Genomic DNA, 115343 nt, shown 5'->3' on the forward strand with positions numbered 1-115343 from the left:
AACAACGTACTGAAAAATGCACCACATACCCAGGCGGTGATCACTGCTGACGAATGGACCCGTCCATACAGCCGTCAACAGGCAGCATTCCCACTGGAATATGTGAAAGCAAATAAATTCTGGCCTTCTGTAAGCCGTATCAACAATACGTTCGGTGACAGGAACCTGATTTGTACCTGCGAACCTGCAAGTGCATATGAGGAGGCAACAGTGTAAGAAACAGCTATTAGCTTTTAGCTACTAGCTATTAGTAAAAGCGGAGAGCATATAATATGCTCTCCGCTTTTTTAATGTTATATGATCTTTACTGCATTGGCTGAGCTAAAAGCTGGGGGCTAACAGCTGTTCCAATACTTCCAGCTTACCATCAATTGGCTGCGTAATATCCAGTCCCAATATTTTTGCTACTAACGGGTACACATGTACGTTTTCGAAAGTGGCGATGCGGGTATTGGTTTTGAAAGCGGGTCCCCAGGCCATGAATATGGCATTCATGTTGGTGAGGTTGTTATCGTATCCGTGATGTCCGGGATGCATTTTTTTACCGTTGGTATCGAAAGCGTAATTCGCTTCTGCCAACAGGATAATATCACCGATGCGGTTATACACATCTTCCTGGCCGTAGTGCCATCTTTCCGGCGTTTCATTTTTCAGGTAAGCGGTATAATGATTTTCATGTGTTTTGAGATAGGTATAAGCGGCTTTTATTTCGGTTTCGCTTTTACCGTAGTACATTACCTTTTCCATACCCGGCATTACTTTCAGCGGTTGTAGTTCAGGCGCGTCGGGGATTTTGAGGGTATTTACCGTATCTACTGCAAGCATACCATGATCAGATACCACGATGAAATTTACCGGCAGCTGTAGTTGATTCACGGCGGCAACCATTTTGCCAATGGCGGCATCTACAAATTGAACGGCGTTGCGTGCGCTGTCAGAATCCGGGCCGTATTTATGTCCCATGTGATCTACTTCGGGGAAGTAGAAAGTGATAAGGTGCGGGCGTTGATCTTCCGGGAGCTGCAGCCAGTTCACCACTTGTTGAATACGTTGGTCGATACCTGTTTTTTCCTGGTATTTAAAGTAATAAGTAGGTCTTATATTTTGTACGGCGCTTTCCGTGCCTACCCAGAAATAGCTGGCACTCAGCATTTGCTGTTTTTCGGCGAGTACCCATAATGGTACGCCGTTGTACCAGGTGCCATCTTCCACGGCGTCGCGGTTACCAACTTTGTATACTGCATCGCGTTTACGATCGTAAAATAGATTATCTACCAGGCCGTGATGCGCAGGATATAAGCCGGTGGCCAGTGAGTAGTGGTTAGGAAAGGTGAGCGAAGGAAAAGATGGCTGCATAGCGGTAGCGCGTACGCCTGCCCCGGATAACTGAAGCAGATGCGTGGCGTTATATTTTTCTGCGTAGTCATAGCGAAATCCATCAATGGAGATCATAATAACATAAGGCCTGGTTTGTTGTGTAGCGCTGTTTTTCCTTCCTTCTACAATTAGCTGGGCCGTGTCCTGTGCGTAGTTGTTGATACTGATCAAAAGCAGGGCGGCGGCGAATAAAAAAATCCTTTTCACGATTGTTGTTTTATGATACAATGGGGTAGAAAAACAGATGGGTTATAATAAGGGGAGCAAATTAGGTAACTATTTTCACTCTGCGCGACATAAATAAATTATGAATACGTTAATAAGCCCGAAGAAATAAATAACTGAGGAGGTATCTATCTCCCTAAATATGTAATAATATTTTAACACATATTATCCCCAAACTGCTGTAAATAAGCAAAATGATAATCACTGAAGAAAAAATTATATATATAATATTAATTAATTAATTGTTTATCTTTATATTAGCCTACTGAAAAACCATACAATAACTATGTCCGACTACACCTTTATTACTACTGAAGAACACTTTTTACTACAGGATGCGCTGAAGAGAAACAAGCAACAGTTGACCAAATTTGCCCTTATTGGTTTTGGCTTATTACTGGTAGCAGCCATCATCCCGCAAATATATTTGTATACTCACAACACGATGGGTGATGCAGATGATTCGCTCCTGTCGTTCAAGAACCTTTGGTTCTGGGTATGGTTGTTATCTTTTGTGATAGCGCTTGTATTTGCCCTCATTAAAGTAACTGACATCCGTTACTGGGCAATTAAAAAGGATCTTACTTCTTTACAGAAAGGTACTTTGCAGGCGCCAATGGAAGCAGTGTACCTGGAAAACAATGATTCACAAACCAACATTATGATCCTGCTGGAGAATAAGAAAAAACGTTTGTTTTACTGGATGCGTGGTGCACTGGAAGGCTATCGTGCCGGGCAGGAAGTAGAGATTACGTATGCCCGTTATTCCCGTGTAATCATCAGCATTAATAAGAAATAATTGATCGTTTTTCACGTGCCGGGTCCTGTGCGTTGGTTTACTAACGTACAGGACTATTTTATTTTGTTAATCTCTACCTGCCCCGTATCTTGTATTGAACTGACTTTTATATCCCAAATAACACTTTTACAAGTAAGCCTATGTTTGTATTTAAAAAAAATGGTGCCCTAAAATGTTTCGCAATTGTATCGCTACTGTCTATGATCGCCTGTCGAAAAAAAAACGATCCTGTTAAACCAACAGTTCCAAATGACGGCTACCTGATAAAGACCGCGACCTTTGTATCCAACTCACCATATATCCTGAGTATGACCTTCAACTATAACAACAAATACCAGTTGACATCTGTTGGAATGGGCAATGAAAAAGGACTTTACGCGTCTAACCAACAGCATTATGATGAGCAGGGAAGAATTATCTATAATAACGGATTTCGGGGAGATAACATCACGCCTGTTTCTTATGACTCTATTGTATGGGCTGGCCAAAAATCAATGCGCTATACCCGCTGGATTTCAGCTGGCCCAACGGTTTACGATACCGCCCAATATGAGTATAATAATACCGGACTTCCAATTTTCTGGAGTCGTCCTATCGTTGATCTCGAGTATATCTATGAAAATGGCGACCTCGTGAAGCGGATTACGACCAAGTTTGCCGGTAGAGATAATATTTTTTCCAAGTCGGAAGCTACTTTTGAATATGATTCTATGCCTAACCCTTTCTATTGGCTGTTTCTGCATAACCCATACGTTAGTGAACTTTCAGAACGAGCCGACTACTTTATGTTACCCAGCAAACATAATATCACTAAAATGAGCATCAACTATCTCTCCGGAGGAGATCCCGCGTATATCACCGAAATGCTCTTTGAAAATAAATACAACGCTACCACCCACTTGCTGGAAGAGCAAACTTTGAAATATAAGACTTTACCCGGAGATACCGTACGATCAAGTACCGTCTTTACGTACATCAAACTGTAGTAACAGATCTTACCAGATATGCCAAAATTTACAGACTTTTGTATGCAGCCAATCTGCATTCAAAAATCAGTAAATCATTTTCATCATGACCCTCGCCCAATTTCAGGAATATTGCCTTTCACTTCCCGGTGTGACAGAAGAATTTCCTTTCGGAGATCAAACCCTGGTATATAAAGTAAGTGGTAAAGTATTTGCCCTCAGTGGCATAGAAGATTTCCATTCCATCAACCTGAAATGTGATCCGGAAGAAGCCATAGAACTGCGTGAACGCTATGAAGGCGTTATCCCCGGCTATCACATGAATAAGAAACACTGGAATACCGTGGATGTACATTCCGGCATCTCCAACAAGCTGATACTGGAATGGATAAAAAATTCCTACAACCTGGTAGTTGCCAGCTTGCCTAAAAAAGAGCGGGAAAAACTGGGCCAATAACCGTTCCCCATATAACCCACCAGTCATCCATATTTTTGCATTATTTTAGCCCCCAATCTAAATCTTAAATAAACCGTTTATGAGAAAATGGCTGCTACTGGCCTGCACCGCGCTATTTCTGATACCCGCTGTGTGTAAAGCTGTTAACCAGGACTCCCTTTGGATGTATGAACACTACACCAAAAAAGAAGTATACATCCCTATGCGGGATGGCGTAAAATTGTTTACCGCCGTTTACCTGCCCAAGGATCAATCAGAAAAACATCCGATCCTGATGACGCGCACTCCGTATTCCTGCGCTCCTTATGGCGAAAAAAATTTCCGTCCGTATTACAATACGTACTTCAACAACTACATGAAAGAAGGTTATATCCTGGTAGTACAGGATGTGAGAGGTACCTGGATGAGTGAAGGTAAGTTTGTGAATGTACGTCCTTTTAACCCGGCCAAGAAAGGGAAGACTGACATCGATGAAGCCAGTGATACTTATGATACCATCGACTGGCTGGTGAAAAATCTCGCCGGCAACAACGGTAATGTAGGCGTACTGGGTATTTCCTATCCCGGCTTCTACTCTACCATGGCTTCACTGAGCAACCACCCTGCTTTAAAGGCAGTGAGCCCACAGGCTCCTGTTACTGACTGGTTTGTAGGAGATGACTTTCATCACAACGGTGCGTTCTTTCTCTCCGATGCCTTTTCTTTCTACACCGTTTTCGATCATCCACATCCGAAACCAACAACAGTAGGGCCTAAAGGCATCCAATACTACACCCGCGATAATTATAAGTATTACCTGGAAACCGGCGCACTGCCTAACTTCTCCAAAATTATCGGTGACAGCGTTACTTTCTGGCAGGAGATGTATGCGCATCCTACCTACGATAGCTGGTGGAAAGCGCGTAACGTACGCAACTTCGTGCAAAATGTAAAACCAGCCATGCTGGTAGTTGGCGGCGTATTTGACGCAGAAGATTGCTTCGGCGCCTGGAACACTTATAAAGCCATCGAAGAAAAAAGTCCGGCTACCAATAACCGCCTTGTAATGGGCCCCTGGTATCATGGTCAATGGGCATCCAATGATGGTACTCACCTGGGTAACGTACGCTTCGGCAGCAATACCGCTGAATACTATACCAGCAACATCGAAATTCCTTTCTTCAACTATTACCTGAAAGGTAAAGGACAGGCACCTGCCATAGCAGAAGCCACCATCTTCTTCACCGGCGAAAACAAATGGAAACAATTACCTAAATGGCCTCCTGCAGATATGTCGCCAACACCTATCTACCTGCAGGATAATGGCAAGCTTGATTTCACCAAACCAGCCGGCAGCAACAACTTTAGTGAATATGTGAGCGATCCCGCGAAACCTGTTCCATATACAGAGGATGTACATTTCAACCGTACTATCAACTACATGACCGACGATCAGCGCTTTGCTTCCCGCAGACCAGATGTTGCCGTATTTGAAAGTGAAGAACTTACCAGCGATGTTACCCTGGCAGGTCCGGTGGTAGCTGACCTGATCGCCAGCATCAGCACTACCGATGCGGACTTCATTGTAAAGGTGATTGATGTATTCCCGAACGATTTTAAATATGAAGAAGATGCCAGCACGGAACATCGCCGTGTTCCGTCTTCTACCTATCCAATGGGTGGTTACCAGATGCTGGTACGCGGAGAAATTATGCGCGGCAAATTCCGCAATAGCCTCGAAACACCGGAAGCATTTGTTCCTGATCAACCTACCAACGTGAAATTCACGTTACCGGACGTGGCCCATACCTTCCAGAAAGGCCACCGTATTATGATACAGGTACAAAATAGCTGGTTCCCACTGGTTGACCGCAATCCGCAGCAGTTCATGGATATTTACAAAGCCACAGATAAAGACTTCAAAAAAGCAACTATCCGCATCTATCACGATGCACAGCACCCTTCCAGTGTGATATTGCCAATTGTAAAATAAATATCTTTCCTGGCGCCCTATATCAGCGGGCGCCAGGATCATTTACCAGCGCATCTTTCCGCCCCCACCCCATTCAATCCAGTCGGCTGCACCACCATCCATGGTTTTAAGTGCTACCTGTATAAAGCCATACCTGCCTATATTATAACGCAAGGCTATCCGCATAAAGTAATTTCCTTTTTCATTATTACGCTTCCAGGCATAGGAACCCAACTGGGCCTTCATTTCAAAGTCTTTCACATGCAACGTATAGCCGGCATGGTAGCCCATCAGCATTTTATCCGTGGTGCTTACGTTGGTATATAACTTATGATAAGTCCAGCCCAGGGAGCCATCATAAAACCCATCGAGTCCGCCGCCGATGCTGCTCATGTGGGAGATACGGCGGTTATAGTCAAATATCAGGGAAGCGGTACCATAAAAGGCTTGCAGGTGTTCATCGCTGGGAGTTTGTACTACGCCAAAGGCAGCGGTAGCACTGACTTCATTATACAACCGCGGCGGTGGTACCGGTTGTTTCACAAAGGTGGGTCTTCGTGGCGCCTTGTATGTAGGATCAATTTGTTGTATTACAATACCGCGGATAATATTGTAATGGTAGCGTATTCCTACATGCAGGCCGGCCATATTTAATCCCAGGTTGGGCGTATGTGTACGGCCATTGGAAAAGTGGGTGATATCTGCTCCATAAAGGAAATCAATGGCGTCCGAAACTTTCAGCACTCCACTGGCGCTAAGATTAAAATAAACATCCACCTTGGAGCCAATGGCATCGTTGAGAGGATTTTTGCTGGAGTCATAGGGGTTTAGGTCATAAGTCAGGCCCAGGGATAGTCCCAGCTCAAAGTCGTTGATTTTCCGGCGATGAAAAGGCACAAAAAAGAAACCGTATATCCCGCTGGGGTTTCCCAGGATAGTGGGATTGCCAATATCTCCGGTGTAAAAACCGAGACCATAGCTGGGATAATTAAACACGCGCTGCCAGGTTTTGTTGCCACTGGATTGCCAGCCCATGCGCAGCTCTACCGACCGGTAACCATCATCCAGCGCAATTTTCAGCTCTTCCCCATTATATAAATGGGAGCCGGAGTGGAACTTTAGCTCCAGGTATTTATGCTGGCCAAGGTTAGGATTCAACCTGGCTCTTTTCCACAGATCAGTGGTATCCTGTGCTGGCAAACATCTCCCGAAAAATAATAATAACAGAAACAGGGCATATGGCTTCATAACAATGGCAAAAACAAGAAATATGGCCGAATGTTCAATGCCATAAAAGGCCGGCCTGCTAAAATATTTTATTGATTAACTTGCAGGCATTAATAAAACCCTTATTTTAAATAATATTACTGACAACAACGCTTTTATGTACAAGAAATACCTGTTCATCGGTGCACTGGGATGTTTGTCTACACAAGCTTTCAGTCAAACCAAACCTACACCTAAGCCAGCTGCCAAACCGGCCGTAAAAACTGCCGCGAAAGCATCCGTAATGAAAACACGCCTGGATTCCGTGAGCTATGGTATTGGCGCTAACATTGCCGAAAACCTGAAAGCCCAGGGACTGGATAATATCAATACCGCTTTATTAGCCAGGGCTATACAGGATGCACTTAAAAATCAAACTTTATTACTGTCAAAAGAACAATGTGATATGAGCATAAGTAATTATCTGCAGCAGTTAAAAGCTGACAAATCTGCCAAGAACCGTGAAGCAGGGCTGAAGTTCCTCGCCGAAAACAAATCAAAACCAGGCGTGGTAACCCTTCCTGATGGTTTACAATATGAAATCCTGAAAGCAGGAGATGGTCCTAAACCAACTATCAACGACAAAGTAAAAACACACTACCACGGTACTTTAATTGATGGTACTGTGTTCGATAGCTCTGTTGACAGAGGTCAGCCTATCTCCTTCCCGGTGAGTGGTGTGATAAAAGGATGGACAGAAGCCCTGCAATTAATGCCTGTAGGCTCTAAATGGCGTCTTTTCATTCCATCTGAGCTGGCATATGGCGATCGTGGCGCAGGTCCGAAAATCGGCCCCGGCAGTACGCTGGTGTTTGATGTGGAATTGCTGGCTATTGAGCAGTAATTTATGGAGCTGAAAGCATAAAGCACAAAGCATAAAGCTATTGAAGCGATTGATTAAAGCGAAAATCTTCGCTCTCATCAATCGCTTCAATAGCTTTATGCTTTGTGCTTTATGCTTTCAGCTTCCTCGGCCTGCGTTGTTCCAGCAGCATAAAATCTGCCAGCACCATAGCCGTTACTGCCTCCAGTACTACGGGTACACGGAGCGCAATACATAAGTCGTGGCGCCCTTTCACACTGAATGTTTCCACTTCCCCGCTTTTGATATTCAGGGTTTGTTGTTCCTTTGGTGTGCTGGACGTAGGCTTCACTGCAATCCGGAATACCAGCGGGTTACCGTTGGTGATACCGCCTACCACGCCGCCGGCATGATTAGTAGCTGTTTTACCGGTTTTATCCAGGATGGCATCGTTGTGTTCCAATCCTTTCATTTTGGCGGCGGCAAAGCCAGCGCCAAATTCAATACCTTTCACCGCGGGGATAGCAAATACTGCATGTGCCAGCGCTGACTCCAGGGAATCAAAGAAGGGTTCTCCCAATCCGATAGGCAGGCCGTCTACCACACATTCCACGATACCGCCTACAGAATCTTTCGCCGCAATAGCTGCTTCCAGGCCTTCTTCCGCATTGGCATAGCCACCCACTTCTGTGATGGTAGCATTTACCTGGATATCGTTCCCTAAAATTTTCTTGGCAATAACACCGGCTGCTACCAGATTGAGGGTGAGCCTGCCGCTGAAATGCCCGCCACCACGGTAGTCTTCAAAGCCTCCGAATTTTTCGGTGGCTACAAAGTCGGCATGACCCGGACGCGGGAACTCTCGTAATTTATCATAATCGGCGCTACGGGTATTGTTATTTTCAAACAAGATAGTCACGGGTGCGCCGGTTGTATGATCATTAAACACACCGGATTTAATGAACGGTAAATCTTCTTCTTTTCGGGGAGTAGTGCCCCTGGAGCCGCCTTTACGGCGTTCCAGGTCTGCCAGGAAATCTTCCTGCTTTAAAGGCAGGCCGGCAGGAATGCCATCTATATTTACGCCAACACTGGCGCCATGTGATTCTCCAAAAACGTTGACCCTGAATAATCTGCCAAAACTGTTCACACGCTGATAATTTAAAGTGAAAAAACAGCTGTTAGCTTTTAGCAGTCAGCTTTTAGCAAATGCAGCGGAGATTAACATATTATATAGTCTCGCTGCATTTGCTAAAAGCTGACTGCTAAAAGCTAACAGCCAGCACGCTATACGCTTACCGCAACTTTGCCACCTAACAAGGCCAGGTGATCATAAAATTCCGGGTAAGATTTATTGATGGCTTCTGCATTGTCGATGGTAACAGGACCATCGGCGGTGAGCGCAGCCACTGCGCAGGCCATCGCGATGCGGTGATCATTATGCGAATGCACGTGGGCGCCTTTAATACCGGTGCCACCGTGTACCAGCATGAGATCGCCCTGCAGGTCTATTTTAATACCCATCTTACCAAATTCCTCCTGTAAAGTTAATCCGCGGTCACTTTCTTTATGTGCCAGGCGGCTCACTCCTTTTATTTTCGTAGTGCCGTGGCAGTTAGCAGCCAGTGCTACCAGCGGAGGAAACAGGTCAGGGCAATCTGTTGCATCTATTTCAAATGGTTGGAGTCCGCCTTTTTCTATGTTTACGGTGAATACTCCGGACATCAGGTGGGCACCTGCTTTTTCCAGCGCTTCCAGTATCGCCTTGTCTGACTGTGCAGAGGCGACATTCAGGTGCTGTACTTCCGCTTTACCCGCTACTGCTGCTGCTACCAGCAGGAATGCGGCGCCGCTCCAGTCACCTTCTACCGTATAATCTACGGCTTTATACGCCTGTTTGCTGCCGAAATGGAATGTTTCGAAATTCTTTTCTGTTACCTGTACACCAAAATGTGCCATCAGTTGCAGGGTTAACGCAATGTATGGTTTGCTCTTCAGGTCTGTTACTGTGATCGTCGCATTTTCAGCGGTAGCGCCATATGCCATCAGCAAACCAGTGAGGAACTGGGAGCTTAATGATCCATCGATCGTAATATCTTTAGGTTGTAGCGGGCCCTGGATATGCAGCGGCAGCTTACCACCCTGTGTAGTGCATTTCACCTCCAATTGTGGCAATACCTGCTCGAAGAAGTCCATTGGGCGGGTAGTTAAGCTACCATGTCCTTCAATGGTAATAGGCAGGGAAGACAATGCTGCGATAGGTGTAAACATACGGATACCGAGGCCTGATTCGCCGCAGTTAATTTCATCATAAAACGGGGCTACGCCATTGCTGGTGATTTCAAAATAATCGTATTCCCGTTTGATCTTAGCACCCAGATTTTCGGCTACTTCCAGTGCTGCCAGGCAGTCATTGCTGAGGCCAGGATTACGGATGATCGTCGTTCCCTTTGCCAGCAAAGCTGCTGCTACAGCGCGTTGCATAGCGCTTTTGGAAGGATTGGCCGTAACGGTACCGGCAATGGTAGCTGGTGATACAGTAACTTGCATATATATTTTCGTCCGCCTTTAATTTGATTAGAAAAAATTTTACAACTCCTGCAGTAACAATTTCAGTTCTGCAATGGGTACCGGCATGGTGGTAGCTTTACCTATTTCCTCCAGCAGCACAAAATGGATCACATCTTTCTCGCGTTTTTTATCCAGTTTAAAGATATCAAACACGGCCTCTTTATCTGATGTAAAAGCGACTGGCAGTTGGTAGTCGTTAATCAGTTTTATCAATCGCACGGTGGCGGAAGTAGGCAGGTTCATCAGCTTTTCCGAAAAACGGGTAGCTGCTACCATACCAATTGCTACAGCTTTACCGTGTGCAATGTGTTCCAGCTTTTCTACCGCATGGCCAAGGGTATGACCGAAATTCAGCCAGCGACGGGGGCCCGTTTCCAGCTCATCTTCCAATACTACCTTTGTTTTTGCGGCCACTGATTTTTCCACCAGGTATTCTAATACTGCCACATCACGGGCCAATGCTTTCTCTTTGTTTTGCTCCAGGAAATCAAATAATTCCGCATCCATGATGCAGGCATATTTAATGATTTCCGCAAAGCCGTTATGCCATTCTTCTGCCGGCATGGTGAGTGGTAAGGTATAGTCGAACAGGATAAACTGCGGCTGGCGGATAATACCCAGCAGGTTTTTATGTTTACCATGACTTACCCCATTCTTGCCGCCAATAGAGGCATCTACCTGTGCCAGCAAAGTAGTGGGTACAAATCCAAAAGGAATCCCCCGCATATAAATGCTGGCGGCAAACCCGGCTACATCCGTCATCATACCACCACCGATGCCTACCAGCATGGTTTTGCGGTCGGCTTCGTAAGCAATGAGGCCATCAATGATTTTTTCAACGGTGGCCATATTCTTTACTTCTTCGCCGGCGGGGATTACAATTTTTTTCCAATTGTGCAAATGATGACCATGATGTCGTTCCACATTTTCATCTATTACCAATACGGCCCTGTTACGGTCTACATGATTGCCCAGCTGCAGCAGGCTTTCTCCCAAAAAATAGGTAGTTTCCTGTTGTGCAAACTGGTGGAGTTGTTTGAGCATTTAGCTGTTAGCTTTTAGAAAGATATGTAAATAGCTATTAGCTGTTAGCTTTTAGCTTTTAGTAAATGCAGCGAAGATGATTATATGTTGGTCTTCGCTGCATTTACTAAAAGCTAAAAGCTAATAGCTAACAGCTGTCTCGCTATTTCTCTTCGTTCATCACTTTGTTCTGGCGGTTGATGGATTCCAGGTGAACTGCATCGAAATATTTCAGGATGAATTCTTTCGTCAGGCCCAGTTTCTCACCTTTTGCGATGTTGCGCTCCAGGATTTCGTTCCAGCGGTTTGTTTGCAGGATGGTGATGTTGTTTTCTTTCTTGTAGGTACCGATTTTTTCAGCAATTTTCATACGGTTGCCGAGCAACAGCATGATTTCATCATCTACCTGGTTGATTTGCGCACGCAGTTTTTCCAGGGCAGAGTTGAAGTCTTTTTTATCGGTATGTTCTCTTCTCCAAACGATACCATCCAGCAGTTCTGCCAATTTTTCCGGTGTCACCTGTTGTTTGGCATCGCTCCATGCGTTGTCCGGATCTACGTGTGTTTCCAGCATCAGACCATCGTAATCGAGGTCAATGGCTTCCTGTGAAACTTCCTGTAAGATATCGCGACGGCCGGAGATGTGTGATGGATCGCAGATCATTGGCAGTTCAGGCATACGGCGTTTCAGCTCAATAGCCAGGTGCCACATCGGCGCGTTGCGGTATTGGGTGTTACCATAGCTGGAGAATCCACGATGGATTAAACCTACTTTGGTGATACCTGCTTTCTGAATTCTTTCTACAGCGCCGAGCCACAGTTCGAGGTCCGGATTGATAGGATTCTTAATTAAAACGGTAGTATCAACACCTTTCAGGGCGTCGGCTACTTCCTGTACGGAGAAAGGGTTTACCGTGGTACGTGCACCTACCCACAGGATATCTACACCAAAATGCAATGCATCTTCTACCTGTTTAGCAGTAGCTACTTCCACTGCCAGTGGTAAGCCGGTGATTTCGCGGGCTTTCTGCAACCATGCAAGGCCTTTGGTACCGATACCTTCAAAGGAACCGGGACGGGTACGTGGCTTCCAGATACCAGCGCGTAACACGTCTACTTTACCAGTTTTTTGCAGGGCCAATGCGGTGGCTAATACCTGCTCTTCGGTTTCTGCACTGCAGGGTCCGGAAATGATCAACGGCTTTTTATCGGAAGACGGATCGGAGAATTTGGTTTTAGATAAAATCTGTTCCATTGTCTGTACCATAGTATTGAAGTTAAGTAGATTATCAGAATTAAAGTTATTTCAGGATCTTCCTGATTTTATTGGATTTTTGAATCAGTTTATAAAAAGTATCGTAGTCTTCTGTTTCGAGTAATGACTTCATTTGCTGTAGCTGGCTGATATGTTCATCCAGTACATCCAGCACGTTGTTACGGTTATGCTTGAAGATCGGCACCCACATATCAGGCGAGCTTTTCGCCAGGCGCACGGTAGATTCGAAACCACCGCTGGCCAGTTCAAAGATGCGGCCTGACTCTTTCTCTTTTTTCAACACTGTTAATGCCAGTGCAAAAGAGGTGATGTGAGAGATATGCGATACATAAGCTGTGTGCAGGTCGTGCTCTTCTGCATTCATATATACGGTGCGCATCTGCAGTTGGTCTACCATATTTTCCACTACTTCCAGGGCATCTTCATCGCTGTTTTTCACATCGCATAATACCATGGTTTTGTTGACGAACAGGTTGCGTATCGCTGCATCGGGGCCGGAATACTCGGTGCCGGCCATCGGGTGGGCAGCCACGAAGCGGCCTCTGTTTGGATGACCGGCAACGAGTTGCAGTATTTTTTCTTTGGTAGAACCTACGTCCATAATTACCTGGCCAGGGCGCGCCTGATCCATGATACCGGGCAATGCCTGTAATACGCCATCCACGGGAATGGCCAGTATTACCAGGTCGGAGCGCTGCATGGCTGCTTCCAGGGTAGCGCCTTCATCGATGATATGAAGGTCCAGTGCACGTTGCAGGTGCTCCTGGTTGTTGTCTACCCCGATCACCCGTTCCGCCACGCCTTTTTCTTTCAGCGTAATGGCGAGTGAGCCTCCTATTAAACCCGTACCTATTATTGTTACGATCATTGTATGCTTGTTTTGATGCGTGCTATCGCTTCTTCAAATACTTTTTCTTCCTGGCAGAGACTTACCCTGATATATCCGTTTCCATTGCTGCCGAATATGCCGCCGGGAGTAATGAATACACGGGCTTTTTGCAGGATCTCATCTGTTAACGTATAGCCGTTATCGATAGTAGCCGGAATTTTTGCCCATACGAACATTCCTACCTGGTTTTTATCGTAGGTGCAGTGCAACAGGTCCAGCAACTGGAATACTTTTTCACGGCGGCCGCGATAAATTTTATTCAGGTTGTCGTACCAGTCTTTCCCCAGTTGCAACGCCTTTACAGCGGCCATTTGCATAGGTTGGAACATACCGGAATCCATATTGGATTTGAAACGCAATACTTCACTGATCCATTCGGCTTTACCAACCAGCATGCCTATACGCCAGCCTGCCATGTTAGATGATTTGCTGAGGGAGTTTAATTCCAGCACCACGTCTTTGGCACCTTCAAACTGCAACAGGCTTTCCGGTTGCTCATTTAAAATGAAGCTATACGGATTGTCGTGGCAGATGAGGATATCATGTTGTTTTGCGAAAGCAATCAGCTTTGCAGCAAATTCCTTATTCACTTTAGCGCCGGTAGGCATATGCGGGTAGTTTACCCACATCAGTTTTACGCGGCTCAGGTCTCTTTTCGCCAGGGCGTCCAGATCAGGTAACCAACCATTTGCTTCAATCAGGTCGTAATCCACTACGGTAGCGCCACTGAGGTTTACCGCGGAGCGATAAGTAGGATAGCCCGGGTTGGGGATGAGCGCTTCATCGCCTTCCTGCAGGTAGGTCATGCAGATGTGCATAATTCCTTCTTTGGAACCTATCAGTGGCAATACTTCTGTATCCGGGTTCAGGGTTACGTTGTAGTAGCGCTGATACCATTCTGCCATTGCCTTACGCAGGGCGGGAATCCCTTTATAGCCCTGGTAGTTGTGGGTATTGGGCAACACAGCATTTTCGTTTAATGCAGCCACCACAGAAGGATGCGGAGGTAAATCGGGGCTACCGATACCGAGGTTAATGACCCGGGTACCTGTTTGATTCATTTCCTCTATTTCCCTGAGTTTTTTGGAGAAGTAGTATTCTTCTGTGCCTTGTAATCTTTTAGCAACCTGTATCTGCATAAAACTGATTAATGTGTTTTTCCTTTTTTATAAATACCCAAAACTTTCAGGTGTTCGGTCAATGGCGCTATTTTGTCGAGTGCTTTTTCGAAGTGAGCGGCATTATCGAATTCCATATCTGCGTGGAAGTAATAGTTCCATTCTTTTGCCGGGATAGGAAAGGATTGCAGTTTAGAGAGATTAATACCTGCTACTGCTATCTGTGTCAGCACTTTGGCCAGGCTTCCTCTGTCGTGGCTGGTTTGGAAATATACTGAAGCTTTGTTGGCATCTTCCGCAGTAGCTACCGGGGTACGGGATACGGCGAGGAAGCGGGTATAATTATTTTTATTGGTATGAATATTTGGCGCGATGATATCCAATTCGAAGATTTCGGCGGCCAGTTTACCGGCAATAGCGGCGGTACTTTTCAGTTTCTTTTGTCTTACGTGCCGGGCGCTGAGGGCGGTATCTTCCGTTTCTACCAGCTTGATATGCGGGTATTTTTCCAGGAAGTCCATGCACTGTAATAACGCCATGGGATGGGAATGCACCTCGCGGAGGTCTTCCATCGTTTGGCCGGGTAATACCATCAGGTGTTGATTGATCTGGAGGTAGATTTCACCGATGATGTGCAGGCCGGAATTCTTGATGAGGGTATAGTTAGGTAAGATGCTGCCGGCGATAGAATTTTCGATGGCCATGATACCTGCATCCACATCGGGTTGCTGTTTTGCTTTTTTAACCAGTTCTGCAAAGGAGCCACAGCACTCTATTTCGATTTTTTTACCGAAATATTCCTGGGCCGCAACCTGGTGAAAACATCCTTCAAACCCCTGTATGGCAATTTTCATGTGTGTGTGATTGATTTTTATTTATTTATAGTTGCTGTAGCAACTAGCTATTAAAAACAGAAAGGGTCCCAGTCCGGGACCCTTTTTGCGTTGTACTTTTTATGGTAAGTATGTTATTGCAAACGAGTCCCCTGCTTCTTCGCATAAAAGAAGTAAGAGAAGTAATAAAAAAAGGAATTGCCTAAAGCTGGCTGTAACATATACTTACGGTTTGTTAATGTCATTAAAAAAGGCCTTCCGGTTTCGGAAGGCCTTTTTGTAGTATCTTTTATTTTACACAAACGACCTTCCTATTCCTGGTACCAGAAATAATAAAAGCCAAAAAATCCAAAGTTCGTTTGTGGTATCATGTGCTTGGTTGTACTCTTTTTGAGTGTAGAACAAAAATACGGCACGATTTTAATTATCCAAGGGGTAATATCAAAAAATACACTTTTTTCAACAACAAGCACCATTTATTAAATAACTTTCAATAAAATCGACTTTATGAATCTAACGGACACAAAAAAACCGTCCTGGCCAAGCCGGGACGGTTATTTATAAAACCTAAAGTTAAATTAGTGTTTTGCAGCAGCAGTATCGATAGCTTTAGCAGCTGAATCAACAGTAGATTTTGCAGCAGCAGCTACTGAATCAACAGCAGTAGTAGCAGCTTTAGCAGCTGAATCGATAGTAGAAGCAGCAGAAGTTGCTGTAGAATCACCTTCAGTTTTAGCAGCACCACCACCGCAAGCAACTGCGAAAATACCGAAAGACAGAGCTAAGAAACCGATTTTAATTACGTTCTTCATGTTACAATTATTTAAGTTGTTTTTTGAATGATTTAACCTTTATACCAGGGTCACCTAAAAGGTAACCCAACTTTTAAAAATATTTTTTTTCGGTACTTTGGGTTACCAAATGCCTAATAACTGTATTAAGAGTGAAGCAAAATCAAGACATAACAAGAGATAGGGAATTATTGCTGGGACTGGCAAAAGGTGAGGATAAGTCATTGGAAATCATCTATTCAGAAAATTTTCCAGTGGTTTTAAGGATGATCCTTCAGCACAATGGCTCAGAAGATGACGCCAAAGATGTATTCCAGGAGGCTATTATAGTCTTATATGAAAAAGTACAAAAAAACGACTTCACCCTCAGCAGCAGGCTAAAAACCTTCCTTTATTCGGTTTGCCGCCATCTGTGGCTTAAAAAAGTTCAGCGTACTTACGGACTATATACCCTGTCTCCAGAGCTGGAAGAAGTAATTCCGGCTACCGAGGAACTGGAAGAACATTATGCGAAGGACCAGGAATTCAGGATCATGGAAGGGGCTATGAGCAGTATTGGTCAACCCTGCCAAACCATCCTGGAAGATTATTACCTGCATAAAAAATCTATGCAGGAAATAGCTGAGAAGTTTGGATATACCAACGCCGAAAACGCCAAAAACCAGAAGTATAAGTGCCTGATGCGTTTGAAGAAGTTATTTTTTGATCAATACAACACATCTATATAAGGAGAAAGCAGCCATGAAAGAGGACATGATCTTATTGCGTGACATTGAGCGTTACCTGGAAGGGGAAATGAGCGAACAGGAAAAAACTGCTTTCGACGAATTACGCCGTACCAACCCGCTGATTAACCGGCAGGTAGAAGAACACCAATTGTTTCTCCAACACCTGGGTAATTATGGTCAGCGTCAACATTTACAAGCAAAACTGGAAAAGATACACCAGCAACTGGATATGCCTACCCTCCGCAAACAGGCGCAGGACGACAACCAGGCAGCAAAACGGTTATCTATCCGTCGCAGAACCATCACCAACCTGGCTGCAGCGGCCTGTATTGCACTGGTTACCTCCCTTTCTACCATTGCCGTAATACAGAATGTAGCCCGCAACAAGTCCACCGCACAATATGAAGATGTAAGAAGGGTGCTGAATAATATTCAACGCTCCCAGAATGCACTCATTAATGATATGAACAGCAAAAGCAAAGCACCGTTAAATCCCGGCACCTATGGCGGTACTGGTTTTGCGGTATCCGGTAATGGTTACATTGTTACTAACTATCATGTAGTAGCCGGCGCCGACTCTGTGTATGTTCAAAATAATAAAGGCGAAGCATTTAAAGCAGTCAGCGTATTTGAAGATATTTCCAGCGACCTGGCCGTATTAAAAATTGCCGACTCCACTTTCAAAAGCCAGCCACTCCCTTACGCTTTGAAACCACAAAGTGTAAAACTGGGTGAAGAAGTATTTACCATGGGCTTCCCCCGCGATGAAATTGTTTATGGCAAAGGTTATATCAGCGCCAAAACAGGCTTCAATGGCGATACTACGGCTTACCAGGTGTCTATCCCGGTAAACCCAGGCAACAGTGGCGCTCCACTGCTCGACAGCAAAGGCGATGTAGTAGGTATTGTTACCGGCAAACAAACAACCTCCGATGGTATTGCTTTCGCTGTGAAATCAGCACACCTGAAACACCTGCTGGATGAAATGCCAAAAGACAAACAAATCCGGAAAGATCTGAACCATAAAAGCCACCTGGATGGCATGAACCGGGTAGATCAGATTAAGAAACTGGAAGACTTTGTGTATATGGTGAAGGTGTATAATTGAAATTAACTTTCAGCCATTAGGCACTAACTTATAGCAAAAAGCCGCTACGCCATGACGTAGCGGCTTTTTTATTGAAGCAAACTGCTTAATTCTTTTTCGCCTTCCAGGCTTTGTATTTATCGGTGATCCAGTAAAGCAGATCATTGTTAGCGATGGTACGCATGGTGTTGTAATCCGGATAGTTATCCCGCATAAACAGGTGCAGGGAATCGCCAGTGAGGCCGGTTACCTTGTTTACTAACAACGGTGTAAAACGGGAGTCGATGAATTTCTCTTTTTCCATCTTCTCATAGTTTTCTTTAAACTGTCGTTTCTGTTTTTCCTTTTTGGAGAAACGGGTGATTGGACTAATCACAATACCTGCGCCTTGAGGTGTATTACCGCCTGCCAGTGGCTTGTTAGGCTGATCAAGAATATACCCGTACTGGTTGCGTCTTTCAATGGAATCTTTCTGGTAAGGTGTGTACTGAGAAGTGATTTCTACTCCTTTCAGAAACTTACCTGCTGCTATCAATACTACATTGGATGTTTGGGTACCTGTACTTTGGGTAACAATTAAGGTATCCGGTACATACCCCACAAATGTAATAACGATGCGGTCGTTGCGGTTACCCGTTATTTTATAATAGCCGCCCTGATCAGAGAGAGAACGTTTACCATTATTCAAATTGCTGATGGTAGCGTAGGGTAATACCAGGTTGTTACTGTCTGAAATCATCCCCGTAACCGTTACCTGCGCGCTCACCCCGGATGCGAATACCATACTAAAAATACAGCCCAATGCTATAATACGTAAGAAAACCTTCATATAATGTGTAATAATTTAACTGCTGAATCCTTTCCTCTCCTTTACAAACAGATCAATATAGACATTGTTCATATCCGTATTTGAAGTTACAAATTAAAGGAAATGCAGGCGTGTTAAAAAAACAAAATCCTTCCGCTAACGGAAGGATTTTGCTTTTTGCATATTCCCTATGTTCTTATCCGGCAGATTTCAGCAGGCTGATCACTTCATCCCTGGTTTTGCCCAGCTTCTGCTGCAGTTTTCCGATCAACTTATCTTCCTGTCCTTCTTCATATAACAGATCATCATCAGTCAGATCAGCATACTTTTGCTTGAGCGTGCCTTTTAATTCATTCCACTTTCCCTTTAGTTGTAACTGGTCCATAATTTTCCAATTTATAAGGTGAAATAATTCTGGTTACTTACAAACAGGAAAGCCAACAACTATGCCATGGGGCTGATTACCTACAGTGATATCTTAATGCGGGTATCAAAAACACGGCTTTCCCCGGCAGCCAGCTGAACCAGTCCAAGCCCGTTATTAAAGGCATCCGGCGCACCGCTGAGGTTCTCCACTGCAATGCTGTTGCGATGAGGTGGAATATATATTTGCAATATCGGGTAGTTGTTGCCAGGATAAAAAGCAATGTTGATATTTTTCTTCGGATCGTGGATGTTGGCCAGCGGTTGTGCTTTGCTTTGATCCAGGATGAAAGAGTTATCCAATTCTACTCCTTTGAGCAATTTACCGCCGGTAAACTCCGTATAGGGGAGCAGGTTACCTGTAGGCAGTAATTTTTCATTGAACTCTACTATTTGTTTAGATGCGAAGGTCAGTTCCAGCTCGTCTACCGGTGTGCCTGTAGCGAAGTAAGGATGCCAGCCATCCATTACCGGGATAGTGCTACCACTTTGATTGATAATGGTGGTGCTAAGCTGCAGTTCATTGCCGGCATGCAAGGTAAATGTAGCCACACAATCATAAGCGAAGGGATAACCCGCGTCATCAGTGGCTTTAAAATGATGTGCCAGGGTTACGGATGCCTGTTGATCATCTGCCTGTTGTGCGGTGATGGCAAAAGGCACGTCGTATAACAAGCCATGGATGGCGTTGCCAGGTGCAATTGTTTTTTGAATTTCGAGAGAAGAGCCTTCCCAGGTATATTTTGCGTCCTTAATGCGGCAGGCATAAGGGCTCAATTTTACGCTTTTGAAACTGCTGCGGAGATTTGCTTCGAGGTCAGCCAAATCCTGGTAGCTATCGATCAGGTTAATGGTTTCCTGTTGACGCTTTACTTTGAAAGCATGCAACAATGCGCCGAAAGCGGGAATGATTTCTACCTGTGTGCCTGTTGCCAGGTCCTGGAGTGCGATGATATCAAATCCTGCCTCTTTAAAAGAATGGATGCCAAATTTCATTGTTCAATATTTAGAATTCCAGACAAAATAATAAATTTTTAGTGAGATACACGATTAAACACACTCCTGTAGTGCTTCATAAAACAACAGGCATCTGCCGGTGAAGACAGATGCCTGTGTTAATATTGTTGATATTACTTAATGGCCGCCCGTAATCCGTTTAGCCAGCTACCGTATACATCACGGTATTGCGCCTGCAGGGCTACATCCGGTTCTATAACCGACAGGCATTCCATCCCGCGGAAAGCATCTGCCTGGCTCACGTAACCGGCTCCTATGGCTGCACCTCGTGCCGCACCCTGGGCGCCATCTGTATTATATAATTCGATGACCACATTAGCAGTGTTGGCAAACGCCTCGCGGAACAGGGGGCTGAGGAACATGTTGGCATGCCCGGCCCTTACGCGGTGAATGTTCAAATCCATTTCCGCCATGATGTCCATCCCGTAGTTAAGCCCGAATACAATACCTTCCTGTACGGCACGCATCATGTGCGCACGCTGATGGCGATTGAAATTCAGCTGGCTAACGGAAGCGCCTATACTCCGGTTTTCCAGGATACGTTCTGCACCGTTGCCGAAAGGAAATACCTGCAGGCCATCTGCACCAATAGGCGCCTGAGCAGCCAGGGCATTCATTTCAGGATAGGTAATATCACCTGCCAGGTTCTTTAGCCAACTGTTGGCAATGCCAGTGCCGTTCAAACACATCAGCACTCCATTTCTCGTATGTGCGTCATCGTTATTCACATGTACGAAAGTGTTAACACGACTCTGGCGATCGAAACTATTTTTGTTGTGCACAGCGTAAACCACACCGGAAGTACCAGCGGTGGTAGCTGCTTCGCCGGGTTGCAGTACATTCAGTGAAAACGCATTGTTCGGCTGATCGCCGGCGCGATAGGTTACCGGTGTGCCGGGCGCCAGTTTGAGTATGGCAGCAGCGGCGGCTGTTAACTGGCCCTGTACACCGAAAGTGGGCACAATGGCCGATAGCAGCGCTTCGTCAATGTTATAATGCTTCAGCAACGCCTTGGAAACACCTTTTTCTGCGAAGTCCCAGAAGGTGCCTTCAGAAAGACCGGAAATAGTGGTGGCAGCTTCGCCCGTTAATTTCATAGCAATGAAATCACCGGGTAACATCACTTTATGAATACGTTCGTAAATGTGAGGTTCGTTTTCCTGTATCCAGCGCAGTTTAGAGGCGGTGAAGTTACCGGGAGAATTGAGCAGATGAGACAGGCAATATTGTTCTCCGAGTGTTTTAAAGGCGGTGTTACCGATATCAACAGCGCGGCTGTCGCACCAGATAATAGCGGGCCTTAATACCTGCTGGTTTTTATCCACACATACGAGGCCATGCATCTGATAAGCGATACCGATGCCTTTAACTTGTTCCGGGGCAACGGGAAAGCGGCTTAATAAGATGCCGGTAGCATTGATAATTTCCTGCCACCAGTTTTCTGGTTGTTGCTCGGCCCAACTAGCATATGGCACTTCAATTGCCATCTCTTTTTCAGGGCAGGTGGCGGTGGCCACACAGGCGCCGGTATCTGCATTCAGCAACGCTGCCTTGATAGAGGACGACCCAATATCATAACCTATAAAGTACATAACGTGAAAAATTAACCATCAAAAAGCAGTTGTCCTCCCCCCGCTTATAGCGGGGGGACAACTGTAATATTTCTCTTACCAGAAAACAGTATACAGGGCAATCAGTATACCTATAATGAGCAACGCGCCCACTACGAAACCGGTATTAGGTTTAAACATTGAGCTGTCGATAGCCAGTCCTTTCGGATTGTTGGCGCTGGATTTATCGCTCAGGGTGATGATCACCATACCGATTACGCAAATCACAAACACCAGGCCCATACGATCAATAAACGCCATTTCCCATAAACCGCTGTCCGGATTCAACGCTGCAAATCCAATCTGGTTTAATGGTTCCAAGTTGATCCATGCCGGCATAAACTTCAGGAAGAAAGACAACAGCAAACCACCAATCATGGCGAACATCGCTGCACTGGAAGTAGTGCGTTTCCAGAAAAATCCAAGTGCAAACATGGCGAATACACCCGGAGAAACGAAACCGGTATATTCCTGTATGAACTGGAATCCACCTTTTTTATCGATACCCAGGAAGTTGGAAATCACAATAGCAATAATCATGGTTACTACCACTACTGTACGTCCTACACCCACGATCTTCTTTTCGTCGGCTTCTTTGTTGTATATCTTCTTATAAATATCTAAAGAGAAAATAGTAGAAATACTATTGGCTTTACCTGCCAGAGAAGCTACCACCGCTGCTGTTAATGCTGCGAAAGCCAGTCCTTTCAGACCAATAGGCAGCAGGTTCAGTAATACAGGATAAGCATTATCTGCATTCAGGGAACCGCCTTTCATCATGGATTGTGCAAAATCACCATGATTCTGGGAATACAGCACATAGGCAGCAATACCAGGTAATACCACAATCACCGGCATCAGCAATTTCAGGAAACCGGCGAAAAGCAAACCACTGCGGGCAGTTTTCAGATCTGCGCCCAGTGCACGTTGTGTGATATATTGGTTACAACCCCAATAGTTCAGGTTTACAATCCACATACCGCCCACCAGTACACTCAATCCCGGCAGATCCAGGTATTTGGGGTTCTCTTTATGCAGGATCATGTGGAAATGCTCACTGGCATGTTGAGTCATCAGGGAGAAGCCTTTCAGTACGCCAGTGGTGCCGAAATGCTCAGATACCAATTGTAATGCCAGGTAAGTAGTTGCCAGCCCACCGAGGATCAGGAAAAACACCTGGATCACATCTGTGTAACCAATCACCTTCATACCGCCCAGTGTAATGAGAATAGCGAAGAACGCCAATGCCACCATACATGCGTAGAAGTTGATACCGGAAATAGTTGATACCGCCAGGGCGCCCAGGTACAGGATAGAGGTAAGGTTTACCACCACGTACAATAACAGCCAGAACACGGCCATGATGGTACTTACCGTTTGATTATACCTGCGCTCCAGGAACTGGGGCATCGTATAAATCTTGTTTTTCAGGTAAATAGGCAGGAAAAATACTGCCACCACAATCAACGTAGCAGCCGCCATCCATTCGTAGGTAGAAATAGCCAATCCTATATTGAAGCCATTTCCGGACATTCCGATAAATTGCTCCGCAGAAATATTGGATGCGATCAGCGAAGCGCCAATAGCCCACCAGGTAAGCGATCCTTCCGCCAGGAAGAAGTCTTTCGAATCCGTGGTCGCCTTCTTTTTCTTGCGATAAATATAGTAGCCGTAGCCTGCCACTATTACAAAATATACCAGGAATACCAGGTAGTCAAAGATGTGTAAGGATTTTGTTTGCATAACGTTCAAACGTGGTTATAAAAAATTTGGCGGATCAATATACGAATAAATGTAAAAAATACGCTTACAATGTTTTTTTTAATGAAAAGTAGTCTACCTGGCAGTTCGGCCGATAAAACTATTCATTTAAAATTCCTGTCGTAGCTCATTTATAAAAATGAAACAATTAATACCCTTTACAGATACAAAAAGTACCTGTACACATCTTTAAAAAATGAGTTTCAGCTGGTTTTCCTTTCTTTATAAGGTGGGAACGGTCAACTGAATGCCTGCTAAGCGTGGAATAAAAAATTAAATATAGAAAAGAGAAATTCAGGAAGCAAGCTCTTTTTTTTGACTGCTGCCATTCAACAGCCGGCATTAGCTGTTCAGGGCCATCCTTGCAATTTTATCACCGATCATAGAACCAATGGCTACGCCCATGCCACCCATGCGCACACCGATAACTACATTCTCCGTGTGCATTTTTACCAAAGGTTGTTTCGTTTTACCGAAAGCCATGATGCCCGTCCACCGGTCAGCGATGGCTACATCCCGGCCTGGCAGTATGGTAGTATGCAACAATACTTCCAGCTCATGCTGGATACGGTCGTTGTATTGAAAGGCAGTAGTGGTTTCCCCGCTAAAGTCCAGCTGGCGCCCGCCGCCCAGCAGCACCCGGCCATCCAACTCCCGGAAATAGTAATATCCTTCTTCCAAATGGAAGATCCCTTTAAAAGGCAAACCGTTTACAGGCTCTGTGATCAGTACCTGTCCCCTGCCCGGTGTTACTTCTTCTTCCGGCAACAGTTGCCGGGTAAAGGCGTTGGTACAGATCAATACTTTGCGGGCGGAGAATATGATATCTTCTTTCAGGGTGTGATGAGGTACTATCACGTTGACCCCTGTATGAAAATCAGCGATGCTGCTGACAGGGCAACCGGTTTTTATTTCTATACCACTGTTGATGGCTTTATCTATCAGGGCACGCATCATTTTCCCGGTATGTAGTTCCCCTTCAAAATTATTGCGGACCAGGGCTTTAATATACCGGGGTTCAAAACCAAAAGCAGGCAGTTGCTGATCTGCCCGGGTAAATGCGGGCTGTCCATCAAACAGGTTGCCCAAAATATTATTCACCTCCGGCAACTGTTGCAGTGCCCATTCTTCGCGGGTGCTGATTAATTCGAAGCTGCCCTGCTCCCGGTATCCGATCCGGTCATCTCCCAAACGCTTTCTCAACAAACGTAAACCTGATAAGCGCAGATCTACCAGGTTGAGGACATCCTCCACCACCATGGTTTGCAAATCGGCCAGAATTTCCGTTAAACTGCCAATACAGGCAAAACCTGCATTCTTGGTGCTGGCCCCGGTGGGCAATACTTCCCTTTCCAGGACCATCACCCGGCTTTGCGGCGCCCGTTCCTTCAGGCTGATGGCTGCCGACAGTCCTACGATACCACTACCAATGATGATATAATCGTATTGCAGGAGGCTTTGTTTTTCCCAATAACTGAGCATAGCTGTAAGTTACACCGTTCCCACCGATCCACCATCTACCCTGAAAACAGATCCGGTGATAAAAGCCGCCTGGTCGGAAGCGAGGAAGGCAACGATGCCGCCGGTTTCCTCGGGCAGACCTGGCCTGCCCAACACCTGGTAAGGGCGGTTCTCTTTCAAAAACTGCCTGGCTGCTTCCGCAGTGGATATGCCGCGTTCTTTTGAAATGCCCTCCAACATATCATCTACCAATGGTGTTTTAATAAAGGCCGGAGATACGGTATTCACCAGTATGTTATCCTTACCATAATTCTGCGATAGTGTTTTGGAATAGTTATTCAGTGCGGCTTTGGTAGCATTATAATGTCCCATATTCGGATCCGGCTGTTCTGCATTTTCCGAAGAGATATTAATAATCCTTCCACCACCCTGCTTTTTGAGGTGGGGAATCACCAGGTTCGTCAGGGCTACGAGGCCGAAGAAGTTGACTTCAAATACCTGCCGCCATTGCGCCATGGTAATAGTGTCCAGGGGACCGAAGGTATCTATGCCACCAGCGTTGTTGATGAGGATATCTATATGTCCGTAATGCTGAATGGTGGTGTCGACTAATCGTTGCAGGTCTGCTTCTTTGGTCATATCCGCCACTACGGCAAGGACTTCTTTACCATCTAACCGGAACATGGCGGCAGTGTCTTCCAATTCATCGGCATTACGGGCGGTGATAACCACCGTTGCATTTTCCTTTAGCAACGCCGCAGCGATACCTTTTCCAATGCCTTTGCTACCACCGGTAACGATGGCTACCTTTCCTTTTAAGTTAAGCTCCATGATTGTATGATTTGATACCAAAAATAAAAGATACGGTTCGGGGAATGATGGTATAAGTTATTGAAAAAACGGTAAAAAGACAGGAGGATATCTGTGAACTTATCGTCAATTGTACAAATTACGTAGCTTCGGGGCCTAAAAATCTACACCATGATTGCAACAAAAGCTTATGCTGTGCAGGATGCTGCTTCACCGCTGGGTCCATGGAATTTTGAACGCAGAGAACCCGGTCCGCACGATGTACAGATTGAAATTTTATATTGCGGTGTATGCCATTCCGATATACACCAGGTACGGAATGAATGGGGTGGCTCCATTTACCCAATGGTACCCGGCCATGAAATAGTAGGGCGCATTACCAAAGTAGGCGACCATGTTACCCGCTTCAAAGTAGGCGACCTGGCAGGTATTGGTTGTTTTGTAGATTCCTGCCGGGAATGTGATCCCTGCAAGGCAGGCGAAGAACAATACTGTGTTACCGGTGGTGCCAGTACCTATAACGGGTATGAAATGGATCGTAAAACGCCCACGTATGGCGGCTATTCCACGCAGATTGTAACAGATGAAAAATACACCCTGAAAGTTTCTGATAAATTACCGCTGGAAGGAGTAGCGCCGTTGTTATGCGCCGGTATTACCACCTACTCTCCCCTGCGCCACTGGAAAGTAGGCAAAGGGCACAAAGTGGGCGTAGTTGGCCTGGGTGGTTTAGGGCATATGGCTGTGAAACTGGCTGCCTCTATGGGGGCAGAAGTCACGATGCTGAGTACCTCTCCTTCCAAAGAAGCAGATGCAAAAAGACTGGGTGCGCATCACTTTGCGCTGATGACAGATAAAGAGCAGGTAAAAAAACTGCGGAATAAGTTTGACTTCATTATCAACACCATCTCCGCCCCGCATGATTATACTACTTATCTGAATTTACTGAACCTGGATGGCGTCATGATTTGTTTGGGTGTGCCTCCGGAACCATCTCCAGTACCTGCTTTCAACCTGATCATGGGTCGCAGGAGTATTGCAGGTTCTTTAATTGGCGGTATCCGTGAAACACAGGAAATGCTGGATTATTGTGCAGCACACAATATTACCAGTGATGTAGAAGTGATTGATATAAAAGATATCAATACCGCGTATGAAAGAATGCTGAAGGGAGATGTGAAATATAGGTTCGTGATTGATATTGCGTCGTTGAAAAAATAGCGGAAAGCAGAAAGCAAAAAGCAAAAAGCTATTGTAGCGATTGATCAAAGCGTATAAATATTCGCAATGGTCAATCGCTACAATAGCTTTTTGCTTTCTGCTTTCTGCTTTCCGCTCTATACCAGGTATCCAAAGAGCGTATCGTTCTTATTCAGTTCCGTTACCTGGAAATTATATTTTTTGAAATTGGCCATGAGTTTGTCGTAATCCTCCTTGTACTTCAGTTCTATTCCTACCAAAGCAGGTCCAATTTCTTTATTATGTTTTTGTATGTATTCAAAGCGGGTGATATCGTCGTTAGGGCCGAGGATATGATTCAGGAATTCTTTCAGGGCACCCGGGCGTTGGGCAAAGCGTACAATAAAGTAGTGCTTTAATCCTTCGTAAAGCAGGGAGCGTTCTTTTATTTCCTGCATGCGGTCAATATCGTTGTTGCTGCCGCTGACTACGCACACTATTTTTTTTCCTTTTATTTCTTCTGCAAAATCGTCCAGTGCTGCAATAGAGAGGGCGCCGGCAGGTTCTACCACAATGGCGTCTTCATTATACAGGCGAAGGATGGTAGAGCATACTTTTCCTTCCGGTACGAGGTGCATTTTTTCCAATACCTCTTTACAGATATCGTAGTTGAGGGTACCTACTCTTTTCACAGCGGCGCCGTCTACAAAGCGTTCAATTTCGTCGAGGGTAACGGGAGCGCCATTTTCCAGGGCGCGGAGCATGGAGGGGGCACCTTCGGGTTCTACGCCAATGATGCGGGTTTTAGGGCTATAGGTTTTAAAGTAAGTGCCTAAGCCGGCTGCGAGTCCGCCGCCACCAACAGGTACAAAGAGGTAATCGATGCCGGTTTGATCTTCCAGGATTTCCACGGCTACGGTACCTTGTCCTTCTATAATTTTTGGGTTATCGAAGGGAGGGATAAAAGTCATGCCATTGGCTTTGGTGAAAGCCTGTGCTTCTGCGGAGCAGTCGTCGAAGGTATCTCCTACGAGAACGATTTCGATGTTATCGCCGCCGAACATATTTACCTGGTTAACTTTTTGTTTTGGTGTAATCACGGGCATGAATACCACGCCTTTAATGTTCATGGCTTTGCAGGCATAGGCGAAGCCCTGGGCGTGGTTTCCGGCGCTGGCACAGGTAACGCCTTTAGCCAAGATTTCGGCAGAGAGGCTGCTGATCAGGTTATAAGCGCCTCTTAATTTATAAGAGCGTACAATCTGCATGTCCTCTCTTTTCAGATATACATCACAGTTATAGCGCCGGGAGAGATTGGCGCTATACATAAGCGGGGTGCGTGTGACCACCGGCTTCAGCTTCACCGCGGCATCGAGGATATTCAGCGAATTGACACTACTCATTACTTCAGACATAAAATGTAATTAATACAAATGGCAAAGCATCTTCGGCATTATCGAAATCATGGAACCTGTACTCAGTATCAGAAAGAAATGTAATCTTCTGTACTAAATACCAGCACCAATAATTTCAATAATTCGAAAATGCTTTGCCATTGTAATTTATAATATTAGCTATTACGCGTTATTAGGACGCAGCTTACGTACAGCCGCACCTGCCTGCCACATTTCGCTTTCGCGCAGTTCTCTCAGTTCTTCGTTCAGTTTTTCACGATAGTCAGGAGTGCTGTTGGAAGCGATAGAGCGGGCAGCTTCTTTACCTGCAGCAACGCTGGCATACAGTTCATCGAATACAGGCTGAGTAGCTGTTTTGAACTTCTTCCACCAGTCGAGCGCACCACGCTGAGCAGTAGTAGAGCAGTTAGCATACATCCAGTCCATACCGTTTTCTGCTACCAGTGGCATGAGGGATTGAGTCAGTTCTTCTACTGTTTCGTTGAACGCTTCAGAAGGAGAGTGACCATTTTTGCGCAGTGTTTCGTACTGAGCAGCGAAGATACCCTGGATACAGCCCATCAGTGAACCACGTTCGCCGGTGAGGTCGGAGAATACTTCTTTTTTGAAATCTGTTTCAAACAGGTAACCGGAACCAACGCCGATACCCAGTGCTACTACGCGTTCTTTAGCGCGGCCGGTAGCATCCTGGAAGATAGCGAAGCTGGAGTTCAGACCCTGACCAGCCAGGAACAGGCGACGCAGAGAAGTACCGGAGCCTTTTGGAGCAACCAGGATTACGTCTACATCAGCCGGAGGAATGATACCAGTTTGTTCTTTATAAGTGATACCGAAACCATGGGAGAAGTATAATGCTTTACCAGGAGTCAGGTATTGCTTTAAGGTAGGCCACAGGGTGATTTGACCAGCATCAGATAACAGGAACTGGATGATAGTACCTTTCTGAGCGGCTTCTTCGATATCGAATAAAGTTTCACCAGGAACCCAGCCATCAGCTACTGCTTTATCCCAGGTTTTAGAATTTTTACGCTGACCTACGATAACGTTAAAGCCATTGTCTTTCAGGTTAAGCGCCTGACCAGGACCTTGAACGCCGTAGCCAATTACTGCAATCACTTCGTTTTTCAGCACTTCCCTTGCTTTTTCCATAGGGAATTCTTCTCTGGTTACTACTTGTTCGAGTACCCCTCCAAAATTGATGGTTGCCATGTGTAGTTTTTTTTAGCTGTTAGCTACTAGCGGTTAGCTATTAGCTGAGGATTGATTGAATGAATAATGATTTATAATTTATGCTGTTTGCATCTCGTGCGTTACCTGTTAGTGAATGCTTTCGGCTTTTTGCTTAATGCTTTCGGCCTGTTGCAGTTCTTTCAGGTGTTCGTGGAAACGGCGGCTCCATTTCACAATGGCTACACGTCCACTCTTTGAATACTCGATCAAACCATATGGTTCCAGTTGCTTGATGAAAGCAGTTAATTCTTCCTGGTGACCGGTTTTTTCAATGACAAAATAATCAGCGGTGATGGTCAGAATGCGTGCGTTATTTTCGCGGATCAGTCTTTCTATATCACCGGTATGTAAAGCTTTGGTAGAGATCTTGTACAAAGCCAGTTCCTGGTACACCACTTCTTCTTCCTCGTGAACGAAGGCGCGGTGTATTTCGATGAGTCTTTCTATCTGGCCTACCACTTTATCCAGCTTTTCACGTGTAGACATCACCGTGATGATGAATTTATATACGCCGGGGATTTCTGTTTCAGCAGTGGTTAAACTGGTGATATTGATGCCCCGTCGGGTAAATATAATGGTGATACGGTTGGTTATACCTATACGATCTTCCGTATATACCGTTACTGTATATTCTTTTTGCATATACCTGTTGTGAATTACAAATGATCAATATGAATCCTTCCTGCGGGAAACTACTCTAACCGGATGCTGCTCACCGGTGCGCCGGCAGGTACCATAGGGAATACGTTGTCTTCTTTTTCCACTACTACTTCCAGCAGATAAGCACCTTTGTGTGCCAGCATTTCGTCGATTGCGGCAGATATATTTTCCCTTGCAGTTACTTTTTGACCGGGGATATAAAATCCTTTGGCAATCTGTACAAAGTCGGGATTGACCATTTCAGTAGAGGAATAGCGTTTGTCGAAGAACAGTTGCTGCCATTGTCTTACCATTCCGAGGAAGTTGTTGTTCAGGATCACTATTTTCACACCGATCTGTGACTGGTGAATAGTGCCCAGTTCCTGCAAGGTCATCTGGAAGCAACCATCGCCGATGATGGCTACCACTTCTTTTTCAGGCGTACCTGTTTTGGCGCCCATTGCCGCTGGCAGGGAGAAGCCCATGGTACCCATACCACCGGAGGTGATGTTGGTATTAGGGTTCTTAAAGCGATAGTAGCGGGAAGCTACCATCTGGTGCTGACCTACGTCTGTTACCAGTACTGCTTCGCGGTTGGTTTTTTCTGAGATGAGGCGGATTACTTCTGCCATTTTCAGTTCACCTTCTGTCGGGTACAGTTCTGCCTGTTGAACTTTATCGTATTCTTTTTTATCGGCATCGCGGAATTCCTGGAGCCATGCGGTGTGATCTGCCTGGTTTACCTGTGGCAACAAAGCTGCCAGGGCTTGTTTGGCATCAGCATGTACGGCTACATCCGCTTTGATGATTTTATTAATTTCAGCAGCATCGATTTCGATGTGGATTACTTTGGCATTAGGCACATAGCTTTCTACATCACCGGTAACGCGGTCGTCGAAGCGCATACCTACGGCAATAACTACATCGGCTTCGCCGGTGAGCATATTAGGACCGTAGTTGCCGTGCATACCCAGCAGGCCTACATACATCGGATGATCTACCGGTACAGCGGAAAGTCCCAGCAGTGTGGATCCTACAGGGATCTGTGCTTTTTCTGCCAGTGCAATCAATTCTTTTTCTGCTCCGGATAATAATACACCGTGACCACAGAGAATGAAAGGTTTCTTCGCGCTGTTGATCAGTGCTGCTGCTGCCGTAATCGCTTCCTGGTTTAATTCAGGAACGGGGCGGTAGCTGCGGATATATTCACATTTCTTATAGGAATATTCGAATTCACCGAATTGTGCATTTTTGGTAATATCTACCAGTACAGGACCTGGGCGGCCGCTGCGGGCGATATAAAATGCTTTCGCCATGGCAGCAGGAATATCTTCTGCGCGGGTTACCTGTATATTCCATTTAGTGATAGGCATGGTGATACCAATCACGTCTGTTTCCTGGAAGGCGTCTGTACCCAGTAAGGAAGCGGCCACCTGGCCGGTTACGCATACCATAGGGGTACTATCCATGTAGGCATCTGCCAAACCAGTTACCAGGTTGGTAGCGCCGGGACCTGAAGTAGCAAATGCTACTCCTACTCTACCGGAACTGCGTGCATATCCCTGAGCAGCGTGTGTAGCACCCTGCTCATGACGGACGAGTATATGACGAACCTGATCCTGGAAATCGTAGAGGGCATCATAAATAGGCATGATCGCCCCGCCGGGATAGCCGAAGATGGTGTCTACTCCTTCTTCAATGAGGGAGCGGATCACGGCTTCAGACCCTGTAATCACAGGTTTGGCAGTTAACTGCTTATCTGCTATCTCAGGCTTCATCTGTAACACATCCTTCTGCTGCATTTTTAACAAGTTTTGCGTACTTAAATAAGATTCCATTGGATGCTTTCAATGCAGGCTGGATCCACTGTGCCCTGCGGGCTGCCAGCTCTTCATCACTGATCTCTACATTGATATAATTTTTGGTGGCATCTATTTCGATAATATCGTTGTCTTTTACGAGAGCGATGTTACCACCTTCAAAAGCTTCGGGGGTAATATGGCCTACTACAAATCCATGGGTACCACCAGAGAAGCGGCCGTCGGTGATCAGTGCCACGCTTTTTCCTAATCCTACGCCCATGATGGCGCTGGTAGGTTTCAGCATTTCAGGCATACCAGGTGCGCCTTTAGGGCCTACCTGGCGGATCACTACCACATCACCGGATTTCACTTTACCGGAAGTAATGCCGGCAATCAGTTCAAATTCGCCGTCGAATACGCGGGCAGGGCCTTTGAAGCGTTCGCCTTCTTTACCGGTGATTTTGGCTACGGAACCTTCAGTAGCGAGGTTACCATAGAGGATTTGTATGTGTGCGGTTTGTTTCAGCGGATTTTCGAGCGGTACAATGATGTCTTGTGTACCGAAATCGATGTCTGCCACGTCTTCCAGGTTCTCAGCAATTGTTTTGCCGGTAACGGTCATACAGTGGCCGTGTATATAACCTTTCTTCAGGAGGTATTTCATCACTAATGGAACGCCGCCGATGTTGTGCAGGTCTTCCATCAGGTATTTACCACTTGGTTTGAGGTCGGCGATCAATGGTGTTTTGTCGCTGATACGCTGGAAATCTTCCAGTTTGATAGGAACGCCAACTGATTTTGCGATGGCGATGAAATGCAGTACAGCATTGGTACTGCCACCTAAAGCCATGATGATGGTGAGTGCATTTTCGAATGCCTCTTTTGTCATGATGTCTCTTGGTTTAATATCTTTTTCGAGGAGCAGGCGGATGTATTTACCTGCAGCGAGGCATTCTTCCTTTTTCTCCTTGCTCAACGCGGGGTTAGAGGAACTGTAGGGCAGGCTCATACCGAGTGCTTCGATAGCGGAAGACATGGTATTAGCGGTATACATACCACCACAGGCACCTGCACCGGGGCAGGAATTTTGAACGATGCCTTTAAAGTCGCCTTCATCCAGTTTACCGGCCATTTTCTGACCGAGTGCTTCAAATGCTGAGATGATATTGAGATCCTGGCCTTTGTATTTTCCGGGAGCGATGGTTCCACCGTATACCATGATAGATGGGCGATTGAGGCGACCCATGGCCATCAGGGAACCGGGCATATTTTTATCGCAGCCTGGTACAGTAATGAGCGCATCATAATATTGTGCGCCGGCTACTGTTTCAATGGAATCAGCAATCAGATCACGGCTGACGAGGGAATAACGCATACCTGGGGTACCGTTGCTCATACCATCACTGACGCCAATGGTATGGAAAATAAGTCCGACCAGATCATTTGCCCAGACGCCTTTTTTCACGTCCTGTGCCAGATCATTCAGGTGCATATTGCAGGTGTTGCCATCGTAGCCCATGCTGACGATGCCTACCTGTGCTTTCTTCAGGTCTTCCTCTGTCAATCCAATTCCGTACAACTGCGCTTGCGCTGCAGGTTGTGTAGGATCTTGCGTGATCGTTTTGCTATACTTATTTAATTCCATTGCTTGTAGTTATTACCGGAGTTTACCATTTGTTTATAGTAACCCTATTTTAAAACTTCGCTACTAAATTACCGGGTCGTGTCTTGATATTCAAACCAACAATTTTCAATTTACCGGTATTCAAATCTGCGGTTTCAGCGCTCAAACCCTTTATGGGAAAGGATTGTAAGTTTTTCGATTTACAGTCTTCAAAGGGAGCTGAAAGCAGAAAGCAGAAGGCAAAAAGCGATTGTGTTATCCTGAAGACCATTTGAGAGGAAGCTTGGGGCAGAAAGCAAAAAGCTATTTAAGACTATATATTCGCTTCAATAGCTTTTTGCTTTCTGCTTTCGGCTTATGCTAATTGCGCTTCGCGTTGAAATGCTTTTTCCAATACTCTGGCTTTGTAGGCCTGTTGCAGCAATTTGCCGAGAGATTGTGCCCATGGTTTGCCAAAAGACTGACCATCGAGGGAGTCGAGGCCAATGACTTCTGCTGCGGTACCGCAGAAGAATGCAGCGTCAGCTTCTTTGAGTTCAGCGATGGTGAATAATTTTTCTTCCAGTGGGATATTCAGTTCGTGGCAAAGTTCGATAACAGTGGCGCGGGTGATGCCTGGGAGGATGTTACCGGCAGGGGGAGTATAAATTTTGCCGTCTTTTTCGAAGAAGATGTTAGCACCAGGGCCTTCTGCAACGTATCCATTCATATCCAGCAGCAGTGCTTCATCGTATCCTTTTTCTTTTGCTTCCTGCGAGGCCAGTATGGAGTTTACATAAAGACCTGCCGATTTGGATTCTATTTTGAAAGCTTTTGGATTAGGTCGTTCGTAAGAGGAAGTCATTACGCGCAACAGCTTTTCTCCCAGGTAAGCTCCCCATTCCCATGCGCAGATCAGGATTTGAGATTCTGATGCGGCTTTCAGTGTCATGTTAGGTGGACAGAAAACCAGGGGTCTGATGTAGGCTTCTTCCATGTTGTTCATCTCCAGTACTTTGTAACAGGCAGCGATCAATGCTTCGTTATCAAACTTGTACGGGATGTGGATCAGTTCACAAGAACGCTTCAGGCGATCAAAGTGTTCTTTTGCTTTAAAGATTTTTACTTCGCCACTGGCCGTTTTGTAGGCGCGGATGCCTTCAAATACTGCATACCCATAGTGGAGTGACTGGCCATACAGGTCAGTGGTCGCTGCGTTTGCTTTGGTGTACTCACCGTTGATGTAAAGAAAAGTGTTGTCGTTGTAATAGCTATACATAAAATTGAAATTATACAAGGAATATACAGTCCAAAAAAAAGCCTTCCTCTTTGCGGAGGAAGGCGTTATATTTTGTGATTATATGCACGTTTACCTATCCTCCATACTGGTGGCTAATAATGACAACGACGATAATCACGACCTTCGTGATAGCCCAATTGAGCTGAGGTACGATGTGATTAAGTTTTATATTGTCTTTATTTACCCACATGGGAGGACTTATTTTCTTTAGCGTTTCTACAAAAGTATTTGTGAAAAAAATAAAAAACAATAACCTCCCCAATATTTCGTAAAAAATTAATCACATTAAGTGTTTTTGAAAATATTTAAAAAAAGAGGTCGATAGTTAGGTTATTTCTAAATAAACCAACAGATCCTTATAATTTAATCTACTGATTTTGTGTACAAAAGACGCGGATCAGCCACTTTGGGAGCAGGTGCGCACGGGTTGCAGGAAACAGCAGGCGCCAAAAAATAGCTTACATTGATTGACAAATGATTAATACCCTCATTATGAAACCTATTTTCGTATTACTGGCCCTGGGACTATTCCTTCATAGTGCTGCCCAGCAAACCCCTCCCAGGTTACCTTCCAGCCTGGTACATTTTTTTACAGGCACCTGGAAGGGAGCAGGCACCTTTGCCAATGGCAAGCCCATCGCAGCTACGGCCACTTTTACTTTATCGCTCGACAGTTGCTGGCTGCAATATGAACATGTGGATATACCTCCCAATGTATATAAAGCACATGCTTTATGGGGTGCAGGAAACGATGGTTCTTTACTGGCATATATCTTTGATAACTTCGGCGGACACCGGCAGTTTACCGGTAATTATACCAATGATGCGCTGGTATTGGTGAGCGCACAAATATACCCGGGCAATAAGAAAGTTTATCAGCAATTTGTTTACAGGAAGCTGTCGGCTGCCAGCTTTAAGATGTCATATGAGATGAGTACAGACAGCGTCCAATGGCGTATGGGCGATACATTGATATTCCACCGTGCAGGTTAGATTTGCCATACAGCAAAAAAAATCCCGGTGCAGGAAGCACCGGGATCAAATGATTTCATTTCATTTACTGTTCACGTTCTAAAAAATGATTTCATTTACTGTTCACTTGTTACGCTTACCAGCAGGCATTTGTCGATGATTTCCTGCAGTACCGTTTCTTTTTCCATCAACCGTTGTAAAAGTACCAATTGGTTTTTAGCACGGTTGTAATTGTGTGTCGGATACTTGATGGGATAGTATACATCACCGTTTAAGTAGTCAGTGAGGAACCTGATTCCCTGCATGTAGATCATGAACTTCCCGGCAAAGAACAGTTGTTCTTTTTCTACTTTGGTTAAAGTACCGCCAATCTCTGCGAGATACCCCTGCATAAGGGCTTCGTAGTATTCTTCGCGGATAACGATCTGGCTGAAATCTATTTCTTCTTCAGAAACGGGGCAAACATAGGTACGTACCATGTCCCCAAGATCTGAGATGATTTTTCCGGGCATCAGGGTATCCAGGTCGCAAACACATATACCTTCATAAGTATCCTTGTTCAGCAATACGTTATTGATTTTGGTATCGTGGTGCATCAGATGGTCCCTGAATTCGGGATTTGTTTTCAGTTGTTCATACGTTACAGCGATGTCAGAATAGCGGAGGAATTCTTCAATCATCTCTTCTGCTGCAGCTTTCCTGTCTTCCTTAGCTGTACGGATAGCTTCCTGGAAGGCGCTGTACCGTAAGGTCAGGTTGTGAAAGTTTGGAATAGAAGCTTTAAACGGCTTCAGGTCAATTCCCGAAAGGTAACTGGCAAGGCGGCCAAATTGTCTGGCTGCTTCAAATGCCTGCTTTGGGTTGTCGGCCTGGTCTACCGTTACGGAATCCGCAATAAAAGGGATCATTCTCCAGTATTCGTTGTCAATTACAAAGAGCTCTTCCCCGTTAACCGTGGGGATCGGCGTAATAAACAGATAGCCGGGATGATGTGCTGCCAGGTAATCTGCTGCCATTCTTTGATTGGCGGCGATCACTCCTGGTTCCTTAAACACGTTTACATTGATTTTTTGTAAAACGTATCTACTGCCGTCCTGCTTTTTTTCCAGCAAAAAAGTGTTGTTGATGTGTCCTGATCCAAATTTTCGGACATTTAATCCTTCAGGCTCAAGTCCGAAAGCCTGAAGGATCTTCGTGTTTGGCTTTATTTCCATAAATTGTCTGGATATTCTCCATTGGCAACCAGCGCTGAAAGGCTGGCCTGCACGCCAGGTGCATCTTCTTTGTAAGTAACGCCAAACCATTTAGCGCTGGTAGGCAGTACTTTTACTTCTCCTTTACCACGGCGGATAAACTCATCAGCTACAATCGGAATAAAGAATTCTGATTTAGGATTGCTGAGGTTTTTATCCAGGAATTCGTTGAAAAGGGTTTGACTCAGGTCAAATACACTCGGATGGAATCCCCAGAAGTTCATAGATACCGGCGTGTTAGCAGGCAATGGGTGCTTGCTGCCATCGGCTTCTTCATAAACGATCTGGCCATTTTCCGGGTATATTTTTGTTCTTTCATTGATAGCTGCCAGGTTACCTGCTGCATTCACTTCACATACTCCACGGGATACAGAACCGTGTTCACTTACGGTTTTGCCCAGTTCATAGCCTACAACGCTGTAAACATTGGGTTTGCAGCCATTATTCAGGAATTCTGCCATTTTCACGAAAGAATCGGTACCATAGAAGTCATCCGCGTTAATTACCGCAAATGGCTCATTGATAGCGTTTTTAGCGCAAAGGATCGCATGTGCGGTACCCCATGGCTTGGTCCTGTCGGCCGGAACCGCATGGTCACCTACAAATGAATTCATATCCTGGTATACATAATCAACAGCCACGCGGCCTTTGAGCTTAGGTTCAAAGATTTCTTTGAACTCCGCTGCAAAATTCTCGCGGATGATGAACACTATTTTTCCAAAACCGGCGCTGATAGCGTCGTAAATAGAGTAATCAATGATAGTTTCACCGCTGGGGCCAAATTCCTGGATTTGCTTTAAACTGCCATAACGACTGGCCATACCGGCCGCCAAAATCAATAAAGTCGGTTGCATTTTTTTGATATTAGTTTTATAGTTTTCAATTCTCTACTAAAAATATCGGCGTTAAATTTAATCATTAAAACTATTTTCACACTTTCTTTTTGTGGAGAATACCTTTTTTAAAGATTAATTAAACAGAACAATGAAGAGACTTTTAGTGCTGGGAGCCTTTGCCACGTTGTTTTTTACAAACGCACACGGGCAACAAAAAACGAATCCGGAAGACATTAGTAAAAAAATGCAATGGTTTGCTGATGCCAAACTGGGCATATTCATCCACTGGGGCATTTATTCTGTCAACGGAATTGATGAATCCTGGTCATTCCACAACAAAAAAATATCCTATCCTGATTACATGCAGCAGCTGAAAGGCTTTACTGCCAGTAATTATGATCCGCAGGCCTGGGCCGACCTGATTAAAGCATCCGGTGCCCGCTATGCGGTAATGACCACCAAACACCACGATGGCGTGGCTTTATGGAACAGTAAATTAGGTAAACTGAATGTTGCTACAAGTACACCGGCTAAAAGAGACGTATTGACGCCTTTCTTCGCAGCTTTGCGGCGCGATAGTATCAAATGTGGTGCCTATTTTTCCCTGATAGACTGGAGCTACAAAGATTATCCGCAATTTTTGAAAGATAGCAACCGCTACGAGATCAAGGCACAACCGGAAAGATGGCAGCGCTTCCAGAAATTCTATGAGGGGCAGATGGCCGAAGTGATGAACCAGTTTAACCCCGATCTGTGGTGGTTTGACGGCGATTGGGAACACTCAGCAGACGAATGGGAAGCAAAAAAAATGCGGACCATGCTTACCTCCCATAACCCCAACACCATTATCAACGGACGTTTACAAGGTTATGGCGATTACGAAACACCTGAACAAAACTTCCCGGTATCCCGTCCAAAGTTCCACTGGTGGGAACTTTGCATGACCATCAACAACAACTGGGGATGGCAGCCACAGGATACTAACTGGAAAACACCGTTCGAAATCATTACCATCTTCGTAGATGCTGTGAGCAATGGCGGTAACCTCCTGCTGGACATTGGCCCTAAAGCAGATGGCACCATCCCTGAAGAAGAAGTAACCATGCTGAAGGAACTGGGCGCCTGGAACCAACGCAATGGAGAAGCTGTTTTCAATACCATTGCTGGTATCCCACAGGGACACTTCTATGGTCCTACCACCCTCTCCAAAGATTCTACCACCCTGTACCTGTTCCTCCCTGCTAAAACCAGCGGCCAGGTAATGGTAAAAGGGCTGACCAATAAAATTGAAAGCATCACCATGCTGGGCAGCGGACAACAGCTGCAACACAAGGTAGTGGGCAAAATTTCCTGGAGTGCTGTACCCGGGCTGGTATTTATCGACGTTCCGGCCACAGGACAGGATAAATATATTACCGTGCTGAAACTGAAGCTAGACAAGCCAGTGAAGCTGTACAGGGGCCAGGGTGGATTTTTAACGAATGAATAATGCGTTACGATTCTATTACACTTGATTCCTTTCATACCGCATGGCTGCCTGCTTCTATCCAGGCAGCCATGCTGCGTTTAGACAAGATTCATCCGGAGATATCCGGTAACAAATGGTTTAAGCTAAAAGAAAATATCAATGCTGCCATAGCACAAGGCCGCACTGGCCTGCTGACCTATGGCGGCGCTTATTCCAATCATATTGCCGCTACCGCTATGGCCTGTAAAGAAGCGGGGCTGGCCGCTACAGGGATTATCAGGGGAGAAGAAAATGGCGCAAAATTGAATCACACGCTTCAAACGGCCGCCAGCCTTGGCATGGAACTCTTATTCGTTACCCGGGAAGATTACCGAAATCCTGCTTTAAAAGCGCATTGGGAAGCCCTTTATCCACAATACCTAGCCGTTCCGGAGGGAGGACACAATGCGCTGGGCGCCAAAGGCTGTGAGGAAATAATATCCATCTTCCCCACTACTCACTTTACACATATACTTTGTGCGGCAGGTACCGGTACTACACTGGCAGGACTTATCAACAGTGCGCAGCCACATCAGCGGGTAACCGGCGTCTCCGTTTTAAAAGGTGCACAATACCTGGAGCAGGAAGTACGCGACTTGTTGCACGCCGGCAATACCACGCCCTGGGAATTATTACATGATCATCATGGAGGCGGTTATGCGAAGCAATCTCCCGCACTTATAGATTTTATCAATACTTTTTATACCGACACAGGCATTCCTACGGATATTATTTACACTGGTAAACTGGTGATGGCTTTCCGTGAGTTATTGCAGCAGGGCTATTTTCCGGAGAACAGTCACGTATTGCTTATACATACCGGTGGCCTGCAAGGCAATCTTTCACTGCCCCCCGGCGTTTTATCCTTTTAAAAACTGTTCATTATATTTGAACGGTAGTGTATTTTTGCCAACTTAAAGAGCTCAGGGAATAATCAGTATGAAGCAAATAGTGCGTATAACTTTTGTTATTGGAATGTTTTTATTGACCGCATATACAGGCCGGGCCCAGGAATATACTCCTCCGGTACTACCTCAGTTTGCGGCCTCCATTAAAACCGGCAAAATACAGCTGGACTGGATTTCCGGCTTCACCCAGGTAAAAGAAATTGGTATACAGCGGTCGCTGGATAGCGTGCTGAACTTCAATACCATTGGCTATGCCAGCTATCCTACACAAACCAGAAACGCTTACCTGGATAATAAACCGTTACCTGGCAGCAACTATTACCGCCTGTTTATTTTATTTACCAATGGCCGGTTTATGTACAGTAAAACTGTGCTGGCGCTGTCTGACAGCACTATCCGCGCTGACCAGAAGCTACAGTATGCTGACATTAAAGATGCCGCCAAAGGCCTCAGGGGCAAAGAGCAGGAAAACAAAGAACCAGAAAGAGTGGTGTGGCATCCGTCTAACTATATTTATACCACCGCTGATGGTAATGTGAATATTAAATTGCCGGAGGCTCTGCAGAAAAAATATGCCGTTAAATTCTATGAATCCAATGGCACCTTCCTCTTCGATATTGAACAAGTAAAGGCACCTTTCCTCATTTTAGAGAAAGCCATTTTCCTGCATGCAGGCTGGTTTAACTTTGAAATATTTGAAGACGGCAAACTGAAAGAGAAATGGAATTTGTTTATTCCGTTGAATTATAAAATGTAGCAGAAAGCGAAAAGCATAAAGCATAAAGCTATTAAAGCGAATGACCAGAGCGTATGAATAATTTAAATATTCGCTCTGGTCATTCGCTTTAATAGCTTTATGCTTTCCGCTCTTATATCACTTCAGCTTCAAACACTTCCCCAAAGTGTTTGCTCAGCCGGGCTTTTACTTCCTCCATATTCACTTCTCTGCCCAATTCCCGGTTAAGAGATGCTACCTGTTTATCTGCAATACCACAGGCGATAATATTATTGAAATAATCCATCAGCGTATTTACATTCAGGGCAAAGCCGTGCATGGTTACCCAACGGCTGCACCGTACGCCCATCGCGCATATCTTACGTGCCTTTCCAGGTTGATCAGGATCCAGCCATACACCGGTTTCTCCTTTGGAGCGATCACCGGTTACTCCATAATCCGCCAGGGTACGGATAATTACTTCTTCCAGGCAGCGCAGGTATTTCCCGATATCAGTGAAAAAGTTCTCCAGGTCTATAATGGGATACCCCACTACCTGGCCGGGGCCATGAAAAGTAATATCACCACCGCGATTAGTAGGCACAAAGCCGATACCCTGCTCTTTTAGCTGTTCTTCAGAGATCAACAGGTTTTCTATATGTCCGCTTTTACCAAGCGTGTATACAGGCGGGTGCTCACAAAACAACAGGTAGTTAGTGGTAGGCTTAGGTGTTTGATCGCCGGCCTGTGACTTTAACTGCACATTTTCTTTCAACAACTGCTCCTGGTAATCCCAGGCTGCCTGGTAATCAATTACGCCGAGGTCTTTTACTACAATCTGTTGTTTTACTTTTTCCATGATCATACTTGGTCTTTTCAGCTGCGCAAAGGTACGCCAATTCGCGGTGATACATAACATTTGCGCAGATGGCTGCTAAACTGGCAACTAAACTTTACCTTTGCAAAAAATTATATTAATGGCTGAAGAATTGCTGGAACTGGAAGATGAGCTGGATAACGGTGATGGCAGTGAGGAAATATATGAGAAAATCAATATGGTGGTGGACAAAGGTCAGGAACCCATCCGTATTGATAAATTTCTTACCGCCCGCATAGAAGGTGCCACCCGCAACAAGATACAGCAAGCACTGGATGGTGAAATGGTGATTGTAAATGATAAGCCTGTAAAGGCCAATTACAAGATCAAGCCACTGGACAGGATTGTTGTGTTTTCCAACCGGAACCCGGAGAGTACGGACATTATTCCACAAGAGCTACCGCTGAATATTGTATTTGAAGATGAGGACGTAATGGTCATCGATAAGCCTGCCGGCCTGGTAGTGCATCCTGGTTGTGGTAACCGCGATGGCACACTGGTAAACGGTTTGGCGTGGTACCTGGGTGATAAAACCCAGCCCATTGAGCCGGAGATACCACGGTTTGGCCTGGTACACCGTATCGATAAAAATACCAGTGGTTTGCTGGTGATTGCCAAATCGCCCAAAGCCATGAATGATCTCGCCAAACAGTTCTTTGATCACACCGTACATCGTCGCTATATCGCGCTGGTATGGGGCGATTTTGAAGAAGAGGAAGGCACGGTAGTAGCCCACGTAGGCCGCCACCAGCGCCTGCGCAAAATCATGGATGCCTACCCCGACGGGGAATATGGCAAAGAAGCGATTACCCATTACCGCGTACTGGAACGCTATAACTACGTCAGCCTGGTAGAATGCCGCCTGGAAACCGGCCGTACCCACCAGATCCGCGTACATATGCAACATATCGGTCACTCCCTGTTTAATGATGAAACCTATGGCGGTAACCGCATTGTAAAGGGAACGGTGTATACCAAGTACAAACAGTTTATTGATAACTGTTTTGATATCATGCCCCGTCATGCCCTGCATGCGCAACAGCTGGGTTTCATACATCCACGCACCCGCGAGCAGATGTATTTTGAAAGCGCCATGCCGGCTGATTTTACCAGCGTACTGGAGAAATGGAAAAGATATATTGCGGCAAGGCCTTTGAAAGAAGAGGACCCTACATGATATTCCTGTTATTAAAAAAGGCGTCAGCAGCGGATTTACCGGGCTGACGCCTTTTAGTTTCAACCAGTTAGTGCGCCGTTCAACTCCTTCTCAAATAATTCTGTTTTTATTATTACAAATATTCTACATACTTTAAGTTATCTTAGCGGCAATTACCATGTCAATACATGAGAAGCCATCTACCGAAATCCTTTCGCATCCTATATCTTCTGCCAGCGTTACTGGTAGGTTGCCTGTTCGCTAACACAGCCACAGCACAAGGTAAAACACCTTTTACGGTATCATCCACCTGTGTAAATGACACCTCGTTTTTCCAGATTACTACTCCCGCGGGCATTGATTCGGTGAAATGGTTCTTTGGAGATCCATTGTCTGCCGATAAAGATTCTTCCAAAGTCATTCGTGGCGCTTATCATATTTATCATAATACCGGCACGTATGCAGATACGCTGATCGCCTGGCGCGCCGGTGTACCGGATACCACCATACAATCCATCACAATTGTAACACCGGTTATTTTTGACCTGGGGCCACAGGACATCACCTTGTGTGAAGGATCTACCATGACGCTGAATGCACCCGTGATACCCGGCGCTACCTACCTCTGGCAGGATAGCTCTACCGGCAGCAGTATCCTCGTAGATACTTCCGCTACCTATAAAGTAAAAATCAACGGCTGTCCCAACCCGGACTCCGTCAACGTATTTTACACGCCTATTCCAAAAATAGACCTGGGTAAGGATCTTATTTTATGCACGGGAGAGCATATTGCCTTAGATGCTACTGCTCAAAACTGCACCTATAAATGGAATACCGGAAATACATCACCTACACAGGATGTCACCACTTCCGGTACCTACCATGTAGATATATTTCCAAAAGGTTGTCCTGCCATGTCAGATGAGGTGACCATCACCTTTACCGGCAGCCCTTACCCTTTTTCATTAGGACCCGATACGCTGTTATGCCCGGGAGAAAGTATCCGGATGGCGCCCAATATTCCCGAGGCTACCAAATGGGAATGGAGCACCGGTGCCACCACACCGGCCGTAACGATTACCTCCACTACCAACCTGTGGGCATTGGTGGAGATAAATCATACCTGTAGCGTGGTGGATACCATTTTTATCAACTACAACCGGCTTAAGAAACTTAACCTGGGCAATGATACCACCATTTGTAAAGGCAACTTCCTGGTGCTGACCGCCGACTTTGGCAATGGTACCTACCGCTGGCAGGATGGTTCAGATCAGGCCACCTATTATGTAACCAAACCGGGTTATTATTATGTAGATGCAAAAATCGGCCGCTGCGAATCCACCGATAGTATTTCAGTGTCTTTTGATGACACGCTGCGGGTAAACCTGGGGCCGGATACATTGCTGTGCAGAAATGAAATATTTGTATTACGTGCCACGGGTGCGGGTGGTGGCCATTACAAATGGCAGGACAGTACCAGTACGCCCATGTATACGGTTACCAGGCCTGGTTTGTATGCCATTGTGGCGTATAATAGCTGTGGCAAAACAGCCGATTCCATAGTAGTGAGGTATCATGATTGTGCCTGTCAGCTGTACTTCCCTACTGCCTTTACGCCCAATGGAGACGGCCGGAATGATTATTTCAGGCCTATCTACCGGTGTCCCATATACGATTATACGATCAGCATCTATAACCGCTGGGGAGAACGGGTGTTTTACACCACAGATCCACAAATAGGCTGGACGGGGCGCGTGAACGGCAAGCTGGCCGACGTAGCCACTTATGTATGGATTGTAGACTACAAAGAAGTGGAAACAAAAATACCGGTGCATAAGACCGGTACCATTACGTTAATCAACTAGATCACTTACTGTGGCGGCGTAAAATTGAGGAATTTTGCCACAAATACGGCTGTTTCCCGTTTTTTAAAGGGTACATTCCAGGTGCCGTTATAAGTGACCAGTGAGGGGATGAGCAGGCCATTGAACTTTGTCATCTGTACATTCATCTTCACATTGAAGTCAAACAGCATGGTTTTATAGGAAAGTGCATATTTACGGCCTACAATTTCAAAATTATCTTTATTAAACCAGGTGATCAGCTCATCAATCACTACATCGGCCCTATCGATACGACTCAACCCTGGCTTTGCTTTAGCTGTAAATACATAGCAAGGGGTTCCATCTACATAGTTTTCGGCAGAAATAGAGAAGTCGTAAAAGCGCATCACTTCGTAATTGAAGATGGCTACTTTTTGTCCTACGATAGGCACGCCACGCACGGGTTTGCCGGGATTAAAGATCAGTTGTTTCAGTTGTGCTTTATGCCGGGCCAGGCTGCCACCGGAGCGCTCCGGTGTTTCACCGGCATCATCTGCACATACAGTTCCTTTTACAAAAAACAGGTTAGCGTATAATTCGGCTGTATAATAATTGTAATTGCCTTTGCGGGTGTAGAAGTCGCCGGTCACTTTTTCATTGGCCACTTTCATGGTCATACATTTCCCCTTTACTTCCTGGTGGGTTTCATTGTAAAGGGACGCTTGTATAGCGGCCTGTTTATCCAGTACACGTATGTCGTTAACGGCATCGAAGCCTACTACATGCAGGTTTTTGAATGCACGATAGAAGGTGGTGTCGTCTTCTACTCTTTTGATAAAACTATTAACGTCAAAGCCTATACGTTTAGCAGCAACAATTACCTCATCCAGGTTTACCGTCATTCCTTTGTAACGGGCGGTGTCCTGGGCGGTCAGTTGCAGGTAGGTTAATCCAAATAGCACTACGGTTCCGGCTATACTTTTCCAAATATGTGACATGGGTGCAATTTAGGGAAAAGTTCCAGCATTGCATGGAAGCTGAAAGCGTAAAGCATAAAGCATAAAGCGATTGTAGCGGATAGACCTAAGCGAATAATATTCGCAAAGATCATCCGCTACAATCGCTTTATGCTTTCTGCTTTATGCTTTCAGCTCAATCTCACCCCGGTATTTTTCCGGCCACATACATTTGTTCCATAGTTGGCGATGCAGCACCACCTTTTTTCTCCAGGGTAACGGCAAACATTTGTGCTTTACCGGTCACTTTCATTTTCTGGAGGAGGCTGGCGGTATCACCCATTTCGAACACACCCATATCTACTGGTTTGCCATCTACGATAGCCCACAGTTGATACTGTTTGTCGGCGGCTGGTTCTGGCAGTTTGTTTACTTTCAGATACACCTGCTGACTGGATGGGTTCCAGAATACGGTAGCTAATGCTTCAGGGAATGCTTTGGTACCTGGCATTGGCACTTTCAATACTTTAGGATCCTGGATAATTTCCATAGATTCCTGCATTTGTTCTAAGCGGCTTTTGTACAAGTTGCTCTTGGACAAAATGGAATTCTGAGAAAGCAACAAAGATTCATACTTGTCTTTGTACTCCCGGAATAATTTGTACCGGTTAAAGAACACATAATTTAAAATGAGGCTGCCGATCAGCAATACGGCGGCCACGGTGGCAATCCATTTCCAGGATAGGCTTTTGGTTTCTTGCATGGACACTACTTTTGATGGTTGCAGTTCTTCATCGGAAGCAAATGCTTCCTCCTGCAGATTGGGTTCATTATTGATTTTGGAGAATAAACTTGTTTTGATACCTGGTTGCGGATCTATCCCCTGCATCTCAATATACGCTTCCATATTACGGCGATAGGTTTCTACCTGGGCTGCCACTTCCGGAAACTGTGCCATAGCGGCTTCCAGCTCGCGTACCTCTTGTTCGGTAGCAATGCCAGCCATATACAGCTCAATAATTCCGGATGATATGAAATCTTGTGAGTCCACTATAAAAATTTACTTGTTCAAAATGTGTCTTAGTTGAATAATTGCGTTGCGCATTCTAGTTTTCACAGTACCTAACGGGATTTCCAGTGCGCGTGCTATTTCCTCCTGGGTACAACCTTTATAATAAGCCAGGTCGATGAGGGTACGTTGCTCTTTTGTCAACTGTTCCAATATTTGGGAAAAACCAATATAGTCGGTAGATAACTGAACGGTTAAGGCACTGTTGAGGATATTTACGTGATCTGTTATATGTTGTATACGTTGTTCCTGCTTGTAGGATTTGGAACGAAGTATGTCGATGGCAGCATTGCGGGTAATGTTGAGCATCCAGGTAAAAAGGCGGCCTTTTTCTTCGTTGTAGCGATCGTTATTTCGCCAGATTTTCAAAAACACTTCCTGCAACACGTCCCCTGCGGAACTGTCGTTGTTCAGTACTTTTACAATCACCCCATACAGGGCAGGTGAATATTGATCATATAAGTAACTAAACACCTTCTGGTCGCGGGCTTTCAGGCCCTGTACCAGCTCTGCTTCTGTGTATATTGGAGTGTATTCCAAAATGGACCGGATATGATTAATGGTGTTTAATAGTGGCGCTGATTCCAGCACACGACAAAACGAAACATGATCTTCATGACATCAGCCTTCCAGGATATTCCTCAATAACGTTCTATATGTCTTTTTGTAATTAACGGGGCTTATGCTATAAGCGATATAACGATTCCTAACGATAGATACACTACTACCGTGTAAAAATTCACTTCGTCACTTTAGCGGACATGCAAACCTGGTTCATAGAAGGTTCGGTACTACCACCCTTTTTTTCCAGCGTAATGGCAAAGCCTTGCGCTACTGCCACTGCTTTCATATGCTGCAGTTCCTGTGTCAGTTCTGCACCGGTATCGAAAACGCCTGCATCTACTAGTTTCTTATTCACGATGGCCCACAACTGAAACTGTTTTCCGGCTGGTGGGAGAGGCATTATTTTCGCCTGCAGGTAAACGGCCTGTGTTTGGGCATTCCAGCCTACAGATACAGACTTACCAGCATATGCACCACCACCTTGTAGTTGTGTCCACTTAAAATCAGGGTTACTCAAAGGGTCAGGATCTACGGGAATAGCAGTTGTTTCTTTAGAACTGGTCAGTGCCTGATGTTCTTTCTCTGCATCCAGTTTTTCTTTGGTGGCTATTAACGACTTATAGCGACTCTTGTAATCAGTGGATTTCTGGAAGAAAAAGAAATTCATGACCACACTTCCTATCAACAACACTACAATAGCTGCAGTCAGGTATTTCCACAAGCGATCCGATGATGATTTGGGAGTAGCTAAATACTTTATGGGTGTTTCTTTTTCTATATCAGGTTTTTTTTTACCCGGCACCTGGTGGCCATTATGTTTTGCACCATTCATGGGTGCACGCAATTCTTCCGGCAACAGCTTATTCCCATCTTCGGTATTTTCCTGACGGATGATTTCCGTTAACCGGTTCTTAATGCCAGTAGGAGGAGCCACGGCATAGAGTTGTACAAATCGTTCTTTGTCCTGCTGCAGCAGGTCCAACGCAGCTTTTACATCAGGGTATTGCGACACCAATTTTTCCACCTCGGTCTGTTCCGTTTCTGGTAACATACCAAATACGTAACTTTCGAGGATTCCTGATGATATGTAACGTTGAACGTCCACAGTTATGTGATTACAATTGTTTTAAGAGTGTTCTCAATTGTATAATGGCATTGCGCATGCGAGTTTTCACAGTGCCCAATGGTATTTCAAGGGACTTAGCTATTTCTTCCTGGGTATGTCCCTTGAAATAAGCCATGTCTATAATTATACGCTGATCTTTTTGCAAACGTTCAATCACCTTGCTGAGGCCAAGATGATCTACCGACAGATGCACTGCCAGTTGTGGCTCATACATCAGCGCTACGCTGTTAACATCTTGTACCCGTTGATCCAGTTTGTGATTTTTTGAGCGGAGACTATCGATGGCGGTATTACGTGTTATATTCAGCATCCAGGTAAACAACCGTCCTTTTGAAGCATCGTAACGGTCTATATTACGCCATATTTTTACAAAAACTTCCTGTAAAACGTCCCCTGCTGCGGCTTCTTCTCCAACTACTTTGAGGGCAACACCATATAACGCCGGTGAGTAATGGTCATACAAATAAGTAAATATCTTTTCATCCCTGGCCAAAAGGCCCTGAATCAATTCAACTTCAGTGTATGTTAAGGTCGCTCCCAAGTTTGAGGATATGGATGTGATACTTTATGATACCAAAATAACAGGTTTTCTTTACATTACAAAATTATTTCCTATTTAGGGAACGTCATTTTGTAATCCACCCTGATTTTACCTTTGGTGATATCGTCGAGCTTACTTTTCAACATTCTGCGCTTCAGTGGCTTCAGGTGATCAATGAATAAAACCCCGTCGATGTGATCATATTCGTGCAGGATAACGCGGGCTGTCACACCTGTAAAAGTTCTCTCATGTGGAGTGAAGTTTTCGTCCACATAGCTAAGCGTAACTGTTTCTGCGCGGTTTACATCTTCCCGTACCTTTGGAATGCTCAGGCAGCCTTCATTATAGGCCCAGTCTTTCCCACCGGTTTCTACGATATGCGCATTGATAAAAACGCCTTTTACGCCTTCATCACCAGGGTAGTCGTTTTTCTCGTCTTCTTCCAGATTATCTATAATTTGTTTGCTATCTACCACAAACAGGCGAATAGCTTTATTAACCTGTGGAGCAGCAATGCCCACGCCGTTTGAACCATACATGGTTTCCCACATATTAGCAATTAATTCCTTCAGGTTTGGATATTCTGGTGTGATATCTTCTGCTACTTTCCTCAAAACCGGGTGCCCGTAAGCAACTATTGGCAAAATCATGTTCAAATATTGGTTTAATCCGCAAAGATAGACATTTTAAGCTTCTTTGTATTGCGTGAGCCGCCTGATTATACTGATTTTTTATTATATCTTATTTTGCAGATACTCCTGTAATATGATCGTAGCGCTGATTTCATCGACCAGGGCCTTATTACGGCGGTCTTTTTTCTTCAGGCCACTATCAATCATCGCCTGGAAAGCCATTTTGGAGGTAAACCGTTCATCGACCTTTACTACGGGGATATCAGGAAAATTCTTTTTAATAATCCGGATGCATTCGATCACCAGCGCTGTAGCGTCGGTAGCGTTGCCATCCAGGTTTTTAGGTTCTCCGATCACAATTGTTTCTACCGGTTCTGTGGCAAAATATTTCTTGAGGAAAGGAATCAACTCGTGCGTAGGAATGGTGGTCAGTCCGCTCGCAATCAATTGCATCGGATCTGTTACGGCCAGTCCTGTTCTTTTTTTTCCGTAATCAATTGCCATTAAACGGGGCATGAGAAAGCTTTTATCTGTTAGCAGTTAGCTTTTAGCCGTTAGTGATAGCCTGTTAGTTGTTGCTAACAGCTAAAAGCTAATGGCTAAAAGCTTATATAAAAATGAGCATATCTGCAATGGTAAATACTGCGAAAACAACGCTGGCAATACCATTGGTAGTCATAAACATAATATTCACCTTACTCAGGTCGTCTGGTTTTACCAACAGATGCTGGGATACCAGCATCACTACGAAAACTGCGGCACCTATCCAGAACAGCCAGTGGAAGCCGCCGGCAAGCCCGATGGTCACTACCAGCGCCGCTGCTATTACGTGTAACAGCTCTGAAAAACGAAGGGCACCGGAAAGTCCCAGCCACGCCGGGATAGAGTTCAGTTGTTGCGACTTATCAAAATCTTCGTCCTGTAAGGAATAAATAATATCAAATCCGGATACCCAGCACAGCACCAGTACAGATACCAATACCGGCAACACGGCAAACTGGCCGGTTACCGCCAGGTAGGCACCTATAGGCGCCAATGATAGCCCTACGCCCAATACCAGGTGACAAAGGGCTGTAAAACGCTTGGTATAGCTATATCCCAGCACTACCAGCAACGCTACCGGCGACAGGAAGAAACAGATGCGGTTAATAAACCAGGTGGTGATAATAAACAATACCACATTGGCGATAATAAAAAACATAGCATTTTTGGGAGATATAATACCTGCAGGTATTTCTCTTTTCGCCGTACGTGGGTTCAATTTATCAATGTCCACATCGAGCCAGCGGTTGAACGCCATGGCGGCACTCCTCGCAAACACCATACACAATACCACGAGGCCGAAGGTAGCCCAGCTGAAATGTCCACCGCCCTTGGTAGTAGCCATGAAATAGCCCGTCAATGCAAAAGGCATGGCAAAAATGGTATGGCTAAACTTTACCAGTGACAGATATTTATTCACCGTTGAGATCATGTTCTAGCTTTTAGGTTTTAGCTGTTGGCTTTTAGTGTTTTTATAAAGACTAAAAGCTTTTATGATTAATATTTTGTTGTACCAGGTTGGTCATCAGCCCAAAGCTAACGGCTAAGAGCTGACAGCTTTACAAAGATATCCCAAACTACAATACCGGTGGTCACAGAAATATTCAGGGAGTGTTTCATGCCCAGCTGAGGGATTTCAATACAGCCATCCACCAGCTTCATCACTTCCCCGTCTACCCCGCTGACTTCGTTCCCAAAAACGAGTGCCAGTGGCTGCCCCGCAGGTGGCTGGAAACGATCCAGCATATGGCTGTTCACCGCCTGTTCGATGGCCAGTACCTTATAACCCGCTGCTTTCAGTTCCTCCACCGCGTTTACGGTAGTATCGAAATACTGCCATTCCACGGTTTCCGTAGCTCCCAACGCCGTTTTGTTGATATCACGGTGAGGTGGCACGGGGGTATACCCGCAAAGTACGATACCCTGCACCAAAAAAGCATCTGCAGTACGGAATACGGAGCCCACATTGTGCATGCTGCGTATATTATCGAGTACCAGTACGATAGGCGTTTTATCGGCCGCCTTGAACTCAGCTACCGTTTTACGGCCCAGTTCATCCATGCTTAATTTTCTCATCACCTGCAAAGATAATAGGATGGGATGAGTTTTATATATTTGCGCCATGGCAAAAAGTAAATCGGAAGAAACCCCGCTCATGCAACAACATAAGGCCATCAAGGCGAAATACCCTGATGCCGTACTGTTGTTCCGTGTTGGCGATTTTTATGAGACCTTCAGTGAGGATGCAGTCATAGCTGCCCGGGTATTGGGCATCGTGTTAACCAAGCGGGCTAATGGCTCCGCTTCTTATGTAGACCTGGCCGGATTTCCCCACCATTCGTTAGATACTTATCTGCATAAACTGGTAAAAGCCGGCTATCGTGTAGCCGTATGCGATCAACTGGAAGATCCTAAAACAGTAAAAGGTATTGTAAAACGTGGCGTTACCGAAATGGTCACCCCCGGTGTAGCCGTGAATGATAAGCTGCTGGAAAATTCCAGCAACAACTTCCTGGCTGCCGTACATTTCGGTACGGACGTTACCGGCGTATCTTTCCTGGATATTTCTACCGGCGAATTCTTTATCGCCGAAGGCAGTATAGAATATGTGGATAAACTCCTGCAAAGCTTCCGCCCCGCAGAAGTGCTCTTCGCCAAACAACAGCAGAAACATTTTAAAGCCACTTTTGGCACCCGCTTCTATACTTACACCATGGATGAGTGGATATTTACCACCACCTATGCGGAAGAAATACTGCTCAAACATTTTGAAACACATTCCCTGAAAGGATATGGAGTAGATGGCCTCCCCGCCGCTATCATCGCCGCAGGCGCCACCCTCCACTACCTGAAAGATACCGAACATCCGCACCTGCAGCACATCACCCGTATGCAGCGTATCAGCCAGGACGATTTTCTGTGGATGGACCGTTTCACTGTACGCAACCTGGAACTGCTGAACAGCAGTGTGGAAAACGGACATACCCTGCTGAAAGTGCTGGATAACACCGTAACCCCGATGGGCGCCCGTCTGCTTAAACGCTGGATGGTATTCCCCCTGCGTGATATCAAGGCGATCAACGAGCGATTGGACACCGTAGAATACTTCATCAAAGAAACTGATCTTTCGAAATCACTTACGCATCACCTGAAGCAAACCGGTGACCTGGAAAGACTGGTCTCCAAAATCCCGCTGCGGAAGATCAATCCCCGGGAAGTAATGCAACTCGCCCGCTCCCTGGAGCAGGTAAAAGATGTACAGGCATTGCTGGCCAACACCAATAACGACTACCTCAAACGCCTGAACGAAAAATTGGATCCCTGTACACCATTGCTGAACCGGATCCTCAACGAAATTGCAGAGAATCCACCAGTACTGGTGAATAAAGGCGGTTGTATTAAAGAGGGTGTCAATGCGGAACTGGATGAACTGCGCAATATCGCCAACAAAGGCAAAGACTACCTCCTTCAAATACAGCAGAAAGAATCAGAAGCAACCGGTATTCCTTCCCTGAAAATAGCCTTCAACAACGTATTTGGTTATTACCTGGAAGTTACCAACACCCATAAAAACAAAGTACCGGAGCGCTGGATGCGTAAGCAAACGCTCGCTAATGCGGAACGTTACATTACCCCGGAGCTGAAAGAATATGAAGAAAAGATCGTAGGTGCGGAAGATAAAATCCAGGTGCTGGAAGCCAGGCTGTTTGAAGAACTGGTAGTGGCCCTGCAGGAATTTATTAAGCCTGTACAGGAAGATGCACAGGTATTTGCGCGGATCGACTGTCTCCTTTGCTTTGCGCAAAACGCCATGCAATACAAATATCGTCGTCCCAATATCAACGAAGGCTTTGACCTGGTGATCAAGGAAGGACGGCACCCGGTAATAGAAAGAGGATTGCCGGCCGGCGATACTTATGTATCCAATGATCTGCAACTGGACAAAGAACAGCAGCAAATCATTATTCTGACCGGTCCTAACATGAGTGGTAAATCGGCGCTGTTGCGTCAAACCGCTCTTATCACGCTGATGGCGCACATGGGTAGCTTTGTACCGGCCAACAGTGCAGACATCGGGCTCACGGATAAAATTTTCACCCGTGTAGGCGCTTCCGATAACCTTAGCGGCGGCGAATCTACCTTCATGGTGGAAATGAATGAAACGGCCAGTATTATTAACAGCATCACGCCCCGCAGCTTAGTGATATTGGATGAAATAGGCCGTGGCACCAGTACCTACGATGGTATCTCTATTGCCTGGAGTATCGTGGAATACCTCCATGATATGACCCAACACCGTCCGAAAACATTATTTGCCACGCACTATCATGAACTGAATGAGCTGGAAAATAAACATGGCCGGGTAAAGAACTTCCATATCACCAATATGGAATCCGGCAATAAAATTATTTTCCTACGCAAACTGGCAGCAGGTGGGAGTCGCCATAGCTTTGGTATCCACGTGGCCCGTATGGCAGGGATGCCGCCGGAGCTGATTAACCGTGCGAACGAAGTGCTGGCCAATCTTGAAGAAAAACATATTGACGCACCTTTACAGAAAAATGTGAAGCAACTCAATACGCCTTCACAGAAGTTGCAGTTAAATATTTTTGATGCGCATAGTGATACTTTCCAGCAGATAAGAGAGAAACTGGATCATGTGGATATTAACCGGTTAACACCAGTGGAAGCGTTGCTAAAACTGAGTGAGATTAAGAATATGATTGGATAACTGCATATAACGACATAAAAAAAGTCCCCCCGCTAAGTAGCGGGGGGACTTTTTGTTTATTCACTATGCTAAATTATTGTTTATCCCACCAAACACGGCCGGTAAAGGTGTTGGCATCATTACCATATTCACCGGTTTTCTGCATTTCAGCAATCGCATTTCTCCAGTTAGGCATGTTGTCGTTAGTACCTGGCTGAGGTAATGCCCAACGGCGAGGCACTACTATATTGGTACCCTGTGCAGAAACAAAAGGCTCGAAAGGCAGGATGCCGCCTACTTTAGGTACATCCGCCCTTTTCCATGCGCCCCATGCTTCCCATGGAGATTTATAATGGTTCAGGAAGTTCTGGATATTGATTTTTTCCAGCAATACTGCAGTGCTACCGGTAAAGGCTACATTCGGCATCGCGATATAAGCCTGTATAGCGGCTGGATTTACCGCGGTATAATCCTTAATATTAGCCAATGATCCCATCTTATCGTAAGCATTTACTGAAGCAGTAATACCTTTTTCATACCAGGCCTTTGCGTCTTCCGCGATGATACCACGTACAGACAGTTCAGATAACATGAAACACATTTCTGCATAAGTCAGAATTGGCTGAGTGTATTTACCCGGGCCGTTACCTTCCTGGTTCAGGTCAAACAAACGTTTCTGAATATTGGAAACCGTATCGTGGTTCACAGTTACCTGCTTACCATTGAGATTCAGTACATATGTTTTCTTAGCAAACAACGCTGCGTAAGTTGCACTGGTACGTTGAGCAGGGCTGGAAGGCAATCCTACATAACGCTGACCATCATAGATTGCGCCGGCAGATAACGCACCACCTGCTTTGAGGCTATCAAAAGCAGACTGGGTGTAAGTGTTCTTTTCGAAGAACAATCCAATACGCGGATCTTTATTGGCATTCATGTAATCCACCATGTTTTTGGCAGCTACAATCGGGCTGTTATCCATTGACCAGTTACCACCACGAGCGAAATTGGTTTCAGCAGAAATAAATTTCCACTCATCATCCAGTCCGCTGAAGATACCTGCAGTACTTGCCAATACTTCTTTTGCAATCGGGCCTACTTTTTCAGGAGATCTTTTCAGCAGACGCATGGCCAATTTCAGGCGTAAAACGTTGCCCGCTTTTGCCCAGTTGGCTGCATTACCGTTATAAAAAATATCACCGGCGCCATAACTCACCTGGTTCTGTAAACCTTGTGTGAGCGTAGCCAATGCTGCTTTCAGCTCTGCATCCCAGGTAGCAAACAGGGTTTCCTGGTTGTCATATACCGGGGTGAAGGTACCACCATAACGGGAAGTCCAGGCTTGCGTATAAGGAATGCTACCATTGGCATCAGATACACGCCAGGAAGCATACACTTTAATAATCTTGGCAATGGCCACCAGTTGTGCATACTTTCCTTTCTGCTCTTCCGGCATCTTTTTTACCATTTCTTCAATGTCTACCAGGTTGCGACCAATATTTTTATAGAGTGCTCCATAAAAATCGTTGGTATTGGTTGGCGTAAACAAAGTAGCAACAGAAGAGTTAGGTGCAGCTGTTACAAACTGCATCCATTGCATTTCGTATTGGTAGTTGTCGTAGAACCAGTCGAAGTCGCGATCCACTATACTTTTTACAGATTGTGTGATCAGCAGTTCCGGAGCGGTATTATCACTAACGTTCGGACTTTTGTTAAGGTCCTCAAAACCTTTGGTACAGGAGCCCAGCATCATACCAGCCAGCACAGCTCCTATTCCCCATTTATTAACAGCTTTCATCTTAATTTTTTTTGTTGTTAAACAGCATGATTAGAATCCTACATGTATGGTTGCACCCAAATTGCGGATGAAAGGAACCGCGCCATACTCAGAGAATGCAAATGTAGCGTTGTTACGCACCGCTTCCGGGTTGATATGGTTAGGCAGGTTATTGAACAGGTAACCCAGGTTACGGCCTACCAGTGATACACGGAGACTGTTCAATTTCCAACGTTCGATCATCTTTGTTGGCAAAGAATATCCGATAGATACTTCACGTAAAGCCACATAAGAAGCGTCAAATACAGAAGTTTCGCGGATACCTATACCCCAGTCACCTTGCATTGCATAGTAATTAATAGGAGTAAGTGGCTCTACATAGCCTTTCTCATAAGCTTCTCTGTAAGACATACCATCCAGCTGGATGTTCTGACCATTTTTGTTGATAGTAGTTCCCTGGCGGAATACACCATCCGGGATCATACCATCTTCGTGTTTAACACCGGATGCATCTGTGAAAGCAATACCACCATGTGCCGCATCACGACCAAATTCTGTATTAGCAGTAGTACCACGTCCTGTTCCATATTGGTGAGAAGCAGAGAAGAAGTCGCCACCGATACGAGCCTGTACCAGCACGCCCAGGGTCCAGTTCTTATAGGTAAAGTTGTTTACCAGGCCGAGGTTAAAGTCGGGCATAATATTACCTACCACTGAATAACCACGAACATAGTTGGATCCACCAGGTACATAGTTGATCAATGGTCTTCCATTGGCATCGCGGGTAAAACCGTAATCAGTTACCAGGTCACCATAAGAACCTCCTACGTTAGCTACTGCTTTCACACCCTGGTCTTCACCCATCGTGTATTGCGCTACGCCTGGTGCAAGTGCGGCAATCTTGTTTTTATTGCGGCTTCCGTTCAGGGTTACATCCCAGCTAAAGTTTTTGTGTTGAATAGCAGTGGCATTGATAGCAACTTCAATACCTCTGTTGATCATACTACCTGCATTGATTTTACGGGAAGTAACACCGGTTTCCTGTGTAGTTCCCAATGACAGGATCTGATTGGTAACGTTGGTGCGATACCAGGCAAAATCGAGACCGATACGGTTATTCAGGAAACGCAGATTTGTACCTACTTCAATCGTTTTAGCGAGAGAAGGTTTCAGGTTCATGTTTGGTAAAACATCGCCCTTATAGATATTAATCAACGGCAGGTTACTTCCGGTAGCAGCTCCTCTGAAATAGTCGGAGGTGTAATATCCGGTGTTGATGCTGTATGGATCGGTATCTCCTCCTACGCTGGCATAAGACGCACGGAGTTTACCGTAGCTTAACCAGGAAGGCATCGCCTCTTTTAAGGTTTGTGTAAATTCCCACGCACCACTTACAGATGGGTAGAAGTAAGAGTTAGTAGTATTTCCCAAACTTCCAGGAGGATAAGTCAGCGCTGAGGACCAGTCGTTACGGCCGGTTACATCCAGGAACAATTCATTATTGTAAGAAATGCTGGCAGCGAAGAACAGGGAATTAATACGCTTGCGTAATAATGGGTCGTTGCTTACTCTTGCAGCGTTCATACTGTTACTGATATCGTACAGGAATGGCATACGTAAACCACCATCGGTGTAGTTATTGTATTGTTTGCCGATTCCGCTGTTCCAGGCTTCAGCACCGAGCGTTAAGTTACCATCAAATTTCTTACCCAGCTTTGGTGTAATCACAGCCAAACCGGTGAAAGTATATTGAGATTTGTTTACGCCGGCTTGTGAGTAGTAACCATTGCTACCACCGAAGTTAGCATCAGTACCGGCTTCTTTACGCTCATCTGCGCTTTGCTCATTACTGAAGTTACCTTTAAATATAAACTTCAACCAGTCAGTAGCAGTAGCATTCAGGGCAAAGTTACCCATCAGCAATGTTTCTTTCCTGGTCCAGCTATTGTAAGCATTCTGGAAGAAATAGTCCGCACCTGGATGAGTAGCCAGGTCAGCACGACCTCCATTAGGGCCAACGTAGTTCTTCGCCTGATTCCAGTAACCTGGATCATAGTTACGTGGGAATACATATACCCATTTACGACCAATATTGTAACCGGTATAATCACCGCCCTGGCGATCAGGATTCAGTGTTTTACTGGTAGCATAAGTCATCCCAACATCAGCGCTCAATACCTTGGAGATTACAGAAGATCCGCGGAAAGCAAAGCTATTTCTACCGAAGCTATTGTTAGGAGATACGCTGTTATTATCGAGGTGAGAATATGATAAACGGAAAGTTCCTTTATCACTTCCACCTTCCATAGATACGTTGGTATTATAGTATTTACCTGTTTGGTAAAGATCTGTAACGTTATTGGGTCTTGGAACAAACTTAGCGGTGGTACCGTCCAGCAACTGCACATCACGACCATCCATTTTAGGACCGAAGCTGTAACCACCGGCAGTGTTATCATATACACCATCTATACCCTGACCATATGTATTCTGTAAGTCGATAGGCGCACGGTATACCTTTTCCATTTGCAGGGTCTGGCTAACGTTCACACCTATACCTTTTCTCTGAAGACCTTTCTTGGTAGTAATGAGGATAGCGCCGTTGAGTGCACGGGAACCGTATAAAGCGGTAGCAGCAGCGCCTTTTAACACGGATACCGTTTCATAATCATCCGGGTTAAAGTTCTTTAATACGTTACCGAAGTTTACGTCGTTGGCGGATACTTCGTTTTCGAAGATTACTCCATCAATCACGAAAATAGGCTGGTCATTACCGCCTAAAGATTTAGCACCACGTAATACTATTCTTGGCGCCGCCTGTGGACCACCGGCAGCAGCGGAGATATCCACACCTGGTACTTTACCCTGTAATGCAGCAACGGGGTTAACAGCGTTGGATTTCGCTATTTCACCACCTTTTAATTCAGTTACGGCATAACCGAGTTTACGCTGTTCGCGCTTAATACCCAACGCAGTAACTACTACTTCGTTCAGGTTTTTGTTATCTTCTTTTAATACAATGCTCAAGGTAGACTGTCCGTTAACAGCTACTTCCTGGTTGATAAATCCTATATAGGAAAAAGTGATGGTGGCACCGGGTGCTACCTGAATTTTAAAACTTCCGTCGGCGCCTGTAGTTGCTCCGTTGGAACTGTTTTTCTCTTTTACGGTGACACCAGGTAAAAATGTTCCTTTTTCATCCTTTACGGTTCCCGTAATAGCTTTCTTATCCTGCGCCCATGCAGTGATACAGCAGCATAAGAAAAGCAACGTGGTGAGAAGAAGTGATCTTCGCATAGCTTCCTTTTGGTTTAATGAATTATAACAAGTGAATCAGACACATAAGCAAAAAAAGGCATGAAGGTTCCGCTACCATAGTTCCTGCATTGCACAGGAATCCTATTGATAAATACTTGGTTTCCGCCTCAAAATTTAAAATGGAATTACTCCATTGGCATTAATTGTTATTTTGACATTACATTACAGGTAAAACGTTTTAGCAAAATACCTTAAAAAAAAACTTGTGTCATCACTCCCACATTTTCTATTCACACCAAGTTTTACATTCAGTCAGAATATCGGTTTCAAACTTAGGGATATTTACCAGAAGTGCAAAAAAGATTTAACAATTTTTTTATTTTCAGTTAATGACTCGTTAAGAAAGTGAAAATACTATCTCACTAAATGAAAATAGCATCGGAATTAATTTTATAAAAATGATGCGTAATAAACGTAGCTGGTACTTTTATTCGATCATTTTTTCATGCTTACTTTTATGGACAGGAAAAATAGAAGCCTGGAATTATTTTCCCAAAAACCTTTACTGTAAAGCGTTATCAGGCAATCCTAAAAGTCTGCTCTCCTTTCGCTTTTTTATTAAAAGCCTGACAGATTCAAAATACTTATAGGTTATCCACCAAACCGGTGTCATAAAAAAATCCGGTCCCGGTATCACATTCGATGCTTTCTATATTCGTTCTGTTCACATCATAGTTACTACCGGGATAATCTAAACGCCGGGGATTTGCCTCGTTGTTTTCATTGTTTTTATAGGTCACCTGATAAAAAAACGCCGGCGTGGTGCCGGCGCTATCAGTAACTTTTATGAAGTATGTTTATGTGCGGGAGGAAGACTCTCTGACAATGAGTTCCGGCGCCAGTACAATTTGTTGCGTATGTGCAGAAGGGTGGTTTAATTCCTTCATGAGTACATCCACAATATTTTTCCCGATGGCGTGTATGGGTTGGGAAACGCAGGTAATAGAAGGGCTGTGGAGGCGGAACAGATCGTGATCATCAAATCCTACGAGCCCGATTTCTTTTCCTATTCTCCATCCGAGAGAGCGGATACTTTCGATGCCGGAGATGCCTAAATAGTTGGTAGCAAAGAATACGGCGTCGATGTCTTTTATGGAAGTAAGGAATTTTTTTATTTCGTTGTTAAAGCTTTCCCGGTCAAGGTCGAACGGAAGCCGTTTTATGAGTGATTTACTGAAAGTTAATTTGTGGTCTTTGAGTGCAGCTGCAAATCCATCCAGGCGGTCTTTCATCTGTGTTTGATCCGAGGCGATAGTAACGATGGCTATTTTCTTATAACCTTGTTTGGCCAGGTGGGCAGTGGCATCGTAGGCACCTTTGAAATTGTCGAGCACTACATAATGACTACTTACATGCGGGAAGTAGCGGTCCATGAGTACCAGTGGTTTGGCGGCTGTTTGCAGCTGTTCTATTTCTTTGTCCAGGTTTTTAGTGGGGGTGATGATATAACCATCTACCTGCCTGTACTTCAGTACTTCGAGTAATCCCTTTGCTTTCTCTGTATTATCTTCGGTACTGCCGTAGAGCACTTTATAGCCGTATTTATCTGCTTCGTCTTCCACTATTTTAGCCAGTGAAGCGAAGAAGTTATTGGCAATATCTTCCACTATCAACCCGATAGTTTTGGTTTTTCCTGTGCGCAGGCCACGTGCTAGCTGGTTAGGCTTGTACTTGAGCCGGGTTGCAATCTTTTGTATTTTTTTACTTACCTGTTCGCTGATTCTTTTCTCCTTTGCTTTTCCATTTAATACAAAAGATACCGTGGTAGGAGATACTCCGGCTTGCTTTGCAATATCTTTAATAGAGATCCCTTTCATAGAAAAAAAATGCTATATCGATTTAGCCACGCCTAATTTACAAAATGAAGTTGGAAATTACGTTGTTGAACTAATTATTCCAAGGAACCGCTAAAAACTTATCAGCAGGGTTCTGTCAGCCGTGTATCACATAAATTGGTTATTTTGGGTAGAATGATATTTTTTTAACCACTTTTTACTAATTTGGCATGATTCATAGGACGATCTCAATACTGCTCACCTACGCAAATCAGGTTCCGCTTCGGGGGAATAATGGTTATGGTAATAAAGTATAGGACTGCCACAGTAATATAGTAGCTTAAATTAATACATGAATGAAACCCATCCTTATTAAAGTGGGGGCTTTTGCCGATAACCAGATCACGATTATAGAGAGAAGTGATCCTTATTTTAATACGCCTTTTCACTTCCACCCGGAATGTGAGCTGGTATACGTTACGGAAAGCCACGGTAAGAGAATAGTGGGTGACAGCATCGAGAGCTTTGAAGAAGGCGACATGGTGTTCCTGGGTCCGCATATACCGCATGTGTGGTATAATGAAGAGGAATATTACAAGGGAGACGACAGCCTGAAAGCCAGGTCTGTGGTGATTTATTTTCCCAAGGATATTTTCGGGGAGAAATTCTATGGACTGCCGGAAACGAAGGCGCTCACGGAGCTATTCCATCGTGCCCAGCGGGGTATGAAGATCACCGGTGCCACGCATGAATTGCTGAAGCCCGAAATCCTGGCCCTGCCCAGGAAAGAAGGGCTCGACAGGATTATTTCCCTGTTACACATTTTAAAAACATTATCAGAAACGCGTGATTGCTACTACCTGGCCAGTACCGGTTATTCACATGCCTACAACGTAAAGGACAACCATAAGATCGATGAAGTATTCAAATATGTAATGAATAACTTCTCCAAAGAAATATCACTGCAGGATGTAGCCAGCATTACCAATTTATCACCACAATCATTTTGTCGTTTCTTTAAGAACCGCACCAAAAAATCCTTCGTACAGTTTTTGAATGAAGTACGCATAGGCCATGCCTGTAAGCGTTTAACAGAAGAAGACTGGTCCATCGCTGAAATTGCTTATTCATGCGGGTTTAAGAACCTCTCCAACTTCAATCGTTTCTTCAAGGAAATAGTAGGTAAAACGCCGAAAGAATATAAGAACGAATTACGCCTGAAGGAAGCATGATAAAAATATAATTATTTTATTATTTGGTTATTTAGTTATTTTAAAAAGTAAGTACCCAAATATGCATTTATCAAAATTTTCTTCTTACATTCAAGGTTAGTAATTATCAACCAAAACACTTAATTACTACTGTAATTCAATGTACAGCAGTTATTCAGATAACCAGTTAGTATCGCTCCTGAAAAGCGATGATTGCGCTGCCTTCAATGCCATCTACGACCGCTATAGTAAGCTATTGTACCTATTCATACATAGTAAACTCGATGCGGCAGAGATCAGCAAAGATGTACTGCAGGAGCTCTTCATTTCCTTATGGGAAAAACGGCACTCCTTAGTGCTGAAAGAATCGCTCAAAGCCTACCTGTACCAGGTAGCCCGTCACAAAATCATCGACATTTACCGCAAAAACGCCACATACCGCAAATACCTGCAACAACTGATCGAACACTTCGATGCACAACCGCATTCTATTACGGAAACCGTGGACAATAAAGCCAGGACCCAGGAACTGTTTGAAGCCATTAACCATTTGCCGGAGCGCATGAAAGAAATTTTTATGCTCAGCCGCTTCGAGAATCTGACCGTAGAACAGATATCCACGCATTTAGGGCTGTCTCAACAAACTGTTAAAAACCAGATTACCAAAGCATTAAAGATATTAAGGGCTAACTACGCCAGAACAGACCTTATCATCATTCTGCTTTTCACATACTTTATCACCGCTTAACCGGTTTTGTGCCGGCCTACGGTGCAAAAACGTTTAACTACGAAAAAAAATAAGGGTACAATGGTACCTTTTCCACGTTATTACGACTTAAGAACACATAAAACGCCAACAAGGTGGACACAGAACAGATAAAAATATTGCTGGAGCGATATAATCAGGGGAGTTGCTCACCGGAGGAAGCGGCTATTGTAGAACAATGGTTTGAGAATATTAATCGTCATCAGTCCACCTACATAGAAGAAAAAGAGCTTGACCGGGAACTGGACCAGATAAAACTGCAATTGAACCAGCACATTGCACCGGCACCTAAAGTGCGGCGGATGAATGCCCGTTACTGGTATGCAGCGGCCGCGGCGGCGGTGGTAATTGCTGCCGGCATTTTCTGGTTTAATCGGCCAGCCAAACAAACCGGTGTCACACCGGATACAACTACCGCCCCACTGGCGGTGAGTCAGTCGAACCGTGTGATCCGCAATGGATTTGTAGAAATTACTACCACCAAAGCACATAAAGAAGATATTACCCTGGAAGATGGCAGCACTGTTACGCTCAATGGCAGCAGTAAAATCCGCTACCCGGAACATTTCAGCGACAGTACCCGTGTTATTTTCCTGGAAGAAGGGGAAGCCTTTTTTAATGTAGCCACGGACCCGCATAAACGCTTCGTGGTAAATGCCGGAGAACTGGCTACCACCGCTTTAGGGACATCTTTCAATATCAGGGCCTATGCTATAGAAAATAAAGTAATAGTAGCCCTGGTAAGTGGAAAAGTAAAAGTAGATCAATTGAATAAAAACGGCTCCCTGATCCTGCTCCCCAGCGAACAGCTCAGCTACGACCGTATTTCACTCAGTCTCATTAAAAGCAATTTCAATAAACCAGAAGAAATCACCGGTTGGAAACAAGGTTACCTCGTATTCAGAGATGCTCCTTACAGTGAGTTAGTAACAGGCATAGAAAATCGTTATGGTGTCACCGTTATGAACGAAAGCAACAAAAAAGAATGGAATTATACCGGCTCTTTCAAAAATGAAAACCTGAAAGAAGTAATGGATATTATCAGCCTGGCTAAATCACTTTCTTATACCATTAAAAACGATACCGTTTATCTGCAAAACAAAAACTAGTCCATATGAGGGTAAGGCCGTGCCCCATGAAATGGTTTGTATCCATGGGGTTAATGCTGACGCTTTTGTTGGCGGGGGGCTTGTTCACACCGACTAGTGCTTTTTGGCAAACTCCCGACCCGCCCCCGACTGTCGTCACCATCCAGGTGAAAAATAAAAACCTGGAAGACGTAATGACCGAAATTTCGGCGAAAACAGGGCTAAACTTTCATTACGACAAGGCCGATCTGAACCTGAAGAAAAAGATCACGTTAAATTGCACCAAAACACCCATCGATGAAGTGCTGTTGTTAATGTCGGCCCAATCAGGATTAAAGTTTACCCGCATCAACAATAAGATCATTGTAGGCGCAGCAAGTGACACCAAAACCTCACCCACTGTAGATCTGCTGAATCATGTATCACTGGAAAGAGATATAACAGGAATAGTACGCGACAATAAAGGCACGCCCCTTCCTGGAGTTACTGTACAGATTAAACATACGAATAAAGGAACCCAAACAAACGCCGATGCTGGTTTTACTATAAAAGCCAGCACCGGCGATATGCTTGTATTTAGCAGCGTTGGCTATGTTACCCGCGAAGTACCCGTGGGTACTGAAAGCGACGTGAATATACGCCTGCAGGAAAATGTGAAAGCGCTCAATGAACTGGTAGTAACCGCTTTAGGCCTGCAAAAAAGAGCAAAAGAGCTTCCCTACTCCACCCAACAACTGGATGGAGACGATGTGCAACTCGTAAAAGATGCTAACGTCATTAACTGCCTGAGCGGAAAAACCGCCGGCGCTACCATTACCCGCAGCGCTTCCGGTATAGGCGGCTCGGTTAGAGTAGTATTGCGTGGTAATAAATCAACACGCGAAAATCAACCGCTATATATTGTTGATGGTGTGCCATACGCCAACTATACTCCTTCCCAACCTGCTGATGTATGGGGCCAATCCCACAACATCATTGGCGCCGGCGGCAGGGATGGCGGCGATGGTATTTCCAATATCAATCCTGATAATATTGAAAGCATCAGTATCCTGAAAGGCGCTTCCGCCGCCGCTTTATACGGCAGCCAGGCAGCCAATGGTGTTATTCTTATTACTACCAAAAAAGGTAAAGCAGGCAGAAGTAAAATAGATGTATCGTCGGACTTTACGCTCGAAAGCCCTTCCCTACTGCCCTCCCTGCAATACCGTTATGCACAAACAGATCCTCCCGGTCCTGACCGTGTAGGCACCGAACAACCCGGCTCTCTTGGCAGCTGGGGAAAGCCTACCCAGGTACCCGATCACGTAAAACATTTCTATAACACCGGTTCCACCTGGACCAATACCATCGCCTTCAGTGGCGGCACCGAAACAGCACAAAGTTATTTTTCCTACGCCAACACCACCAACAAAGGCATACTGCCTACCAATAAGTTTAACAGGCATACCGTCGCCTTTCGCGAAACATTAAAGCTGCTGAATGAAAAACTGCTGATGGATGCCAACGTATCGTTTACTGCGCAAAACACCGAAAACCGGCTTTCTTCCGGATTATACTACAGCCCTATTTCCGGCTTGTATGTTTTTCCACGGGGGCAGGACTTCGACTTTTATAAAAATCATTTCGAATATTATGACTCCGGCAGAAGTCTTTATTTGCAGAACTGGTGGAATATACGGGCCGATAAAGGCTGGATAGGCCAGGATGATCAGCAAAACCCGATGTGGGCATTACAGCGTAATATCCGCCTGGATACCCGCTACCGCGGTCTGGCAACGCTATCACTGACCTGGCAACTGAACGACTGGCTGGCCGTGAAAGGACGCGCCAACTTCGACAAATCACTGGATCAATATGAACTGGAAGCCTATGCCGGTACACAGATTGTACTTTCCGGTGTGAACGGCCGCTATACCCTGGAAAGAGAATTCAATACGCAGTTGTATGGCGACCTGATGGTCAATGCCAGCCATAAAATCAATAAATGGCTGCATCTCGCCGGCAATATCGGCGCCAATATTACCGATACCAAAGCACATGAACGCGCATTCAATGGCTCCAACCCCAATGCCAATCCAGGCCTGATTTATCCTAATAAATTTGCCGTATCCAATATCACCAGCAACTCCATGGATGCACAGCATAGCGTAGATCAAAAACAGCTGCAGGCATTGTTTGCCAATGTACAGGCAGGATTTAAAAATTTCCTGTTCCTCGATCTTACCGGCCGTAACGACTGGTCCAGCACCTTTGCTTTTACATCTACCATGAATAAAGGCTACTTCTATTATTCAGCGGGATTATCGGCGGTATGGAGCGATGTATTTAAAATGCCGGCTCCCATAGACTTCCTGCGCTCGCGGATTTCCTATGCCAAAGTAGGCAATGATATTGCAGCTTACGCTTCCCGGCCGGCGCAGTTTTCCCTGCAAACAGTAGCAGGGGTGAGCCGGGTGGTGTTGAATCAACGCATCCTTTACCCGGGCCTTACCCTTGAACCGGAGGATAACCGGGCGTTTGAAATAGGACTGGAAGCTCACCTGTTCAAAAACAGGATTACAGCGGATGTTACCTTCTACAAAAATAATAACTACAAACAGTACATGGAAGTCCCCGCCCCGCTGGGGATCAAGTATAACACGTATTACCTGAACCTCGGTAATATCCAGAACCAGGGACTGGAAGCCACACTAACGCTAATGCCTATACGCAATAAAGCGTTATCCTGGACCAGCACCATTAATTTTGCCACGAATCAAAATAAAATAGTATCGCTCACCAATTCCAGGATTATTGGAGCCGACAGCAGCAGCATGTTTGTGCTGACAGATTTCGGGGTGAATATGTTTGGATCCTTTATCCAGGAAGGCGGTTCCTGGGGTGATATTTATTCCAATAAAGAACTCATAAAAGATGGCAGCGGCAATTATGTGCTGGATGCTGCCGGTAAGCTGCAAACCCGCAATGCGTTTAAAAGGGTAGGCAACCCCAACCCCGACTTCACCCTGGGATGGAATAACAGTATAGATTATAAAAATCTTAACCTGAGTTTCCTGGTAGATGGTCGCTTTGGGGGCAAAGTAATGAGTGTAACCCAGGCGGTGCTGGATTGGTATGGCGTCAGTGAAGTCAGTGCCCTGGCCCGTGATAATGGTGGTGTAAACATTAAAGCCGTTTACAAAAACGGGACGCCATTTCCCGGAAAAATTGATGCACAAACCTATTATACCACTATCGGCAGCCGTGCCGGCGTGGGAGAAATGTATATGTATGATGCCACTAACATCCGCTTGCGGGAACTGAGCCTGAGTTATCGCATTCCTCTAAAATGGAAATGGATCCGTAACATGCGTGCCGGCATTATTGGCAGAAACCTTTTCTTCTTTGAACTGCACGCTCCCTTTGATCCTGAAGTATCGATGGGCACCGGGAATGGCCTGCAGGGAGTGGATGTATTCGGACTACCGCCCATGCGGAGTGTAGGTGTTAATTTAAGATTAGGCATTTAAAATACCCTCAAATGAAAAACTGGAACATCATTGCTTTATTCGTCATGCTGACTTTGGTATTCGTCAGCGCGTGTACAAAAAAATTTGCCGACATCAATACCAACCCGTACGACTTTAATGAAGACGAGCTGAGAGCTGATTTTCGGTTGATGGGAGAACCCTTATCACAAGCGCAGCTAAACCTGCTGATTTATAATGATCCTCCCAATGCCCAATTGCAACAAAACCTGAATGCAGATGTATTCTCCGGTTATATGATGACGCCTACTCCCTTTGAAGGCAACATCAATAACACTAATTATGGATTGTTGTACTTGTGGAATAATCACCCGTGGGAAGTGGCGTATGATTTTGTGATGAAGACAACAGACTTTGCACAAACGAAATCCAAAGATACGTTCACTGATTTTTATGCCTGGGCCCAGATCATCAAAGTAGAGGGCATGCATCGGATCAGTGATCTATATGGGCCCATTATTTATACCCACTATGGAGAAATGAACGCAGAGATGGGAATTGAATTCGACTCCCAGCAACAGGCTTATTATGCCTTTTTTAAAGATTTAGCGCAGGGCATAGATACCCTCACCGCTTATATCAACCGGAAAGCGCCGCAACGCTTTGCAGCATTTGACCTGGTATATAAAGGCGACTATACCCAGTGGGTAAAATTTGCCAATACGTTGCGCCTGCGGCTGGCAATGCGCATCTCCGGCGTAGACCCTAAAAAAGCACGGGAAGAGGGCGAAGCTGCGCTCAGTCACCCGTTGGGTTTATTACAATCCGCCCCGGAGGACAACTTTGCGGTAGACATTTCCCCCGTTACCCATCCCTTAAATATTATGTGTTATACCTGGGCGGATGTGCGGATGAGTGCCCCCATGGAATCTTATCTTACTGGTTATAAAGATCCGCGGTTATCCCATTATTTTGTGCCTACAGATGAGGGCACCAATGTATATCATGGCATACGTAATGGTATCAGGATTACAGCAAAAGAAGAATACAGCGGATTTTCGCCATTGGCACGATTCGACAACCGGATTTTATTTATGACCACCGCGGAGGCGTATTTCCTGAAAGCAGAAGCAGCATTAAATGGCTGGAAAGGTGCGGGGAATGCCCAGGCTAATTATGAAGCAGGGATTGCGGCCTCTTTTAAACAGTATAATATCCCCAATGCCAGCGTATATGCAAACAACACTACTAATGTTCCGGCCCCTTATGTAGACCCTCAAAATGCGGAAAACAATGTTCCTTTGGGAGATAAATATTTAAGCACTATCACTATTAAATGGAATGAAGGCGACAGCCCGGAGAGAAAGCGGGAACGCATCATTACCCAGAAATGGATTGCAGGATTTCCTGAAGGGGTGGAAGCGTGGAGTGAATTTCGCCGTACAGGTTATCCGAAATTATTCCCGGTAGTTATTAACAATAGTAATGGTACTATTCCCAGTGATAAATTTATCCGTCGTTTGCCGATGCCGCAGCGGGAAACCAGTACCAATCTCCTGGCAGTGAAGCGTGCGATTGCCACTTTAAAGGGAGAAGACAATGGCGGAACGCCGCTGTGGTGGGACATTCGGTAAGATTTTAAAAAAAGTTAAAAAAATTTTAAAACACGATAGTACTATTTATAAGTACACACGACTCCTTCTCTGTAGCGCAACATTTCAGCGCTCATTAGCTATGCTACCCTGTAAATTCAGGACGTTATAAAAAACACATTTCATGTAAGAAAAACGCAAAAAAATACTGCTGTGTCTAAACCCGGATGATACATTGCCATAGGCGATGAGGCTTTGCACGCTCCTATAAAAGGGTAGCTAACAGTAACACATATACGAAATCTGGATTCAAAGGATGGTGCACGCCATGCTAAGGGCTCCGTATTTTCTAAACTAATGCACGTCATCGAATAATGGTCAGTTTAAATCAATTATACAAATCCCATTTATTAACCAAAAAAAAGGCAAGTATGAAAAAAAACCTACGCCTTATGAAAGTGTGTGCTATGACCGGTCTGGCGCTCACTTCCATATTAGCAGACAGCGCATATGTGAAGGCAGCCGGCAATGCGTGGTCGCCCGCATCTTCATTTCGTAGCGCTTATCAGGAAAAGGAAATCAGCGGTACTGTAAGAGATGCCAAAGGTACCCCTCTTCCTGGTGTTTCCGTACAAATAAAAGGAACCACGAAAGGAACCCAAACAAATAACCAGGGTGTATACCAGATAGCCGCCAAATCCGGCGATGTACTGGTATTCAGCTCTATCGGATTTGAGCCCACAGAATCACCAGTAGGTAGCAGTACTACCCTGAACATTAAGCTCAACGATAATGTAAAAGGTTTGAATGAGTTGGTAGTAACCGCACTTGGTGTTAAGAAAGCGGCCAAATCACTCACTTATGCCACCCAACGCATCGGTAATGAAGAAATCAGTACCGTTAAAGATGCAAACGTAATGAACTCCCTCAATGGTAAAGCACCTGGTATCACTATCAGCAAAAGCAGCTCCGGTGTTGGTGGTTCCGTAAAAGTAACTTTACGCGGTAGCAAATCAGCACAAAGCTCCAACCAACCGTTGTATGTAATAGATGGTATTCCAATGACCAACTATAGTACACAACAACCAAACAATACCTGGGGTGGTAATGGTGATATTGACTATGCTCCTGGTCGTGATGGTGGTGATGGTATCTCTAACCTGAACCCTGACGACATTGAAAGTATGTCTGTATTAAAAGGTGCCTCTGCAGCGGCTTTGTATGGTAGCCAGGCAGCTAATGGTGTGATCCTGATCACTACCAAAAAAGGTAAAGCAGGTTTGTCTAAAGTTGATTTCTCCAGTGGTCTTACCCTGGACAAAGTGGCTTACACACCTAAGTTTCAAAACTCCTATGGTCCTACCTCAGACGGTGCATTGCAAAGCTGGGGACCGGCCATTAACAGTGCACATGATAATACCAAAGACTTCTTCCGCACTGGTAATACCTGGATCAATTCCATCAACTTCTCCGGTGGTAATGAAAGAGCACAAACTTTCATCTCCTATGCCAATACTTCTGCAGAAGGTGTAATGCCTGGCAATGACCTGAAACGTCACAACTTTACGTTCAGAGAAACCGGTAAATTCCTGAACGATAAGTTAACATTGGACGGAAATGTGAATATCGTTACACAAAAGTTAGACAATGGTCCGGTATCAGGTTTGTACTTCAACCCGCTGACAGGTTTATACCTGTTTCCAAGAGGGGTGGATATCACACCTTACAAAAACAACTATACCTTGTTTGATAAAACCCGTCAGTTAGATTTGCAGAACTGGCCATACCTGGAAGATCTGCAACAAAATCCATGGTGGATCGTCAACAAAAATCCGCTCTTCTCTACCCGTAACAGAACACTGGCCAGCATCACAGGAAAATATGATATCAACGACTGGCTGTATGTACAGGCGCGTGGTAACATGGACCGTACCAACGACACCTATGATGCCAACATCTATGCAGGTACTCAGGGTACATTGGCTGGCCCTAACGGCCGTTATATCATGAACAATCAGACAACCACACAAATGTATGGTGACCTGATCGTAAACATGAACAAGTCTTTCGGCCTGTTTAAATTGAATGCCCTCCTGGGAACCAGCATCAACGATATCAAAACCAGGGGTACTTCCGGCGACTCTTTTGCCGGCGATCTGTATGTGGCTAACTTCTTCGTGCTGCAAAACATGAAGCCAGGTGGCCAGATCAATACACTGCCGGAAAATCACGAACAATTGCAGGCAGTATTTGGTAACGTAAACCTGTCTTTCAAAGACCTGGTATTCCTGGACTTCTCTGGTCGTAACGACTGGTCTTCCAAGCTGTCATTTACGCCGAATGTGTCTTACTTCTACCCTTCCGTAGGTGCTTCCGTGATGGTACATCAGTTACTGAACTTACCAGAACCGGTTAGCTATGGTAAAGTGCGTTTCTCATATGCTGACGTAGGTAACTCTGTACCGGTGTATGTAACGCATCCTGTAACCCGTTTAGGTACTGTAGGTGGAACATTCTCCTTCAACAACGTAACTCCTTTCTATGACCTGAAACCAGAAAGAACGAAATCACTGGAAATAGGTACAGAATGGCGTTTCCTGCAGAACAGATTAAGCTTTGACTTCACCTACTATAAAACAAATACCCGGAACCAATATTTCCGTATCGCAGTACCACCTGGAACCGGTTACGCTTTCCGCTTCATCAACGCGGGTAATATCCAGAACTCAGGTGTGGAAATTATGTTAGGTTATAATGTCATTAAAACTAAAACATTCAGCTGGAATACCACCCTCAACTACTCTCAGAACACCAATAAAATCATAGAACTGGCACCAAACATTGATCAGTTCGTACTTACCCAGGTAGGCACCAACAGCTTTGGTTCAAACCTCGTAAAAGGTGGCTCTTACGGTGATATTTTCGGTAAAAAACTGGTACGCGACGAACAGGGACGTATCGTGATTGGCGCAGATGGCAAGCCCCAGGTAACTGCCAACGAATTCATTGGTAACCCCAATCCAAAATGGCAGGGTGGATGGAGCAACAACCTGACTTACAAAAATTTCGCACTGAACTTCCTGGTAGACGGCAAATTTGGTGGTAAAGTAATGTCGCTGACACAAGCGATGCTGGACAAATACGGTGTATCTGCTGCCACCGGTGATGCACGTAAAAACGGCGGCGTAGTAATTAACGGCTATAACCCAACTACCAAAGAAACAGTATCTAAAATTGATGCAGCTACCTGGTATGGTACTGTTGCAGGACGTGACGGTGCAAGTGGTGAATACCTGTATGATGCTACCGTAGTAAGACTGCGTGAAGCTTCCCTGGCTTACACTATTCCATCCAGCACACTGGGACATGGCTTTGTGAAAAGTATCCGTGTGAGCCTGATCGGCAGAAACCTCTGGTACATTAGCAAGAAAGCGCCATACGATCCTGAAATCACCATGTCTACCGGTAACGGTCTTTCTGGTGTTGACGTATTCAGTTTGCCTGCTACCCGCAGCTACGGCCTTAGCCTGAATGTTGGATTCTAATGATGTTCACCTTTAAATCAAAGCAGATGAAAAAGATCAGATTCAAATTATATTCCCCGTTGGCTGCTGTGCTTTTAGCGGCTGGCATCATGGGCATGAGTGCCTGTACCAAAAACTTTAAAGAATTCAATACAGATAAAACCGGGTTAAGTGATGATGATCTGAAAGCAGACTTTAACTTCATCGGAGGTTATTTTCCGCAGATTCAGTCTTCCATTTATTTCAACTTCGGTAATACCACCGGTGATTACCAGCTACAACAAAATCTGAACGCAGATGGTTATTCCGGCTACCTGATGCCTCCGCACGATTTCGTAGGCAACCAGAATAACCTGTCGTACGCCATGATCAGCGGCTGGAATAACTCTACTTTCAACCTGGCCTATAACAACGTAATGGGTCCCATCAATGAAATCAAACGCAGAGGCGGACAAGTCATTGCCCCTGATTTCTGGGCCATTGCGCTGATCCTGAAAGTAGAAGCTATGCACCGGGTAACTGACGTATACGGACCAATTCCTTACAGCAGCTACGGTAGTGGTGGTACTACTTCTTCTTATGACTCACAGGCAGATATTTACGATCGCTTCTTCAAAGAACTGGATACCGCTAATACTACGCTGCAGGCGTTCGTAAAAGCGAATCCCAGCTTAACACCATTTGCCAAATTTGACATGGTGTATGGCGGCGACTACAAAGAGTGGATTAAATTCTGTAACTCCTTACGGTTACGTTTAGCCATACGTATAGCCAGAGTGGATAAGATTCGTGCAAAAGCAGAAGGTGAGAAAGCCCTGGATCCCAATAACGGTGGTTTAATGGAAAACAACAACGATAACGTACAGGTATCCGGATTTGGTTTAAGACACCCATTATACACTATCATCACTTCCTGGACAGACTGTTCAATGAACGCTTCTATGGAATCGTTCCTGGTAGGTTATAATGATCCCCGCCTGCCAAAATACTTTGATCATGCTTCAGGTTTTCCGGGCAAGTACAAAGGTATCCGTACAGGTGCCGCTGTTAAGCCTAAACCGGATTACCTCGCCTTTTCTGTTCCGGCAGTGGCAGAAACCAAAACGTTCACTAACTACACGCCTATACAGCTGATGGTGTGCTCAGAAGTTTTCTTCCTGCGTGCAGAAGCAGCTTTGAGAGGATGGGCCAATGCAGGTGGTAGCGTACAACAACTGTATGAAAAAGGTATCACCGCTTCTTTAAGCCAGTGGAAAGCAGATCCGATTGCTGTTGCCAATTATATCAATGATAACACCAGCAAACCGATTGACTACGTAGATCCGCTGAATGCAGCCAACAATATTGCTGCTATGACCGACCTGACCATTAAATGGAACGAGGCAGATAATTTCCAGAGGAAGTTGGAACGCATCATCACACAGAAATGGATCTCCGGTTTCCCTGAAGGACAGGAAGCCTGGTCAGAATTCCGCAGAACAGGTTATCCCAAACTGTTCCCTGTAGTGAATAACTACAGCAATGGTGAAGTGGATACCAAAATACAGATCAGAAGGCTGCCATTCCCTGCTGATGAGTATACTTCCAACAAGGCAGAAGTAGAGAAAGCTATTCAGCTGCTGTCAAAAAAGAAAGACTCTCCTGGAACACCGCTGTGGTGGGATGTTGCAGAGCCTTGATCTGATTAAAACTTCTTATTTTGAATCGCGTGCATAAAAAAGGCCGGTCCTGTTGAGGACCGGCATTATATAACAACCGCGCGTTTCATGAACATATTTTCTTTTTAGCATTCAATCAACATAGGTCACATTCAAATTTATAGCCGTTAGTATTCCTGCTGACGGACTTTTTTAAAGAGAACAAATATTTAATTTTTCATAGGAATTGGACAACGTACATGGCCGGTCTTTTTAAGGACCGGCTTTCTTTTTTTAGCTATTGAAAGAAGTGATGAAAGTACAGGAGCTGGTATCTTATCGAATTGCTCCAATAAGGCCAGTCGTGCTGCCCCGGACGCTCCGTATAGTCGTGATCGATACCCAGCACTAATAACTTTTTATGCAGCTCCCGGTTTACGTCAATAAAGAAATCTTTCACCCCGCAATCGATGATCAGCGATAAAGTACCCGGCTTCAGCTTTTCCACCTGTTTAATTACCGTATAGTCGGTCCAGTTAGCCCCGTCAGGCCCCGGAGGACCCAGGCGCTTCGCGATATCCCAGTTTTTAGGAAACGGGCGAATATCCACGCCACCGCTGATGCTGCCGGCAGCACCAAATACATCCGGGTGGCGGGTAGCCAGGTATAAAGCGCCATGGCCCCCCATGCTTAAGCCGGTAATAGCGCGGTGGGCTGGCTCCGGCAATGTCTGGTAGTGTTGGTCTATGTAGGCAGGAATTTCTTTAGCCACATAAGTTTCAAAGCGCATAGTGCTATCTATGGGGCTATCGAAATACCAGCTGGAAGAGGTCCCATCAGGACATACAATCATCAGTTGATAAGCATCTGCCAGCTCTTTTATGGCGGGAACTTTCGTTACCCAGTTGGTAAAATCGCCGCTGGCGCCATGCAGCAGGTATACTACCGGGTAGCGTTGGGTACCACTTTTATAGGAATCTGGAGTAATCACCACGCATTTATAGGCGCGTTTCATTTTCTGGCTGAAAATAGCCAGGGTATCCACGTTGGCGGCGCTGGCAGTTTGCGCCACACCTATCAGCAACAAAAGACGGACTAGTAATTTCATCATGCAGTCATTTTAATGATATCTGACAAAAAAGGCGGCTATCATTTGGTATGATAGCCGCCACAAAATATAAAATAGCTGGTTTATTTTGAATTTGCTCTTTTCATGGGATTGTCACCGGTAGATGCGCCGCGTACCCCTCCTTCTGCTTTAAACAGCTCAAATTTGGACGGAGCCGCTTCTCTTGGCCAGCTGTTATTGCTTTCGTCGATATCGGCTGTTTCACGCAAAGGATCGAGTTTTACGGCTACCACCTGTTTATCTTTGGCAAATACCTTTGTTACCTCATTTTCGTTTTTACGCCAGATATAGGCGGAAATACGCTCTGTTTCCCGGGTACCATCGGCAAATGTCCATTCAATGATCAGGGGCATTACCAGGCCGCCTTTGTTGGAGAAGGTAAGCTGATAGAAATTCTTTTTGCTGTCATACAGCGCTTTTTCTTCGCGGCTGAGGCTATTATAGAAGCTGTTATAGGCAGCTTTATCTTCCTGGCTTACTTCAAACCGGTTCCATTTGCTGTAGAAGTCCTGCAGGCTGGTATCCTGGTCTACTGCGTATTTAACGCCTGCAGCTTTATTTTTCTGCCTGGCTACATGATCCATTCCCTTATCATAAGCTGCCTGCGCTGCTTTTGCTGTTTCCTCCGGGTTACCGTTCATGCGGTACCATTTAACATCATCCAGGGAGATGTCTACCGGTTCAGTACCAAAAAACCATCCGCGCCAAAACCAGTCGAGGTCAACTGCGGAGGCATCTTCCATGGTACGGAAGAAATCTGCCGGCGTAGGATGTTTAAAGGCCCAGCGGCGGGCATATTCGCGGAAAGCGAAGTCGAACAGTTCGCGGCCCATTACCGTTTCCCGGAGAATATTCAATGCAGTAGCCGGTTTTGCGTAAGCATTCGGGCCAAATTGCACAATGTTCTCAGAGTTTGTCATAATCGGCTCCAGCTGATCCTTTGGCATCTTCATATAATCCACGATCTTATGCGCAGGACCACGGCCGGAAGGGAAGTTGCTGTCCCACTCCTGTTCCGCCATAAACTGGCAGAAGGTGTTCAGTCCTTCATCCATCCAGGTCCATTGTCTTTCGTCTGAGTTCACAATCATCGGGAAGAAGTTGTGTCCTACTTCGTGGGTAATTACGCCGATCATACCATTCTTGGTAGCTTCAGAATAGGTACCGTCCTTATCAGCCCGGCCGTAGTTGAAGCAGATCATCGGGTATTCCATACCGTTGGCGGCTTCTACGGAAATTGCTACCGGGTAAGGATACGGGATCGTATGTTTAGAGTAAGATTTAACGGTATGCGCTACCACCTTGGTAGAATAGCGGCGATACAGCGGGTAAGCTTCCGGACCATAGTACGACATTGCCATTACCTTGTTGCCTTCTACATTGGCAGCCATGGCATCCCATACGAGGCGTCGGGAAGATACGAGTGCAAAGTCGCGTACGTTCTGCGCTTCATATATCCAGGTTTTAGTATTGGAAGCCTTGCCCTGCATAGCTTTCTTTGCCTCGTCGAGTGTTACCACTTCCACGGGGTCCTTGCTGTTTTGCGCCTGCTGCCAGCGTTGGTATTGTGCGGCAGTCAATACTTCTTTATAGTTCTGGCATTCGCCGGTAGCACCTACTGTATGATCAGCGGGCACGGTCATGCGTACACGGAAATTGCCGAAAGTGAGGGCAAATTCACCGCGGCCGGTGAACTGTTTGTTTTGCCAGCCCTGGAAATCGGAGTATACGGCGAGGCGTGGATACCACTGGGTAATGGTATACAGGTAGTTTTTATCTTCCGGAAAATATTCATATCCACCACGGCCGCCTACAGTCATACGATCGGAGATGTTGTACCACCAGGATACTTTAAAGCGATATTTTTCGCCCGGCATCAAAGGTTTAGGCAGATCGATGCGCATCATGGTCTGGTTAACCGTGTATGGCAGGGCCTTTCCTTCTGCATCGGTGATTTTCACGATTTTCACGCCCAGGTCTTTGGTGGATGGCAACAGGCTATTCAGCGCAGACAATGTCATTTTATCTGACATGCGGCTTTCGTTGAAACGTTGGTTGTCGCCGTTGGGGTCATGTTCGTTCTCATCGAGTTGCAGCCACAAATAGGTGAGCGGGTCGGGAGAATTGTTGAAGTAAGTAATGGTTTCTGCGCCGGTGAGCTTTTGTGTGGCATCATCAATTTGTGCATCTATTTCATAGTCGGCGCGCTGCTGCCAGTACTTGGGACCGGGAGCGCCGGAGGCGGAGCGGTACATGTTAGGCGTTTGCAGCATGGTGCCCAGCTGTTCGAAACGGTTGCCATGGTTGGAGCCGGGATTATTTTGCGCCTGTGCGTACAAAGTACTGCACAATACCCCGGCGAGGTAAAGATATTTTCTCATAAACAGATTAAAAAAACAGGCTTCTCACGCCTTGTATGACCATTAAAAAAGCGATTCCAAAAGTTGCAGATGAAAGGAACATATTCCAATCACGGCGTTTTAAATGCCGCATTTTCACGATTCCGGTTGATATCAGCAATATGCACATTACAATGATGATCTGCCCAAATTCCAGTCCCAAATTGAATCCCAGGAGGGGCTTTACGATGTTTGCCTGGCTGCCCAGCAAACTTTTCAGATAATTGGAAAATCCTAATCCGTGGATTAATCCAAAAAACAGGGCATAAAAATAGTTGAGTTGCAACTGCTGCGGCTCCTCATCGCGGCGGAGGATATTAGAGATAGCCGTTATACAAATAGTAACCGGTATCAGGAATTCCACCAGCGCCGAAGGGACGCGAATAATATGTAAAACACTCAACGCCAGCGTAATGGAATGTCCAATAGTAAACGCGGTTACCAGTACCAACACTTTTCTCCAATCACGCAGCAGATAGATGGCACTCAATGCAATTATAAACAGAATATGGTCGTAACCTTCCCAATTTATAATATGTTGCCACCCCAACTGAAAATACAACTCGTCCATTGGCCTGCTTTTCTATAATTTTGGTAAGTATAAAGCCTAAAAGTTAATTTTAAAAAAAATTCTAGTCTAGTGGGTTTATTATTATGTAAATGGTGGATAACTTTATGGATGGCTGCACTGCACCCGTTTTATGCCAGTGTAACGGAAATTGCCCATGATACCAATAAAAAGGAGCTGCAGGTAAGTTGCCGCATTTTCGCCGACGACCTGGAAAATACCCTTAAAGCGCAGTATAAAACTTCTTTCGATATTACCCGGCCGGCTAATCGTAAACAGGTAGAAGGATACATCGCGGAATATCTTTCACAACACCTGACCGTTACCCTGGATGGTAAAAATGTTCCCCTGCATTTTATTGGCTATAAAATAGAAGAAGATGCTGTGTGGAGCTTCCTCGAAGCCGAGAATGTACCGGCACCAAAGAAAGTGCAGGTCCGCGATAATTTGTTGTATGAGCGGCATCCAACGCAAACCAATATGGTGCATGTGCTGGTAGGTGGAGAAAGAAAGAGTGCGAAGCTGGATAACCCGAAGGATCTGGCGGTGCTGGGGTTTTAGGATGACACGTGTTAATTCCAATTATTGTAAATTTCATTTTTTGAAATTTTATTTCATTTTTTGAAATTTTCGTTTATCTTTGGATAGTAAACTCATGTCATGGTGATCATTTCGAAAGCTGCAATCAATGAGTTTTCCTATTTACATCCAGATGCTGTTGACCCATTATTGCACTGGTACTATTACAGTAAACTGGCCGAATGGTCAAAGTTCTCTGACGTAAAGGAAAGCTTTAATACTGTTGATTATATTGGTAACGACTTATATGTCTTCGATATCGGTGGAAATAAATATCGACTAATTGCTAGAATTTTTTTTCGTGTCCGAACGGTTTATATACGATTTATAGGCACACATAAAGAGTATGATAAAATAAAGCCTGACTCCCTTTAAAAGATAAGTGTAACCCTGCACATGGATATGTGTGCATACAGAAAAAAAATTATTATGAAAAAGCTACTGCGCCCTTCCATTTCTTCTGAAAAAGAGTATACCACTGCAATGCAGCGTATACATACTTTAATGAAAAAAGGGGAGTCAAACCTAAATGCAACAGAGTTAAAAGAACTTCATCAGCTTTCCATAGCTGCTGAAAAGTTTGAAGATGCCCGTTATCCAATACCCAAGCCTACTACACTTGCAGGAATGATAGAATTGAAAATGTTTGAAATGAAACTCAAACAAAAGGAGATGGCCACTATGTTGGATATAGGAGAAGCAAAATTCTCTCAGATATTGAATGGCAAAAGAGATCCGGATGTAGATTTCCTGAAAAAGATTTATTACAAATTAAAAATTGATGCCGAGTTTATTTTACAACATGTATAAAGTATCACTCTATTATGGAAATCCTCATCAAAAAAGCCACCGAACAAGATTTTCCACAAGTCTATGCCCTCATTAAAGAATTCGCCATCTTTATTAAAACACCGGAAAAAGTGGCCATTACTTTGCCACAGATGCTGAGTGACAAAGACTATTTCCAGTGCTTTGTAGCCATAGACGGTGAAAAAGTGATTGGCTTCGCTACCTGGTTCTTTGCTTATTATTCATGGTCGGGTAAATCAGTATACCTGGACGACCTATATGTGCAACCGGAATACCGCGGAAAAAATATCGGCACCCGTTTAATGGATGCCGTGATTGACATTGCACGGGAAGCCGGATGCAAAAAAGTAAGATGGCAGGTATCCAACTGGAATAAAGATGCCATTGCTTTTTATCAGCACCGTGGTGCACAAATTGATGAAGTGGAAATTAATTGCGATTTACCATTAGTGTGATAGCTGGTTAATTCCTGTTATCCACGAATTTCACAGGTTTCCGGCTGTTTTCCGGGAACTGCATCCGCATAATATCCTGCTGGCTGGTGTATCTCACCTGCGGTATGACACGCAATTTTGCCTGCAGGTATGATTTTATCTTGCGGTCCATTTCCTCCGATTCTTCCTTCGGCCAGAGATGCAGCAAAATTTCGTCCGTGCCAAGTTCATTGGAGAATACTTCTACCACAAATTCTTTCACATCTTCCATATCATTCAACAAATCGAAGAGCGCCGGCGGATAGAGCGTAGTGCCTTTATACTTGATCATTTGTTTTTTACGACCAATTACGGGAGATAAACGAAGCGTATGCCTGCCGCAACTGCAGGTATCGTAATGATACTGGCAGATATCGCCGGTTTTATAACGCAGCAGCGGCATCCCTTCTACACCTAATGTGGTGATGGTCACCTCTCCTTCTTCTCCGGGAGCTACCGGTTCATTGTTGTCGTTCAGCAACTCTACATACAGCAACTCCGGGTGATGATGTCCGCCCTTACCGGCCGAACACTCTGTAAAGGCCGTCTGCATCTCCGTAGAGGCGTAGGTAGAATATAGTTTGATGTTCCACTGTTCTGTAATTTTTTTACCCAGTACATTCAGTGAAAAGTCTGTATTACGGATGTTTTCACCAATACATACCGCTTTCTTTACAGATGTCTGGTTAATATCTATCTGGTGTTCTTTGGCGTAAGCAATCAGCTTTACAATGAAGGAAGGTACACCTACAATGGTAGTGGGTTTAATACGCTGTATGTTTTCCCATTGCATGCTTGGAACACCGGGACCAACACGCAATACGCCTGCACCCAGTTTACGGATACCGTTGTAATAAGCCATGCCCGCCATAAACTGCCGGTCCAGCGTGAGCATCAGTTGGTAAATATCACTGTCGGTGCCATCGGCGCAACAAAAGGAAATGTATTCGTTGTAACTTAAACGTTGCAGGTCTTTTTCTGTTAACGGAATAATCACCGGCCGGCCCAAAGTGCCGGAGGTGGTGGTATACTCCGCTATTTTACTTTTATCTACACAAAGAAATTCCCAGTTATGTTCCTGCAGATCTTCTTTGGTAACAGGCGGGATCAATGAAAATGCTTCCAGCGACTGAACCTTATCTGCGGCAATACCATGCTTTTTAAACCATGATTTATAGAATGGTGAAAATTCGCGCAGATACCCCAACAGGCGCATCACTTCCTTTTCCTGGTATGCCCTGATGGCTGTTTTAGGCTGTAGTTCAATATCCGGGATGAACATATTTTGAGAATTACGAATTACGAATTACGGATTGAGAATTATGACTTACAAATTAGAAATACAAATGTGATAATACCCACAAATCCATAATTCGTAATTTGTAATTCGTAATTCTACCCTTGTAGTATCACCATGGCAACGGCTGCACTTTTTTCATGGGATAAAGACACCCATATTTTTTTGATGCCCATGGAGGCATACCTGTCTGCGCCATTGCCTATTAAAAAAATTTCTGGCTTTCCTGCTGCATCATTGCGTACTTCAATTTCATCGAAATTGATGCCGCCATTTCCCCAGCCGGTGCCAAAAGCCTTTAGCACTGCTTCTTTGGCGGCAAAGCGGGCAGCATAACTTTCCGCAGGATTGGCCTGCTGCTCACAATAACTGATTTCAAAAGGAGTGAACACCAGGTTACGGAATCCATCTCCTTTCGCCAGCTTAGCCGCTATGCGAGGCACTTCCACGATGTCTGTTCCGATGCCGATGATCATTAGCTTTTCAATTTATTATTACAAAGTACCAGTTGCTTACGAATATGATCTTCTTCTCCTTTGGTAGCAATTACCTTGGTGAGCGCTGTTTCATAATATTTCTTCGCCGCAACATATGCTTTGCGTTTGTATTCATAATCGCCCGCCAGCACGTAGGTATGGTAATACTGCGGATTAGCGGCTACCAACGCGTTGATATCTACCGTTTGTCCTTCGTGGATCTGATCCCTCAGCTTACGATACGTATTAAATGCAAGATAATCTTTTGACAGCAGGAAGCTATCGGCAGGAATATTCAATGCACTATCATATACTTCATGATCAGTGGTAAGACCGTGCATGCTGAAAATTTTGTTGAGATCGTAGGCCACATACTGACCGAGTTGCCACGGTGCTGTAGACACCCATACCAGGCCCTTCTTCGGCTCAAATACAATGGAGTGATGTGCAATCAGCTGATTGATGGCCTTCTCATTGCCCATACCAATATCCGCATTGTGCAAACCACCTCTGTCCCGCAGGATCCGTACTGTTTTTTCAACTGTATTCGGTCCCTCTTGTTTCATCAGCTCGGTGAGTCGTTGGTAACGATATTCAGAAGCACTTTCTTTGATCTGCAGTTTGTTGGAAGCCAGGCTACCCAATGAATCGCCCTGGAAATGATTGGTGCAGGTGATAAAATTTTTGCCGGAGGTATACATGTCCATACCTTCCGGCGTTTTTTCAATGAGCACTGCTTTATTATCTTCCGCAGAGCCTATCAGGAAAGACTCTGACACAAACATCTTCCGCTTCTTCGCGATGTCCCAGGCTTCCTGGATATTTTTTGCATACTGTAAAATTTCGCGGGCTACCAGCGATACAGGCGTAGCTGCACCAGTAGGCACAGAGGTTTTAGCTGCATTGATGGTTACCGTCAGGCCTTTATCATTCATACCAGATACAACGCCGGTAAATGCTCCCCAGGTCACAAACATAAATTTGTGGCCTTTCTCCGGGCGATAGAATACCACTATTTTGTCGGCGGCAAACGCATCTCCCATATAAAAATCAAAATTACGGCCTATGATCAGGTTACTGTCGGCCGACTGATCATTCCAGGTGCCAAACGACGTACAACCCACCAGCATCATACCTTGCAGCGCATGACCAATATCGTGTGCCGCGTGGTAATTCATTAAGCGCGCGTAGTTAGTGCCTATATAATCGTAATTCGGAGAAGCAGAAAATGATTCTCCATAGATTTCTTCCTTAAACTCGGCTGGTACATGATCCGCCAAATCACGGTTAAACCAGCCAATAAAATATTTGAGGAAATGCAGGTAAAAAGTAGAAGGCACCATTTTACTGAACTGTGCCACAAACACATCCTCCTGCCGGCGTATCAGCTCACCGGAGAGCTTTCCGTTAATCACTCCTCTTTCGAAAGGTGCACCTTCCACATACATTTCGTACAACCCGCTGTTACTTTTGCGGAACCAGTTGTTACCTAATGTATAAGCGGTGCTGTCGAGCTGCGTACGTTGCAATTGCAAGGCGCGCTGATCGGCAATCACCGGTGGCTTCATTTTGCTCACCTGTACCAGGTAAATAGCCAGCCCGATAAAGAGCAGTAAGAAGATGCCAACAATATATAAGAGTACGCGTCCAAGTTTTCTCCAGCCGCTTCGTTTCTTTGTTTTCACTGTTATGAATGTATTGACTGATTAATTTCATCTACCAGGAAGTCCATCCCCAGCAATTCCGCCGAGGTGATAACGCTGCTGATAGTTACCCCTAAAATTCCGTGCAAGTTCAGGTTTTGACCGGTAAGATACAAATTGGATAGCTTGGTACGGGCCGAAACCATGGTCCGTAGCGGATCTGCACAATCTTTTGCGATGCCGTACATGCTGCCGTCGCTGGTACCGATGTAATCGCGGTAAGACAACGGGGTAGCTACGTAATACGACTGCACGCATTGGCGGAATCCAGGAAATTGCTTTTCCACACAATCTATCAACTGGTTGGCTTTGAGGTCCTTAAAGGCCTCATAGTCCGCGCCCCGGCTACCTGGTGTTAATACCGTATTGAAGGTATGTTGCCAGGGAGCCATTTCTTCATAACGCATATAGGTCATCACCGACAGGCAATCCGCATACGTTTCATGCCGCGAACTGGCAGATACGTACATGGCGTACGTTTGCGGCCAGGCATCGGCTTGATAGTCAATACCAGCCCAGGCATTATCGGTAGCATGATAGTAATGATTATAATTCAGGTATTTGAAGGTGCCCGGCTTCAACACTACATTCAGCACAAAGGCGCCCACAGAGTTTTCCAGGGTTTGTACCCGGTTGCGGTAGGCGCTACGCAGCGCATCACTATGAGTAATGGCCATGGTTTGCGCGGGATGCAGGTTGGAAATGTAATGAGTAGCCTGTGCAATGGACCCATCCTGTAATACAATATGGTCCACTTTATCACCTATGCCCTGGATAGCGGTAACCGCCATATTGCGGATAATATCGCCACCATGTTCGCGGATTTGCCGGCACAGCAGTTTACCGATCTGTGAGCCGCCGTCCACACACTTCCAGGAGCTTTTCATATAGCTGTTTAACACCAACGCATGTACGTAGAAAGGTGTTTTTTCGGCCACACCGGCGTATAACAGGTTATTGCCAGCCAGCACCTGTTGCAGTTTTTCGTTAGTCGTGATGCTGCGCAGATAATCAGCCGTATTGAGGTGCAATACGCTGCGTTTCTCCTCATAGTCGCCGGTACGTAAGTTATAAAGCGGAAACTTGCTGCATACTTCGGTGATCTTATCACAATAAGCACGTAATGCAGCCTCTTCTCCCGGAAAATCTTCCAACAGGGTCTGGATAAAGTTCTCCTCTCCCTGTGCCAGGCGATATACTTTATCATCGCCGGCGAAGCTGATATGATCGAAACCGTTCATATCCATGCGTTTCAGCCTGAGCTTATCGTAGATGCCGAGGTATTGAAATACTTTATATAAATTTTCTCCCGGTGCCAGGCCGCCGATATAGTGCACACCTGAATCGAAGATGACTTTTTCCCGTGAATAAGTCTGTAAACAACCGCCGGTTTGCCGGTTTTTTTCGTAAATGCCTACACGATACCCGTTGCGGCTGAGAATAGCGCCACATACAAGGCCGCCGAGGCCACTGCCTATAATGATGACATCATAGTTGTGCATAGTTTTCCTGGGGAAGTTTTTTTATAACAAATATTACATTGGATGTGTACCGGGTATTGTCTATTTCCTCCGCTACCGCACCATATTTGTTAACCAGGCTACGCACATGTGCAGCTGAGAAAAACGACAATTGCTTATTCTTCGTTTTATTAAACCCAATTACCTTTGTAGACATAAACTCTGTAAACTTAGTCCCATCGTGTCTCTTAGACAGATCACTATCTCCATCGCGTACAATAATCACTCCGCCTGGCATCAGTTTATGAATACATTGCTGCAGCAATGTTTCCTGTTCTTCCGTCGACAAATAGTGCAGCATATCACTCAAAATGAAGGCATCATATAGTTCAAAAGGGGTGTCTGCAATATCACCATGTATGAATTGCAACTGCTCCGGTTTGTTATAGCAGTAACCAGCAGTGGTTATTTTATCTTCGTCATAATCGATTCCGGTGATCTGTCTGCCAGGCGCCGCCCAGGTGAGCATATAGTCCATAAAGCCGTATCCACAGCCGATGTCCAGTATACGCCCTTCTTTTGGCAACAGTTGATGAAATAACTCATAACTGCCTTCCATCCGTGTTTTGATACGCATGTACCACTCCAGCACCGGGCCTTTATAAATGAAGTTATACTTCAACTGCTCCTGGAAATACCTGGGTACTTCTGTTTCCGCGCGTAATAGCTCATACTGCTGCTTAAAGTAGCGGCTGATAGATTTCGTACGTGCACTGTAGTTATCCCCCCAGGAAGCATCACCTGGTGTAATACGTGGCAGGTATTTCACCGTTACAGTCCCATCTTTCAACAGGAAGTCGCCTTTACTCATCGTATAGGCGGTACCGTGAATAACCAGTGGTAATATATCCAGTCCAAGTTGCTCTGCAATATAGAAGGCACCTTTATGAAAACGCTTGATAGCAGGGTCCGGAGAACGGGTGCCTTCCGGGTATACTACAATCGAATAGCCTTGCTTCACACGTTCTCTTAATTTCTCAATTGCTCCTTCTGCCCCTTCTGCCACCGGGTAGTAATCCGCCAGGCGCACCACTGCGCCGAAAACCGGCGACCGCCATACCCATTGGTTAGTGAGTAAAATCACCTTCGGATGCAGCATGGTAGAAACAAGGATATCCAGGAAAGACTGATGATTACTGATAATCACTGCCGGCTTTGCCAGTTTTTCGTTGGTGGGGTTGATGATGCGCTTCTTCACATTCCCCATAATATACAATACACTATGGGTATAGGCAGAAAGAATGCGATGATATAACACCTTGCCTTTTTCTTTGTTAAAAGGATTCAAACGAATCAGCAGCGTACCGATGACCGTTAACAGTAAACAGCCAATAGTAAAGTAAGTAAACGAAAATACCGAGAGCGTCCAGCCTTTAAACGTCCATGGGGCATAGCCTTTACGCACGCGATTGGTGATCAGCCAGTTAAAGAGGAATGGAATCACTACCTGCGAAATCAATACCACCGTGCCTATGCCTATAATAGAGATCAAGGCAATGGATTTCAGCGAAGGATGCTGTGCAAATATCAGTACGCCCAATCCCAGCATAGTGGTAATGGCCGACAGGAAAATAGACGACTTGAAGGAAGAAAGGGTTTTCTTGCCGGTTTTATATTCCTGCAACAGCCCGTCCATCATAAAAATGCTGTAGTCATCTCCCAAACCAAAAATAAAAGTGGAAAGGATAATGTTTACGATGTTAAACTTAATGCCAAACAGTCCCATGATACCCAGTATCCAGATCCAGCTGATGGCCATCGGGATAAAGGTGATCAGCGCCAGTTCAATACGGCCGTACGACAATAACAGGGCTGTAAATACGAGCAGGGAAGTCATCCAGGCGATGCTGTTGAATTCGTCTTTAATCACTTCCACCAGCCGGTTAGCAGCGTATTGTTTATCCAGCACCGTAGTACCGGGCAAATTTTCCAGTGCATTGTATACGGCCTGTTTATGCGCCGGATCTACCTTTAACAGGGTTACCAGGGAAGTAGTATTATTTTTTTGAATGATAAAGTCGCCGAGATTTCCGCTGCGCAATATTTTCAGCGCATCAGGCGATAAAGGCTGATAAGCGGTATTCAGCATATTTTCGAAAGGATTAAAGGCGGCATTGCTGAAGCCAAGCCCGGTTCCTTCGTTACGCAGGTATTGCAGCAGTTGTTGCTTTTTTTCTGCGGTCCAGTATTTATTCCAGCGGTCAATCCGTGCCTGCTGCTCTTTATTGGATAACAGTAACGCCTGTACGCCGGCATATTTTTTCACAATACCTTTTGCCTGTAAATCTGCTATTACCGGCATCAGTTGCTCCCCTCTTTCCAGCGCCCCTTCCAGGTTTTGCCCATCAGATACCACATACACAGATTGGGCGATATAGGAATTAACTGCATTCAGCCGGGCTTCCGCTGCTTTCAACTGCGGGGTCATATAGTTCATCCGCATCATATCGCTTTCAAAGGATACGTTGCGGGCGGTATAAAAGAATACGATAGTGAGGATAAAAATGCCGCCTACCAGGTATTTATTTTTCTCTGGCCGGTAATCGGATAACTTGTCGAGCCAGTTTTCTTTATGCGTATATACTTTACGTGGTTTGTGCCCGATAACGATCCAATGAGGCAGAAATACCAGGGAAAACAGGGCAGCACCTACCAGGCTCAGGGCAGCAAACAAGCCCACATCCTTAAGCATGGGAGAATGCACAAACTGCAGGCAGAGGAAACCTCCTACTGTAGTAAAGCTACCGAGTGTCATAGGCATGGCCAGATCGTTAATCACTTCGCGGATATCTTCTGAATGGCGGAAGTGATTAAACACGTGCAGCGAGTAATTCACGGCAATACCTAATACCACCGCACCTGCACCCATGGCCATTACAGAGATATGTCCCTTTAGTACGTATATCCATGCCAGTGAAAAAAGGCCACCGAATACTACCGGCAACATTACCAGTACGGGGGAGCGTTTTTTCCTGAAAAACAGCGCTATCAATACAATCAGCAATACGATGGTAATGCCTTGTGTCAGGAAAGTATCCTGCCGGAGTTGTGTAGCGTTACCTACAGAAACGGCAGTACCTCCAAAATAAGAGGCGGTTACACCTGGATAATGCCGGTCTATGCTATCTTTCAGCTTATCCAGTCCCTGCAGGAATTGCGCATTGATTTTCGTAGCTCCCGGCGGATTTGCCGGGGTGATAAAAATCAACACATGCTTGTGATCTTTGGTGATCACATAGTTATCATACAATTCAAACTGATCATCGTACTGCAGGTGCTGTAATTTCCTGACACCTATCCAGGAGATCCCAACAGGATCGGCTTGTATCATTTTCTTCAGTACCAGTCCTGCGGGCGATATCAGGGTATTATAATCGTATTGTAACGACTTTTGCAATTGGGCTGTTTCCAGCAGGCTATCTACCTTCTTGTAATCTTTTTCTTCCAGGAAGATGGGTAAATGTTGTTGTATCACCTGCATCAATCCCATCACCATGGAATCTTCTGCCTGAGATTGAATACCCCGGATATAAGGTGCCAGTTGGGCGCCGGCAGTAGAAGCCAGGTCCGCCGCATAGGCAGTTAAACTATCTGGCTGTGCTTCTTTTGTAGTATCTTTTTGGGAGATGGTAACAATGAGTTTGTCCGCAAAACGCGAGTCCTGGAACACCTGTTGCAGCTTGTCCAGTTTCTTATCTTGTGGTAAAATTTTTGTGATATCCTCCTCCAGCTTTATTTGCGCGGCAAAGTACCCTACCAGCAGAAAGCTGGCAATGGTACAAGTCCACAGCCAGCCTTTGTGCTTTTCAAAAAAGTTATATATCGCTACAAAAAAGCTACCCATTTTTTTTCTCTTTTCTAAATATTGTCAACATCCCCCAACTCACCCCCCATACTACTATACCGGCTACTATTGCCAGGGTGACAGCCCCTAACACATACTGCAACATATTTTCTTTGATGGTATCGAAATTAAAACCGTCTTTAAAGATGAGGTCACCGGCAGTTTGTCCTATCCATACCTTACCAGCCAGGAAGCTGGCAAAGAGTACAAACGGTGTAAGTGGCGGCGTACTGATATGTGCAGAAAGCAATACCAGCGCCTTATTTAATTTTAGTTTGATAGATACCAGTATCGCTACCAGCAATTGAAATCCCCAGATAGGCACAATGCCCATAAATACGCCAAAACCAATAGCAATAGCTTTGCGCATGTTCGACTCATCTGATCTCAGTACTTCTTCTTTCCACATCTTTTTCCAGTTCTCTTTCTTCAGCAAAAAGCGGACAAAATCGCGGGGCTTGATATAGAGGAAGGTCACGAGTACTAATACCGTGTTTAATATGCTGATGCGGATAAAATCCGGTACCGGGCGGAAATGTGATACCCTTTCTTCCGGTGGTGGGTAATATACCTTTACAGGTGTCCAGTCTACCTTCACCCCTTTCCATGCGCTACGTACCAGTACTTCTATTTCAAATTCATATTTGGTACAGAAGTAATGCAGGTTGCCCATCTTGCGCAGGGGATACAGGCGATAACCGGATTGGGTATCAGGCCCCTTAAGGCCGGTGGTAACGGTGAACCAGAAATTCGATATTTTATTGGCAGATGTATTTTTCCCCGGCATATTTTCCTGGTGCAGGTTACGGGCACCGATGATGAGCGCACCGGGGCGTTCATCAATCTGTTGCAGCATGTTCGGCAGGTCGGTAGCAAAATGCTGCCCGTCTGCGTCCATGGTGATTACGTAATCATACCCCTGTTGCATTGCATAGGCAAATCCACGGCGAAGGGCGATGCCTTTACCACGGTTAGGGCTATACGATACTAACTGCAGGGAAGGAAACTGTTCCAGCACAGCGAGGGTTTCATCGGTGGCGCCATCATTTACTACAATGACATGGTCTGTATAGGAGAGAGCGTCCTTTAGTACGGCACCAAGTGTGCCGGCGTTATTGTACGTAGGGATTAACACCGCAGCGCGGTGACGTTCAAAGTGTGCGTTATGTGTAGGTTGTGTGGTCACTTAGTTAAATATACCCTGGAACTTCATAAATGTTTTATCTTCCCGCTTTAAGGTAGCGTTCACTTTCCAACCGGTTTCTTCTGCTTTATAGTTAACAGTAACATCTACCAGCGGCTCTTTCCCAGGATCTATCATCTGCAAAAATTTCATTTGTGTGGCTTTCTTCAGCATTACTTTTTGCTTCACGGCACCTTCCAGTACTTCCGTAATGGTTTGCATCATACACACACCTGGTACTACCGGTTGTTCAGGAAAATGTCCCTGAAAAACAGGATGGGCCGCATTCAGTTCAATGGTAACGGTTACCTGTCCGGGTTCTTCGTGGTGCGTTGTTACTGTATAAAAATTACCTGCTAACATGCTGTGCTTATATTGATTTGTATGTTATTTCTCCACTTTCTGTAAAGAGATATTGAATTTGAAATGTTCATGACGGATATTGATAGTATCCGGTACACCGTTGTTGTAATGCTGCATCCACACGGTTACAGCCGGCTTGCGTTTAGAAGATTTCTCTATGCGTACCAGTTGGGTACAGGCGGTATCGGTAATATAGTAGTTGTTCCCTTTTCCGGTAGGTACTACCACATAACGGTAACGGCTATCCGCTGCCATATGTGCCGCCTGTAAATCAGGGTGCAACAGCACCAGTGCAAAGTCTTGCTTCAGCGTTTTTACCACGGCTTTCTTGTCCATTTTGGCCAGCAGAAAGTGTTTGGTGAAATTGCCCTGTTTATCAAATTCAAAATCAAAGAACTTAAATCCCATTTCGTTGGCAAACACCACGCGGGTGCTGCTGTCCGGCATTTGTTTGAAGAACAGGAGCCCACTCAGGTGATGCTTTAAAATATCGACCTGTGTGCTGTAAAGCGTAGCATTAAACTGCGGGCTGAACTGACGGATACAATTCACATCGCCTGCTACCGGCTTTAACCCCTTATATACCGACCGGCATCCGTTTGTGAACAGGGCAAGCCCCAACAGGCTACTTAGCAGAAAATACCGCATCCAGGATGTTTGTGTTCAATTGTTTATGTAAAAAGCTGATGGTGGTATCATCACCGGAAGATTCAGCCATCGTAATTTTCGATACAGAATAATCCTGTTTATCTACCAGCAGCACAATCGACTTAAAATATTCTTTCATCACTTTATTTACCGGTGTCAGTTCCAAGCGGTAATACTGGGTGTTTTCAGTGGCTTTGGTGGTGAAGTCGGCGTTGTCCAGTACGGTGCCACGTACGCAGTCGACCGTAATTTTATTAATCTGCTCAAACAGCTTATTACTTTTCCCTGATACTTTATTTTCCTTCTGTGCATCTTTAATACGGATATCTTTTCCGTTGATGACCAGCAGGTAGTAAGAAGGCTGGAGATATTCCATTCTTACTTTATTATCTTTCTTAAACCAGAATTTCCCTTTGGACACTATTTTATCCGACAGCATGCTCAGGTTTTTTTCCTGCACAAAATCACATTGGATGCTTTGTGTGTTTTGTGCCGCCTTTGCAAACTGCTGTTTCAGCGGCGTGATGTCTGCCACTGGCTTAAAACCGGTTTGGGCCTGTGCTTGCAGGCTGATAACGGCACACATAAAAATTAATATCCATTTACACATATGCACGCACTTTTAACATTTTATCGATTCTTTCCAATTGATATCCCTGTTGACGGATACCTTGAATGAGCTGTGGTAATATATCGGCGGTTATTTTACGGGTATCATGCAGTAAAATAACAGCGCCGGGTGTAAGCCGTTCCAGTATACGGTTCAGCAGTTCTGTTTCATCTTTGGCAACGGTGTCCAGGGAGCGGATATTCCAGCCTACCGGCAGATAATTACCTGCTTTTACCGCCCTTGCCAGGTTCGGATTGGTAACCCCATAGGGTGGGCGAAACAGCCGCGGCGTAAGGCCGGTAGCGTGTACCGTTACCGCATCCATCTGCTGCATATCCGTGAGCATATTGCCCGATAGTTTCATATCAAACCAGAAATCATGAGAATAAGTATGATTACCGATTACATGACCATCTGCGTATATTCGTTTCAGTAAGTGCTCATTGCCCCTGATATTCTTCCCTATACAAAAAAATGCCGCAGGCACTTCCTGCTGTTGCAGGATATCCAATATTTGCGGGGTATAGATAGCATCAGGTCCGTCATCAAAAGAAAGCGCCACCACTTTTTCTGTAGTATCTGCCTTACACCACACTTTCATAAAAAATCCGGCTTCTATATTCATCGCGCCGTGAATAGTGGGTGGCAGAAAAATAAGCAGTGGCAATCCATATGCCCAGAAGGGAATGGGAAGCGCCAGGTACTTATCCAGGAACAGGAGTACCAGGAGACTAAAGATTGCGGCGATATTTATTACTTTATTGTTTAACATGCCGTGAGCAATACCAATGAGTGGTGTGTTCCCTGATGATGGTTATACACTAATACTTTATTTATTTTTTTCGGCGCCTTTCCATAAAACTCAGCCGCCTCGGGTACCGCTTGTTCTGCAATGATGCCGTTGGCCATCCATACGCCAAAGCCTGCGGCTGTTGGGTATTCGCCACAGAGGTGCTTAAAACAGGCTTCTGCATGGTCCGGGAATAGTGCTGCAGCTACTTCTTCATAAATTTCATCCTGGTCTATGTCTCCGTTTCTGCCGGTAACAATCAGGTCAATATCTGCAGGGGTACAGTAATGCTCTTCCAGGAATTTCATGATATGGCCAATCACTTCTCCTTCCCACAGCGGTTTGTACAAGGTGCTCACACCTGTGAGTTCTGCTACAGTACCGGGATCTTTGGTGATGCCCAGTGTAAAAAAGGCAGCACCTTCGCCGGCAATGGTACCGGTACTGGGACTGTTAAGCACTTCCATTGTTTTCACCGGTGCCTTTTTATACAGACCAAAACGCGATAACAAGGCATGGCTATAGTTGGTAATTTCGTCTACACCACCCGCCAGGATATGTTTGGCGGAGCCTTCTTTCAAAATCATGATGGCATCCTGCAATGCGTTTTCAAATGAAAAGCCGCGATGCACGAATGTATTGTTATAACCATTGCAACTCAGCAGCAGGGCTATTTGTCCGGCTACGGTGTTGTGGGTACTCTGTATAAAAGCAGTAGGTGTCAGCATTTCTTCCTGCTGGTTCACCATCTTTGTTAAAAACACGCCGGTATCATCGAGGCAGCCATAGGCAGTACCCGTGATGATGGCATCCGGAGTAGTAACGCCGGCAGCTTCCAGGCTGAGATTTGCAGCACCTACACCCATTTTCACCACACGGCTCATGCGGCGGATCTGCTTCACATCAATCCATTGTTTATAATCCGGATCTACGGTAGACAGGCGAACCTGCTCGTATTCCCGGGGAGTAGCCAGCAAAGGGCCTCCCTGCGCAGTTTCCTGCGGAGATATACAACCGGTGCCGTTTATGTAGATATTCATGTAGCTATTAGCTTTTAGCGGTTAGCTGTTAGTATTTATGTTCTCCGTAGTGTTTTTGCTTCCGGTATTTCTGAAAGCATACGCTTTTTGCTTTATGCTTTTAGCTTTATGCTCTTGAAAAAATCAGGCTTGAGCAGTTGCCACCAAAACCAAAAGAGTTGGACATTACATGTTGCAGGTCGTGCCCGGCGGAATAACTGGTAGCCGGCGCAAAAGGCAATTCCTTCATCTGGTGTTCAAAGCGTGCGTTGGGATAAATGATGCCTTCCTTTACCGCGAGGGCAGAGAAAACAGCTTCTATTCCACCGCTGGCGCCCAGCGTATGGCCGGTGAACGATTTGGTGGAGCTCATGGCCGGAAAATGTGGCGCAAAGAGCCGGTTGATGGCAATCCCTTCGGATACATCATTATTCTGTGTGCCAGTGCCGTGCAAATTGATATAACCAATTTGCTGTGGTTGCAAACCACTCATATCCAGCGCTCCCTTCATGGCCAGGTAGTTACCCGTTCCATCAGGAGAGGAGGCTGTTTGATGGTATGCGTCGTTGGCGTTGGCAAAGCCACTCAAACGGCACCATGGCTGCAACTGGGCAGCCAGGCTATCTGATACCAGCACCACATAACCCGCACCTTCTCCAAGATTCAACCCGGTACGGGTATCATCAAAAGGGCGGCAAGGCTGCTGATCCAGGATCATCAGTGTATTAAATCCATTCAGTGTAAAGCGGGTGAGTGCATCTGTACCACCGGCAATCACTACATCCACCATGTTATTGCGGATGAGGCGGGAGCCATACATCAGTGCGTTGGCACCGGAAGAGCAGGCCGTACTGATGGTAGACACATGATGCCGGATACCCAGCATATCGGCCACCAGTTCAGTAATGCTGCCGCATTCATGGTGCACTACCTGGTGCAGGCGGCCACCCCGTGGATTAGCGAGGAATTCCGGGAAGAAATCTTCCGTTTTATCCATACCACCAACGGTATTGCCGGAAACAAATCCCACGCGATAGCGGGAGATATCGCCCAATCCGCTGGACTGCCACGCCTCACGGGCGGCAATCATGCTCAGCAAAGCGGTACGACTGATCTGCTCAGGCATGCGGGCCATGTCAGCCAGCGTGGCATTATCTGCCTTCACTTCCGCCACCGGAAAGGTGCCGCGATGTGCAGACGACAGGTATTGCATGGCTGCCATTCCAGGCTGCATATCCCGGAACGATTGCAAACAGGCCTTCAGATCCAGGCCTATACCACTGATCACCCCACCACCTGCTATCCACACCTTTTCACTCATGCCTTTACGGTTTGCTGTGCAGTAATGTATGCTGCCATGGTGCGAACAGACTGGAAGATTTTTGGTCCTTCTTCCGGATTGGCAATGCGGATATTATAATGCTGTTGCAGCAATACAATCAGTTCCAGCGCATCAATAGAATCCAGCCCCAGGCCTTCTTTAGAAAACAGCACCTGGTCGTCGCCGATGCTTTCCGGGGTTATCTCCTGCAAGTTCAATTGTTCAATGATCTGCGCTTTCAGATCCGCCATCAACTTTTCCACTGTAATTTGATTAAAGTTATTAACTGTTTTTCTGTTGATATAATGCCTGCAAAGCTGCAGCCGTTAAGGGCTGCGCTTTGTCATGCGGTGTATTTTCCACGAGGAATAAAACTACCTCGTATTGTTGTTCCATTACCTCTACCCAGCCACAAATGCAGGCCTGCAAAGGTGTAGTAGCCAGCAACTGCGCCGGATAGGTACTCATCAGTGCGGTATCAAAAGTATCTGATACAAAAAAAGTATTCTCTCCTTTAAAACCGTGCCGTATCGCTATTTCCCCCATTACAATGTTAGGCAGCGTATACACGAACAGTGCCGGGCTGGCAAATTCTTTCACCGTGGCGTAATAGCGCAGATCTGTGTCCAGGCTACTGCTGCGGTTAGACAATACCATGCCTACCTGTTCCGGCGACAACTGCGATATTGCCGTGTCTTTCAGTAATACTTCTGCAGCTAACCAGCCTAATTTGCTGAGGGCATCCATTTTATGAAATTTAGGATACTGACCGGAAAAATGGTCGTATCCTGCCCGCAGAAAATCCGGTAACTCCAGCTCCTGCCCTGCTTCCCATATACATTCGCCATTCAGGAATACCTGGTGCTGGCGAATGATACAACTACCTGTAATGTATGCCGACTCCCTATTCAATGGGTGAATTACTTTTTAATTTTTCTGTTAATTCTATTGTTCTGGCCAGCCGCTTTAAAGCGGTGTCATGATTTTTTACATATGGATTGCTCATATCCCACACATAACCAGCCAATACAGAGCAAATTTGTCCTTTAATCAACGGATCTGCATCTTTCTTAAAGAAAATGGTATCCAGGGTACCTTCGTACCAGGCCATTACATAAGAGCGGAAAGTGTTGACGCCCTGCATAGTAGGTTCCATGTATTCTTTCTCCCAGTCTACTGCTTCTCCTTTGAGTTTTTTAATCACCAGTTTGGCGGCTGTTTGTGCCGACACACAGGCCAAAGTTACGCCAGAAGAGAAAATCGGGTCGAGAAATTCTGTTACGTTGCCGGTCAGCACAAATCCATCTCCATAAAATTTATCGGTGGTAGCCGACCAGGACTGTAATATGCGGGGCTCGAATACCAGTTCCACATCGCGGAAACGCTCCCTGGTATAGGGTTCTGCTTCCAGCAAGGCACGATACTTTTCTTCGTCGTTGCCAGGATATTGTTCAAAAAATTCCGGATCTCCTACAAAACCGAGGGAGGTAACACCGGTAGCAAAAGGAATAATCCAGATCCACACACCTTTTTTATGCACTACTGCAGTAATACGGTTAGGTTCATCCGCCATTGAACGGCGTACATCCACCGTGTGGGCAAACAGCGCTTTACGGGGCTGCAAATTGGAGTTTTTCTCCAGGTTAAACAGCCTGGGAATCACCCGGCCATAACCACTGCCATCCACTATAAACCTTGCTTCTATCTCAGATTTGTTGCCGTCCTTATCTTCTACAGTAGTGACAGAATCAGATCCATTAAAGCGTATATCCGTTACCGTTGTTTCGTATGCCACGGGAACGCCCATGCTTTCTACAGTATCGGCTAATGTTTTATCGAAATCGGCACGGGTTACCTGCCATGTCCAGGTCCAACCGGGGGTATATTGCTCCTCGAAAGTGAAATCGCACACGGCGTTGTTTTTCACGAATTTCGCACCGAACTTCTGCTGAAAACCTTTTGCTTTGATGGCATCAATGAAACCCGCTTCCTGTAATGCGTCCATACTGCGGGGCAACAGGCTTTCGCCAATGACAAAACGGGGAAATTTTTGCTTTTCCACGATTTTAACTTTGTATCCTGCCTGATGAATAATAGAAGCAGCTACTGTTCCTGCCGGACCTGCTCCTATTACCAATACATCAACTTGCTCAGTTTTCATAAAAGATCGATTTTTGGGAGTTGTAGATTATATGATTAAAAGCTTTTACTTCTTTTTACATTTCAGCAATGTATAATTCATACCCATCTGGTTATTTTCTTCGATGATCTGTAAACCGGCATCTTCAATGCATTGGAAGAAATCATCGGTATGATACATCTGGCTGTTACCATTGGCCATCGCGGTAAAATAAAGGGACGTCTGCTGCAGGCAGAAAGCGGCAGATTTAAACTGCTGGCGGTTCCAGAAAGGTTCCAGGATATATACAATACCGTCTTCGTTGAGCGCTTCACGGCAACGTTTCAGGATAGATACAATTTCTGCTTCAGAGAAACAGTCGAGGAACTGGCTCATCCAGATGGCATCAAAGCCTTTAGGGAAAGGGATTTCCTCATGCAGGATGTTGGCAATATGAAAATGTACGCGGTTCTCTACACCGGCATCTTTCATTTTTTGTTGCGCCAGGCCGGCCTGACCTGGTAAGTCAAAGATGGTCACTTCTACATCCGGATCTTTGGCGGTGCAGGCAAGCGCCCATTTACCAGTGTTGCCACCGATATCCAGCAGGCGCTTCGGATGTTTTTCAAAAACGATATTCAACGCTTCCGGAGTGGCCAGATCAGAATAGTAGTGGTCGAAGTCGAACCAGCTTTTACCTATTTCCGGTGGTAGTAATGACAAACCGGGATAGATGGTATCCCAGGGACCGAGTTCACGTAACCCCGCCGGTTTCCCTTCTCTCAGGCTTTCCTGCAGGTGGTTCATGCCTTTGTAGCAGATATCCTGTGAAAAGTCCATGTTAATACGGGTGAGCTGATCGTGTAAAATAAAGTAGCCGGTTTTGGTAAGGGTATAGCGTTTATCATTTACGATCACCAGTTCCATTCCTAAACCTGCTTCCAGCAATACTCTTACTGCATAACGCGACATGTTGGTTTGCTCCATGATTTCTTCAATGGTGATACCTGCAGAGCGACTATTACTCACTGCAGTTAAAATACCCATATCACGCAATGCCCTGGTAGCCTGGAAAGCAACGGGGGCAAATGCCAGGCGCAGTGCTGCTTCTTTTGCTTCCAGTGCTGTTTTTGTTTCTTTATTAAACACGACAATAACTTGTTTAGCTGTTAAGATTAAAGACCATGGCTGCATTACATCCACCAAAACCTGATACTGTTTTCAGTAAGTGGGCAGATGGCATATGCAGCAGGGTGTTATTCACATTAACCGGCATACTGACGCCGGAGTTTTCATATCCTTTTGTTGGCAATATTACGCCGGCTTTCATCGCCTGCATGCTGATGATGGCTTCAATGAGTCCGGCGGCACCAAGGGTGTGGCCGTAATATCCTTTGAGGCTATTCACCGGCGTGTGCTGTAAACCGGCATGATGCAATGCTTTTGCTTCCATTTCATCGTTATACAGGGTAGCCGTACCGTGGGCCGATACAAATCCGATGTCGGCGTTGGTCAAACCGCTTCCTTTTATGGCCAGTTGCATCACTGCAGCCAGTTCTTCACCGGTACGGGAAGGTCCTGAAATATGATTGGCATCGTTGCTGATGGCACCGGCGCCCAATGAAAACGCAGCGTTGTGGTGGTGGTTGCTGAGAACAACCGTGGCAGCGCCTTCTCCCAGTGTGACCCCACTACGGTTGACATCGAAGGGTTTGCAGGGTTGGGAACTAACTGCCTGGAACGACTGGAACCCGGATAATACAAAGCGGGTCAGTACATCTGCACCGGTGACTACCACATGGTCGTAGCGTCCGGATTCAATGAGTCGTTTACCGGTTAAAATCGCCACCAGTCCGGAGATACAGGCACTGCTGATCACCAGGGGCTGGTTAGCGGCATTGAAATGAGCGGCTACTTTTACAGCAGTAGCATACAATTGCATGTCGGCCAGTGGTAGCGATGCTCCTGCCGGCTGTTGTTCCAGCAAGGCTATATTTCCTTTGGTAGTGGATACCAGCAGGCCGGTACGACTATCTGTCAAAGAAATACCGGTTTGTTGCAGGGCATCCTGGATGGATGCGACCAGTAATTTTTCAAATGTCGTATACCCGGTTACGTTATACGCAGCGGTATAGGTATCCAGCTGGCCAGGAGCCATCATAGCGCCGTAAAACGCAGCAGCGGCATAAGCTGCATCATCATGCAGTCTTATGCCACTGTTGCCTTGTAACACCTGGTCAAAATTTTCCCGGGTAGTACCGCCTAAAGGCCCCACAATATTATCCGCTACTACATATACCTGTTGCATATTACCCATCATGATACCAATCCGTTAGCTTTTTTCCACTCCGTGAAAAAAGGAGGGGTGATCAGTTGCAGTGAAGAAGTTTCTTTATCCAGGAATACCTGAACGGAAGAGCCTTTTGCCACTATTTCACCCGTTGCCGGATTGGTAAGAATGTATTCAAATTTTATTTTGGCGGCCATATCATCCACATACCTGGTTTCTACTACTACCCTATCGCCGTAACGCAGGGAGCGTTTGTAATCGCATTGTATGTTTACAACCGGTACCGTATATCCTTGTTCAAAAATATCCAGGTAACGTAAGCCGTATTTTTCACCGAAAGCTTCCCTACCGTCTTCGAAATACTGCACATAATGCCCGTGCCATACTATTCCCAGCGGATCTGCCTCATTAAACCTGATCAGTATGTTGGTGCATGTAGTGAGTGTTGTCATTATCCTTTCTTCTTAGCTGGTTTCTTTGTTTCTTTAGCGGCTACGCCGGTTTTAGCTTCTTTCTTTACTTCTACAGGCTTTTCTTCTTCTGCGTCTTTAGCATCCGCATATTTAGTTTTCAGCTTGCTGTAGTCATCGTTTACGTCGTCGAGTACATCTTTAAAGGTAGCCATCCAGTAATTGCGCCATCCGAAGGAAATTTTGTTGGCTTTACCTACATAACGTTCTGTCATCAACACGTTTTTACGATCCATGTCGATCAGGGTTATCCACATGGCCGCGCTTTTGGCAGTTTTGTTCAGTGCTTCTACTACGATTAAGAAGCCAATACCATGTTTGCCGGATAAATCGTAGCCTTTTACCAATTTGGTGATATCTTCAGCTTTCAGTCTTTCAAAATCAGCAGATTCATCAGACTTAAGCGTTTCCGGGTTAATAGCTTCATTACGTTTATTCACTACCGTGATACTGGTATTATACTTATCACGATGAAAAGCGCCCGGGATATCATATTTCTTCTGTTCGTTCACGATGGCCTGATTAATAGCGGTCAGGTCATGGCTCACGATGGCATCCGTTTTAGCTGCGGCATCGCCAATCAGCCTGGCCTGGGTAAAGTCCGCTCCCAGGTAGGTAAACGATGAGTCTTTATTTTCCAGAAAGTTTTTCAGTTTCTGCGCATGGGCTTCCGTTGCGAACATGCTTAAAACCATCAGGGGAAGGACGATAAATTTTCTACAGTTCATGTTAATTTATATTATGGGATTGATAAAGATTTTCATTTCACATTGTGCCATGATACGGCCTTCAAACATCACTTTGCCAGTTACCATGGTAGCATTAAATACTTCACCACCTATTTCCGTGGTGGTTTCAATCATTTGTCCTGCTGGCGGGAGTTCCAGGATTTCCAGGTCTTTCACAGCGCCAATAAATCCCAGGGGAACAGGGCTGTTTTCCTGTTTGGCGATATAGCCAACGCGGGCCGCAGCGGTTTGCGCGATATTTTCCATCAGACCGGGAGCCGTGAGTACACCATTTTCCACAAAAATATTATCCGGAGCAATATGAAGACCCGTGCGGGTTAGCGGACCATTGACTTCCAGGATTCCACTAATCATCACAATAGGCGTACGCTGCGGTATATATGCGGTTATATCATCGGTATGAATAAACATCTGCACAAGTTATTATTAAATATGAAACACGAAATAAATAGAATTATACGAAATTATGAACAGTAAAAACACGGATTATTCCCAAAAATCGTAATAATTAAACCATTGTACAGGATAGCGCTGTACTTTTTCTTCCACCTCACGCACAAAATCCTGGAGCGAACTTTCCACTCCCTGGTTGCGGCGACCGTGATATTGCCGGGGCTCGGTGGCGTAAAAATGGTAATGGGTTGTGGACTCTTTGAAGGCAAACACTACAGAAACCGGTACCCGGAAGGTAGCGGCCAATAGGAAAGGGCCTACAGGAAAACGGGCATCCTGGCCTAAAAAAGACGTGGTAGTCGTTTTATTGCCGGGCAGAAAACGATCGGCGTGCATGCATACCATTTCCTGGTTATTCAGCGCTTCATTAATAGCGTAGATATGTGACAGGTCGTCTTTAATGACGATTATATTCATGTTGCGGTCGCCGGTAACGCCAGACAGGTAATCCTTGATCCGTTGGTGTTCGCCATCAAACATTACGATATTAATACGGGTTTGCAGGCGTTTAAACAGGTGTCCGGCTACTTCCCAGTTGCCCAGGTGGGCACTCAGCAAGATGCCGCCTTTACCACCGGCAATCATTTCACGCAGGTAGTGTTCACCCTCAAATTCAAAGGTGAATTTATTACGGATACCGGCCATTACCACTACCTTGTCGATCAGGGTTTGCCCAAACACATGGTAATTACGATAAAGGCTCAATAGCGTGCGCCACCTGCCGTATCCAATTTTTGTACGGAAATATTCGTAGAGAGGTTTTGAGGAACTCCAGGAAAATGCGAAGAAATAGAAAGCCACGAACCTGAGCAACAGATATGCCGGCATTACTCCTCCATGCTTCAGCAGGAAAACAAAACAACTATATCCAAACTTGCTTCCTTTTGACTTTCCTTGCCAGGAGGGCATTACACCAGTTCTTTTTGTTGAACACGCGCAGCTACGTAATCGTAGAAGTCCTGGAAAGTGATGATAGCCTGGAAGTCTTCCGGATTAACTTTAAACCCGAAGTTATCTTCTATTACTACCACCATATCGATATAGTCCAGACTGTCAAGATCCAGTGTGGATTTCATATTTGCTTCGGGCTTGATTAACTCAGGGGTCGCTTCAAACTCCTCCACCAGAAACGTATTTGTAACAGCTATTATCTTATTAATGTCCATAAAGTGCGAAATCAGATATAGGTTCGTTTTAAAATTTGGTTTTACATCTTAGTTGGTCTAACGATCCTGATCCAGGTGCCAAAGTTAAGAATATTTACTGTCCGTTCCACCTCCTTACAATAAGAGATGAGTTTGTACCTCCAAAACCGAAAGAGTTCGACAAAAATATATTAAAATTTTTATTAATCGTACTGGTTACAATATTCAGCCTGGCAGCATCTTCATCGGGGTTATCCAGGTTGATGTTGGGAGCAATAAAGCCGTCCTGCATCATGAGCATGGAATAAACAATTTCGCTGGCGCCTGCCATCCAGCATTCGTGGCCGGTCATAGATTTTGTGGAGCTCACATAGGGTCTGGACGCGCCAAATACTTCATGAATCGCTTTGGCTTCGCTGGCATCCCCTGCCACTGTGGAGGTGGCGTGTGCATTGATATATTCGATATCGCCGGGTTGCAATCCGGCGTCTTTGAGGGCTATTTCCAGTGACCGAACAGGGCCGTCTACCGTTGGGTTGGAGATGTGCGCGCCATTGGAAGAGAAACCATATCCCAGTACTTCTCCTAAAATGGTGGCTCCCCTGCGTTGGGCTGATTCCAGGCTTTCGAGGATCACGGTAGCTGCGCCACCGCTGGGCACGAGGCCGTCACGATCACGGTCAAATGGTCTTGATGCTTTTGTAGGATCATTTTCCCGGATAGAAAATGCCGCAATAGCATCAAAGTTTCCCATCGCATACACATTTACTTCCTGGGCGCCACCGCAGATCACAGCATCCTGCATCCCGTTGCGGATAAACATATATCCCATACCAATGGCATGAGAACCGCTGGCACAGGCCGCACTCACAGAAAAGTTCACCCCCCGGAGCTTGAAAATGGTGGCCAGGTTCATATTCACGGTAGAGTTCATGGTCTGAAAAACAGAACCGGAACCTACCAGCATCGTATCTTTTTTAGCCCGCATAATGTCATTGGCTTCCACCACTGGTTTTGCAGAGCTGTCGTTACCATATAAAAGCCCGATGGGCGTAGCATCGATGTATTCCGGTGTGATGCCTGACTGTGCCAGGGCTTCACGGGTGGCCATATAGGCAAACTCGGCCTGCTCAGGCATCATGAGCCTGGCCCGGCGGTCTAATACCCCCTTGAGCTCAGGTCTTTCTATAAAACCGGTTAATCCTGACCGGTAACCAAAAGTTTTTCTCTCCGGATCCAGCACAATGCCAGATTTGCCCTGATACAATGAATCTCTGACTTCCTGCATATCTTTTCCAATGCAAGAGTAGATTCCCATTCCAGTGATCACTACTCTATTCATAAGCTTGTAGCTTTTGTTAGCTATTAGCTATTAGCAGTTAGCTATCAGCAAATGCAGCGAAGGTGGTCATATGTTGGTCTTCGGTGCATTTACTGATAGCTAACTGCTAATAACTAACAGCTAAGTATGCAATCCTCCATTAATATTCAATACCTCTCCCGTAATATAACCCGCTGCCCGGGAAGCAAGGAAGGCAACGGCTTCCGCCACCTCTTCCGGGGTACCAAAACGATTCATCGGTACCTGTGCAGCCAGTTCTTTTTCATTGAGTTCGGCTGTCATATCTGTTTTAATAAATCCCGGCGCAATCGCATTTACGGTAACGCCTCTCTTGGCTACTTCCTGTGCCAGGGCTTTGGTAGCGCCAATTACGCCTGCTTTGGCAGCAGAATAATTGGTTTGACCCGGCAACCCTTTAATACCAGATAAAGATACCATGTTGATAATACGTCCATAACGTTTTAATAACATGCTATTCAACACCTGCTTGGTAACATTAAAGAAGCCATTCAAACTGATGTTCAATACATTTCCCCACTGCGCTTCATTCATCCAGAACATCAGGGAATCTTCGCGAATACCTGCATTATTCACCAGGACTTCTATCTGCTGATCTTTATTATTTTCAACCCATCCGCCGAGCACCTGCTGTACTTCTGCGGCATCTCCCACATTAAATGGTAACAGTTCACCGGTACCACCTTTGGCTTTTATCGCCTCCAGCGTTTCCAGTGCGGCCGCTTCATTGCCTTTGTAGTTGATGAGGATGTGATAACCTGCTTCGGCCATTTTTATACAAACTGCCCTACCTATTCCCCTGGACCCACCTGTTACTAATGCACATTTCATTGAATTACGAATTACGGTTTACAAATACAGACCTGTTTTAAAATGCTATGGGCATATTGTTTTTCAGGTAAGTCTGAATTTTCTGCAGGTCTTTATAACGGGGGCTATCCTCAATAAATTTAGGGAATATCGCCCTTACTTCCCCGTATACTTTATGAGAGAAGCCCGCCAAACGATCCTGGCAATTCAGGTAGTCTACCGCCTGTAACATCGTCATTACCTGTATAGCCAATACCTGGAAGGTATTTTCTATCACCTTGCTGGTCATGATAGCCGCATTACATCCCATGCTCACAATATCCTGGTTGTCATTGTTATTCGGAATACTATGCACATACATTGGGAATGATAATGTCTGGTTCTCCGCCACTGTTGATGTAGCTGTAAACTGAACGCCCTGCATTCCAAAATTGAAGCCAAGTTTTCCCAGGTTCATAAACGGCGGGAACTTGTGATTCAATTTATCATTTAACAGGTAGTTCAATTGTCTTTCCGCCAGCATAGATAGTTTGGTAATGGCAATTTTTATTTTGTCCATTTCCAGTGAGACATAATCACCATGGAAGTTTCCGCCATGGAAAACATTTTCCAGGTGATGATCTACTACCGGGTTGTCGCTTACAGAATTCAATTCCTGTACTACCAGTTTTTCTGCCTGTGCCAGCGTATCATATACGGGACCCAGGATCTGTGGTACGCAGCGCAGGGAATAATATTCCTGTACTTTATCTTTAAAAATTTCTTCTTCCAGTTCTTTATATAAGTGATCCGGACGATGGCGCACCATTTTGCTGCCCGTCAGGATTTCACGCATTTTAGCTGCAATCTGCTGTTGTCCTTCATGCTTTTTCACGGCATTGAGTTCTGCAGAAAGATGGTCATCGAAAGCTTCTACTATTTCATTGATCATGGCAGACAATACCACAGACCATCCCAGCAGTTTTTTCGCTTCAATAAGGTTCACCAGGCCTACACCGGTCATGGCAGACGTACCATTGATAATGGCCAGTCCTTCTCTCACATGGATACCGATCGGCTTTAGATTCAGTTTGGCAAATACTTCTGCGGTAGGTTGAAATTTATCTTCATACCATACTTCTCCTTCACCAATCAACACCAGCGCCAGGTGAGCCAACTGTACAAGATCACCGCTGGCACCCACGCCACCATGTTCAAACACACAAGGATATACGTTTTTATTAATCAGGTCTTTCAGCAGGTGCACTACTTCCGGATGAACACCGGAATGGGCCTGCATAAAGCTGCTCAAACGGGCAATCATCAAAGCCTTGGTATGCAAAGGCGACATACATTTACCGGTGCCGGAGCTATGGCTGCGGATCAGGTTAAACTGCAACTGGAAGGTATCTTCATCACTGATACGATACTGGGCCATCGGACCAAAACCAGTATTAATACCATATATCAGTTTCTTTGCGGAAAATTTCTCAAGGAATAGAAAACTAGCTTCCACCTGCTGCAGCGCTGCTGTTTCCAATGTCAGCTCTTCGCCGCCCAAAAGAACCCTGTTCACTTCATCCAGCGACAGTGCCTTACTTCCTATTGCAACCATTTTATCTTAAATTAAATTATTTGTATATGTAAAAAAGTGCTCAAAATTAGTATAAAGCTAGATTTATCCAAATAAATAACAACGTTACTGCACGAATTACGGGTAATTACGCATGCGGTCATTACGGTTTTCTTTTGGGGGTGTGTAGCTCTATTCTTCCTCCTGTGGTGTTGGCGGTGTGACCAGTACTTTATCTATACGATGTGCATCCATGTCCACTATTTCAAATGTAAAGTCGCGCCAGATGAACTTCTCACCGGTTTGAGGAATATGTTCCAGGTGATGAAGAATGAAACCGGCCAGGGTATCAAAATCCTGCTCAAATTCGGTCATCCAGTCTTCTTTATCAAATTCTTCCAGGAAATCATAAAATGGGATCTGGGCATCTACCAGCCAGGTACCATCTTCTCTCAGCACCATTTCATAATCATCACTTTCGGCAGTTTCCGGCATGTCTCCTACAATCGCTTCCAGGATATCATTCAGGGTAATCATTCCCAGGAAAGTACCATACTCATCCACAATAAATGCAGCATGGAAATGGGTTTCCTTAAACTTCTCAAGTACCTGGTAAGCGGTGTTATTCTCCGGAACAAAAAGCGGTTTACGGATAATATCTGCCAGGGCCACTGATTTACCAGCCACTGAATACAAATCCTTGATGGTGATCACTCCCTTGATACTGTCTATTTGTCCGTCGCAAACGGGGTACACCGAATGCAAACTATCATGCACCTTCTGGTGATAGTTGTCGGTCAGTTCGTTGATATCCAGCCAGGTTATATCATTGCGGTAAGTCATCAACGACGTGATGTTACGATCGCCGAGGTGAAATACTCTTTCGATGATTTCCTGCTCTGTTTCTTCAATGGCGCCGGAATTGGTGCCTTCGTTGATAATCGCTTTGATTTCTTCTTCCGTTACGTGCGACTCCCCTGATTTCAGGTTGAGTAGTTTTACCAATACCGTTGTGGAGGCGGACAATAACCAGATAAAAGGAAAGGTAAGCCAGGAAATCACCTGCATAGGCTTTGCCATAATTTTGGCAATCGCTTCTGGTTTAGCCAGACCAATACGTTTAGGTACCAGTTCACCGAGTACCATAGAGAAATAAGTAATAGCCACTACAATGATAGCAGTAGCTACAATGCTGCTATACGGTTGTATAACAGGAAATGTATTGAGCCAGGCCATCACATCCGTTTTGATGTTTTCGCCTGAATAAATACCCGTTAAAATACCAATCAGGGTAATACCGATTTGCACGGTAGAAAGAAAGGTGTCCGGATTATTGGCCAGCTTCAGTGCGGCTTTTGCTTTTTCATCCCCCTTATTGGCCTGGTTTTCCAAACGGATCTTCCGGGCTGAGACCATTGCAATCTCGGACATCGAGAACAGGCCATTCAATAAAATAAGGATGAGGATAATGACGACTTCCATATATAAAGCCTAAAAATAAAAAATTATTCAAATATCAGGGTAAGAAATGCCAAAAGCAGCCCCAGTGCAATTGCTATCACCTTTTTCCTGCTGAGTTCATGATGTTTGGTGCCGCTTTCATAAAAAATAGTAGTAGAAATATGTAAAAATGCGCCCACTACCAGCGCTACCACGTACAACAGGTAATGCTGTACAATTTCAAAACGGGTGCCCAGCCATCCTGCCAGGATAGCCGCCAATGGCGTTACCAGTGCAAAAAACACCAGTATCTGCCAGAGTTGCGACCGCTTTTTATGCGCATGCATCATCACCGTAATCAATGTTAATGCTTCCGGTATTTTATGCGCCGCCACACCCGCCATCAGTGAAGGGAGTGCTGACTGATCATCATATTTGAAGCCGAGTGGAATCCCTTCCATGAACGCATGGATGGAAAGCCCCAGCAGCAACGGTGCTACAGCAATATGATGGTGATGTTGCTCCGTAGCTACATGTGTATGGCCATGTTCCATGCCATGCGACAATTGCTGCAGGAATACCTGCAGGAAAAATCCGGCCACGATGTATACACCTGCCTGATGCCCCAGCTCATGGTATACTTCCGGCAGGAGGTGCATAATGATCACCCCAAACAGGAAGGCCCCTGTAAAGGCCAGCAGGTAAATAGAGAAATTGGCATGAATACGCTTTACGGTCATGGGTATGATACCACCCACCATAGTCGCTGCCAGTATTAATATCAGATAGTTCCAGTTCATGATGTGAGTTCAGGCTCCAGCCTTATGCGGCGTTGAAAGAAACTACCGCTGAGCAGGCCGATTAACATACCGATCAACGCACCACCCAGTACGTCCAGCGGATAGTGTACCCCTACGTATATCTGTGCATAACCGATAATAGCGGCCCATGCAAAGAATAACCAGGCATACCGGCGAAATGCTGATTTTAAAGTTATGAAACAAAAGGTAGCCAGCGCAAAATGATTGGCGGCATGGTTGGAAGTAAAGCTACCGCTCATGGGACAGTATACTACCAGCACGCGCGCATAATGCGACACCACCGGATCCCGGCAGGGTCGCACCCTTCCGATCGCTTCTTTCAGAAACAGGCTGCTTTGATCTGCCACACCAAAACATAACAGGAAGAAAAGGATCCAGAACAATCCTTTCCAGCCATAGTTAATAGTGACAAACAGCCCGAGAAAAAGGTATAAAGGCGCCCACACATATGGTTCCCGCACAAAAGGCAGTACTACATCGAGGAAAGCATTATGCCACTGGGCGTTTATATGAAGAAATAACCTGAGATCTTCCTTTAGTATCGATTCAAGCATGGCTATGATTTTGTAGCAATGAGAATCAGCCGTGGCGAACGCTGCTCATCATAACTGTTAAAGTGATAGTCGCCGAATATTTCTGTTATTTTAAGCCCCTGTTTGGCAAACATCTTCTCAAAATCCTCCCTGGTAAAGGCATTTACGCTTTCTGTATAAGTAGCGCGACGCATTTTTTCTTTATCGAGGATACCGATTTGCTTTCTGAATTTATGGTCATTCACTTCCCGGTGGATGTCGAACACTACCTGTTCCTTCTCTTTCACTTCATTATGTACCAGGTGTGCAGCTACATAAATACTATTGAGATAGTCCAGCACCAGTTTGCCTCCTGGCTTCAGGGCATTGGCGAGGGTGCGTAATGCGTTGTCGTTATCGCGTTGTGATTCGAAGTAACCAAAGCTGGTGAAGAAATTGAACACCACATCAAAATAATTTACCCGGAAAGGTAAACGCATATCGTGTTGAAAAAAGCTCAGGTGATCGTTTTCCAGTTTTTTAGCGGCGTTAATACTTTCAATGGAAAGATCTATACCAGTGGCATAATATCCTTTATCAGCCAGGTATTTGGCATGTCGTCCCCTGCCACAGGCTACATCCAGCATTTCAGCATCGGGAGCCGGTTGCAGGTAAGCCAGCAATTTATCGATAAAAGCAGCAGCTTCCCGATCATCGCGGTTATTGTACAACAAATGATAGTAAGGAGAATTAAACCAATCCTTAAACCAAAGCTTATCTATTTCCATAAAGCATTTAGCTATTGGCTGCCAACTGTTAGTTTATAGCTATTGGCGTTTCAACATCAGATTAAGCACTGAAACACTGACAGCTAATGGCTAACAGCTAAAAGCTATTTTTTATTATTAAACATCAAATATCGGGTGCTTTCGTAAAAGCTCCGTGTTAAATTATCGAGGCTTTTTGCGGTATCCGGCTGCTGTGCCTGTATGTTTTTCAACGGGTCCGTCGTCAGATCATACAATGCGGTGGTGCTATTCACCATGTTGATCTCATACAGGTAATGATTCCCCAGCAACGCGTAATAAGGCATCTGGTTACGCAGATACAGCATAAACACGTATTTATCATTTACACGGGTGCTATCGAACAGATCTACTCCCAGTGTATAATTTTTATACGGTATGCCCACCATTTTGGCCATAGTAGGATATACATCCAATAAACTACCCGGGGTAGTGATTTGCTGTGGCGCCAGGTGTTTAGGACTATACATGAATGCCGTTACGTGTACCCCACCCGTAGCCAGTTCATATTCCGGCAATGGCATGAAGCTATAAGGGTTGAGTACGCAGTTATGATCGCCAAAAAACATAAAGATCGTATTGTCAAGATACCCATCTTTGCGGGCCATATCAATCAGATGTCCCACGTTATAGTCTTCATACCGCAGGGCGTTGAACTGATCGATTGACACAAAGCCCGATTTTTTGAATGTGTTCTTATCAATATCTTTCTCTGTCAGCTTTTTAAAATCGCCGGCGCCGCTGGTTGTAGTATAGGGCGGGTGATTATCTGCCAGTTGCAGGAACGCTACAAAGGGTTGCTTCTTATCATTATCTTCTTTAAAGATGGAGGAGGCTTCGGTGATCAGGTCGTAGTCGGAAACGCCCCATACATCTGCCTTGGCCGCTTTATACATGCCTTCTTCATAAATACGGATGCCTTCCACGTTGTTGGTAAATACCGCCCGGATATTGGCCCAATTAGTATTTCCGCCCAGCAGGTATAATTTATCATACCCTTTAAACTGGTCCATTACGATACGCTGATCCAGCATTTTAGGGTGACGGCTGGCCGTTTTCACGGAAGTAATATCTGGTAAACCGGTATGCACGCCAAATACGGTTTTGGCGGTGCTGATGGCCGGTACATAAAAATTCTTAAACAGTACTCCGCTGTCGGCCAGTCGTTTCATATTAGGCGTGGCCTGCATTGGATTGCCGTACATGCTGGTAACAGCAGCGCCGGTGGATTCCAGCATAACGAGCACCACGTTGAGCTTAGGTTTGGTAGCATCTCCAGCGATGGTGCGCACGTAGTTCAGGCTATCCGCATTGGCATTGTCTACTTTCAGGTAGCTGGCAATAGCTGGATAATATTTTTTAGTGGCTTCCAGGTTATAGGTATCTCCTTTCACGGATAAGTTGGACGCAAAATACAGGATGGGATTGAGTCCCAGGCTGGTTACCCCATTATCGCGGGTGAACATGGCCTGGCTCCAGCGCAGGGGAAAATACGCGATATTGGCGTAGATACCGGCGGCAAAAAGCAGTACCAGCGCAATTGTGTAGCCGGTGAAGGGCCAGTTGCGGAGATAAATAACCGGTTGTGCCGCAAATCTTTTCCAGGTAGCCTTCTGCAGGCGATATACGAGGAACATGAAGATGAAAATGCCCAAAGCCCCTCTTACCACCGGGTAACTTTGCCATACCATGCGGGCGTTATCGGCTCTTTCGCCTTTGGCCAGGAACCTTAACACAGAAGGATCCAGGCGCTGGCCGAGGTAGTCGTAATGCCCCAGGTCGAGGATATACAACAGGGTAAGCAGCAGGTAAACGAGGAAGAAATATATAAAGTTGGTATTGCGTATGGCCTTGGACGTAAAGAATTTGTTACGTGTAATCAGCGCCAGCAGCAGTATGGGGATCATGAGGTAAAGGGTCAGCCTCATATCGAAGCGTAATCCCAGGTTCCAGGCTTTCACGATTGCAGCGTGGTCCGTGATGGTAGTTTTGAAGAAGAACAGGTAAAAAATCGCCCTGAACATTACCATCAGCAGGAAGAGGTAAAGCGTTTGAACAAACACATAACGAATATACCGGGGTATATTCTTCCACGAGTATTGCATGTAACGTATAGCTGTTTTTTTAAAAGCGTAGCTGCAAATATATCGAAAAAGCCGAAAGCTGAAAGCAGAAAGCAAAAAGCCATTGTAGCGGAGATTTAAGCGATTATAATTAATGTAGCCGGACAGATCTCCGCTACAATGGCTTTTTGCTTTCTGCTTTCAGCTTTCGGCTCTTTGTTCTTCTATTCATAATTAGGATTTCTGGAATGGATTTTTTTATATTTGCCTTCCTTTAAAACAGAATCTTGTGGCACTGATCAAATCGATATCCGGCATACGCGGAACCATAGGCGGTAAGCCCGGCGAGGGACTTTCTCCATTAGATGTGGTAAAATTCACGGCAGCATATGGCACCTGGCTGAGCCGTGCAACAGAAAACCGTAAGGTGGTGATCGGCCGTGATGGTCGTATTTCCGGCGAAATGGTGAAAAACCTGGTGGTATCCACCCTGAACGGATTGGGCTTTGATGTAGTAGACCTTGGTCTTTCTACCACTCCTACCGTAGAACTGGCGGTAACCATGGAAAATGCTGCCGGCGGTATTATTCTTACTGCCAGTCATAATCCGAAAGAATGGAATGCGCTGAAATTACTGAACAGTAAAGGCGAATTTATTTCCGGAGATGATGGCGCAACGCTGCTGGACATTGCAGAACGGGAAGACTTCAACTTCGCGGATGTAAATAAGCTGGGCACCTACACGTTAGATGACTCTTATTTACAGAAACATGTAGACCTGGTGGTAAACTATCCACTGGTAGATGTTCCAGCCATTAAGGCCCGTAATTTCAAGATCGTAGTAGATGCGGTAAATTCTACCGGTGCTTTATTTGTTCCTCCTTTGTTAAAAGCATTGGGTGTGGAAGAAGTAGAAGTATTGTTTGCGGAGGTGAATGGTAAATTCAGTCACAATCCGGAACCACTGGCAGAAAACCTGACCGCCCTCTCCAACGAAGTGAATAAATCCAAAGCAGACCTGGGTATTGCGGTAGATCCGGATGTGGATCGCCTGTGCTTTGTTTGCGAAGATGGTAGCATGTTTGGAGAAGAATACACCCTGGTAGCCGTAGCAGATTACGTATTAAGTAAAAGAAAAGGAAACACTGTTTCCAATATGTCTTCCACCCAGGCATTGAAAGATGTTACCCTGAAACATGGCGGTCAATACACGCCTTCAGCGGTAGGTGAAGTAAATGTAGTGAAGAAGATGAAAGATACCCACGCGGTAATCGGCGGAGAAGGCAATGGCGGTATCATTGTTCCGGACCTGCACTATGGCCGCGATGCGCTGATTGGCATTGGTCTTTTCCTGAGCCATCTCGCCCACAGCAAAAAAAGCATCAAAGCCCTGCGTAACAGCTATCCTGATTATTTCATCTCTAAAAATAAAATTGAGCTGGATAAAGGGGTAGATGTAAAAACTATCTTCGAAAAAATTAAGGTGAAATACAAAAATCAACCTTTAAATACAGAAGATGGGCTGAAAATTGAGTTCGATAAAGACTGGGTACATCTCCGTACTTCCAATACAGAGCCAATTATCCGCATTTACGCAGAAAGCCAGAATGAAACCACCGCGGATAATATCGCGAAAAGAATCATGCAGGATATTAAAGAGTTCATGCATTGAGGTAAGCAGAAAGCGTAAAGCAGAAAGCAAAAAGCTATAAAAGCGAATGACCAGAGCGAGTATTTATAATTACTCATACACTCTGGTCATTCGCTTTTATAGCTTTTTGCTTTTTGCTTTCTGCTATCTTAAATCAGTTCCTGCAGTTTTGCTACCACTTTATCTACTTCTTCTTTTGTATTGTTTTTGCAGAAAGAGAAGCGCACCGCAATCAGGTTAGGGTTGCTGTTGATGGCGCGAATAACGTGAGAACCCGCATTGGCGCCGGAAGTACACGCACTGCCGCCAGAAGCGCAGATGCCGTTAATATCCAGGTTAAACAGGATCATTTCGCTTTTCTCTGACTTAGGGAAACCTACGTTCAATACGGTATATAAGCTACGACCGCGCAGATCACCGTTAATAACGATGCCTGGAATATGTTTTTCCAACTGCTCCGCCATGTACATACGCAGGCCATTGATATGGGCGCTGTGAGCTTCATGTTCAGCAGTGGCAATTTCCAGTGCTTTGGCAAATCCGATAATGCCATACAGGTTTTCTGTACCGGCGCGCATATTGCGTTCCTGGCTACCACCCTGGATAAACGGCTTAATTTTTACGTTTTCGTTGATATAAAGGATACCTACTCCTTTAGGACCATGAAATTTATGACCAGCGCCGGTAATAAAGTGTACAGGCGTGTTACGGAGATCAAATGGATAGTGACCTACGGTTTGTACGGTATCAGAGTGGAAAATGGCGTCAAATTCCTTGCAGAGATTCCCCACGGCATGGATATCAAGCAGGTTACCAATTTCGTTGTTGGCATGCATGAGGGTTACCAGGCATCTTTCGGTGGATTGCTGCAGCAGTTCGCGCAGATGGTCCATGTCGATATGACCGCTGGGTAATACATTCACAAAAGAGAGCGCTATGCCATCGTGATGGTGCAGGTATTCTACGGTGTGCAATGTAGCATGGTGCTCAATAGGCGAAGAGATGATGTGTTTGCAGCCGAGGTCCTTTACAGCGGCGTTGATAGCCGTATTGCTGCTTTCTGTACCGCCGGAAGTAAAGAAGATCTCTCCGGGATGAGCGTTCAATGTTTTGGCAACTGATTTACGTGCATTTTCGATACCCAGTCTTGATTCCCTACCGTAAGAATAAATAGAGGATGGATTACCGAATTTTTCTGTCATAAATGGCAGCATTGCTTCTAGCACTGCCGGGTCCAGCGATGTGGTTGCTGCGTTGTCGAAATATATTCTTTCCAATGTTGGTGGTTTTTGATAAAAGAATAATAATTAA

Annotated in this window: 100 protein-coding genes (1 of these 100 only partly in view); 28 read left to right on the forward strand and 72 right to left on the reverse strand. The window is 45.3% G+C overall.

Features of this window, described 5'->3' with window-relative positions; all coding sequences use genetic code 11:
- A protein-coding gene (gene gcvP / locus J7623_RS03125) for an aminomethyl-transferring glycine dehydrogenase (RefSeq protein WP_291917054.1) crosses the window boundary here: on the forward strand, positions 1–216 show its 3' end. It extends 2646 nt beyond the left edge of the window; the window shows 216 of its 2862 coding nt (coding positions 2647–2862); its start codon lies beyond the left edge, outside the window; it ends in the stop codon at positions 214–216.
- 105 nt (positions 217–321) lie between these two features.
- Here the strand turns inward: gcvP and J7623_RS03130 are convergent, their stop codons facing one another.
- Positions 322–1584, reverse strand: a complete 1263-nt coding sequence (locus J7623_RS03130) for an ectonucleotide pyrophosphatase/phosphodiesterase (protein WP_291917056.1) — start codon at positions 1582–1584, stop codon at positions 322–324.
- Between the two features lie 304 nt (positions 1585–1888).
- Here J7623_RS03130 and J7623_RS03135 point away from each other — a divergent pair, with 304 nt between their 5' ends.
- The 4 genes from J7623_RS03135 to J7623_RS03150 all read left to right on the forward strand — a co-directional run bounded on the left by J7623_RS03135 (position 1889) and on the right by J7623_RS03150 (position 5795).
- Positions 1889–2401, forward strand: a complete 513-nt coding sequence (locus J7623_RS03135; RefSeq protein ID WP_291917058.1) for a hypothetical protein — start codon at positions 1889–1891, stop codon at positions 2399–2401.
- 308 nt (positions 2402–2709) lie between these two features.
- Positions 2710–3387: a hypothetical protein gene (locus tag J7623_RS03140; protein WP_291917060.1), complete on the forward strand. Its 678-nt coding sequence runs from the start codon at positions 2710–2712 to the stop codon at positions 3385–3387.
- A gap of 85 nt (positions 3388–3472) precedes the next feature.
- Positions 3473–3823, forward strand: coding sequence for an MmcQ/YjbR family DNA-binding protein (locus J7623_RS03145; RefSeq protein ID WP_291917063.1), 351 nt, complete (start codon positions 3473–3475; stop codon positions 3821–3823).
- Positions 3824–3902: 79 nt separating this feature from the next.
- Positions 3903–5795, forward strand: coding sequence for a CocE/NonD family hydrolase (locus J7623_RS03150; RefSeq protein WP_291917065.1), 1893 nt, complete (start codon positions 3903–3905; stop codon positions 5793–5795).
- A gap of 42 nt (positions 5796–5837) precedes the next feature.
- Here J7623_RS03150 and J7623_RS03155 read toward each other — a convergent pair whose 3' ends face one another.
- Positions 5838–7022 carry an acyloxyacyl hydrolase gene (locus J7623_RS03155; protein ID WP_291917067.1) on the reverse strand — a complete coding sequence of 395 codons (1185 nt, stop codon included), beginning with the start codon at positions 7020–7022 and terminating at the stop codon, positions 5838–5840.
- A gap of 262 nt (positions 7023–7284) precedes the next feature.
- Between J7623_RS03155 and J7623_RS03160 the strand changes: the two genes are divergently transcribed.
- On the forward strand, positions 7285–7884 hold the full coding sequence (locus tag J7623_RS03160) for an FKBP-type peptidyl-prolyl cis-trans isomerase (protein ID WP_366838376.1): 600 nt from the start codon (positions 7285–7287) through the stop codon (positions 7882–7884).
- A 109-nt stretch (positions 7885–7993) separates the two neighbouring features.
- On the opposite strand, the gene J7623_RS03165 is transcribed toward J7623_RS03160, so the two are convergent.
- The 8 genes from J7623_RS03165 to J7623_RS03200 all read right to left on the reverse strand — a co-directional run bounded on the left by J7623_RS03165 (position 7994) and on the right by J7623_RS03200 (position 16364).
- Entirely contained in the window at positions 7994–8992 is a 999-nt protein-coding gene (locus J7623_RS03165) for a chorismate synthase (RefSeq protein WP_291917071.1), read from the reverse strand.
- Between the two features lie 137 nt (positions 8993–9129).
- On the reverse strand, positions 9130–10392 hold the full coding sequence (gene aroA / locus J7623_RS03170; protein WP_291917073.1) for a 3-phosphoshikimate 1-carboxyvinyltransferase: 1263 nt from the start codon (positions 10390–10392) through the stop codon (positions 9130–9132).
- Between the two features lie 39 nt (positions 10393–10431).
- The gene (gene aroB / locus J7623_RS03175) at positions 10432–11457 is read right to left on the reverse strand and encodes a 3-dehydroquinate synthase (protein ID WP_291917075.1); all 1026 of its coding nucleotides are present in this window, start codon (positions 11455–11457) and stop codon (positions 10432–10434) included.
- A gap of 142 nt (positions 11458–11599) precedes the next feature.
- Complete coding sequence (locus tag J7623_RS03180) at positions 11600–12703, reverse strand: chorismate mutase (RefSeq protein WP_291917076.1); 1104 nt, start codon at positions 12701–12703, stop codon at positions 11600–11602.
- A gap of 34 nt (positions 12704–12737) precedes the next feature.
- On the reverse strand, positions 12738–13580 hold the full coding sequence (locus J7623_RS03185; protein ID WP_291917078.1) for a prephenate dehydrogenase: 843 nt from the start codon (positions 13578–13580) through the stop codon (positions 12738–12740).
- Entirely contained in the window at positions 13577–14740 is a 1164-nt protein-coding gene (locus J7623_RS03190; RefSeq protein ID WP_291917080.1) for an aminotransferase class I/II-fold pyridoxal phosphate-dependent enzyme, read from the reverse strand. The genes J7623_RS03185 and J7623_RS03190 overlap by 4 nt, the downstream gene beginning before the upstream one ends.
- An 8-nt stretch (positions 14741–14748) precedes the next feature.
- The gene (locus tag J7623_RS03195; RefSeq protein WP_291917082.1) at positions 14749–15573 is read right to left on the reverse strand and encodes a prephenate dehydratase; all 825 of its coding nucleotides are present in this window, start codon (positions 15571–15573) and stop codon (positions 14749–14751) included.
- 557 nt (positions 15574–16130) lie between these two features.
- Complete coding sequence (locus J7623_RS03200) at positions 16131–16364, reverse strand: hypothetical protein (protein ID WP_291917084.1); 234 nt, start codon at positions 16362–16364, stop codon at positions 16131–16133.
- Between the two features lie 131 nt (positions 16365–16495).
- Between J7623_RS03200 and J7623_RS03205 the strand changes: the two genes are divergently transcribed.
- On the forward strand, positions 16496–17071 hold the full coding sequence (locus J7623_RS03205) for a sigma-70 family RNA polymerase sigma factor (protein ID WP_291917086.1): 576 nt from the start codon (positions 16496–16498) through the stop codon (positions 17069–17071).
- A gap of 13 nt (positions 17072–17084) precedes the next feature.
- Positions 17085–18179 carry a serine protease gene (locus tag J7623_RS03210; RefSeq protein WP_291917088.1) on the forward strand — a complete coding sequence of 365 codons (1095 nt, stop codon included), beginning with the start codon at positions 17085–17087 and terminating at the stop codon, positions 18177–18179.
- Positions 18180–18264: 85 nt separating this feature from the next.
- Here J7623_RS03210 and J7623_RS03215 read toward each other — a convergent pair whose 3' ends face one another.
- From J7623_RS03215 to J7623_RS03245, 7 genes are all read right to left on the reverse strand, one after another.
- Entirely contained in the window at positions 18265–18987 is a 723-nt protein-coding gene (locus J7623_RS03215) for a carboxypeptidase-like regulatory domain-containing protein (RefSeq protein WP_291917090.1), read from the reverse strand.
- Between the two features lie 175 nt (positions 18988–19162).
- Positions 19163–19351, reverse strand: coding sequence for a CsbD family protein (locus J7623_RS03220; protein WP_291917092.1), 189 nt, complete (start codon positions 19349–19351; stop codon positions 19163–19165).
- A gap of 80 nt (positions 19352–19431) precedes the next feature.
- Positions 19432–20385 carry an aldose 1-epimerase gene (locus J7623_RS03225; RefSeq protein ID WP_291917094.1) on the reverse strand — a complete coding sequence of 318 codons (954 nt, stop codon included), beginning with the start codon at positions 20383–20385 and terminating at the stop codon, positions 19432–19434.
- Positions 20386–20519: 134 nt separating this feature from the next.
- The gene (locus J7623_RS03230; RefSeq protein ID WP_291917096.1) at positions 20520–21998 is read right to left on the reverse strand and encodes an FGGY family carbohydrate kinase; all 1479 of its coding nucleotides are present in this window, start codon (positions 21996–21998) and stop codon (positions 20520–20522) included.
- A gap of 75 nt (positions 21999–22073) precedes the next feature.
- Entirely contained in the window at positions 22074–23759 is a 1686-nt protein-coding gene (locus J7623_RS03235; RefSeq protein ID WP_291917098.1) for a sodium/sugar symporter, read from the reverse strand.
- A 360-nt stretch (positions 23760–24119) separates the two neighbouring features.
- Positions 24120–25259 carry an FAD-dependent oxidoreductase gene (locus J7623_RS03240; RefSeq protein ID WP_291917101.1) on the reverse strand — a complete coding sequence of 380 codons (1140 nt, stop codon included), beginning with the start codon at positions 25257–25259 and terminating at the stop codon, positions 24120–24122.
- Between the two features lie 9 nt (positions 25260–25268).
- Complete coding sequence (locus J7623_RS03245) at positions 25269–26069, reverse strand: glucose 1-dehydrogenase (protein ID WP_291917103.1); 801 nt, start codon at positions 26067–26069, stop codon at positions 25269–25271.
- Between the two features lie 150 nt (positions 26070–26219).
- Here J7623_RS03245 and J7623_RS03250 point away from each other — a divergent pair, with 150 nt between their 5' ends.
- Entirely contained in the window at positions 26220–27269 is a 1050-nt protein-coding gene (locus tag J7623_RS03250) for an NAD(P)-dependent alcohol dehydrogenase (protein WP_291917105.1), read from the forward strand.
- Positions 27270–27385: 116 nt separating this feature from the next.
- Here the strand turns inward: J7623_RS03250 and ilvA are convergent, their stop codons facing one another.
- The 6 genes from ilvA to J7623_RS03280 form a co-directional block, all read right to left on the reverse strand.
- Positions 27386–28642: a threonine ammonia-lyase IlvA gene (gene ilvA, locus J7623_RS03255; RefSeq protein WP_291917106.1), complete on the reverse strand. Its 1257-nt coding sequence runs from the start codon at positions 28640–28642 to the stop codon at positions 27386–27388.
- Between the two features lie 162 nt (positions 28643–28804).
- Positions 28805–29851, reverse strand: a complete 1047-nt coding sequence (gene ilvC, locus J7623_RS03260) for a ketol-acid reductoisomerase (RefSeq protein ID WP_291917108.1) — start codon at positions 29849–29851, stop codon at positions 28805–28807.
- 108 nt (positions 29852–29959) lie between these two features.
- Positions 29960–30514 (reverse strand): acetolactate synthase small subunit, encoded by a 555-nt coding sequence (ilvN, locus tag J7623_RS03265; RefSeq protein WP_291917110.1) that lies wholly within the window; start codon positions 30512–30514, stop codon positions 29960–29962.
- 50 nt (positions 30515–30564) lie between these two features.
- Positions 30565–32313 (reverse strand): biosynthetic-type acetolactate synthase large subunit, encoded by a 1749-nt coding sequence (gene ilvB, locus J7623_RS03270; RefSeq protein WP_366838194.1) that lies wholly within the window; start codon positions 32311–32313, stop codon positions 30565–30567.
- Entirely contained in the window at positions 32279–33958 is a 1680-nt protein-coding gene (gene ilvD, locus J7623_RS03275) for a dihydroxy-acid dehydratase (RefSeq protein WP_291917112.1), read from the reverse strand. Before ilvD ends, ilvB begins: the two co-directional genes overlap by 35 nt.
- A 334-nt stretch (positions 33959–34292) precedes the next feature.
- Positions 34293–35195 (reverse strand): branched-chain amino acid transaminase, encoded by a 903-nt coding sequence (locus tag J7623_RS03280; protein WP_291917113.1) that lies wholly within the window; start codon positions 35193–35195, stop codon positions 34293–34295.
- A gap of 513 nt (positions 35196–35708) precedes the next feature.
- Between J7623_RS03280 and J7623_RS03285 the strand changes: the two genes are divergently transcribed.
- Positions 35709–36209 (forward strand): hypothetical protein, encoded by a 501-nt coding sequence (locus J7623_RS03285; RefSeq protein WP_291917114.1) that lies wholly within the window; start codon positions 35709–35711, stop codon positions 36207–36209.
- Between the two features lie 95 nt (positions 36210–36304).
- Here J7623_RS03285 and J7623_RS03290 read toward each other — a convergent pair whose 3' ends face one another.
- Positions 36305–37402, reverse strand: a complete 1098-nt coding sequence (locus tag J7623_RS03290; protein ID WP_291917115.1) for an aminoglycoside phosphotransferase family protein — start codon at positions 37400–37402, stop codon at positions 36305–36307.
- The gene (locus J7623_RS03295) at positions 37393–38295 is read right to left on the reverse strand and encodes a sugar phosphate nucleotidyltransferase (protein WP_291917116.1); all 903 of its coding nucleotides are present in this window, start codon (positions 38293–38295) and stop codon (positions 37393–37395) included. The genes J7623_RS03290 and J7623_RS03295 overlap by 10 nt, the downstream gene beginning before the upstream one ends.
- Positions 38296–38425: 130 nt before the next feature.
- Here J7623_RS03295 and J7623_RS03300 point away from each other — a divergent pair, with 130 nt between their 5' ends.
- The 3 genes from J7623_RS03300 (at position 38426) to J7623_RS03310 (ending at position 41449) form a co-directional block, all read left to right on the forward strand.
- Positions 38426–39766 (forward strand): alpha-L-fucosidase, encoded by a 1341-nt coding sequence (locus J7623_RS03300; RefSeq protein WP_291917117.1) that lies wholly within the window; start codon positions 38426–38428, stop codon positions 39764–39766.
- A complete protein-coding gene (locus J7623_RS03305; protein WP_291917118.1) occupies positions 39766–40656 on the forward strand; it encodes a pyridoxal-phosphate dependent enzyme in 891 nt (296 codons plus the stop codon). The genes J7623_RS03300 and J7623_RS03305 overlap by 1 nt, the downstream gene beginning before the upstream one ends.
- Before the next feature lie 103 nt (positions 40657–40759).
- A complete protein-coding gene (locus J7623_RS03310) occupies positions 40760–41449 on the forward strand; it encodes a hypothetical protein (RefSeq protein ID WP_291917119.1) in 690 nt (229 codons plus the stop codon).
- A gap of 112 nt (positions 41450–41561) precedes the next feature.
- Here the strand turns inward: J7623_RS03310 and lipB are convergent, their stop codons facing one another.
- Positions 41562–42266 (reverse strand): lipoyl(octanoyl) transferase LipB, encoded by a 705-nt coding sequence (gene lipB, locus J7623_RS03315; RefSeq protein ID WP_291917120.1) that lies wholly within the window; start codon positions 42264–42266, stop codon positions 41562–41564.
- A gap of 118 nt (positions 42267–42384) precedes the next feature.
- Between lipB and J7623_RS03320 the strand changes: the two genes are divergently transcribed.
- Both J7623_RS03320 and J7623_RS03325 read left to right on the forward strand, forming a co-directional pair.
- A complete protein-coding gene (locus J7623_RS03320; protein WP_291917122.1) occupies positions 42385–43461 on the forward strand; it encodes an RluA family pseudouridine synthase in 1077 nt (358 codons plus the stop codon).
- A gap of 167 nt (positions 43462–43628) precedes the next feature.
- Positions 43629–45305, forward strand: a complete 1677-nt coding sequence (locus tag J7623_RS03325) for a gliding motility-associated C-terminal domain-containing protein (protein ID WP_291917124.1) — start codon at positions 43629–43631, stop codon at positions 45303–45305.
- A gap of 5 nt (positions 45306–45310) precedes the next feature.
- On the opposite strand, the gene J7623_RS03330 is transcribed toward J7623_RS03325, so the two are convergent.
- The 9 genes from J7623_RS03330 to J7623_RS03370 form a co-directional block, all read right to left on the reverse strand.
- Complete coding sequence (locus tag J7623_RS03330) at positions 45311–46261, reverse strand: hypothetical protein (protein ID WP_291917125.1); 951 nt, start codon at positions 46259–46261, stop codon at positions 45311–45313.
- Between the two features lie 160 nt (positions 46262–46421).
- A complete protein-coding gene (locus tag J7623_RS03335; RefSeq protein ID WP_291917127.1) occupies positions 46422–47270 on the reverse strand; it encodes an anti-sigma factor in 849 nt (282 codons plus the stop codon).
- Positions 47271–47279: 9 nt separating this feature from the next.
- Entirely contained in the window at positions 47280–47828 is a 549-nt protein-coding gene (locus J7623_RS03340) for a sigma-70 family RNA polymerase sigma factor (RefSeq protein WP_291917129.1), read from the reverse strand.
- Between the two features lie 199 nt (positions 47829–48027).
- Positions 48028–48903, reverse strand: a complete 876-nt coding sequence (locus tag J7623_RS03345; RefSeq protein WP_291917131.1) for an anti-sigma factor — start codon at positions 48901–48903, stop codon at positions 48028–48030.
- 64 nt (positions 48904–48967) lie between these two features.
- Positions 48968–49486 carry a sigma-70 family RNA polymerase sigma factor gene (locus J7623_RS03350; RefSeq protein ID WP_291917133.1) on the reverse strand — a complete coding sequence of 173 codons (519 nt, stop codon included), beginning with the start codon at positions 49484–49486 and terminating at the stop codon, positions 48968–48970.
- Positions 49487–49590: 104 nt separating this feature from the next.
- Complete coding sequence (def, locus tag J7623_RS03355; protein WP_291917135.1) at positions 49591–50169, reverse strand: peptide deformylase; 579 nt, start codon at positions 50167–50169, stop codon at positions 49591–49593.
- A gap of 84 nt (positions 50170–50253) precedes the next feature.
- Positions 50254–50667: a Holliday junction resolvase RuvX gene (gene ruvX, locus J7623_RS03360; RefSeq protein ID WP_291917138.1), complete on the reverse strand. Its 414-nt coding sequence runs from the start codon at positions 50665–50667 to the stop codon at positions 50254–50256.
- 91 nt (positions 50668–50758) lie between these two features.
- Complete coding sequence (locus J7623_RS03365; protein WP_291917140.1) at positions 50759–51625, reverse strand: UbiA-like polyprenyltransferase; 867 nt, start codon at positions 51623–51625, stop codon at positions 50759–50761.
- Positions 51626–51729: 104 nt separating this feature from the next.
- The gene (locus tag J7623_RS03370; protein WP_366838203.1) at positions 51730–52269 is read right to left on the reverse strand and encodes an RNA methyltransferase; all 540 of its coding nucleotides are present in this window, start codon (positions 52267–52269) and stop codon (positions 51730–51732) included.
- Positions 52270–52315: 46 nt separating this feature from the next.
- Here J7623_RS03370 and mutS point away from each other — a divergent pair, with 46 nt between their 5' ends.
- Positions 52316–54925, forward strand: coding sequence for a DNA mismatch repair protein MutS (gene mutS / locus J7623_RS03375; protein ID WP_291917142.1), 2610 nt, complete (start codon positions 52316–52318; stop codon positions 54923–54925).
- Positions 54926–54998: 73 nt separating this feature from the next.
- Here mutS and J7623_RS03380 read toward each other — a convergent pair whose 3' ends face one another.
- From J7623_RS03380 to J7623_RS03390, 3 genes are all read right to left on the reverse strand, one after another.
- Positions 54999–56702, reverse strand: a complete 1704-nt coding sequence (locus J7623_RS03380) for a SusD/RagB family nutrient-binding outer membrane lipoprotein (protein ID WP_291917144.1) — start codon at positions 56700–56702, stop codon at positions 54999–55001.
- A gap of 30 nt (positions 56703–56732) precedes the next feature.
- The gene (locus tag J7623_RS03385; protein WP_291917147.1) at positions 56733–59978 is read right to left on the reverse strand and encodes a SusC/RagA family TonB-linked outer membrane protein; all 3246 of its coding nucleotides are present in this window, start codon (positions 59976–59978) and stop codon (positions 56733–56735) included.
- A gap of 818 nt (positions 59979–60796) precedes the next feature.
- Complete coding sequence (locus tag J7623_RS03390; RefSeq protein WP_291917149.1) at positions 60797–61816, reverse strand: substrate-binding domain-containing protein; 1020 nt, start codon at positions 61814–61816, stop codon at positions 60797–60799.
- Between the two features lie 314 nt (positions 61817–62130).
- Here J7623_RS03390 and J7623_RS03395 point away from each other — a divergent pair, with 314 nt between their 5' ends.
- The 7 genes from J7623_RS03395 to J7623_RS03425 all read left to right on the forward strand — a co-directional run bounded on the left by J7623_RS03395 (position 62131) and on the right by J7623_RS03425 (position 75101).
- Complete coding sequence (locus J7623_RS03395; RefSeq protein ID WP_291917151.1) at positions 62131–63006, forward strand: AraC family transcriptional regulator; 876 nt, start codon at positions 62131–62133, stop codon at positions 63004–63006.
- Between the two features lie 139 nt (positions 63007–63145).
- On the forward strand, positions 63146–63733 hold the full coding sequence (locus tag J7623_RS03400; RefSeq protein WP_291917153.1) for an RNA polymerase sigma factor: 588 nt from the start codon (positions 63146–63148) through the stop codon (positions 63731–63733).
- A 113-nt stretch (positions 63734–63846) separates the two neighbouring features.
- Positions 63847–64860 carry a FecR family protein gene (locus tag J7623_RS03405; RefSeq protein ID WP_291917155.1) on the forward strand — a complete coding sequence of 338 codons (1014 nt, stop codon included), beginning with the start codon at positions 63847–63849 and terminating at the stop codon, positions 64858–64860.
- Between the two features lie 26 nt (positions 64861–64886).
- Positions 64887–68348: a SusC/RagA family TonB-linked outer membrane protein gene (locus J7623_RS03410; RefSeq protein WP_291917157.1), complete on the forward strand. Its 3462-nt coding sequence runs from the start codon at positions 64887–64889 to the stop codon at positions 68346–68348.
- Between the two features lie 11 nt (positions 68349–68359).
- On the forward strand, positions 68360–69940 hold the full coding sequence (locus tag J7623_RS03415; protein WP_291917159.1) for a SusD/RagB family nutrient-binding outer membrane lipoprotein: 1581 nt from the start codon (positions 68360–68362) through the stop codon (positions 69938–69940).
- A gap of 389 nt (positions 69941–70329) precedes the next feature.
- Positions 70330–73443: a SusC/RagA family TonB-linked outer membrane protein gene (locus J7623_RS03420; RefSeq protein WP_291917161.1), complete on the forward strand. Its 3114-nt coding sequence runs from the start codon at positions 70330–70332 to the stop codon at positions 73441–73443.
- Between the two features lie 26 nt (positions 73444–73469).
- Positions 73470–75101, forward strand: a complete 1632-nt coding sequence (locus J7623_RS03425) for a RagB/SusD family nutrient uptake outer membrane protein (RefSeq protein WP_291917164.1) — start codon at positions 73470–73472, stop codon at positions 75099–75101.
- A 256-nt stretch (positions 75102–75357) separates the two neighbouring features.
- On the opposite strand, the gene J7623_RS03430 is transcribed toward J7623_RS03425, so the two are convergent.
- The 3 genes from J7623_RS03430 to J7623_RS03440 form a co-directional block, all read right to left on the reverse strand.
- Complete coding sequence (locus tag J7623_RS03430; protein ID WP_291917165.1) at positions 75358–76170, reverse strand: alpha/beta hydrolase family protein; 813 nt, start codon at positions 76168–76170, stop codon at positions 75358–75360.
- 80 nt (positions 76171–76250) lie between these two features.
- Positions 76251–78569: a M1 family metallopeptidase gene (locus J7623_RS03435; protein ID WP_291917166.1), complete on the reverse strand. Its 2319-nt coding sequence runs from the start codon at positions 78567–78569 to the stop codon at positions 76251–76253.
- Between the two features lie 7 nt (positions 78570–78576).
- Positions 78577–79158: a HupE/UreJ family protein gene (locus J7623_RS03440; protein ID WP_291917168.1), complete on the reverse strand. Its 582-nt coding sequence runs from the start codon at positions 79156–79158 to the stop codon at positions 78577–78579.
- A 108-nt stretch (positions 79159–79266) separates the two neighbouring features.
- On the opposite strand from J7623_RS03440, the gene J7623_RS03445 reads away from it, so the two are divergent.
- The 4 genes from J7623_RS03445 to J7623_RS03460 all read left to right on the forward strand — a co-directional run bounded on the left by J7623_RS03445 (position 79267) and on the right by J7623_RS03460 (position 80999).
- Positions 79267–79716: a DUF6702 family protein gene (locus tag J7623_RS03445; protein ID WP_291917169.1), complete on the forward strand. Its 450-nt coding sequence runs from the start codon at positions 79267–79269 to the stop codon at positions 79714–79716.
- A 99-nt stretch (positions 79717–79815) separates the two neighbouring features.
- Complete coding sequence (locus J7623_RS03450; RefSeq protein ID WP_291917170.1) at positions 79816–80109, forward strand: type II toxin-antitoxin system HigB family toxin; 294 nt, start codon at positions 79816–79818, stop codon at positions 80107–80109.
- 54 nt (positions 80110–80163) lie between these two features.
- A complete protein-coding gene (locus J7623_RS03455; protein WP_291917172.1) occupies positions 80164–80544 on the forward strand; it encodes a transcriptional regulator in 381 nt (126 codons plus the stop codon).
- A 14-nt stretch (positions 80545–80558) separates the two neighbouring features.
- Entirely contained in the window at positions 80559–80999 is a 441-nt protein-coding gene (locus J7623_RS03460; RefSeq protein ID WP_291917174.1) for a GNAT family N-acetyltransferase, read from the forward strand.
- Between the two features lie 7 nt (positions 81000–81006).
- Here J7623_RS03460 and J7623_RS03465 read toward each other — a convergent pair whose 3' ends face one another.
- From J7623_RS03465 to J7623_RS03610, 30 genes are all read right to left on the reverse strand, one after another.
- Complete coding sequence (locus J7623_RS03465) at positions 81007–82299, reverse strand: AMP-binding protein (protein ID WP_291917176.1); 1293 nt, start codon at positions 82297–82299, stop codon at positions 81007–81009.
- A gap of 113 nt (positions 82300–82412) precedes the next feature.
- Positions 82413–82790, reverse strand: a complete 378-nt coding sequence (gene acpS, locus J7623_RS03470) for a holo-ACP synthase (protein ID WP_291917179.1) — start codon at positions 82788–82790, stop codon at positions 82413–82415.
- Positions 82790–84475: a C45 family peptidase gene (locus J7623_RS03475; RefSeq protein WP_291917180.1), complete on the reverse strand. Its 1686-nt coding sequence runs from the start codon at positions 84473–84475 to the stop codon at positions 82790–82792. Before J7623_RS03475 ends, acpS begins: the two co-directional genes overlap by 1 nt.
- 2 nt (positions 84476–84477) lie before the next feature.
- Positions 84478–85995 carry an NAD(P)/FAD-dependent oxidoreductase gene (locus J7623_RS03480; RefSeq protein WP_291917182.1) on the reverse strand — a complete coding sequence of 506 codons (1518 nt, stop codon included), beginning with the start codon at positions 85993–85995 and terminating at the stop codon, positions 84478–84480.
- A complete protein-coding gene (locus tag J7623_RS03485; protein WP_291917185.1) occupies positions 85982–89857 on the reverse strand; it encodes a trifunctional MMPL family transporter/lysophospholipid acyltransferase/class I SAM-dependent methyltransferase in 3876 nt (1291 codons plus the stop codon). Before J7623_RS03485 ends, J7623_RS03480 begins: the two co-directional genes overlap by 14 nt.
- Positions 89850–91043 carry a DUF2062 domain-containing protein gene (locus tag J7623_RS03490; RefSeq protein WP_291917187.1) on the reverse strand — a complete coding sequence of 398 codons (1194 nt, stop codon included), beginning with the start codon at positions 91041–91043 and terminating at the stop codon, positions 89850–89852. Before J7623_RS03490 ends, J7623_RS03485 begins: the two co-directional genes overlap by 8 nt.
- Positions 91044–91403: a 3-hydroxyacyl-ACP dehydratase gene (locus tag J7623_RS03495; RefSeq protein ID WP_291917189.1), complete on the reverse strand. Its 360-nt coding sequence runs from the start codon at positions 91401–91403 to the stop codon at positions 91044–91046.
- Between the two features lie 24 nt (positions 91404–91427).
- Complete coding sequence (locus J7623_RS03500) at positions 91428–92051, reverse strand: hypothetical protein (RefSeq protein ID WP_291917191.1); 624 nt, start codon at positions 92049–92051, stop codon at positions 91428–91430.
- A complete protein-coding gene (locus J7623_RS03505; RefSeq protein ID WP_291917193.1) occupies positions 92029–92661 on the reverse strand; it encodes an outer membrane lipoprotein carrier protein LolA in 633 nt (210 codons plus the stop codon). Before J7623_RS03505 ends, J7623_RS03500 begins: the two co-directional genes overlap by 23 nt.
- A complete protein-coding gene (locus tag J7623_RS03510) occupies positions 92654–93433 on the reverse strand; it encodes a polysaccharide deacetylase family protein (RefSeq protein WP_291917195.1) in 780 nt (259 codons plus the stop codon). The genes J7623_RS03505 and J7623_RS03510 overlap by 8 nt, the downstream gene beginning before the upstream one ends.
- Positions 93427–94491: a beta-ketoacyl synthase N-terminal-like domain-containing protein gene (locus J7623_RS03515; protein ID WP_291917197.1), complete on the reverse strand. Its 1065-nt coding sequence runs from the start codon at positions 94489–94491 to the stop codon at positions 93427–93429. Before J7623_RS03515 ends, J7623_RS03510 begins: the two co-directional genes overlap by 7 nt.
- Before the next feature lie 106 nt (positions 94492–94597).
- The gene (locus J7623_RS03520) at positions 94598–95791 is read right to left on the reverse strand and encodes a beta-ketoacyl-[acyl-carrier-protein] synthase family protein (RefSeq protein WP_291917199.1); all 1194 of its coding nucleotides are present in this window, start codon (positions 95789–95791) and stop codon (positions 94598–94600) included.
- Positions 95788–96054: a phosphopantetheine-binding protein gene (locus J7623_RS03525; protein WP_291917201.1), complete on the reverse strand. Its 267-nt coding sequence runs from the start codon at positions 96052–96054 to the stop codon at positions 95788–95790. The genes J7623_RS03520 and J7623_RS03525 overlap by 4 nt, the downstream gene beginning before the upstream one ends.
- Positions 96055–96073: 19 nt before the next feature.
- Complete coding sequence (locus J7623_RS03530; protein ID WP_291917203.1) at positions 96074–96703, reverse strand: beta-ketoacyl synthase N-terminal-like domain-containing protein; 630 nt, start codon at positions 96701–96703, stop codon at positions 96074–96076.
- Entirely contained in the window at positions 96696–97952 is a 1257-nt protein-coding gene (locus J7623_RS03535; RefSeq protein ID WP_291917205.1) for an NAD(P)/FAD-dependent oxidoreductase, read from the reverse strand. The genes J7623_RS03530 and J7623_RS03535 overlap by 8 nt, the downstream gene beginning before the upstream one ends.
- Positions 97953–97997: 45 nt before the next feature.
- Complete coding sequence (locus tag J7623_RS03540; RefSeq protein WP_291917207.1) at positions 97998–99059, reverse strand: class I SAM-dependent methyltransferase; 1062 nt, start codon at positions 99057–99059, stop codon at positions 97998–98000.
- Positions 99060–99072: 13 nt separating this feature from the next.
- Entirely contained in the window at positions 99073–100230 is a 1158-nt protein-coding gene (locus tag J7623_RS03545; protein ID WP_291917210.1) for a beta-ketoacyl synthase N-terminal-like domain-containing protein, read from the reverse strand.
- On the reverse strand, positions 100227–100652 hold the full coding sequence (locus tag J7623_RS03550; protein ID WP_291917212.1) for an acyl-CoA thioesterase: 426 nt from the start codon (positions 100650–100652) through the stop codon (positions 100227–100229). The genes J7623_RS03545 and J7623_RS03550 overlap by 4 nt, the downstream gene beginning before the upstream one ends.
- Entirely contained in the window at positions 100652–101398 is a 747-nt protein-coding gene (locus tag J7623_RS03555) for a hypothetical protein (RefSeq protein ID WP_291917214.1), read from the reverse strand. Before J7623_RS03555 ends, J7623_RS03550 begins: the two co-directional genes overlap by 1 nt.
- A 6-nt stretch (positions 101399–101404) precedes the next feature.
- On the reverse strand, positions 101405–101830 hold the full coding sequence (locus J7623_RS03560; protein ID WP_291917216.1) for a 3-hydroxyacyl-ACP dehydratase: 426 nt from the start codon (positions 101828–101830) through the stop codon (positions 101405–101407).
- Between the two features lie 75 nt (positions 101831–101905).
- Positions 101906–102781, reverse strand: a complete 876-nt coding sequence (locus J7623_RS03565) for a lipid A biosynthesis acyltransferase (RefSeq protein WP_291917217.1) — start codon at positions 102779–102781, stop codon at positions 101906–101908.
- Positions 102781–103038: a phosphopantetheine-binding protein gene (locus tag J7623_RS03570; RefSeq protein ID WP_291917218.1), complete on the reverse strand. Its 258-nt coding sequence runs from the start codon at positions 103036–103038 to the stop codon at positions 102781–102783. Before J7623_RS03570 ends, J7623_RS03565 begins: the two co-directional genes overlap by 1 nt.
- A 94-nt stretch (positions 103039–103132) precedes the next feature.
- Positions 103133–104359, reverse strand: coding sequence for a beta-ketoacyl-[acyl-carrier-protein] synthase family protein (locus J7623_RS03575; protein WP_291917219.1), 1227 nt, complete (start codon positions 104357–104359; stop codon positions 103133–103135).
- Positions 104360–104479: 120 nt separating this feature from the next.
- Positions 104480–105208, reverse strand: coding sequence for a 3-oxoacyl-ACP reductase FabG (fabG, locus tag J7623_RS03580; RefSeq protein ID WP_291917221.1), 729 nt, complete (start codon positions 105206–105208; stop codon positions 104480–104482).
- Positions 105209–105245: 37 nt separating this feature from the next.
- Positions 105246–106781, reverse strand: a complete 1536-nt coding sequence (locus J7623_RS03585; RefSeq protein ID WP_291917223.1) for a histidine ammonia-lyase — start codon at positions 106779–106781, stop codon at positions 105246–105248.
- A gap of 150 nt (positions 106782–106931) precedes the next feature.
- Positions 106932–108221 (reverse strand): hemolysin family protein, encoded by a 1290-nt coding sequence (locus J7623_RS03590; protein ID WP_291917225.1) that lies wholly within the window; start codon positions 108219–108221, stop codon positions 106932–106934.
- Positions 108222–108244: 23 nt separating this feature from the next.
- The gene (locus J7623_RS03595; protein WP_291917227.1) at positions 108245–108979 is read right to left on the reverse strand and encodes a ZIP family metal transporter; all 735 of its coding nucleotides are present in this window, start codon (positions 108977–108979) and stop codon (positions 108245–108247) included.
- Entirely contained in the window at positions 108976–109554 is a 579-nt protein-coding gene (locus J7623_RS03600; RefSeq protein WP_291917229.1) for a phosphatase PAP2 family protein, read from the reverse strand. The genes J7623_RS03595 and J7623_RS03600 overlap by 4 nt, the downstream gene beginning before the upstream one ends.
- A gap of 2 nt (positions 109555–109556) precedes the next feature.
- Positions 109557–110300 carry a class I SAM-dependent methyltransferase gene (locus J7623_RS03605; protein ID WP_291917230.1) on the reverse strand — a complete coding sequence of 248 codons (744 nt, stop codon included), beginning with the start codon at positions 110298–110300 and terminating at the stop codon, positions 109557–109559.
- A gap of 104 nt (positions 110301–110404) precedes the next feature.
- Positions 110405–112423 carry an LTA synthase family protein gene (locus tag J7623_RS03610; RefSeq protein WP_291917232.1) on the reverse strand — a complete coding sequence of 673 codons (2019 nt, stop codon included), beginning with the start codon at positions 112421–112423 and terminating at the stop codon, positions 110405–110407.
- Between the two features lie 247 nt (positions 112424–112670).
- On the opposite strand from J7623_RS03610, the gene glmM reads away from it, so the two are divergent.
- Positions 112671–114053, forward strand: a complete 1383-nt coding sequence (glmM, locus tag J7623_RS03615) for a phosphoglucosamine mutase (protein WP_291917234.1) — start codon at positions 112671–112673, stop codon at positions 114051–114053.
- Positions 114054–114181: 128 nt separating this feature from the next.
- Here glmM and J7623_RS03620 read toward each other — a convergent pair whose 3' ends face one another.
- Positions 114182–115309 (reverse strand): cysteine desulfurase family protein, encoded by a 1128-nt coding sequence (locus J7623_RS03620; RefSeq protein ID WP_291917236.1) that lies wholly within the window; start codon positions 115307–115309, stop codon positions 114182–114184.
- Between the last annotated feature and the right edge of the window lie 34 nt (positions 115310–115343).

The organism is Chitinophaga sp., from assembly GCF_017745275.1.
GTDB lineage: Bacteria > Bacteroidota > Bacteroidia > Chitinophagales > Chitinophagaceae > Chitinophaga.

What these genes read in the sequence shown, in the direction of transcription:
- J7623_RS03135 (WP_291917058.1), top strand. Translation starts at nt 1,889, where the DNA reads ATGTCCGACTACACCTTTATTACTACTGAAGAACACTTTTTACTACAG.
- J7623_RS03140 (WP_291917060.1), top strand. Translation starts at nt 2,710, where the DNA reads ATGACCTTCAACTATAACAACAAATACCAGTTGACATCTGTTGGAATG.
- J7623_RS03145 (WP_291917063.1), top strand. Translation starts at nt 3,473, where the DNA reads ATGACCCTCGCCCAATTTCAGGAATATTGCCTTTCACTTCCCGGTGTG.
- J7623_RS03150 (WP_291917065.1), top strand. Translation starts at nt 3,903, where the DNA reads ATGAGAAAATGGCTGCTACTGGCCTGCACCGCGCTATTTCTGATACCC.
- J7623_RS03155 (WP_291917067.1), bottom strand. Translation starts at nt 7,022, where the DNA reads ATGAAGCCATATGCCCTGTTTCTGTTATTATTATTTTTCGGGAGATGT.
- J7623_RS03160 (WP_366838376.1), top strand. Translation starts at nt 7,285, where the DNA reads ATGAAAACACGCCTGGATTCCGTGAGCTATGGTATTGGCGCTAACATT.
- aroA (WP_291917073.1), bottom strand. Translation starts at nt 10,392, where the DNA reads ATGCAAGTTACTGTATCACCAGCTACCATTGCCGGTACCGTTACGGCC.
- aroB (WP_291917075.1), bottom strand. Translation starts at nt 11,457, where the DNA reads ATGCTCAAACAACTCCACCAGTTTGCACAACAGGAAACTACCTATTTT.
- J7623_RS03180 (WP_291917076.1), bottom strand. Translation starts at nt 12,703, where the DNA reads ATGGTACAGACAATGGAACAGATTTTATCTAAAACCAAATTCTCCGAT.
- J7623_RS03185 (WP_291917078.1), bottom strand. Translation starts at nt 13,580, where the DNA reads ATGATCGTAACAATAATAGGTACGGGTTTAATAGGAGGCTCACTCGCC.
- J7623_RS03190 (WP_291917080.1), bottom strand. Translation starts at nt 14,740, where the DNA reads ATGCAGATACAGGTTGCTAAAAGATTACAAGGCACAGAAGAATACTAC.
- J7623_RS03195 (WP_291917082.1), bottom strand. Translation starts at nt 15,573, where the DNA reads ATGAAAATTGCCATACAGGGGTTTGAAGGATGTTTTCACCAGGTTGCG.
- J7623_RS03200 (WP_291917084.1), bottom strand. Translation starts at nt 16,364, where the DNA reads ATGAAGAACGTAATTAAAATCGGTTTCTTAGCTCTGTCTTTCGGTATT.
- J7623_RS03210 (WP_291917088.1), top strand. Translation starts at nt 17,085, where the DNA reads ATGAAAGAGGACATGATCTTATTGCGTGACATTGAGCGTTACCTGGAA.
- J7623_RS03215 (WP_291917090.1), bottom strand. Translation starts at nt 18,987, where the DNA reads ATGAAGGTTTTCTTACGTATTATAGCATTGGGCTGTATTTTTAGTATG.
- J7623_RS03220 (WP_291917092.1), bottom strand. Translation starts at nt 19,351, where the DNA reads ATGGACCAGTTACAACTAAAGGGAAAGTGGAATGAATTAAAAGGCACG.
- J7623_RS03225 (WP_291917094.1), bottom strand. Translation starts at nt 20,385, where the DNA reads ATGAAATTTGGCATCCATTCTTTTAAAGAGGCAGGATTTGATATCATC.
- J7623_RS03230 (WP_291917096.1), bottom strand. Translation starts at nt 21,998, where the DNA reads ATGTACTTTATAGGTTATGATATTGGGTCGTCCTCTATCAAGGCAGCG.
- J7623_RS03235 (WP_291917098.1), bottom strand. Translation starts at nt 23,759, where the DNA reads ATGCAAACAAAATCCTTACACATCTTTGACTACCTGGTATTCCTGGTA.
- J7623_RS03240 (WP_291917101.1), bottom strand. Translation starts at nt 25,259, where the DNA reads ATGCTCAGTTATTGGGAAAAACAAAGCCTCCTGCAATACGATTATATC.
- J7623_RS03245 (WP_291917103.1), bottom strand. Translation starts at nt 26,069, where the DNA reads ATGGAGCTTAACTTAAAAGGAAAGGTAGCCATCGTTACCGGTGGTAGC.
- J7623_RS03250 (WP_291917105.1), top strand. Translation starts at nt 26,220, where the DNA reads ATGATTGCAACAAAAGCTTATGCTGTGCAGGATGCTGCTTCACCGCTG.
- ilvA (WP_291917106.1), bottom strand. Translation starts at nt 28,642, where the DNA reads ATGTCTGAAGTAATGAGTAGTGTCAATTCGCTGAATATCCTCGATGCC.
- ilvC (WP_291917108.1), bottom strand. Translation starts at nt 29,851, where the DNA reads ATGGCAACCATCAATTTTGGAGGGGTACTCGAACAAGTAGTAACCAGA.
- ilvN (WP_291917110.1), bottom strand. Translation starts at nt 30,514, where the DNA reads ATGCAAAAAGAATATACAGTAACGGTATATACGGAAGATCGTATAGGT.
- ilvB (WP_366838194.1), bottom strand. Translation starts at nt 32,313, where the DNA reads ATGCAGCAGAAGGATGTGTTACAGATGAAGCCTGAGATAGCAGATAAG.
- ilvD (WP_291917112.1), bottom strand. Translation starts at nt 33,958, where the DNA reads ATGGAATTAAATAAGTATAGCAAAACGATCACGCAAGATCCTACACAA.
- J7623_RS03280 (WP_291917113.1), bottom strand. Translation starts at nt 35,195, where the DNA reads ATGTATAGCTATTACAACGACAACACTTTTCTTTACATCAACGGTGAG.
- J7623_RS03285 (WP_291917114.1), top strand. Translation starts at nt 35,709, where the DNA reads ATGAAACCTATTTTCGTATTACTGGCCCTGGGACTATTCCTTCATAGT.
- J7623_RS03290 (WP_291917115.1), bottom strand. Translation starts at nt 37,402, where the DNA reads ATGGAAATAAAGCCAAACACGAAGATCCTTCAGGCTTTCGGACTTGAG.
- J7623_RS03295 (WP_291917116.1), bottom strand. Translation starts at nt 38,295, where the DNA reads ATGCAACCGACTTTATTGATTTTGGCGGCCGGTATGGCCAGTCGTTAT.
- J7623_RS03300 (WP_291917117.1), top strand. Translation starts at nt 38,426, where the DNA reads ATGAAGAGACTTTTAGTGCTGGGAGCCTTTGCCACGTTGTTTTTTACA.
- J7623_RS03305 (WP_291917118.1), top strand. Translation starts at nt 39,766, where the DNA reads ATGCGTTACGATTCTATTACACTTGATTCCTTTCATACCGCATGGCTG.
- J7623_RS03310 (WP_291917119.1), top strand. Translation starts at nt 40,760, where the DNA reads ATGTTTTTATTGACCGCATATACAGGCCGGGCCCAGGAATATACTCCT.
- lipB (WP_291917120.1), bottom strand. Translation starts at nt 42,266, where the DNA reads ATGGAAAAAGTAAAACAACAGATTGTAGTAAAAGACCTCGGCGTAATT.
- J7623_RS03320 (WP_291917122.1), top strand. Translation starts at nt 42,385, where the DNA reads ATGGCTGAAGAATTGCTGGAACTGGAAGATGAGCTGGATAACGGTGAT.
- J7623_RS03325 (WP_291917124.1), top strand. Translation starts at nt 43,629, where the DNA reads ATGAGAAGCCATCTACCGAAATCCTTTCGCATCCTATATCTTCTGCCA.
- J7623_RS03330 (WP_291917125.1), bottom strand. Translation starts at nt 46,261, where the DNA reads ATGTCACATATTTGGAAAAGTATAGCCGGAACCGTAGTGCTATTTGGA.
- J7623_RS03345 (WP_291917131.1), bottom strand. Translation starts at nt 48,903, where the DNA reads ATGTTACCAGAAACGGAACAGACCGAGGTGGAAAAATTGGTGTCGCAA.
- def (WP_291917135.1), bottom strand. Translation starts at nt 50,169, where the DNA reads ATGATTTTGCCAATAGTTGCTTACGGGCACCCGGTTTTGAGGAAAGTA.
- ruvX (WP_291917138.1), bottom strand. Translation starts at nt 50,667, where the DNA reads ATGCCCCGTTTAATGGCAATTGATTACGGAAAAAAAAGAACAGGACTG.
- J7623_RS03365 (WP_291917140.1), bottom strand. Translation starts at nt 51,625, where the DNA reads ATGATCTCAACGGTGAATAAATATCTGTCACTGGTAAAGTTTAGCCAT.
- J7623_RS03370 (WP_366838203.1), bottom strand. Translation starts at nt 52,269, where the DNA reads ATGAGAAAATTAAGCATGGATGAACTGGGCCGTAAAACGGTAGCTGAG.
- mutS (WP_291917142.1), top strand. Translation starts at nt 52,316, where the DNA reads ATGGCAAAAAGTAAATCGGAAGAAACCCCGCTCATGCAACAACATAAG.
- J7623_RS03380 (WP_291917144.1), bottom strand. Translation starts at nt 56,702, where the DNA reads ATGAAAGCTGTTAATAAATGGGGAATAGGAGCTGTGCTGGCTGGTATG.
- J7623_RS03385 (WP_291917147.1), bottom strand. Translation starts at nt 59,978, where the DNA reads ATGCGAAGATCACTTCTTCTCACCACGTTGCTTTTCTTATGCTGCTGT.
- J7623_RS03390 (WP_291917149.1), bottom strand. Translation starts at nt 61,816, where the DNA reads ATGAAAGGGATCTCTATTAAAGATATTGCAAAGCAAGCCGGAGTATCT.
- J7623_RS03395 (WP_291917151.1), top strand. Translation starts at nt 62,131, where the DNA reads ATGAAACCCATCCTTATTAAAGTGGGGGCTTTTGCCGATAACCAGATC.
- J7623_RS03400 (WP_291917153.1), top strand. Translation starts at nt 63,146, where the DNA reads ATGTACAGCAGTTATTCAGATAACCAGTTAGTATCGCTCCTGAAAAGC.
- J7623_RS03410 (WP_291917157.1), top strand. Translation starts at nt 64,887, where the DNA reads ATGAAATGGTTTGTATCCATGGGGTTAATGCTGACGCTTTTGTTGGCG.
- J7623_RS03415 (WP_291917159.1), top strand. Translation starts at nt 68,360, where the DNA reads ATGAAAAACTGGAACATCATTGCTTTATTCGTCATGCTGACTTTGGTA.
- J7623_RS03420 (WP_291917161.1), top strand. Translation starts at nt 70,330, where the DNA reads ATGAAAAAAAACCTACGCCTTATGAAAGTGTGTGCTATGACCGGTCTG.
- J7623_RS03425 (WP_291917164.1), top strand. Translation starts at nt 73,470, where the DNA reads ATGAAAAAGATCAGATTCAAATTATATTCCCCGTTGGCTGCTGTGCTT.
- J7623_RS03430 (WP_291917165.1), bottom strand. Translation starts at nt 76,170, where the DNA reads ATGATGAAATTACTAGTCCGTCTTTTGTTGCTGATAGGTGTGGCGCAA.
- J7623_RS03435 (WP_291917166.1), bottom strand. Translation starts at nt 78,569, where the DNA reads ATGAGAAAATATCTTTACCTCGCCGGGGTATTGTGCAGTACTTTGTAC.
- J7623_RS03440 (WP_291917168.1), bottom strand. Translation starts at nt 79,158, where the DNA reads ATGGACGAGTTGTATTTTCAGTTGGGGTGGCAACATATTATAAATTGG.
- J7623_RS03445 (WP_291917169.1), top strand. Translation starts at nt 79,267, where the DNA reads ATGGCTGCACTGCACCCGTTTTATGCCAGTGTAACGGAAATTGCCCAT.
- J7623_RS03450 (WP_291917170.1), top strand. Translation starts at nt 79,816, where the DNA reads ATGGTGATCATTTCGAAAGCTGCAATCAATGAGTTTTCCTATTTACAT.
- J7623_RS03455 (WP_291917172.1), top strand. Translation starts at nt 80,164, where the DNA reads ATGAAAAAGCTACTGCGCCCTTCCATTTCTTCTGAAAAAGAGTATACC.
- J7623_RS03460 (WP_291917174.1), top strand. Translation starts at nt 80,559, where the DNA reads ATGGAAATCCTCATCAAAAAAGCCACCGAACAAGATTTTCCACAAGTC.
- J7623_RS03465 (WP_291917176.1), bottom strand. Translation starts at nt 82,299, where the DNA reads ATGTTCATCCCGGATATTGAACTACAGCCTAAAACAGCCATCAGGGCA.
- acpS (WP_291917179.1), bottom strand. Translation starts at nt 82,790, where the DNA reads ATGATCATCGGCATCGGAACAGACATCGTGGAAGTGCCTCGCATAGCG.
- J7623_RS03480 (WP_291917182.1), bottom strand. Translation starts at nt 85,995, where the DNA reads ATGCACAACTATGATGTCATCATTATAGGCAGTGGCCTCGGCGGCCTT.
- J7623_RS03485 (WP_291917185.1), bottom strand. Translation starts at nt 89,857, where the DNA reads ATGGGTAGCTTTTTTGTAGCGATATATAACTTTTTTGAAAAGCACAAA.
- J7623_RS03495 (WP_291917189.1), bottom strand. Translation starts at nt 91,403, where the DNA reads ATGTTAGCAGGTAATTTTTATACAGTAACAACGCACCACGAAGAACCC.
- J7623_RS03500 (WP_291917191.1), bottom strand. Translation starts at nt 92,051, where the DNA reads ATGCGGTATTTTCTGCTAAGTAGCCTGTTGGGGCTTGCCCTGTTCACA.
- J7623_RS03505 (WP_291917193.1), bottom strand. Translation starts at nt 92,661, where the DNA reads ATGTGTAAATGGATATTAATTTTTATGTGTGCCGTTATCAGCCTGCAA.
- J7623_RS03510 (WP_291917195.1), bottom strand. Translation starts at nt 93,433, where the DNA reads ATGTTAAACAATAAAGTAATAAATATCGCCGCAATCTTTAGTCTCCTG.
- J7623_RS03515 (WP_291917197.1), bottom strand. Translation starts at nt 94,491, where the DNA reads ATGAATATCTACATAAACGGCACCGGTTGTATATCTCCGCAGGAAACT.
- J7623_RS03520 (WP_291917199.1), bottom strand. Translation starts at nt 95,791, where the DNA reads ATGAGTGAAAAGGTGTGGATAGCAGGTGGTGGGGTGATCAGTGGTATA.
- J7623_RS03535 (WP_291917205.1), bottom strand. Translation starts at nt 97,952, where the DNA reads ATGAAAACTGAGCAAGTTGATGTATTGGTAATAGGAGCAGGTCCGGCA.
- J7623_RS03545 (WP_291917210.1), bottom strand. Translation starts at nt 100,230, where the DNA reads ATGATGGGTAATATGCAACAGGTATATGTAGTAGCGGATAATATTGTG.
- J7623_RS03550 (WP_291917212.1), bottom strand. Translation starts at nt 100,652, where the DNA reads ATGACAACACTCACTACATGCACCAACATACTGATCAGGTTTAATGAG.
- J7623_RS03555 (WP_291917214.1), bottom strand. Translation starts at nt 101,398, where the DNA reads ATGAACTGTAGAAAATTTATCGTCCTTCCCCTGATGGTTTTAAGCATG.
- J7623_RS03560 (WP_291917216.1), bottom strand. Translation starts at nt 101,830, where the DNA reads ATGTTTATTCATACCGATGATATAACCGCATATATACCGCAGCGTACG.
- J7623_RS03565 (WP_291917217.1), bottom strand. Translation starts at nt 102,781, where the DNA reads ATGCCCTCCTGGCAAGGAAAGTCAAAAGGAAGCAAGTTTGGATATAGT.
- J7623_RS03570 (WP_291917218.1), bottom strand. Translation starts at nt 103,038, where the DNA reads ATGGACATTAATAAGATAATAGCTGTTACAAATACGTTTCTGGTGGAG.
- J7623_RS03575 (WP_291917219.1), bottom strand. Translation starts at nt 104,359, where the DNA reads ATGAATAGAGTAGTGATCACTGGAATGGGAATCTACTCTTGCATTGGA.
- fabG (WP_291917221.1), bottom strand. Translation starts at nt 105,208, where the DNA reads ATGAAATGTGCATTAGTAACAGGTGGGTCCAGGGGAATAGGTAGGGCA.
- J7623_RS03585 (WP_291917223.1), bottom strand. Translation starts at nt 106,781, where the DNA reads ATGGTTGCAATAGGAAGTAAGGCACTGTCGCTGGATGAAGTGAACAGG.
- J7623_RS03590 (WP_291917225.1), bottom strand. Translation starts at nt 108,221, where the DNA reads ATGGAAGTCGTCATTATCCTCATCCTTATTTTATTGAATGGCCTGTTC.
- J7623_RS03595 (WP_291917227.1), bottom strand. Translation starts at nt 108,979, where the DNA reads ATGAACTGGAACTATCTGATATTAATACTGGCAGCGACTATGGTGGGT.
- J7623_RS03600 (WP_291917229.1), bottom strand. Translation starts at nt 109,554, where the DNA reads ATGCTTGAATCGATACTAAAGGAAGATCTCAGGTTATTTCTTCATATA.
- J7623_RS03605 (WP_291917230.1), bottom strand. Translation starts at nt 110,300, where the DNA reads ATGGAAATAGATAAGCTTTGGTTTAAGGATTGGTTTAATTCTCCTTAC.
- J7623_RS03610 (WP_291917232.1), bottom strand. Translation starts at nt 112,423, where the DNA reads ATGCAATACTCGTGGAAGAATATACCCCGGTATATTCGTTATGTGTTT.